Origin of the sequence: Pseudomonas sp. ES3-33 (assembly GCF_000952175.1) — a bacterium.
In the GTDB taxonomy this organism is placed as follows: domain Bacteria; phylum Pseudomonadota; class Gammaproteobacteria; order Pseudomonadales; family Pseudomonadaceae; genus Aquipseudomonas; species Aquipseudomonas gregormendelii.
This window is the reverse complement of sequence record NZ_JZRI01000154.1, coordinates 1-101307: the sequence shown is the minus strand read 5'-3', so window position 1 is coordinate 101307 and position 101307 is coordinate 1. Positions and strand designations below refer to the sequence as shown.

Genomic DNA, 101307 nt, shown 5'->3' with positions numbered 1-101307 from the left:
GCGGTTATGCGCAAATACCTGACAGGCTTGTGGGCGTGCATACGCGCAGGAGAAGATTTCGACACGGCCAAGCTTTTCAGCGAAAAACACCTGCTGAAAGCTTGACCGGTAACAGAGTATCTACAGGTGTACACATGACCCTGCAGGAGCTGCCGCAGGCTGCGATCTTTTGAACTTAAGAGGCTGTAAAATCAAACGGGGCCAACGCAAACCCGTTCTCATCGACCTGCAACGCCCACCCCTGGCGATCCCAGTCCCCCAGCACAATGCGCCTGGCCGCCTGCTCGCCAATCTGCAATTTGTGAATGGCTGGGCGGTGAGTGTGGCCGTGGATCAGGGTTTTCACCCCGTATTGCTGCATCACCCGCGGCACTTCCTCGGGGGTCACATCGACAATGTCATTGGCCTTCATTCGGGTCTGGGCCCGGCTTTCGCTGCGCAGTTTGCGCGCCAGCTTGTGCCGCGTGCCCAAGGGCAGGTGGCGCAGGATGAACAGGGTGACGGGATTGCGCAGGTAGCGACGCAGCTTCATATAGGCTTCGTCGCGGGTGCACAGGCTGTCACCGTGCATCAATAGCACCGGTTCGCCTGCGAGTTGCACGATGCTCGGGTCTTTCAACAGCGTGCAGCCGGCCTGTTTGCAGAAGGCCTGGCCGAGCATGAAGTCGCGATTACCGTGCATCAGAAAAATGGCCGTGCCGCTGTCGCTGAGATCGCGCAGGGCCTGGCAGATGGAACGCTGGAAGGCGGTCATGGCATCGTCGCCAATCCACGCTTCGAAAAAGTCGCCGAGGATGTACAACGCACTCGCCGAGCGGGCGCGCCCGGTGAGCAAATCCAGAAACGCCCGGGTAATGTCCGGGCGCTCCTCTTCCAGATGTAAGTCTGAAATCAGCAGTATCACTCAATGATCTCGGCTTTCTCGATGATCACGTCTTCTGCGGGAACGTCCTGGTGGCCGGACTTCATGGTGGTGGAAACACCTTTGATCTTGTCGACTACTTCTTCACCGGCCACCACTTTGGCGAACACGGCGTAGCCCCAGCCCTGGGTGGTCTTGGCGCTGTGGTTGAGGAAGCTGTTGTCGGCCACGTTGATGAAGAACTGCGCGGAAGCCGAATGCGGCTCCATGGTGCGGGCCATGGCTACGCTGTACTTGACGTTCGGCAGGCCGTTGTCGGCTTCGTTCTGGATGCTTGGGCGCTTGTCTTTCTTTTCTTTCATGCCTGGCTCGAAACCGCCGCCCTGGATCATGAAGTTACCAATGACGCGGTGGAACACGGTGTTTTCGTAGTGGCCTGCCTTGACGTATTCGATGAAGTTGGCAACGGTCAGCGGTGCCTTTTCAGCGTTCAGTTCCAGGACGATGTCGCCATGGTTGGTGGTCAGTTTGACTTGGGTCATGATCGGTACTCTTGATGAATTAAAGCTTCATGAGATAAAGCGTTTTCAATGAATTCGTGGTTTTGGGCATTGGAGCCTGCAACCGGTTCAGCCTGTATTGGGCCAAGAAACGCAGTTTAGCGCGACAGACGCGAATTTCGAGGCTGTTTTTCATTTGCAGGCGATTAAATGCAGCCGTTTTCGGGCCTGCTCTGTCAGCAGCTTGACGGCATCGGCTATGATAGCGGCTTTGATTTGTCAGGCCCCGTCTGCGGCCGCGCACTTGTACGTTCAAGGATCCTATGAGCAAGCCCACTGTCGAACCTACCTCGAATTCCAAGACCGGCCCAGCCGTGCCGGCCAATTTCCTGCGCCCGATCATCCAGGCGGACCTGGACTCGGGTAAGCACACGCAGATCGTCACCCGTTTCCCGCCCGAGCCCAACGGCTACCTGCACATCGGTCACGCCAAGTCGATCTGTGTGAACTTCGGCCTGGCCCAGGAATTCGGCGGCGTCACGCACCTGCGCTTCGACGACACCAACCCGGCCAAGGAAGACCAGGAATACATCGACGCGATCGAAAGCGACATCAAGTGGCTGGGCTTTGAATGGTCCGGCGAAGTGCGCTACGCCTCGCAATACTTCGACCAGTTGCACGACTGGGCAGTCGAGCTGATCAAGGCCGGCAAGGCCTACGTCGATGACTTGAGCCCCGAGCAGGCCAAGGAATACCGCGGCACCCTGACCGAGCCGGGCAAGAACAGCCCGTTTCGTGATCGCTCCGTGGAAGAGAACCTCGACTGGTTCGCGCGCATGAAAGCCGGTGAGTTCCAGGACGGCGCGCGGGTACTGCGGGCCAAGATCGACATGGCCTCGCCGAACATGAACCTGCGCGACCCGATCATGTATCGCATCCGTCACGCCCACCACCACCAGACCGGTGACAAGTGGTGCATCTACCCCAACTACGACTTCACCCACGGTCAGTCGGACGCCATCGAAGGCATCACCCACTCGATCTGCACCCTGGAATTCGAAAGCCACCGTCCGCTGTACGAGTGGTTCCTCGAGCACCTGCCGGTACCGGCCCACCCGCGCCAGTACGAGTTCAGCCGCCTGAACCTGAACTACACGATCACCAGCAAGCGCAAGCTCAAGCAACTGGTGGACGAGAAGCACGTGCATGGCTGGGACGATCCGCGCATGTCCACGCTGTCGGGCTTTCGCCGCCGTGGCTACACGCCCAAATCGATCCGCAACTTCTGCGACATGGTCGGCACCAACCGTTCCGATGGCGTGGTCGACTTCGGCATGCTGGAATTCAGCATTCGTGATGACCTCGACCACAGCGCACCGCGCGCCATGTGCGTCCTGCGTCCATTAAAAGTGGTCATCACCAACTACCCGGAAGGCCAGGTCGAGAACCTCGAACTGCCGTGCCACCCGAAGGAAGACATGGGCGTGCGCGTCCTGCCATTCGCTCGGGAAATCTACATCGACCGTGAAGACTTCATGGAAGAGCCGCCAAAAGGCTACAAGCGCCTGGAACCCAACGGCGAAGTACGCCTGCGCGGCAGCTACGTCATTCGTGCCGACGAAGCGATCAAGGACGCCGACGGCAACATCGTCGAACTGCGTTGCTCCTACGACCCCGAAACCCTGGGCAAGAACCCTGAAGGCCGCAAGGTCAAAGGCGTGGTGCACTGGGTGCCGGCCGCGGCCAGCGTCGAGTGCGAAGTGCGTCTGTACGATCGCCTGTTCCGCTCGCCGAATCCTGAGAAGGCCGAAGACAGCGCCAGTTTCCTGGACAACATCAACCCTCAATCGCTGCAAGTTCTCACCGGTTGTCGTGCCGAGCCTTCGCTGGGCAACGCACAGCCGGAAGACCGTTTCCAGTTCGAGCGCGAAGGTTACTTCTGCGCGGATATCAAGGACTCGAAACCAGGTCATCCGGTATTCAACCGCACCGTGACCTTGCGTGATTCGTGGGGCCAGTGATTCAAGGAAACAACTAAAGTGCTATCGATCTACAACACGCTCACCAAGAGCAAAGAAGTCTTCAAGCCGCTGGATGGCAACAATGTGCGCATGTACGTCTGCGGGATGACCGTGTATGACTACTGCCACATTGGCCACGGCCGCAGCATGGTCGCGTTCGACCTGGTGACCCGCTGGTTGCGGTTCAGCGGTTACAACCTGACCTACGTGCGCAACATCACCGATATCGAAGACAAGATCATCAACCGGGCGCGGGAGAACGGCGAGCCGTTCGACGCGTTGACCGAGCGCATGATCACCGCCATGCACGAGGACGAGGCGCGCCTCAACATCCTCAAGCCGGACATGGAGCCGCGTGCCACGGATCACATTCCGGGCATGCTGAGCATGATCCAGACCCTGATCGACAAGGGTTACGCTTACGCACCGGGCAATGGCGACGTGTACTACCGCGTGGCCAAGTTCATGGGTTACGGCAAGCTGTCGCGCAAGAAGATCGAAGACCTGCGCATCGGCGCCCGTATCGAAGTCGACGAGTCGAAACAGGACCCGCTGGACTTCGTACTGTGGAAGGCCACCAAGCCGGGCGAGCCAAGCTGGCCATCGCCTTGGGGCGACGGTCGTCCGGGCTGGCACATCGAGTGCTCGGTGATGTCCACCTGCTGCCTGGGTGAGACCTTCGATATCCATGGCGGCGGCAGTGACCTCGAGTTCCCGCACCATGAAAACGAAATCGCCCAGAGCGAAGCGGCCACCGGCAAGACCTACGCTAACGCGTGGATGCATTGCGGCATGATTCGCATCAATGGCGAGAAGATGTCCAAGTCCTTGAACAACTTCTTCACCATTCGCGACGTGCTGGAAAAGTACCACCCGGAAGTGGTGCGTTACCTGCTGGTATCGAGCCACTATCGCAGCGCGATCAACTACTCCGAAGACAACCTCAAGGACGCCAAGGGCGCACTCGAGCGTTTCTATCACGCCTTGAAAGGCCTGCCGAGTGTTGCTCCGGCCGGCGGCGAAGCCTTTGTCGAGCGTTTCACCCAGGTGATGAACGACGACTTCGGAACACCGGAAGCCTGTGCGGTGCTGTTCGAGATGGTCCGCGAGATCAACCGCTTGCGGGATACAGATATCGACGCGGCGGCGGGTCTGGCGGCGCGCCTGAAGGAACTGGCCAGTGTGCTGGGTGTGTTGCAGCTTGAGGCCGATGACTTCCTGCAGGCTGGCGCTGAAGGGCGGGTTGATGCGGCTGAAGTCGATGCGCTGATTGCTGCGCGTCTGGCCGCTAGGGCTGGTAAAGACTGGGCCGAATCGGACCGCATCCGCGACCAGCTCACCGCCATGGGCGTGGTGCTGGAAGATGGCAAGGGCGGGACTACCTGGCGTTTGGCTGACTGATAGCGATCGTCGTTGAAAACAAAACCCGCCTTGTGCGGGTTTTTGTTTTTTGGGTGCGTGTGGTCGAGGGGTAAACGCATTTTAGTGGTAAGAAGTGTTGGCGTTGTTCAACGTGTGCAGCGGTTAGTCTTCAGTGGTTGACTTTGTGTGTCGTTTCGGCGTTTCGAACTGGCAATAAGTTCGTTAGTTTTTTTGTGAGGTTTTTCCGAAGAGCGAGTAGGAAGTTTCCTTTTTGGTTTTTTAGTAAAGACAGGCGTGGTTAAGTAAGAGAAGTGTGTGATCCAATGGATGATATTTCTTGAGCTAGCACTTGTCCGCGATTCAGGTGCAATTAACTTTAGAAATGCCGTTTTCGCTTCTGGGAGGTTAATGTGCAAGACCTGATTACTTCTGAGTATCCCGATCATGTGTGCATCCACAATTTCTTCGAAGAGCAGGTTGCGCGCGGTCCGGGGTCAACGGCGCTTATCTTTGAGGGCCAAGTGCTCAGCTGAATAACAACATCCGGTCACCGATACCTTCCCATTAGTTGCGTCAAATACTGTGGGCTACTTATCAGTGTTAAATTCAGAAAGGACAAATCATGGCTAATCCTTATCGCGAACTTCTCACCACCCCGGGCGTCATGGGGTTAGTGATCGCGAGTTCCATTGCCCGTCTGCCCCAGGCAATGATCGGCATCGGCGTCATTACCATGTTGGTGCAGCAGACGGGTCTTTATTGGCTGGCGGGCTCGGTTGCCGGTACTTTTACCTTGGCGAATGCGCTAATCGGCCCGCACGTATCAAAACTCGTTGATCAACGGGGCCAGAGTCGGGTTCTGCCGTTTGTGACGGCCTTCAGCATTGGCATGTTGCTGGCGCTAATCATTGCTGTCTCTCTGAGGGCTCCGGCCCCACTGCTTTTTATTCTTGCGGGATTGGCGGGCACGATGCCGAGCATGCCCTCGATGATAAGAGCACGCTGGACGCAACTTTTCCGCGGCAAGCCGCAATTACGCACGGCCTTCTCTTTGGACACGGTTCTAACTGAACTCGCCTTTATCATCGGCCCACCACTCGCCATTGGTTTGAGCGTCAGCTTTTTCGCCGAAGCCGGGCCGCTTGTAGCCGTCTTGTTGCTGGTTGTCGGCGTGACGGCTTTTCTTATGCAACGGCAGACAGAACCGAAGGTGGTCGTTGGCGTTAAAAGGAACGCTAGCTCGATCCTGCTTATCCCCGGCGTTCGTACCATCGTGCTGGCGCTCTTGGCCATGGGTGTGATTGGCGGATCAATCGACGTTGCGGTTGTTGCCTTCGCCAACGCTCAAGGCTGGCCAGCGTCCGCCAGTTTCACCCTGGCAGCCTATGCGCTCGGTTCAATGATTGCGGGCCTGACGTTCGGCGCGATAAGGATTTCCTTACCGATTGAAAAGCAGTTCTTTATCGGAGTTCTGATAACAGCAGTCACAGCCGTGTTGCCCATTTTCTCACCGGACGTCTACATCCTTTCGGGGATGCTGTTTGTGGCAGGTATGTCATTTGCGCCCACTATGGTCGTCGTCATGAACCTCGGTACTATCATTGTTCCGCCGTCTAGGATCACCGAAGGACTGACATGGATGACAACGGGTATCAGCATAGGCGTAGCGCTCGGTGGAGTACTATCGGGCTTGATCATCGATACTTATGGTGCACGAGCAGGGTTCGGTGTAGCCATTGCCGCAGGGCTAATAATGGTGGTCATCGTGCTGCTTGGCCTGCGCACCCTTCAAGCCGCGTCAGCGACGTATGCCGAGCCGATCTTTCAATAATTGGCAATGTCCAGGCTGGACAAATGGACGCAGCACTGCAAGAGGTGATTCAACTCAGCTAAGGCAATGAGTTTGCTACGCCCATCGTGAATTGATTCATCACTCGGCCTGACGTAACCGCTTGTAAAGCGTATTACGACTAACCCCCAACCGCCGGGCCAGGTGCGAAATATTCCCGCCCACTGCCTGCAACTGCCGATTTAAATCCTCGGCATCATCCAGATCCACTGCCAGCGGCTCCGGTCCATCCACCGGCTCCATCTGCATATCGACAAAAAAATCATCGGGCAAATGCTCCGGGCGCACCGGTTGCTCCTCGGCCATGGCCAGCGCCACCTGCATCACGCTGCTGACCTGGCGCAAATTCCCCGGCCACGGGTGGCGAGCAAACAACTCCAGCACCTCACGACTCAAACCCGCCCACTGCGACGGTTCGCGATGCTGTTCCCACAATCGTTTGAACAGCTCCTGCTTGTCACTGCGTTCCCTTAACGGCGGCAACTCCAGGGTCAACCCGCCGATGCGGTAATACAAATCTTCGCGAAACCGGCCCAATTGAACCTGTTCGCGCAGGGATCGATTGGTCGCCGAAATAATTCGAATATCCACCGGAAACAATTCACTGCTGCCCACCGGTTGCACGCAACGCTCCTGTAACACCCGCAACAGACGTGCTTGAGTCGGCAGCGGCATGTCGCCGATTTCATCGAGGAACAGGGTGCCTTTGTCGGCCTTGCGAATCAGCCCGATGCTGCCTTTCTGGTTGGCGCCAGTGAACGCGCCTTTTTCGTAGCCGAACAGTTCAGACTCCACCAACTCGGCGGGGATCGCTGCACAGTTCACCGCGATAAACGCCTGTTTGCTGCGCGAGCTGGCCTGGTGCAGAGCCTTGACGAAAACTTCCTTGCCCACACCGGTCTCACCGTGGATGAGCAGCGGAATGTCCTTCTCCAGCAACCGCTCGGCCTGGCGCACGGCTTTTTCCACCCGGCTGTCGCCAAAGTGCAAGGTATTGAGACTGATCCCAGCCGATGGTACTGCTGGTTGCTCGACGAACACTCGAGCCTTGACCGGCACTTGCTTGGGCCGTTTCAACAGGCACTGGAAGCGATTGCGTCCCGAGGTCTGCAGCGCGAAGGGCAGATCATCCGGCTGATTCAATAGTTCCAGCAATGAGACCTTGAACAGACTCTCGACGCTCACTCGCGACAGACTGATGCCGAGCAGATTGTCCGCCCGTCGATTGGCCGACAGCACCTGGCCGCTCTCATCAAAAATCAGCAAGCCGGCCCACTGGCTGTCGAGGTTGTTCAAACCGGTGTTGAAGGTCAGTTGGAAGTGTTGGCCGTGGAACAGGTTGAGAATCAGCCGGTTCTCCACGGTCTGACTCATCATCTTGACCATGCCCAGCGTGTGTGACGGCGGCAGGTAGCTGTCGCTTGACACATCCAGCACGGCGATCACTTTGCGCTCGGCATCGAAAATCGGCGCGGCGGAGCCGGTCATGAAGCGGTTGGCCTTGAGGAAATGTTCATCGTGTTCGATATGCACCGCCTGCTCACAGGCCAGCGCGGTGCCGATCGCGTTGGTTCCGCTGCAGCGCTCCATCCAGCTGGCCCCGGCGCTGAAGCCTCGGGTCAGTGTCGGCTCGATGAATCGCTGGGTCCCCCAAGATGTCAGCACCTGGCCCTGATTGTCGGCGAGCATGATCAGGCAGTTGGAGTTACTGAGGATGTTCTCGTAGTAGGGCAGGACCTCCTGATGGGTGGTCTGTACCAGTGAATGCTGGCTCTCCAGCAGTTGCGCTATGTCAGCGGCCGGCAGCTGATCGAAGGCCGGGGCGCTTTGATGGTCCAGGCCAAACGCGCGGCAACGGGACCAGGAGTCCTGAATGATGGCGTCATGGGAGAGCGGCGAGGCAGGTACGGCCATGGCAGGCGATCTCTGAGCTGACTTTTATTGTTGTTTTAGGTCAACGCTATCCCCGTAGGAGCTGCCGAAGGCTGCGATCTTTTGATCTTCCAGCTCATTTGAAGACTCACAATCAAGATCAAAAGATCGCAGCCTTCGGCAGCTCCTACAGGGACCGTGAACGGTGCATAGAGTGTTGTTCACTATTGTTCATTGTCAACCGACCATCTGTTCAATTGTTCATTGGCGGTTGTTCATTTCTGTTCAGCATTGAACCGCGGCTGCTCGCCAGTTTGGCGTTTTTCCCAGTGGTTCAACGACTTGCATTTCCTGGCATGAAACTCGCTCTACAGCCTGTGTCGCTTGACTCCAATAATAAAAAGGCCGAGCCATGTCGTTAACCCTGGAGCACGTCAGCCGCACCGTCGAAGGCCAGACCTGGATCGACGATGCGTGCCTGAATTTTGAAGCCGGTTCTTTCAACGTTCTGCTCGGTCGCACGCTGTCCGGCAAAACTAGCCTGATGCGCCTGATGGCCGGCCTGGACAAGCCCGACAGCGGGCGCATCCTGATGAACGGCGTCGACGTCACCCAACGCCCGGTGCGTCTGCGTAACGTCTCGATGGTGTATCAGCAGTTCATCAACTACCCGACCATGACCGTGTTCGAGAATATCGCCTCGCCTTTGCGCCAGGCAGGGGTGTCCAGGGACCTGATCGAGAGCAAGGTTCAGGAAACGGCGAAGATGCTGCGCATCGAGAAGTTCCTCCAGCGCCATCCGCTCGAACTGTCTGGTGGCCAGCAACAGCGCACTGCCATGGCTCGTGCCCTGGTCAAGGATGCCGAACTGATCCTGTTCGACGAACCGTTGGTCAACCTCGACTACAAGTTGCGCGAAGAGCTGCGCCAGGAAATGCGCGAGCTGTTCAAGGCCCGGCACACCATCGCGATCTACGCCACCACCGAACCCAATGAAGCATTGGCGTTGGGCGGCACCACGACCATTCTTCACGAAGGACGGGTGATCCAGAGTGGCAAGTCGTCCGAGGTCTATCACCAGCCGCAGAGTGTGCTGGCGGCAGAACTGTTCTCCGAGCCGCCGATCAACCTGATGCCCGGGCGCATTGCCGGCAATGAAGTCAGCTTCGCCAATTTCGTGCACTTCCCGCTGAACGTCGACCTGCGACCGGTCGGTGAGGGTGAATACCGCTTTGGCGTGCGGCCCAGTCATATTTCCCTGGTGCCGAGCAACGACGATGACCTGGAGCTGGCAGTAACGGTCGAGGTGGCGGAAATCAGCGGATCGGAAACCTTCCTGCACGTGCGCAACGAACATTTCCTGCTGGTGCTGCACTTGCCCGGGGTTCACGAATACGACGTCGACGCGCCGATTCGCATCTATATCCCGACCCACAAACTGTTTGTGTTCGATGCCCAGGGCCGCTTGGTCCAGGCACCCGGGCGCCGTATCGCGAGGGCTGCCTGATGGCCGAGATCCGCTTGCAGAACCTCGCCCACAGCTATACGCGCACGCCGAGCGGTCCGGAGGACTACGCGATCCGCGAGATGGATCACATCTGGGAGCAGGGGGGCGCCTACGCCTTGCTCGGCCCTTCGGGCTGCGGCAAGTCGACCTTGCTCAACATCATTTCCGGCCTGCTCAGCCCGTCCCAGGGCCAGGTGCTGTTTGACAGCAAAGTCGTCAACGACCTGACTCCGGAGAAGCGCAACATAGCCCAGGTGTTCCAGTTCCCGGTGGTCTACGACACCATGACGGTGTTCGACAACCTGGCCTTTCCATTGCGCAACCAGGGCATGGCCGAAGCGAAAATCCACAGCAAGGTCCAGGAGATTGCCGAGGTCCTCGACCTGCAGGCGCTGCTGGGCAAGAAGGCGCGCAACCTGACCGCTGACGAAAAACAGAAAGTCTCCATGGGCCGCGGGCTGGTCCGCGATGACGTCTCCGCGATCCTGTTCGATGAGCCGCTGACCGTGATCGATCCGCACTTGAAGTGGAAGTTGCGGCGCAAGCTCAAGCAGATCCACGAGCAGTTCAACATCACCATGGTCTACGTCACCCACGATCAGCTGGAGGCCTCGACCTTTGCCGACAAGATCGCCGTGATGTACGGCGGCCAGATCGTGCAGTTCGGTACTCCGCGGGAGCTGTTCGAACGGCCGAGCCATACTTTCGTGGGCTATTTCATCGGCAGCCCCGGGATGAACCTGATCGACGTGCAGCCCCAGCCTGGGGGCGTCGGGTTTGCTTCGACCCACTTGCCGTTGTCCGAAGCGCAACAGCAGCGTATCGCTGAATCCGAATGGCAGACCCTGAAGGTTGGCATTCGTCCGGAGTTCGTCCATGTGTGGGACGAGCCATTCGATGACGCGATGCAGGCAAAAGTCGTACACGTCGAAGACCTCGGTACCTACAAGATCATGACCTTGAACCTCGATGGCGCCCCGCTGAAAGTACGCCTGGCCGAAGACAAGCCGGTGCCGCAAGGCACTGCCTACATCAGTTTCCCGGCCCAGTGGTTGATGGTCTATGCCGATGATTACCTGCTGGAGACGCAGCCATGAACAAGGTGCAGAACAACAAGGCCTGGTGGCTGGTGTTGCCGGTGTTCCTGCTGGTGGCATTCAGCGCAGTGATCCCGATGATGACCGTGGTCAACTATTCGGTGCAGGACATCTTCGATCAATCCAGTCGGTACTTCGTCGGCGCCGACTGGTACAAGCAGGTGCTGCTTGACCCGCGGCTGCATGACTCGTTGCTGCGCCAGTTCATTTACTCCGGCTGTGTGCTGCTGATCGAGATCCCCCTGGGCATTGCGATCGCGCTGACAATGCCGACCAAGGGCCGCTGGTCGTCGCTGGTGCTGATCATTCTGGCGATACCGCTGTTGATCCCGTGGAACGTGGTGGGCACCATCTGGCAGATCTTCGGCAGAGCCGACATCGGCCTGCTGGGTTCGAGCCTCAATGCCATGGGCATCAGCTACAACTATGCGGCGAACACCATGGACGCCTGGGTCACGGTGCTGGTGATGGACGTCTGGCACTGGACTTCGCTGGTGGCGCTGCTGTGCTTTTCCGGCCTGCGGGCGATCCCGGACGTGTACTACCAGGCGGCACGGATCGATCGGGCCTCGGCCTGGGCAGTGTTCCGCCATATCCAGCTGCCCAAGCTGAAAAGCGTACTGCTGATCGCGGTAATGCTGCGCTTCATGGACAGCTTCATGATCTACACCGAGCCGTTCGTGCTGACCGGCGGCGGCCCGGGCAACGCCACCACCTTCCTCAGCCAGACCCTGACCCAGATGGCGATCGGCCAGTTCGACCTTGGCCCGGCTGCGGCTTTCTCGCTGGTGTACTTCCTGATCATCCTGTTGGTGTCCTGGCTGTTCTACACCGCCATGACTCACTCTGACGCCAACCGCTGAGGTCTGCCATGAGCAAAAGAAAGCTGATCCCGTTGCTGATCTACATCCTGTTCCTGCTGGTGCCGATCTACTGGCTGCTGAACATGTCCTTCAAGAGCAACACCGAAATCCTCAGCGGCCTGACCCTGTTTCCGCAGGACTTTACCTTGGCCAACTACAAGGTCATCTTCACTGATCCAGCCTGGTACACCGGCTACCTCAACTCGCTGTATTACGTGAGCCTGAACACGGTGATTTCCCTGAGCGTGGCGTTGCCGGCCGCCTATGCGTTCTCGCGTTATCGCTTCCTGGGCGACAAGCACCTGTTCTTCTGGCTGCTGACCAACCGCATGGCGCCCCCGGCCGTGTTCCTGTTGCCGTTTTTTCAGCTGTACTCCTCGATCGGTCTGTTCGATACGCACATCGCCGTGGCCCTGGCGCACTGCCTGTTCAACGTGCCGCTGGCCGTGTGGATCCTCGAAGGCTTCATGTCCGGGGTGCCCAAGGAAATCGACGAAACGGCCTACATCGACGGCTACAGTTTCCCCAAGTTCTTCGTGAAGATCTTCATCCCGCTGATCGGCTCCGGGATCGGTGTCACGGCATTTTTCTGCTTCATGTTTTCCTGGGTCGAATTGCTGCTGGCGCGCACCCTCACTTCGGTGAACGCCAAGCCGATCGCGGCGGTGATGACTCGCACGGTCTCGGCGTCCGGTATCGACTGGGGTGTGCTGGCGGCGGCAGGGGTACTGACCATCTTGCCCGGCATGCTGGTGATCTGGTTTGTGCGCAACCACGTGGCCAAGGGTTTTGCCCTGGGCCGGGTATGAGGAGCTGATGATGGAATGGATGAGCTGGACTGTCCCCACCGCGGTGTTTTTCATCGTCATTGGCCTGATCCTGGTGGGCATGACGACGTGGGAGCTGCGTTCTCCGAGCGTCCTTCGCCGGGGTTTTTTACCGATTGCCACCACCCGTGGCGATCGGCTGTTTATCGGTCTTCTCGGTAGCGCCTACCTGCATTTGCTGGTGATTGGCGCCACCGACTGGAGCATCTGGGTAGCGTCCGCGTTGTCCCTGGTGTGGCTGTTGGCTGTGATGCGCTGGGGCTAGTCGACATCGCTCGGCAAAGTTGCTCCAAAACTCAAACAGGAGGTCTCTATGTTCGACAAAAACAATAAGCTGCGACATAGCGTTTCATTGGCAGCCATGCTGGCACTCAGCGGGTTGAGCGCTGCGGCCTGGGCCGATGCCTATGAAGACGCCGCCAAGAAATGGATTGGCAGCGAGTTCAAGCCGTCCACGCTGACGCCAGAGCAGCAGCTCGAAGAGCTGAAGTGGTTTATCAAGGCTGCCGAGCCCTTTCGCGGGATGAACATCAAAGTGGTCTCGGAAACCCTGACCACCCACGAATACGAGTCCAAGGTGTTGGCCAAGGCCTTTACCGAGATCACCGGGATCAAGCTGACCCACGACCTGCTGCAGGAAGGCGATGTGGTGGAGAAGCTGCAAACCGTGATGCAGTCAGACAAGAGCATCTATGACGGTTGGGTCAACGACTCGGATTTGATCGGTACGCATTTCCGCTACGGCAAGACTGAATCAATCACCGACCTGATGGCCAACGAAGGCAAGAACTTCACCTCGCCGACGCTGGACATCAAGGATTTCATCGGCATCTCATTCACTACCGCGCCGGACGGCAAGATCTATCAACTGCCGGACCAGCAGTTCGCCAACCTCTACTGGTTCCGCGCCGACTGGTTTGAACGTCCGGACCTGAAGGCCAAGTTTAAGGAAAAGTACGGCTACGAATTGGGTGTGCCGGTGAACTGGTCGGCTTATGAAGACATTGCCAAGTTCTTCAGCGAGGACGTCAAGGAAATCGACGGCAAGCGTATCTACGGGCACATGGACTACGGCAAGAAAGACCCGTCGCTAGGCTGGCGATTCACCGATGCCTGGTTTTCCATGGCCGGTGGCGGTGACAAGGGTATCCCCAATGGCTTGCCGGTGGACGAGTGGGGCATCCGCGTCGAGGACTGCCATCCGGTCGGCTCCAGCGTAACCCGTGGCGGTGATACCAATGGCCCGGCAGCGGTTTATGCGACGCAGAAGTACGTCGACTGGATGAAGGCCTACGCTCCACCGGAAGCCGCAGGCATGACGTTCTCCGAATCCGGCCCGGTGCCGTCCCAGGGCAACATCGCCCAACAAATCTTCTGGTACACCGCCTTTACCGCCGACATGACCAAACCGGGCTTGCCGGTGGTGAACGCCGACGGCACGCCGAAATGGCGCATGGCACCGTCGCCACGTGGGCCTTATTGGGAAGAGGGCATGAAGCTTGGTTATCAGGACGTGGGGTCCTGGACGTTCATGAAGTCGACGCCTGAAAAACAAAAACTGGCGGCCTGGCTGTACGCGCAGTTCGTGACCTCGAAAACCGTTTCGCTGAAGAAAACCATCGTCGGCCTGACGCCTATTCGCGAGTCGGACATCAACTCGCAAGCCATGACCGACCTCGCGCCTAAACTCGGCGGCCTGGTGGAGTTCTATCGCAGCCCGGCCCGTGTGCAATGGACCCCGACCGGGACCAACGTGCCCGACTATCCGCGCCTGGCACAACTGTGGTGGAGCCACATCGCCGAAGCCGCCAGCGGCGAGAAAACCCCGCAACAGGCACTCGATGGCCTGGCCAAGGATCAGGACGCGATCATGACCCGCCTGGAACGCTCCAAGGCACAGCCGGTATGCGGGCCGAAGATGAACCCGGAACGGGATGCGCAATACTGGTTCGACCAGCCCGGTGCTCCGAAGCCGAAACTGGCGAACGAGAAGCCAAAAGGTGAAACCGTGAACTACAACGAACTGCTGAAATCCTGGGCGGATGCGCGTAAGTAAAAGCTGACCGCGAATGGCGAATGGCGAACGGCACCGGAAGGTGCCGTTTTTATTGTGCGCCCAGCATGGGCGCAATCTTGTGGGTGAAAGTCCCGCCGTGAGCTGACCACAGCGAACGAAGTGAAGCGCAACTGCATGAGGGTGACCGAGTGTGGGGAGGAAGCGTGAATCGAAACCGTGAGCCGATGGACAAGAACCGGATATAAGGCGATGCCGACCAGGGCGAGCGGGCAATAAATCGCAAAGCTCTTGTGGTCAAAGGGCGGCAACGTAAATCCGGCGGTTGTGCGGGGAAGGATTGCGTTCTTACCTGGGGAGATCTCGCCTCGTGCCTGAAAGGGCGACGGCGTAAGCCGGAGCGAGAAGTCAGCAGAGGCCGTAGTAGTCTTTTTTTTGACGAAGGGCCGAACGAGAGAAAGCGTTATAGGCCATGTTGATGCGAATGTTGATCTGGAGAAGTTCTTTGACCGGGTCGATCACGACATTTTGATTGATCGTCTAGGCAAGCGGATTGCGGACCGGGCGGTTGTTCGCTTGATCCGGGCTTATCTGGATGCGGGAACGCTGATCAATGACGTGGTCGAGAAAAGCCGCTGCGGGGCGCCGCAAGGCGGTCCGCTGTCGCCGTTGCTGGCGAATGTGCTGCTGGACGAAGTGGATCGGGAGCTTGAACGTCGAGGTCATTGCTTCGTGCGCTATGCCGACGATGCGAATGTGTATGTCCGCAGTCATAAGGCGGGGCAACGGGTGATGGACTTGCTGAAGCGTCTGTATGAAAGGCTGCACTTGAGCGTCAACGAGAGCAAGAGTGCGGTGGCGAGCGCGTTTGGCCGCAAGTTTCTGGGATACGCCTTCTGGGCTTCTCCACAAGGAGTCAAAAGAGCAGTGGCGGTCAAGGCGCGCAAGCAGTTCAAACAACGGATACGCGAACTCACCCGTCGCTCAGGCGGTCGCAGTCTGCGACAAGTTGTCGAGAACCTACGCCCTTATCTTATGGGCTGGAAAACTTACTTCGGGTTGTCACAAACGCCGAAAATCTGGCGAGAGCTGGACGAGTGGATGCGACACCGATTGCGAGCGATCCAGCTTAAACAATGGAGGCGTGGTCCGACGATTTACCGCGAACTGCGGGGGTTGGGAGCCAGCAGCCAAACGGCTCGGAAAGTGGCGGCCAACTCTCATAGCTGGTGGCGTAACAGCCGCTTTGAGCTCAATCGAGTGTTGAATGTGGCGTGGTTCGACAGACTGGGTCTGGTGCGACTCTCATAACCTCAATCTCTCGAACCGCCCGGTGCGGACCCGCATGCCGGGTGGTGTGGCAGGGGAGCGGCCTATGAAGGCCGCCCCCTATGCCGATTGTGCCTGTACGACCGCAATCGCGGGCAAGCCCGCTCCCACAATTAACCGCAGGCGTTCACACATTTTGTGTTCACCGGAGATCCACTGTGGGAGCGGGCTTGCCCGCGATGACAGAGTGTCAGGCACCACAGGTTTCGACTGACCTGACGCTTTCGCGAGCAGGCTCGCTCCTACAATTAACCGCAGGCGTTCACAAATTTTGTGTTCACCGGAGATCCACTGTGGGAGCGGGCTTGCCCGCGATGACAGAGCGTCAGGCACCGCAGTTTTCGACTGACCTGACGCCTTCGCGGGCAAGCCCGCTCCCACAGGTTTCAGCGCGTCAGGCATTCTGCGGCCACCGGCGGTAAAGAGCCGGGCTGGCGTCCGGAGCCTGAAATCTCAGCGCGCCAAAAGCAAAAACGGCACCCGAAGGTGCCGTTTTGTTTTCTCCCGATTACCGCCAAGCGATCAACCCGCCAATACCGCCTGCTGAACCAGGGTCAGCAACGGCTGTGGGTACACGCCGAGGAAGAAGGCGACCACAGCGATGGCCAGCAGCATCACGCCGCCTGCACGTTGTTCCCAGTGCAGTTGCGCATCGTGGCGACGCAGGTTCGGCTCGATCAGGTACAGGGTGACCATCACGCGCAGGTAGTAGAAGACGCCGATGGCGCTGCCCAGTACCAGGGAACCGACCAGCCACCATTGATGCGACTCGACGCCGGTGGCGATGATGTAGAACTTGCCGATGAAGCCCGCAGTCAGCGGGATACCCGCTAGGGACAGCATCATCACGGTCAGTACCGCAGTCAGGTACGGACGGCGCCAGAACAGGCCGCGGTATTCGTACAGGGCATCGGCGTCACGGCCGTTGTACGGCGAGGACATCAGCGTGATCACGCCGAAGGCGCCGAGGCTGGTGATGACGTAGGTGACCAGGTACACGCCGATGGCTTCCACGGCCAGGCCCTTGCTCGCCACCAGGGCGATCAGCAGGTAACCGAAGTGCGCGATGGACGAGTAACCCAGCAGACGCTTGAGATTGCTCTGGGTCAGGGCCAGCAGGTTACCGAACAAAATCGACGCGATGGCGATAATGGTCAGCACGTCACTCAGCACACCGCTGCTTGCGGCTGGGGAGATCTGGAACAGACGCACCATCACGGCGAACACAGCGACTTTCGACGCGGTGGCCAGGAACGCGGCCACCGGTGCCGGAGCACCTTCGTAAACGTCCGGGGTCCAGAGGTGGAACGGTACCAGCGACAGCTTGAATGCCAGACCGACCAGCATCATGCCCAGGCCCAGTTGTGCCAGCGAGCTCGGCAGGCCGGTGGCCGCGAGGGCCTGGCCAATACCGACGAAGCTCAGGCTGCCGGAATCGGCATACAGCAGGGCCATGCCGAACAACAGGAATGCGGAACCGGCGGCCGACAGCACCATGTATTTGATGCCGGCTTCCAGCGAACGCTTGTTGAAGAAGGCATACGCCACCAGACCGTAGACCGGCACCGACAGCAGTTCCAGACCGATGAACAAGCCGGCCAAGTGCTGCGCGCTGACCAGCACCAGGCCGCCCAGGGCGGACATCAGGATCAGCAGGTAAAGTTCTTCACGGTTGCCCGGGTAACCCGAACCCCCATCGCCGAGGTAGGCGTGGGCGAGGGTTACACAAGCGAGGGTGGCGACCAGGATCAGCGCCATGTACAGGCAGGCGAAGCTATCAATCTGCAGCAACGGGGTCACGGCCAGAGGCGCAACTTTCAGGGCTGGCAGGATCGACAGCAGCGCCAGGTTCAGACCTGCCACGGAAATCAGGAAGGTCTGCGAGTGGTTACGGCGCCAGGCAATCGCCAGCATCACCACGATGATCGTGATGGTGGTGATCAACAGCGGCGCCAGCGCGATAAAGTGTTGAGTCGTGAATTCCATAGCGCTCTTACCGGGCCGAAGCGAGTTGAGTGAAGGCGGTACTGAGCCATTGCTGCACGCCATGCATCGTGGCGGCAGAGGTATCGAGGAACGGTTGCGGGTATACGCCGAGGTAAATCAGCAGTACCGCAAGGCCCAGCACCATGATCAGTTCGCGAGCATCCATGCCATGCAGCACCGCGTCCGATTTGGACGGGCCGAAGTAGGCACGGTGAATCATGATCAGCGAGTACACCGAACCGAACACCAGGCCGGTCGTGGCAATCGATGTGATCCATGGAGCGCTGGCGAACGTGCCGAGCAGGATCAGGAACTCGCCCACAAAGTTACCCGTACCCGGCAAGCCCAGGGACGCGGCAGCAAAGAACAGGCTGATGGCGGGCAGGTAGGCGATCTTCGACCACAGGCCACCCATCTGGCGCATGTCGCGGGTATGGGTGCGCTCATACAACTGGCCGCTGAGGATAAAGAGCGCGGCTGCCGAGACACCGTGCGCCAGCATCTGCATCACTGCGCCCTGCAGCGCGAGCTGGCTGCCGGAATAGATGCCGATCAGCACGAAGCCCATGTGGGAAACGGACGAGAAGGCAATCAGACGCTTGATGTCGGTTTGCGCGAACGCCAGGAATGCGCCGTAGAAAATCCCGATCAGACCCAGGGTCATGGCGATCGGCGCGAACTCGGCCGAGGCATTCGGGAACAGCGGCAAGGCGAAACGCAGCAGGCCGTAGGCGGCCGTTTTCAACAGGATACCGGCCAGGTCGACCGAACCTGCGGTTGGCGCCTGGGCGTGAGCATCAGGCAACCAGGAGTGGAACGGCACGACTGGCAGCTTCACCGCGAAGGCAATGAAGAAGCCCAGCATCAGGATGTACTCGGTAGTGAGCGACATCTTGGTTTTCAACAGGTCGGCGTAGTTGAACGTGATCACGCCGGTGTTGTTGAAGTTGACCAGTACCAGACCGAGGATCGCCACCAACATGATCAGGCCGGAAGCCTGGGTGAAGATGAAGAATTTGGTCGCCGCGTAGATCCGGGTTTTCTTGCCGTCCGAAGAACTGTGACCCCAGAGCGCGATGAGGAAGTACATCGGCACCAGCATCATTTCCCAGAAGAAGAAGAACATGAACAGGTCGAGGGCGAGGAACACGCCGACGACACCGCCCAGGATCCACATCAGGTTCAGGTGGAAGAAGCCAACGTGTCGCTGGATCTCTTTCCACGAGCACAGTACCGAGAGGATACCCAGCAGGCCGGTCAGCAGGATCATCAACAGCGACAGGCCGTCGAGGGCAAGGTGCACGCTGATGCCGAAACGCTGGATCCAGGTGTGCTTGAACTCAAGCGCCCAGGTTGGATCGGCGCCAGGCGCCGGGGCAAATGAATAGTTGCCGGTTGCCCACAGCCAGAGGCCAAGAGCGAGCAACAGGGACATGGTGATCAGCGCAATCCAGCGCGGGAGGGTAGCGCCGAAGCGCTCAGCCATCCAGCACAGCAGGCCGCCGATGAAGGGGATCAGGATTAGCCAAGGCAGAATCATGACGGGCTCAATTCCTTTCGCAAGTTCGCAAGGTTCATATTCAGACCGCTACCAGCACAATGGCGCCGATGACCAGCACGGAGCCGGCTGCCATCGAGGCCGCGTACCAACGCAGTTGACCGGTTTCGGTACGGCTCAAGGCTGTGTGACCGCCCTTGGCCATACGCGGGATCAGGCCGATGGTCTGGTCCAGCGGGTCTTTGCGCAGCACGTGGCTGATCGCCAGGTATGGCTTGACGAACAGTTTGTCGTAGATCCAGTCGAAGCCCCAGGCAGCGAACCACCAGGCCGAAAGGAAGCGGCCAATGCCGCTGTTGGCGATTGCAGTAACGAAACGACGCTTGCCGAGGAACAGCAGCGCGGCCAGCAGGATACCGGCCAGGGCGATGGCGCCCGAGGCGATTTCCAGACTGTGCTTGGCTTCGCCGCCGGCATGGCCGACGCTTTGCGGCAACACACCGTGCAGTGGCGGAACGATCATCGCGCCGATGGCGGTGGACAATACGATCAACACCGACAGGGGCAGCCAGTGGGCGATGCCATGACCGGCGTGGGCTTCAGTCTTCGCTTCACCGTGGAACGCGATGAAGATCAGGCGGAAGGTGTACAGCGAGGTCATGAACGCGCCGACCAGACCTGCATACAGCAGACCGTGGTTGCCGCTGGCAAACGCTTCCCAGAGGATTTCGTCCTTGGAGTAGAAGCCTGCGGTCACCAGTGGCAGGGCCGACAAGGCCGCGCCGCCGACGATGAAGCTGGCGTAGGCCAGTGGCAGTTTTTTCCACAGGCCGCCCATCTTGAAGATGTTCTGCTCGTGGTGGCAGGCAACGATCACCGCACCGGAAGCGAGGAACAGCAGCGCCTTGAAGAAGGCGTGGGTCATCAGGTGGAAGATCGCACCATCCCAGGCACCAACGCCCAACGCCAGGAACATGTAGCCGATCTGGCTCATGGTCGAGTAGGCGAGGATACGTTTGATGTCGGTCTGCACCAGTGCAGCAAAACCGGCCAGCACCAGGGTCACACCGCCGACGATGCCGACCAGTTGCAGGATGTCCGGGGCCAGTGCAAACAGGCCGTGGGTACGGGCAATCAGGTAGACACCGGCGGTGACCATGGTCGCGGCGTGGATCAGTGCCGAAACCGGAGTCGGACCGGCCATCGCGTCCGCCAGCCAGGTTTGCAGTGGCAGTTGCGCGGATTTACCCACGGCGCCACCCAGCAGCATCAGGGTCGCCAGGACGATCCAGAAATCACCGACCTGGAACTTCTGCGGTGCCAGTACCAGCAGCTCCTGGACATTGAGAGTGCCCAGTTGCACGAACAGGATGAACAGGCCGATGGCCATGAACACGTCGCCGATGCGGGTCACGATAAAGGCCTTGAGTGCCGCGTTTCCGTTGTTGCGGTTGCTGTAGTAGAAACCGATCAACAGGTACGAGCACAGGCCCACGCCTTCCCAGCCGAAGTACAGGAACAACAGGTTATCGCCCAGGATCAGGAACAGCATGCTGGCGATAAACAGGTTGGTGTAGGCGAAGAAGCGCGAGTAACCGTCTTCACCGCGCATGTACCAGGAGGCGAACAGGTGAATCAGGAAACCGACGCCCACTACCACGCCGAGCATGGTTACGGACAGGCCATCCAGGTACAGGGCGAAGTTCGGCGTGAAGCCTTCAACCGCCATCCACTGCCACAACACCTGGGTGTAGTGGCCGCCTTCCGGCGGGGCGACGTTGAATTGCCAGATCACGTAGGCCGTGACGATGGCAGACAGGCCGATGGAGCCGACGCCGATCAGCGCCGAAAGGTTTTCCGAAAAGCGTCCCCGGGAGAACGACAGCAGCAGGAAACCGATGAGAGGGAATACGAAAGTCAGATAGAGAAGATTCATCCGCGCATCTCGCTGGCAGCGTCGATATCGAGAGTGTGGAAGCGGCGATACAGCTGCAACAGAATCGCCAGGCCAATACTGGCCTCGGCGGCTGCCAGGCTGATCACCAGGATGAACATGATCTGTCCATCCGGCTGGCCCCAGCGGCTACCGGCGACGATGAACGCCAACGCGGAGGCATTCATCATGACCTCCAGGCTCATCAGCACGAAGAGTATGTTGCGGCGGACCATCAGGCCGACCAGACCGAGGCAGAACAGGATGCCGGCGACCGCCAGACCATGCTCCAAAGGGATAGCAGGCATCGTCATTGCTCCTTGGCTTCGTTACGGCCCAAGTGGAACGCCGTGACGGCTGCAGCGAGCAGCAGCATCGAGGCGAGTTCAACCACCAGCAGGTAAGGACCGAACAGGCTGATGCCCACGGCCTTGGCGTCTACGGTGGTGTGGCCGATGGCCTGGCCGCTCTGATGGGCGAACAGCACATACAGCAGTTCAGCCAGCAGCAGGGCGCCGAGGATGGTCGGGCCGAGCCAGATGCCAGGCTTGAGCCAGACGCGCTCCTGCTGAACCGAGGCCGGGCCCAGGTTCAGCATCATCACCACGAACACGAACAGCACCATGATGGCGCCAGCGTAGGCAATCACTTCCAGGACACCGGCAAACGGTGCGCCGAGGGCGAAGAACGTCATGGCCACGGCGATCAGCGAAATGATCAGGTAGAGCAGGGCGTGCACGGGGTTGGTGTGAGTGATCACGCGAAGCGTGGACACCACAGCGATACCCGATGCGAAATAGAAAGCGAATTCCATCTTTCTTCCTTAAGGCAGCAAGCTCTTCACGTTGATCGGTTCGGCTTCATTTTGCGCGGCGCCCTTGGGCTTACCGGCAATGGCCATACCTGCAACACGATAGAAGTTGTAATCAGGGTTTTTGCCGGGGCCGGAGATCAGCAGATCTTCTTTCTCGTAAACCAGGTCCTGACGTTTGAACTCGGCCATCTCGAAATCCGGTGTCAGCTGGATCGCGGTGGTCGGGCAGGCTTCCTCGCAGAGGCCGCAGAAAATGCAGCGCGAGAAGTTGATGCGGAAGAACTCCGGGTACCAGCGACCGTCATCGGTTTCAGCTTTCTGCAGCGAGATGCAACCGACCGGGCACGCCACGGCGCACAGGTTGCAGGCTACGCAACGCTCTTCGCCATCTGGGTCACGAGTCAGGACGATACGGCCACGGTAGCGCGGCGGCAGGTACACCTGCTCTTCCGGGTACTGCAGCGTGTCACGCTTGCGGAAGGCATGGCCGAAGATCATCACCAGGCTGCGAAGCTGGGTGAAGAAGCCATGCACGATGTCAATTATGTACTTCATGATTCTCTATCCTCACTGAGCCGCGACGGCGGGCGTGTTGAGCAACACGATCGCAGCGGTCACCAGCATGTTGACGAGGGTCAGCGGCAGGCAGAACTTCCAGCTGAAATCCATCACTTGGTCATACCGTGGGCGCGGAATCGAGGCGCGCAGCAGGATGAAGATCATGATGAAGAACGCGGTTTTCAGCGCAAACCAGATGAACGGGATCTGCGGCAGAATGCCGAACGGGCCATGCCAGCCACCGAAGAACAAGGTCACCAGCAGCGCCGAAATCAACACGATGCCGATGTACTCGCCAACGAAGAACATGCCCCATTTCATGCCGGCGTATTCAATGTGGTAACCGTCGGCCAGTTCCTGCTCCGCTTCGGGCTGGTCGAACGGGTGACGGTGAGTCACGGCGACGCCGGCGATGAAGAAGGTCAGGAAACCGAAGATCTGCGGAATGATGAACCACAGGTTCTGCGCTTGATATTCGACGATGTCGCGCATGTTGAACGAGCCGACCTGGATCACGATGCCCATTAGCGACAGGCCCATGAACACTTCGTACGACACGGTCTGCGCCGAGGCCCGCAAGCTGCCCAGCAGGGCGAACTTGTTGTTACTCGACCAGCCGGCGAACAACACCGCGTAAACCGACAGGCCAGCCATGGCGAAGAAGAACAGGATGCCGATGTTGATGTCCGCCACGCCCCAGGTCGGGGTGATCGGGATGATCGCGAAGGCAATCAGCAGGGCGCTCATGGCCACGACCGGTGCCAGGGTGAAGATCATCTTGTCGGCGAACGGCGGAGTCCAGTCTTCCTTGAAGAACATCTTGATCATGTCGGCCGCGATCTGGAACGCGCCGAACGGGCCGACGCGGTTCGGACCATAACGGTCCTGCCAGAGGGCGAGCAAACGACGCTCGACCCAGCTCAGCAGCGCGCCGCACACCACCACGGCGAGCAGAATCACGATGGCCTTGAGGACCGCGATGATCACGTCAATCACTTCAGGCGTGAACCAGGTCATTGAGCTGCCTCCTGCAGACCGTCAACGGATTTGCCGAAGATCGCCGGAGGGATCCCGGCTATACCTGCTGGCAATGCAACCAGACCGGCACCCAGTTCTTCGTTGATTCGCAGTGGCAGACGCAGGGTCTGGCCGGCTACGTTCAAGCTGAGCAAGGCGCCCTCGTTGACACCCAGGCGATCGGCTTCGGATTTGGCCAAAGCGACATAAGCAGCCGGAATACGCTCTTGAACCGGCGCGGCCTTGGAAGAGTTTTCTTCGCTGCCGAACAGGTGGAAGAACGGCACGACCTGCCAGGTACCCGGAGCCGGGTTGAATGCACGCGGTACAGCCGCGAACCAGTTCAGCGCATCACCGGCGCTTTCGATCAGGCGGGTGCCCGGGTCGCCAGCGCGGATGTGACCACCGACTTCGTCCTGGAACTTGTTCCAGGCTTGCGGCGAGTTCCAGCCCGGCGACCAGGCGAATGGTACTTGCTGACGCGGTTCGACCGAGCCCGAATAACCTTCCATCGAGAAGTTGAACGCGGTGTCGTTGTCTTGCGGCGTACGCGGTTCGTGCACGCTGATGTCGGCGCGCATGGCGGTCCGACCCGAGTAACGCAGCGGTTCACGGGCCAGTTTCATGCCCTTGATGCGGAACGCGGCGGACGGTGCGGCATCGACGATACGGTTCAGTTGCGGCGTGCTTGCAGCAACGGCAGCGGTAACGTGGTCCAGCAGGGTCCAGTCGATCGGCTGGTTCAGCAGGGTGGCACGCAGGGCATGCAGCCAGCGCCAGCCTTCGTGGACCAGGATGCTCGCGTCCATGTACTTCGGATCGAACACCTGGAAGAAGCGCTGGGCGCGGCCTTCCTGGCTGACCAGGGTGCCGTCGCCTTCAGCAAAGCTGGCAGCGGGCAGCACCAGGTGCGCACGATCGCTGGTGGCGGTCTTCTGGTGGTCGGCGACGATCAGCACTTTCGCCGCGTTCAGGGCAGCATCAACCAGCGCCTTGTCGGTACGGGTGTACAGATCGTTTTCCAGCACGACCAGTGCGTCGGCCTGGCCATCGATCACGGCCTGCAGCGCGTCGTCGACCGAGTTGCCACCCAGCATGGCCAGGCCGAGGCTGTTGGCCTCTGGCACGATCAGGCTGATGGAACCGTTCTTTTCGCGCAGCTTCAGCGCTTTGGCGATGTTGGCAGCAGCTTGGATCAGTGCCTTGGAACCCAGGGAGGTGCCGGCGATGATCAGTGGACGCTTGGCCGCAAGCAGGGCGTCGGCAATGCGTTGGGCCAGTTCGAGGGCTTCGGTGTCGAGGCCTTCAACTGCTGGAGCGCTGGCGTCGAGGGCATGAGCCACGGCGAAACCGATGCGCGCCAGATCGTCTGGAGCGGCGTGGACGCACTCTTCGGCGATATCGTCGAGCTTGGTTTCAGCCAGGCTGGCGATGAACAGCGGGTTCAGCGCGTGCTGGCCGATGTTCTTCACGGCGGCGTCGAGCCAGGGCTGGACGCGCATGGCGTCGGCCATGTCTTCAGCCTTGCCCTTGACTGACTGACGCAGGGACAGTGCCATACGGGCAGCGGTCTGGGTCAGGTCTTCACCGAGGACGAAGATCGCATCGTGGTCTTCGATGTCGCGCATGTTCGGGATCGGCAGCGGGCTGTCTTTAAGCACCTGCATGACCAGGCGAATGCGTTCCAGCTCGGCGGCTTCGATACCGGAGTAGAAGTGCTCGGCGCCGACCAGTTCGCGCAACGCGTAGTTGCTCTCGAGGCTGGCACGGGGCGAACCGATACCGACGATGTTGCGACCGCGCAGCAGGTCAGCGGCTTTATCCAGCGCTTCGTCGAGGCTCAGCTTGGCGCCATTGGCCAGCAAAGGCTGACGCGGGCGGTCTTCGCGGTTGACGTAGCCATAGCCGAAACGGCCACGGTCGCACAGGAAGTACTGGTTGACCGAACCGTTGAAGCGGTTTTCGATGCGACGCAGTTCACCGTAGCGCTCGCCCGGGGAGATGTTGCAACCGCTGGAGCAACCATGGCAGATGCTCGGCGAGAACTGCATGTCCCACTTGCGGTTGTAGCGCTCGGAGTGAGTCTTGTCGGTGAACACACCGGTCGGGCAGACCTCGGTGAGGTTACCGGAGAACTCGCTTTCCAGGGTGCCGTCTTCAACGCGACCGAAGTACACGTTGTCGTGGGCGCCGAATACGCCGAGGTCGGTGCCGCCGGCGTAATCCTTATAGAAGCGCACGCAGCGGTAGCAAGCGATGCAGCGGTTCATTTCGTGGGAAATGAACGGGCCCAGTTGCTGGTTCTGGTGGGTACGCTTGGTGAAGCGGTAACGGCGCTCGTTGTGGCCGGTCATCACCGTCATGTCTTGCAGGTGGCAGTGACCGCCTTCCTCACAGACCGGGCAGTCGTGAGGGTGGTTGGTCATCAGCCATTCGACGACGCTGGCGCGAAACACTTTCGCTTCTTCGTCTTCGATGGAGATCCAGCTGCCGTCGGTGGCGGGCGTCATGCAGGACATGACGATCCGACCACGGGTATCGTTGGCGTCGGTGTACTGCTTGACCGCGCACTGGCGGCAAGCGCCAACGCTGCCTAGGGCGGGGTGCCAGCAGAAATACGGAATATCGAGGCCTAGCGACAGACATGCCTGTAACAGGTTGTCTGCCCCGTCGACTTCGAGCTCTTTGCCGTCTACGTGGATAGTGGCCATGGTTCAAAGTTCTTCGTTGGCCCGGTGTCAGCGGGCGTGGCTAATGGAATCTTGTTATTCGCGTGAATCAACACAGCCGTTCAAGGCGTCATCACACGAAAAGCTGCGGGCACGGGCCCTTCGCCTTTTTAAGCGTTTACGCGCCGATTACGATCGGCCGTGCCAGAGGCGGGACGACGGCGCTGACAGGCGCGATGCCGGCTTCGAACTCATGGCGGAAATATTTGATTGCGCTGCCCAACGGCTCCACGGCGCCCGGTGCGTGAGCACAGAAGGTCTTGCCCGGGCCGAGGAAACCGACCAGACCCAGCAGGGTCTCGATGTCGCCGGCTTGCCCTTCACCGTTCTCGATTGCGCGCAGCAGCTTGACGCTCCACGGCAAACCGTCACGGCACGGGGTGCAGAAGCCGCACGACTCACGGGAGAAGAACTCTTCCATGTTGCGCAGCAGGGACACCATGTTGACGCTGTCGTCCACCGCCATGGCCAGGCCGGTACCCATGCGGGTGCCCACTTTGGCGATGCCGCCGGCGTACATTTGTGCGTCCAGGTGTTCCGGCAACAGGAAACCGGTACCGGCGCCGCCCGGCTGCCAGGCTTTGAGCTTGAAGCCGTCGCGCATGCCACCGGCGTAGTCTTCGAACAACTCGCGACCGGTGACGCCGAACGGCAATTCCCACAGGCCCGGGTTCTTGACCTTGCCGGAGAAGCCCATGAGCTTGGTGCCCATGTCTTCACTGCCCGCGCGAGCCAACGATTTGTACCAGTCCACGCCGTCGCCGATGATCGCCGGCACGTTGCACAGGGTTTCAACGTTGTTCACGCAAGTCGGCTTGCCCCACACGCCCACGGCGGCAGGGAAGGGCGGCTTGGAGCGCGGGTTGGCGCGGCGGCCTTCGAGGGAGTTGATCAGTGCGGTTTCTTCACCGCAGATGTAACGCCCGGCACCGGTGTGGACGAACAGCTCGAAATCAAAACCCGAACCCAGGATGTTCTTGCCCAGAAGGCCTGCAGCCTTGGCTTCTTCCACGGCACGGTTGAGGTGCTTGGCGGCGGTTGTGTATTCGCCACGCAGGAAGATGTAGCCACGGTAGGTTTTCAGCGCGCGAGCACTGATCAGCATGCCTTCGATCAGCAGATGGGGCAGCTGCTCCATCAGCATGCGGTCTTTCCAGGTGTTCGGCTCCATTTCATCCGCGTTGCACAGCAGGTAGCGGATGTTGATGGATTCGTCTTTGGGCATCAGGCCCCACTTCACGCCCGTGGGGAAGCCTGCACCGCCGCGACCCTTCAGGCCGGCGTCTTTCACGGTCTGGACGATGTCGTCCTGGGCCATGTCGGCGAAGGCCTTGCGCGCAGCGGCATAACCGTTCTTGGCCTGGTACTCGTCGAGCCAGACGGCTTCGCCGTCGTCACGCAGGCGCCAGGTCAGCGGGTGAGTCTCGGCCGACCGCTTGATGCGGTTGGCAGGACCAAAGGAAGTCAGGGTCATACGTAGCCCTCGAGCAATTTGGCAACGCCTGCTGGCTGCACATCACCGAAAGTGTCGTCGTCGATCATCAACGCCGGAGCCTTGTCGCAGTTGCCGAGGCAGCAGACCGGCAGCAGGGTGAAACGACCGTCGGCGGTGGTCTGACCCAGGCCGATGCCGAGCTTGCTCTGGATTTCGCTGACCACAGACTCATGGCCGCCGATGTAGCAGACCATGCTGTCGCAGACGCGAATGATGTGGCGGCCCACCGGCTGACGGAAGATCTGGCTATAGAACGTCGCCACGCCTTCTACGTCGCTGGCCGGGATGCCGAGGATTTCGCCAATGGCGTACAGGGCGCCATCGGGCACCCAGCCACGTTCCTTCTGGACGATCTTCAGGGCTTCGATCGACGCCGCGCGCGGGTCTTCGTAGTGATGCAGCTCGTGCTCGATGGCCGAGCGCTCGGTTTCGCTCAGGGCGAAACGGTCTGTCTGGATAAGCGTGCTGTTCATGCTTAGCGGTCCACGTCGGCCATAACGAAATCGATACTACCCAGGTACGCAATCAAGTCCGCGACCATCTCGCCTTTGATCACCGAAGGGATCTGTTGCAAGTGCGGGAAGCTTGGGGTGCGAATCCGGGTGCGGTAGCTCATGGTGCCGCCATCGCTCGTCAGGTAATAACTGTTGATGCCCTTGGTCGCTTCGATCATCTGGAAGGATTCGTTGGCCGGCATGACCGGGCCCCACGAAACCTGCAGGAAGTGCGTGATCAGGGTCTCGATGTGCTGCAGGGTGCGCTCTTTCGGTGGCGGCGTGGTCAGCGGGTGATCCGCCTTGTACGGGCCTTCCGGCATGTTGCGCATGCACTGCTCGATGATCTTGATGCTCTGGCGCATTTCTTCGACGCGCACGATGCAACGGTCGTAGGCATCGCCATTGGCGGCCAGCGGCACTTCGAATTCGAAGTTCTCGTAGCCGGAGTACGGACGTGCTTTACGCAGGTCGAAGTCGCAACCGGTCGAACGCAGGCCTGCACCGGTGACGCCCCATTCAAAGGCTTCCTTGGTGTTGTAGGCTGCGACGCCGATGGTCCGGCCTTTGAGGATGCTGTTGTCCAGCGCGGCTTTCTGGTATTCGTCCAGACGCTTTGGCATCCATTCGACGAAGTCTTTCACCAGTTTTTCCCAGCCGCGTGGCAGGTCGTGAGCGACACCACCGATGCGGTACCAGGCCGGGTGCAGACGGAAACCGGTAATGGCTTCGATCACCGTGTACGCCTTCTGACGGTCGGTGAACGTGAAGAACACCGGGGTCATGGCGCCGACGTCCTGGATGTACGTGCCCAGGAACAGCAGGTGGCTGGTGATACGGAAGAACTCGGCCATCATGATGCGGATGACGTCGACCTTCTCGGGCACCTTGATGCCGGCCAGCTTCTCGACCGAGAGCACGTACGGCAGGTTGTTCATCACGCCGCCGAGGTAGTCGATACGGTCGGTGTAGGGGATGAAGCTGTGCCAGGACTGACGCTCGGCCATCTTCTCGGCACCACGGTGGTGGTAACCGACGTCCGGCACGCAGTCGACGATCTCTTCACCGTCCAGCTGCAGGATGATGCGGAAGGCACCGTGAGCAGAAGGGTGGTTCGGGCCGAGGTTGAGGAACATGTAGTCCTCGTTCGCACCTGAACGCTTCATGCCCCAGTCTTCAGGCTTGAAGCGCGCAGCTTCTTCCTCAAGCTGTTGCTTGGCCAGGGTCAGGGTGAACGGGTCGAACTCGGTGGCGCGCGCCGGGAAGTCCTTGCGCAGCGGGTGACCTTCCCAGGTCGGCGGCATCATGATGCGGGTCAGGTGCGGGTGGCCGGGGAAGTCGATGCCGAACATGTCCCAGACTTCGCGCTCGTACCAGTTGGCGTTCGGCCAGATGCCGGTGACGGTCGGTACGCTGAGGTCGCTCTCGGACAAGGCCACCTTGATCATCACGTCACTGTTACGTTCGATCGACATCAGGTGATAGAACACGGTGAAGTCGACGCCGCTTGGCAGCCCTTGACGCTTGGTGCGCAGACGCTCGTCCACGCCGTGCAGGTCATAGAGCATGACGTACGGCTTGGGCAGGTTGCGCAGGAAGCTGAGGACTTCGACAAGTTTGGCGCGGGCAACCCAAAGCACCGGCATGCCGGTGCGGGTCGGCTGGGCGGTGAACGCCTCGGGGCCAAAACGGTTGTTCAGTTCGACGACCACATCCTGGTCGTCTGCCTTGTAAGGCGGGATGTACAGAGCACTGCCTGTAGTCATGGTTATTTATCGCTTTCGGTCAACGTAAAGAATGAAGCCAGTGTCTCGTTCTATAAAAGAAGCAGATCTGGATCAGACTTCGTCGGGGCTGCGCAGGTTGGTGACTGCGATTCGCTGTTCGCGGCGCTGTTCCTTTTGCGAAGGCATCTCGGCGCGGTACACGCCTTGATCGCCAACGACCCAGGAAAGCGGACGACGCTCCTGTCCAATCGATTCCTGCAACAGCATCAAGCCTTGCAGAAACGCTTCAGGACGGGGCGGGCAGCCAGGCACGTAGACGTCCACGGGCAGGAACTTGTCCACCCCTTGAACGACGGAGTAGATGTCGTACATGCCACCGGAGTTGGCGCACGAACCCATGGAGATAACCCATTTAGGTTCGAGCATTTGCTCGTAGAGACGCTGAATGATCGGCGCCATCTTGATGAAGCAGGTACCGGCGATAACCATGAAATCCGCCTGGCGCGGCGATGCCCGGATAACCTCGGCGCCAAAGCGCGCGATGTCGTGGGGCGCCGTGAAGGCGGTGGTCATTTCCACGTAGCAGCACGAAAGACCGAAGTTATACGGCCACAGGGAGTTCTTGCGCCCCCAGTTGATCGTGCCGTTAAGCACGTCTTCGAGCTTGCCCATGAAGATGTTTTTGTGAACTTGATCTTCTAACGGATCGGAAACGGTTTCCCGCTCGCCAATCGGATACTGCTCGTTAGGAGCATCGGGGTCGATCCTGGTGAGATTGTATTGCATTGCCAAAGCCTCATTGTTTCAGCTTCGCCTGCCGCTTGCGCCGCGCTTCCGGAGCCCAGTCAAGGGCGCCCACTCGGAACAGGTAGACAAGACCTGCCAACAGAATTGCTATGAAAACGAGAGCTTCGACGAATCCGGTCCAGCCGCTTTCGCGGACGGACACAGACCAGGCAAAGAGAAAGAGGGCTTCGATATCGAAGATCACGAAGAGCATCGCGACCAGATAGAATTTGGCTGAGAGCCGCAAGCGGGCGCCACCTGTAGGTAGCATGCCCGACTCGAACGGTTCGTTTTTGCTGCGGCCCCAGGCTTTTGACCCAAGGAGGCTGGAGACGCCGAGCATGAAGGCGCAGAGGCCGACAACGCCCAGAAGGAAAATGGCAAAGCCCCAGTTGTGGGCCATGAGTCCTGTCGCTTCGGGCATGCTGGAAATCCTTAACAGAGAGCAAAGGTCTCTGAGCTTGAAAAAGAAACAACGCAGTGACGATATGTCGCAGCAATCAATCCCGCTGATTTTATGGCACAACACGGTGCAAGTAAAATTCAGATAGCGAAATTATTGATAGGAATAAGGACATAGCGTGCCTTAAAGGCCTCGCAGCCCATGCGTCGCGGGCATTAGGCGACTTTCAATCAATTATGTTTTACAGGTGATGCAATGAATTCAACAGCTTGTAAATGATAATCACTATTGTTTTCCGGCGGTTATACGATTTCCATGAGCGGTTTCTGTGTTCAAGGTGCCATTTTGGGCGGGTCCATTGACCTCTTCATGGTGCTGCTCTTTTTTTGTTGCCTGATCCTCCTTCTGGCTTCGATGAGAGCGAGGGAAAGCCCTTCCGTGGGGTGCCGGTGGCGCGTGTACTTATCAGGCGATAACAGTCTTGTGGTGTGGGGGGTTGTAGGAAATCTCGTACTATTCGTATGTTTTTGCTTTTACTGCAGCGGCATTCTGGGTTTTTTCAATCCAACGAAGACGTCCAGTGCTTATCACCTTGCAGCGAACTACCCTTTCCTTGTTGATTGCCAGTCAGTTGACGTTCGGCGTCATGAACGTGTCGGCGAACGAAAGCTCTGCCTTGGCACCGTCCACTGCCGAGCTCGTGCCGCCTTCTGCAGCGACGGCCCTGAGCGCCATCGCCGCTTCTGGCACTTATGAGCATCCTAAATTATGGGAAGAAGCCACAACGATCGGCGCCATTCACAAATACACATATGAGGGGAAAAACTTTTTCTTCGCGGCGAAATTCGATGGCAATGCGAGTGATCATAATTGGTTTTTCCCGACGGGGCCCTACAGTAACGATTACTGGCAGTTCAAAGGGGTTCATGCCGGCACCTATGCTGACCCCAAGGAACTAGATGAGATGACCTACATTGGGGCCATTCATAAGAGAGTTATCAATGGCGGTAATTTATACTTTTCGTCGAATCATATAGGCACTACGGGCGAGTTGTACTTTCCGACAGGCCCTTTCAGCAATGTTCAGTATGAGTTCAGAGGGACCCGTGCCGGTACCTACGCTGAGCCCAAAGACTGGCTCGAACAGACCTATGTCGGTGCGATACATCAATATTCCGAAGGTGACAGTTCTTATTTCATCTCGAAGATTGACGGCCTTCCGGAGGATGGTTATCGCGTTTATCCGACGGACAAAAAATCCAACGCTAACTGGACCTATGCAGGCACACCTTCTTACATAGTGATGACCTCGGACCCGCAGTATCCTTGGACCGATAAAAAGGAAGACGAGAAGGGTAACGAAAAGGAGCTTTCAGCAGCGTATATCCATGCACAGTATCGTGACGTTAACTCGTTCAGGAGCAGTCATCCCGCACTCGATATTCCAGTATATGTCAATGGTGATATCACAGCTTTCGGTCATGGGGACCAGCTAAGCTTTATGAAGAAAAGATTTAAAGAGTACTTCAATAACAAGGTCTATTTGGGGTTGGGTAATCACGACTATGAAAACAATGTTAACGACTGTGCTAATAATGGGTGTGCCAGAGACAGTGTTCTGACTTACCTGAGAATGACAAAAGATTTAATAGCGAGAGGCAATATTGATTATAGGTCCAGTACTGGCGCCGGAAAGTTCAGGGAAAGCTACGCTGGCAGTTTTGCCCATTCAGAGTGGCATAATAATTTACACGTAGTACAGGCCAATAATTATCCAGTCTATGCAACCAAATTTGAGACGGGGGTGTCACATGTTAATAAGAAACAATTTAACATTAACTCATCCTGGAATTTTATCGATAACAAGATGGCGTTCGCCAGCAACTGGGGCAAGGTCAATATCCTCGTTACCCATAAGCCTAATGGTTGGAAGAACTTTAGCGCCGCCGACGCCGAAGCGTTCAGGGCGATGATGAAAAAACATAAGGTGGCCGCTGTCTTTGCGGGTCACTTCCATGAGGACCACGGTATTTACGATAATGCTAATTACTTCGGCGATACTCCGGTGTTCCTCAGCGGTTCGGCGTCATACGAAACTTACCTGATTGTTGAAAGCCTTCCCGAACAGAAAAAATTGCGGGTCTTCTCGGTACGTAACAATAATCACAAAGCCAAGACGCTGCTCCGGGAAATCGATTACTAAGTCTGGCTCTGGCGCAGCCGTGCGCGTCTGTATTTGTGTGCGCAACGCTGCCATGGTTTGTTGAATTACGGGCAAAAAAACGCCCCGAGCAAGTCGGGGCGTCAGAGGTGCAGCGCTGCGGTTAGCTTTCCATTCGGCCCGCAGCGGCTGTTATTTCAGGCGAAGCAGATCAGTGGAACTGTTCTTCTTCGGTCGAGCCGGTCAGCGCGGTAACCGAAGACGAACCACCCTGGATTACGGTGGTCATGTCGTCGAAGTAGCCGGTGCCCACTTCCTGCTGGTGAGCCACAAAGGTGTAACCCTTGGCGGCGTCAGCGAACTCTTGCTCTTGCAGTTTCACGTAGGCAGTCATGTCGTTGCGGGCGTAGTCGTGCGCCAGGTTGAACATGCTGTGCCACATGTTGTGAATGCCGGCCAGGGTGATGAACTGGTGCTTGTAACCCATGGCGGACAGTTCACGCTGGAACTTGGCGATGGTCGCGTCGTCCAGGTTTTTCTTCCAGTTGAAGGAAGGCGAGCAGTTGTACGACAGCAGTTGGTCCGGGTATTCCTTTTTGATCGCTTCGGCGAAGCGGCGAGCCTCGTCCAGGTCCGGCTTGGCGGTTTCGCACCAGATCAGGTCGGCGTACGGCGCGTAAGCCAGGCCACGAGCGATGGCCTGGTCGAGGCCGGCGCGCACTTTGTAGAAGCCTTCCTGGGTACGTTCGCCAGTCACGAATGGCTGGTCGTACGGGTCGCAGTCGGAAGTCAGCAGGTCAGCGGCGTTCGCATCGGTACGGGCCAGGATGATGGTCGGTGTACCGGCCACGTCAGCAGCCAGACGAGCAGCGGTCAGCTTCTGTACGGCTTCCTGGGTAGGCACCAGTACCTTGCCGCCCATGTGGCCGCATTTTTTCACGGAAGCCAGCTGGTCTTCGAAGTGAACGCCGGCGGCGCCTGCTTCGATCATGCTCTTCATCAGCTCGTAAGCGTTCAGTACGCCACCGAAACCGGCTTCGGCGTCAGCTACGATTGGCGCGAAGTAGTCGATGTAGCCTTCGTCGCCCGGACCTTTGCCGGCTTTCCACTGAATCTGGTCAGCACGACGGAACGAGTTGTTGATGCGCTTGACCACGGTTGGAACCGAGTCCACCGGGTACAGCGACTGGTCAGGGTACATCGATTCGGCGGAGTTATTGTCCGCAGCCACTTGCCAGCCGGACAGGTAGATCGCCTGGATACCGGCCTTGACTTGTTGCACAGCCTGGCCGCCGGTCAAGGCGCCCATGCAGTTGACGAAATCTTTCTCGGGGCGGAAGGACGGCTTGGCACCCTGGGTCACCAGGTTCCACAGCTTCTCGGCGCCGAGTCTTGCAAAGGTGTGCTCAGGTTGAACCGAGCCACGCAGGCGGACGACGTCAGCAGCGGAGTAGGCGCGTGTCACACCTTTCCAGCGTGGGTTTTCAGCCCAGTCTTTTTCGAGGGCTGCAATTTGCTGTTCGCGTGTCAGTGCCATGGAGATAAACCTCGTCGCGTCTTTTACGGAAAGTTGTTCTGCGGTGGAAAATACGTGCGCTCGCAGACCAGAAGCTTAGGTGGTCAAGTCGGATTCGGCGGGATTGGCGACGGGATGAACGATGGGCTCGAGGGGAAGTGAGCAGGTAAGGGCGAACTGGCGAACGCATTCGGGCATCGTGGGCCCTGGTGCAGACTTCAGTGTGGAGCCGGGTTACCTAATTACGCTTCCGTCCCTCGGGACAACTTCGTTCCAGTCGGCAACCTCGTCAAACACACCTTGTGGGCGGTACAGACACGAAGCGGTTCGCGGGGTAGGTGCGAACATCGCTTCGAAGGCCCTTGCCAGGGCCCCTGATTAGCGGGAGCGAGGCCATCATGCCTTTGCTTTTTTCGATCGTCAAACGTTTTGTAGTGCTTTTTTTCAAGCACTACATCTTTGGTCTAATACGACTAATCAGTCAGTTTTCGGTGATTTAGTCCAAAGTATCGACTTTGACCCGCAGGGTCATGTCGTCCCGGCCTTGAGTCGAGTAGCTGCGGGTCAGGCCCTGTTTGTCGGCCTGGGTCTGGCGATTCACCCCGGCCAGGGTGATCCACTCGCCCAGGCGCCCCGTGACAGTTGTGTCGGTGCTTTGCACATTCACTACATCGGGACGTTCCTGGCTCATGCGGTCACGGTTGGTGCTGATATCCAGGTGAACGATATCACCGGTGACGCTGGCGGTGACGTAGAAACCCTGGGTGACGTTGCGGTATTCGGTCTGGCTGCGCAAATCGCCGTAGGAGTCGCTTTGACTGCTGGTCAGCGGCACGCTTTGGCCGACCTGGATCAGCGCAGGCGCACCTTCGCTGGCCTGGATCTGCTGGATGCCACCATCACGGCTGTCGGTGCTGCGGTTGATGATGCGAGTCTGGCTCGGCCTGGCGCCGTTTACCGAGTAGCCCTGGTCAGCCTGGGAGTTGTTTTCGCTGGTGTCGACGGTGATCAGCAGGCGCTTCGGCGCGGTATCCAGCTGGCTGATCAGTGCCTTAAGTTCGTCGATCTTGCGTTGATCGGCGTTGACAATCAGCTGGTTGCCATAGGCGCTCACCTGGCCGTCCTTGCCGATGAAGTCTTGTGCCATCGGCAGCATGTCGGCGCTGGTGTGGTAGTTCAGCGGCACAATCTCGGTGGCTGCGCTGAGCGAAAAACTGCAGCTCAGCAGCAGCGTGGTGAGCAGGGTGCGTAGGGACATGTCCGTTATCTCCGCCAAATAAACAAAGCCCGTAGGAGCTGCCGAAGGCTGCGATCTTTTGATCCTGCCTTTGATTGATATTGCCAGTTTGTCGGCCTCGATAGGAGCAAGTTGAATCGCAGACAGCAAAACGCCCCGGCATCCGAGGATGGCGGGGCGTTTTGTGGTGTTGCTTCAGAAAAGATCGCAGCCTTCGGCAGCTCCTACGGATGTTCGCACAACTCTTTAGGAGCTGCCGAAGGCTGCGATCTTTTGATCTTCAGGAATGCCGCACCATGTCCACATGCGGAATCCCGGCTTCCAGGAACTCCTCACTGACCAGGCTGAAACCCAGGCGCTCATAGAATGCCGTGGCCTGCACCTGCGCGCTGAGCATCTGCCGCTTCAGTCCACGTTCCTCGGCCTCGCCGATCACCGCCTGCATCAGCGCATCACCGACCTTCAAGCCGCGCCAGTCCTTGAGCACCGACACCCGGCCGACGTGACCGTCAGGCAGGAGGCGCGCAGTGCCAATCGGAAAGTCACCCTCGAAGGCCAGGAAATGCACCGCTGTCGCGTCATCCGCATCCCATTCCAGCTCGGGCGGTACGGATTGCTCGGCGATGAACACCGTCTCACGAATGCGCCGGATCTCGGCGTTGTCCTTCTGCCAGTCTGCGACACTTACGTGAATTTTATTCATCGGCAAACCCCAGGCTTCCTTGCTTGATCAGCTCGCACAGGAGGCCGCGACCGTCGTCATCGCCCAGCCATTCGCCGAGGTTATCGATGTGCAGCGCATCGGCGGCGCAGATCAGCTTCAACAGCTCGCGCAGCTTGCCCGGCAGATAACGGCTCTGGCCGCTGGCGAACAGCAGCAGGTCGTCATCGACTTCGGACCAGGCCAGGCGCGCGCTCGGGTTGCGAATCAGTACGGCGCCCTGTTCCAGGCTGGCAAGCAGGTCGTCTTCTTCGATCTCTTCCGGGCCGACCACCAGCTCCGGGTAGCGCGGCTCGGTCATGAACTGGCCAAACCAGGTCAGCAACAGGCGCTCGTCGCTCATGTGTTCGGCCAGCAGGCCTTTAAGGCGGCCGAGGGCGTCGTGCTGGATCTGGTGCGGATCGGCGACTGGCTGGGCATCGGCGTCGGTGTAGCGCTCTTCGTCCGACAGGAACTGGCTGAGGAAGTCGGTGAAGTGGGTCAGCACTTCAGCGGCGCTTGGCGCGCGAAAGCCGACCGAGTAGGTGAGGCAATCGTCGACGGCCACGCCGCAGTGGGCCAGGCGCGGCGGCAGGTAAAGCATGTCGCCCGGTTCCAGGACCCATTCATCGGTGGCTTCGAATTCAGCCAGGATGCGCAAGTCGGCGTGCTGCAGCAGCGGGCTTTCAGAGTCGCACATCTGGCCGATTTTCCAGTTGCGCTTGCCATGGCCTTGCAGCAGGAACACGTCGTAGTTGTCGAAGTGCGGACCGACGCTGCCGCCTGGTGCGGCGAAGCTGATCATCACGTCATCGACGCGCCAGCTTGGCAGAAAGCGGAAGTTTTCCAGCAGTTCAGCGACTTCCGGGACAAACTGGTCAACGGCTTGAACCAGCAGGGTCCAGTCCTGTTCCGGCAGTTTGCTGAATTCGTCTTCGGCGAATGGGCCGCGGCGCAATTCCCAAGGGCGCTCGCCGTTTTCGATCACCAGGCGCGACTCAACTTCTTCCTCCAGCGCCAGGCCGGCCAGTTCGTCGGCGTCGATCGGGCTTTCGAAATCTGGAATCGCCTGACGGATCAGCAGCGGTTTTTTCTGCCAGTAGTCGCGCATGAACTCGCGCGCCGTGATGCCGCCCAGGAGTTGAAGAGGAATATCAGGATTCATGTGTAACCTATTGAAAAAAAGTACTTTTCAGACGGGAATAAAAACGCCCGGCGCTGCCGGGCGTTTTAAACGGGTGCAGCGGTCGATCAGATGCGCCTGGCTTGCTCTACAGCGTTGCCGATGTAGTTCGCCGGGGTAAGCAGTTTCAGCTCGGCCTTGGCGGCGGCCGGCATGTCCAGGCCATCGATGAAAGTTTGCAGCGCTTCGGGGCTGATGCCCTTGCCGCGGGTCAATTCTTTCAACTTTTCGTACGGGTTTTCGATGTTGTAGCGACGCATGACGGTCTGAATCGGCTCGGCCAATACTTCCCAGCAAGCGTCCAGGTCGGCAGCGATCTTCTGGGCGTTGAGCTCCAGTTTGCTGATGCCTTTGAGGCTGGCTTCGTACGCGATGACGCTGTGGGCGAAGCCGACACCGAGGTTGCGCAGCACGGTGGAGTCGGTCAGGTCGCGCTGCCAGCGGGAGATCGGCAGCTTGCTCGCCAGGTGCTGGAACAGTGCGTTGGCGATACCCAGGTTGCCTTCGGAGTTTTCGAAGTCGATCGGGTTGACCTTGTGCGGCATGGTCGATGAACCGATTTCGCCCGCGATGGTGCGCTGCTTGAAGTAACCCAGGGAGATGTAGCCCCAGATGTCACGGTCGAAGTCGATCAGGATGGTATTGAAGCGCGCGATCGCGTCGAACAGCTCGGCGATGTAGTCGTGCGGTTCGATCTGCGTGGTGTACGGGTTGAAACCCAGGCCCAGCTCGTCTTCGATGAAGGCGCGGGCGTTTTCTTCCCAGTCGATCTCGGGGTAGGCCGACAGGTGGGCGTTGTAGTTGCCCACGGCGCCGTTGATCTTCCCCAGCAATGGCACGGCAGCGACCTGGGCGATCTGGCGCTCCAGGCGGTAAACCACGTTCGCCAGCTCTTTGCCCAGAGTGGTCGGCGAGGCCGGTTGACCGTGGGTGCGCGACAGCATTGGCACGTCAGCGAAACGGATCGCCAGTTCGCGGATGGCGTCGGCGGTCTGGCGCATCAGCGGCAGCATCACGTCATCACGGCCTTCGCGCAGCATCAGGGCGTGGGACAGGTTGTTGATGTCCTCGCTGGTGCAGGCAAAGTGGATGAATTCGCTGACGGCCGCCAGTTCAGGCAGCTTGGCCGCTTGCTCTTTGAGCAGGTATTCGATGGCCTTGACGTCGTGGTTGGTGGTGCGCTCGATCTCTTTGACGCGCTCGGCGTGCTCCAGAGAGAAGTTTTCCGCCAGGGTGTTCAAGACAGCGTTGGCTTCGGCGGAGAACGCCGGTACTTCGCTGATGGCAGAGTGAGCGGCCAGGCGCTGGAGCCAGCGCACTTCGACCAGGACGCGAGCACGGATCAGGCCGTATTCGCTGAAAATAGGGCGCAGGGCCTGGGTTTTGCCGGCGTAGCGGCCGTCAACAGGGGAAACCGCAGTGAGCGAAGAAAGCTGCATGGGGTGTTCTCGGACAGTCGGGCAACGAAATGGGGCGCGTATCATACATGAAAAAATCCGCCGGTCCGTTGCCAACTGACCGGCGTATTACGCGTTACAGATCAAAATCGGTGTTGCGAGCGCTGTTCAGCTACTGCGCATCAGCGGGTAAAGCTCTTTGAGCAATTTGCGCCGGCTGATCACCAGCTGCCAGCGATGACCGCCCAACTGGCGCCACAGGCGCGCCGAACGAATTCCGGCCAGCAGCAGGGCACGGATCTTCGAAGCGTTGCTTGGCTGCTGCAGGTTGCGCATGTCGCCGTGCACCTGAATGCGCTGGCGCAAGGTGCTCAAGGTGTCCTGGTACAACGCGCCACAGGCGGCGATCACGTTTTCGTGGGCCGGGCCGAAGTGCTCGACCTGGGACTGGATCTGCGGCAGGCGCTTGCCAATCACGTCCATCAAGTCTTCGCGCTTGGCCAGCTGACGCTCCAGGCCGAGCATGGCCAGCGCGTAGCGCAGCGGTTCGCGCTGCAGTGTGCTGGGATCGCGTTCCAGGGCGCCGATCAGGGCGCGATAGCCCTCGCGAAGGTTGATGTCGTCTCCGCCGTACACTTCCAGCGTGTCCTTGGGATCACGAATCAGCAGGCTGCCCAGCATGCAGGTCAGGCCCGCTTCGGTGGTCTGGCCGGTCTTGGCGATCTTGTCCACCAGGACCGCGGCGAGGAATACCCCACCCAGCGCTGTCAGTTGCTCCTGGGTCGGGCTCATTGGACTTGGCCCTTGCTCGCGTTCTTGCTCGTCCAGGGCTCGGCTATTTCGATCACGCCGCCACCCAGGCAGATCTCACCGTCGTAGAACACCACGGACTGGCCCGGGGTGACCGCCCGTTGCGGGTCATCGAAGGTGGCGCGATAGCCGGTAGCGGTTTTTTCCAGCGTGCACGGCTGGTCGCCCTGGCGGTAACGCACCTTGGCGGTCAACTTGAGTGGCTCGCTGAGGTCGATGGGGTTGACCCAATAGATGTCCGAGGCGAGCAGGGCGCGGGAGAACAGGTATGGATGGTCATTGCCCTGGCCGACGATCAGCTCGTTATGCTCCAGGTCCTTGATCAGCACGTACCACGGCTCGTCACCGGCGTCCTTGAGGCCGCCGATGCCCAGGCCCTGGCGTTGGCCGATGGTGTGGTACATCAAGCCGTGGTGGCGCCCGATGACTTCACCTTCGGTGGTCTTGATCTCGCCGGGTTGTGCCGGCAGGTACTGCTTGAGGAAGTCGCTGAAGCGGCGCTCGCCGATAAAGCAGATCCCGGTGGAGTCTTTTTTCTTCGCGGTGGCCAGGTCGTGCTTCTCGGCGATTGCGCGCACTTCGGGTTTTTCCAGCTCGCCCACCGGGAACAGGGTCTTGGCGATCTGTTCTCCGCCCACGGCGTGCAGGAAGTAACTCTGGTCCTTGTTCGGGTCCAGGCCCTTGAGCAGCTCGGTGCGTCCATCGATGTCGCGGCGGCGCACGTAGTGACCGGTGGCAATCAGGTCGGCGCCGAGCATCATCGCGTAGTCGAGGAAGGCTTTGAATTTGATCTCGCGGTTGCACAGGATGTCCGGGTTCGGCGTGCGTCCGGCCTTGTATTCGGCCAGGAAGTGCTCGAACACGTTGTCCCAGTACTCGGCGGCGAAGTTGGCGGTGTGCAGCTTGATGCCAATCTTGTCGCACACAGCCTGGGCGTCTGCGAGGTCGTCCATCGCGGTGCAGTATTCCGTTCCATCGTCTTCTTCCCAGTTCTTCATGAACAGGCCTTCCACCTCGTAACCCTGCTCGATCAGCAGGAGAGCGGAAACGGAAGAGTCCACGCCGCCGGACATGCCGACAATGACGCGCTTCTTTTGTATGTCAGAAGGGGCTGGATCACGCATAGGGATTCAATGAGTGTCTTGAAAAAGGACGCGATTCTAGCAGGCCCAAGGCCACAAGGCTAAAGAGAAGGACGGATCAATTCCAGGTCGAAGCGCTGACCGCCCAGATAGTCGTCGATGCAGCGGATGATCAGTTCGCTGCGCCAGTTGTCGCGCTGTCCGATTAATTCCTCGCGGGTCAACCACTTGGCGCCGATGATGCCGTCGTCCAGTTGATACTCGGGGTGGTGTTTCAGCGGCTTGGCGATGAAGCAGACTCGCTGGTAGGTCACGCCGTTGCTCGGGGCGGTGTACAGATAAATGCCCAATACCCCCGTGGGTTCGACGTCCCAGCCGGTTTCCTCGAGGGTTTCACGGATGGCAGCTTCGGTCAGGGTTTCATTCGGGTCGAGGTGACCGGCGGGCTGGTTGAGTACCGCTCGTCCGCCTTTGAGTTCTTCGACCATGAGGAAACGACCGTTGTCTTCGACGATGGTGGCGACGGTGATGTGGGGTTTCCAGTCCATGCTTTGTCCTCTGGTGGTTTTCGGCTTGATCATGCCAATCAAAAGATCGCAGCCTTCGGCAGCTCCTACACGGATCGGCGTAGGAGCTGCCGAAGGCTGCGATCTTTTGATCTATGGTGCAAACAAAAACCCCGGCACAAGGCCGGGGCTTCTTTGCATCCTTACAACCTTACACCAGCGCAGCAATCGCCGCGTTGAAGGTGTTGCTCGGGCGCATGGCCTTGCTGATCAGCTCGGCATCAGCGTGGTAGTAACCACCGATGTCCACTGGCTGGCCCTGTACGGCGTTGAGCTCGGCAACGATGGTTGCCTCGTTCTCGGTCAGGGTCTTGGCCAGCTGGCCGAATTGCGCCTGCAGTGCTGCATCTTCAGTCTGGGCCGCCAGGGCTTGTGCCCAGTACAGCGCCAGGTAGAAGTGGCTGCCGCGGTTGTCGATGTTGCCGACTTTGCGCGATGGCGACTTGTTGTTGTCGAGGAACTGGCCAGTGGCCTGATCCAGGGTCTTGGCCAGCACCAGGGCTTTCGGGTTGTTGTAAGTAACACCCAAATGCTCCAGGGAAGCGGCCAGGGCCAGGAACTCGCCCAGGGAATCCCAGCGCAGGAAGTTCTCTTCCAGCAACTGCTGAACGTGCTTCGGTGCCGAACCGCCAGCGCCGGTTTCGAACAGGCCGCCGCCATTCATCAGCGGTACGATCGACAGCATCTTGGCGCTGGTGCCCAGTTCCATGATCGGGAACAGGTCGGTCAGGTAGTCGCGCAGTACGTTACCGGTCACCGAGATGGTGTCCTTGCCTGCACGGGTACGCTCCAGGGTGAACTTCATGGCGTCGACTGGCGCCATGATCTGGATGTCCAGGCCGGACGTGTCGTGATCCTTCAGGTAAGCCTGAACTTTCTCGATCACCACGCCATCGTGGGCGCGCATCGGGTCCAGCCAGAAGATCGCTGGCGTGCTGCTGGCGCGGGCACGGTTGACGGCCAGTTTGACCCAGTCCTGGATCGGCGCGTCTTTGGTCTGGCACATGCGGAAGATGTCGCCGGCTTCAACCGCTTGCTCCAGCAGCAGGCTGCCTTTGCTGTCTGTAACGCGAACCACGCCGCTGGCCTTGACCTGGAAAGTCTTGTCGTGCGAGCCGTACTCTTCGGCTTTTTTCGCCATCAGGCCCACGTTTGGCACGCTGCCCATGGTGGTCGGATCGAAGGCGCCGTTTACCTTGCAGTCTTCGATGACGGCCTGGTAGATGGTCGCGTAGCAACGATCCGGAATCACTGCCTTGGTGTCGTGCAACTGGCCATCAGTGCCCCACATCTTGCCGGAGTCACGGATCATCGCCGGCATCGAGGCGTCGACGATGACGTCGCTCGGCACGTGCAGGTTGGTGATGCCTTTGTCGGAGTTGACCATCGCCAGCGACGGACGAACGGCGTAGATCGCCTGAATGTCCGCTTCGATCGCAGCTTGCTGATCGCTAGGCAAAGCCTTGATGCGAGCGTACAGGTCACCGATGCCGTTGTTCAGGTTGAAGCCGATCTGTGCCAACACGTCGGCGTGCTTGGCCAGTGCGTCTTTATAGAACTCGGCAACGATCTGGCCGAACATGATCGGGTCGGAGACCTTCATCATGGTGGCTTTGAGGTGAACCGACAGCAGCACGCCTTTGGCTTTGGCGTCTTCGATCTCGGCAGCAATGAAGCTGCGCAGGGCGTTCTTGCTCATGACCGCGCAATCGAGGATCTCACCGGCTTGTACGGTGGTTTTTTCCTTCAGGACGGTGGTGGTGCCGTCTTGAGCGATCAATTCGATTTTGACGGCGTCAGCGGCGTCGATCAGGGCAGCTTTTTCGCTGCCGTAGAAATCACCGGTGCTCATGTGGGCTACGTGGGACTTGGAGTCCGCAGCCCAGGCGCCCATTTTGTGCGGGTGCTTGCGCGCGTAGTTCTTGACTGACAGCGGTGCACGACGATCGGAGTTGCCTTCGCGCAGAACCGGGTTCACGGCGCTGCCCTTGATCTTGTCGTAACGCGACTTGGCGAGCTTGTCGGCGTCGCTGGTCACGGTTTCCGGGTAGTCCGGCAGTGCGAAGCCCTGGGCTTGCAGCTCTTTGATCGCGGCTTGCAGTTGCGGAACGGAAGCACTGATGTTCGGCAGCTTGATGATGTTGGCTTCAGGCGTAACGGCCAGGTCGCCCAGTTCGGCGAGGTGGTCGGCTACGGCTTTGTCACCCAATTGCTCGGGGAAGCTGGCCAGAATGCGCCCTGCAAGAGAGATATCGCGGGTTTCCACGGCGATATCAGCGGAGGCAGTGAAAGCCTCTACGATAGGCAACAGTGAATAGGTGGCGAGGGCGGGAGCTTCGTCGGTGAAGGTATAGATGATCTTCGAGCGGGTGGGCATATTCGGATTAACTCTCTCTTCTTTGCTAAAGCGTGCGCAGAAACTCGAGGGGCGCCGGGTAAGCGCGTTCGTTCAAAGTCGTCCATGAGCCGAATGTCGAGGTTTGTGCGCGGTGATGTTGGGTGCATCAGTCGAGCGGCAAGCGGGTGGACTGCTGTAGCGGTCCTGCTTTTTCGGGCCGAAGCTCTCGCAATAGAGGGGTCGGCCGTCGTGACTCTGTGGTCAGCGGGCGGCATTATACATAGGTAGCTGGCAATCTGCCGATGGTTCATACACAACGTGTGTCGTCCATTGGTCTAAAGGTCGCAGGGGGGTGGGGGGCGTAGAGTCTTGCACCGTGCTTGAGTTTGGCGCTTTTCCCTTTGCATTCAGGCTTGTAGAACCCCAGCCGCACAGGTTTGCGGCAGATGGGTGGAACATGGGGTTTGCGCGCTGAATTAACTGGGGTACGCTCGAACCAAGCCAGATGTTCAATCCAAACAATGGAGTTCAGCATGGGATACAAGAAGATTCAGGTTCCGGCAGTCGGCGACAAAATCACCGTCAACGCGGACCATTCTCTCAATGTTCCTAACAACCCGATCATCCCCTTCATCGAAGGCGATGGTATCGGCGTTGATATCAGCCCGGTCATGATCAAGGTTGTCGATGCTGCTGTTAAGAAGGCTTACGGCGGCGATCGCAAAATTTCCTGGATGGAAGTCTACGCCGGGGAGAAAGCGACTCAGGTTTACGATCAGGACACCTGGCTACCTCAGGAAACCCTGGACGCAGTCAAGGATTACGTGGTTTCCATCAAGGGCCCCCTGACCACGCCGGTCGGCGGCGGCATTCGTTCGCTGAACGTGGCCCTGCGCCAGCAGCTGGACCTTTATGTGTGCCTGCGCCCGGTGCGCTGGTTCGAAGGCGTGCCTAGCCCCGTCAAGAAGCCAGGCGACGTCGACATGACGATCTTCCGCGAGAACTCCGAGGACATCTACGCCGGTATCGAGTGGAAAGCCGGTTCGCCGGAAGCGACCAAGGTCATCAAGTTCCTGAAAGAGGAAATGGGTGTCACCAAGATCCGTTTCGACGAAAACTGCGGTATCGGCATCAAGCCAGTCTCGCTGCAGGGCACCAAGCGCCTGGCGCGCAAGGCGCTGCAGTACGTGGTCGACAACGATCGCGACTCGCTGACCATCGTGCACAAAGGCAACATCATGAAGTTCACCGAAGGTGCCTTCAAGGAATGGGCTTACGAAGTGGCGGCTGAAGAGTTCGGCGCGACCCTGCTCGACGGCGGCCCATGGATGCAGTTCAAGAACCCGAAAACCGGCAAGAACGTCATCGTCAAGGATGCCATCGCCGACGCCATGCTCCAGCAGATCCTGCTGCGCCCGGCCGAATACGATGTGATTGCGACCCTGAACCTGAACGGTGACTACCTCTCCGACGCCCTGGCGGCCGAAGTGGGCGGCATCGGTATCGCGCCGGGTGCCAACCTGTCCGACACCATTGCCATGTTCGAAGCCACCCACGGTACTGCGCCGAAATACGCCGGCAAGGACCAGGTCAACCCGGGTTCGCTGATCCTGTCTGCAGAGATGATGCTGCGCCACATGGGCTGGACCGAAGCGGCCGACTTGATCATCAAGGGCACCAATGGCGCGATTTCCGCCAAGACCGTGACCTATGACTTCGAGCGTCTGATGGACGGCGCCACGCTGTTGTCGTCCTCGGCGTTCGGCGATGCGCTGATTTCGCACATGTAAGAAGCAACTCGTAACGAAAAACCGCCCCGCTCAAATCATGAGTTGGGCGGTTTTTTTATAACAGAAGGGTGGGTGCAAAAATCATGCAATAACGGTTTGTTGCTCGCTCGCTGCGACAACTTTCGCGCTATCCTCAGGCGCGCCGATGCTCACGGCGTGCAGGCCCTTGGGGCCCTGGATAATCTCGAACACCACAGCCTGGCCGGCCTTCAGGGTCTTGTACCCCTCCATCTGGATGGCCGAATAGTGGGCGAACAGGTCTTCGCTCTTGCCGTCTTCATTGATGAAGCCGTATCCCTTGGCGTTGTTGAACCATTTCACCTTGCCACTGACCTTGACACCTGACATACCCATATCCCTCTGCAACTGACTCCATCACTGGAGTATCATCCAGATAATCCGCAGTCGAATCTCATAAATAAGATTGACTCCGCGGACCTTTTTTACCCACTGTGGGCTCTATTGGTTGTAACACCGTTTTGCCGATAGTCAAGGTGACCGGGCAGTCGCAGTTGAAATCGTCCATAGCCGCCCCCACCACTGTATTCGCACAACTGACGAACCTTTCTTTCCATGCATGCAATCAGCCAGATTCGACTAACATTCAATCAGGATCATCCGGTTCTCCAGCAAGACAGTCCGGGGACCCACGACGACGATTCCGCAGGCATTGCTGTTCAGGAGGCAAAGCCTGCTTTACAGGCGCCACCGATGTACAAGGTGGTTTTGTTCAATGATGACTACACACCGATGGATTTCGTCGTCGAAGTGCTCGAGGTGTTTTTTAACCTGAATCGGGAGCTGGCGACCAAGGTCATGTTGGCCGTCCATACAGAAGGACGGGCAGTATGTGGAGTGTTTACCCGCGACATCGCCGAGACCAAGGCCATGCAGGTCAACCAGTACGCCAGGGAAAGCCAGCATCCGCTACTCTGTGAAATCGAGAAGGACGGTTAATCGCCGACCACTTGGGTATGAGGTGAAGCTATGTTAAACCGCGAGCTCGAAGTCACCCTCAATCTTGCCTTCAAGGAGGCTCGTTCGAAACGTCATGAATTCATGACCGTCGAACACCTCCTGCTGGCCCTATTGGATAATGAGGCTGCCGCCACCGTATTGCGTGCGTGCGGCGCCAACCTCGACAAACTCAAACATGACCTGCAGGAGTTCATTGACTCCACCACGCCACTGATCCCCGTGCATGACGAGGATCGTGAGACCCAGCCAACCCTGGGCTTCCAGCGTGTGCTGCAGCGCGCCGTGTTTCACGTACAGAGCTCGGGCAAACGCGAAGTGACCGGTGCCAACGTGCTGGTCGCCATCTTCAGTGAGCAAGAGAGTCAGGCGGTGTTCCTGCTGAAACAGCAGAGCGTTGCGCGCATCGATGTCGTCAACTACATCGCCCACGGCATCTCCAAGGTGCCCGGGCATGGCGATCACTCTGAAGGTGAGCAAGATATGCAGGACGACGAGGGCGGCGAGTCTTCTTCTTCTGGCAATCCCCTGGATGCTTATGCCAGCAACCTCAACGAGCTGGCACGCCAGGGTCGTATTGACCCGCTGGTAGGCCGCGAAATGGAAGTCGAGCGTGTCGCGCAGATCCTGGCGCGTCGTCGCAAGAACAATCCGCTGCTGGTGGGCGAGGCAGGCGTGGGTAAAACCGCGATTGCCGAAGGCCTGGCCAAGCGTATTGTCGATAACCAGGTGCCTGATCTGCTGGCCAACAGCGTGGTGTATTCGCTTGATCTGGGCGCACTGCTGGCCGGGACCAAATATCGCGGTGATTTCGAGAAGCGCTTCAAGGCGTTGCTTAATGAGCTGAAAAAACGTCCGCAGGCGATCCTGTTCATCGACGAAATCCACACCATCATTGGTGCGGGTGCCGCGTCCGGTGGCGTCATGGATGCCTCGAACCTGCTCAAGCCGCTGCTGTCTTCCGGTGATATCCGCTGCATCGGTTCGACCACGTTCCAGGAGTTCCGCGGGATCTTCGAGAAGGACCGTGCTTTGGCCCGGCGCTTTCAGAAAGTCGATGTGTCGGAGCCTTCGGTGGAAGACACCATCGGTATTTTGCGCGGCTTGAAGGGGCGTTTCGAAGCGCACCACAGCATCGAGTACAGCGATGAGGCCCTGCGTGCGGCTGCCGAACTGGCATCGCGCTACATCAATGACCGGCACATGCCGGACAAGGCCATCGACGTGATTGACGAGGCGGGTGCCTACCAGCGCCTGCAGCCGGTCGAGAAGCGCGTGAAACGCATCGAAGTGCCTCAGGTCGAGGACATCGTGGCGAAGATCGCGCGGATTCCGCCAAAGCACGTCACCAGCTCGGACAAAGAGCTGCTGCGTAACCTTGAGCGTGACCTCAAGCTGACGGTGTTTGGCCAGGACGCTGCAATCGACTCGCTGTCGACTGCGATCAAGCTGTCCCGCGCCGGCCTCAAGTCGCCTGACAAGCCAGTCGGTTCGTTCCTGTTCGCAGGCCCGACCGGTGTAGGTAAAACCGAAGCGGCGCGGCAGCTGGCCAAGGCGCTGGGTATCGAACTGGTTCGCTTCGACATGTCCGAGTACATGGAGCGCCACACCGTATCGCGTCTGATCGGTGCACCTCCAGGCTATGTCGGGTTCGATCAGGGCGGCCTGCTGACCGAAGCCATCACCAAGCAGCCACACTGCGTGCTGTTGCTCGATGAGATCGAGAAGGCGCATCCGGAAGTCTTCAACCTGCTGTTGCAGGTGATGGACCACGGTACGCTCACCGATAACAACGGGCGCAAGGCGGACTTCCGTAACGTGATCGTCATCATGACGACCAACGCCGGTGCCGAAACCGCAGCGCGCGCTTCGATCGGTTTCACTCATCAGGACCACTCGTCCGATGCGATGGAAGTGATCAAGAAGAGCTTCACGCCAGAGTTCCGCAACCGCCTGGACACTATCATCCAGTTTGGTCGCCTCAGTCATGAGGTCATCAAGAGTGTGGTGGACAAGTTCCTTACCGAGCTTCAGGCGCAGCTGGAAGACAAGCGCGTGCAGCTGGAAGTGACCGACGCCGCACGCAGCTGGCTGGCGGCAGGTGGCTACGACTCGGCAATGGGCGCTCGACCAATGGCACGCCTGATCCAGGACAAGATCAAGCGTCCGCTGGCGGAAGAGATCCTGTTTGGCGAACTGGCCGACCATGGTGGCGTGGTCCACATCGATTTGAAGGACGGCGAGCTGACCTTCGAGTTCGAAACCACGGCAGAAATGGCCTGACGTTTAGTAGCAAAACAAAAAGGCGCCTACTGGCGCCTTTTTGCTGTCTGCGCGCGAATCCCCTGTAGGAGCTGCCGCAGGCTGCGATCTTTTGATCTTAAAAAATCCAGGATCAAAAGATCCCAGCCTGCGGCAGCTCCTACGGGGATGTTCGTCGAATTGCAGACAAACAAAAACGCCCGGCATCAGCCGGGCGTCTTGTATTGACCTGATTAGCGGGCGCGGTAAGTAATGCGCCCTTTGCTCAAGTCATAGGGCGTCAGCTCGACGCGCACTTTGTCACCGGTAAGAATACGGATGTAGTTCTTGCGCATCTTGCCGGAAATATGCGCGGTTACGACGTGCCCATTTTCCAACTCCACACGAAACATGGTGTTGGGCAGGGTGTCGACGACAGTGCCTTCCATTTCGAAGCTGTCTTCTTTCGACATGCAGTAAAGCCCTCGGTGTCCAATGAATGGCCCGGTGCAACTGCGCCAGGCAAAAGCGGCGTGCATTGTGCCCGAAAAATGGTGTTTACGCCAAGGGGTTTAAGGATTGCTCTAACTTAGAAGAACCCAGCGCTGGTTGATCAGCAGTTCGATGGGTCGATATTGCGTCTTGTAACTCATCTTTTTGCAGTTCTTGATCCAGTAACCCAGGTACACCGCGTCCAGCCCCAGGCGCTGTGCCTCGGCGATTTGCCACAGGATTGCGTACCGGCCCAGGCTGCGGCGTTCTTCGGCGGGTTCGTAGAAGGTATAGACCGCCGAGAGGCCATTGGGCAGCAAGTCCGTCACGGCCACAGCCAGCAGACGGCCGTCGCGGCGGAATTCATAGAAGCGCGAAAATGGCAGGTCGCGCACCAGGAAGGTGGAAAACTGATCGCGGCTGGGCGGGTACATGTCGCCATCGGCATGCCGCTGTTCGATGTAGCGCTGGTACAGGTCGAAGTATTCTTCGCTGAACTGTGGTTTGGCCGGGCGCACCTGCAGATCGAGGTTGCGCCTGAAAATGCGTTTCTGCTGGCGATTGGGTGCGAACTGCGCGACGGGGATACGCGCGGGCACGCAGGCATTGCAGTTCTGGCAATGCGGCCGGTACAGGTGATCACCACTGCGACGAAAACCCATTTCAGACAGATCTGCGTAGACATGCACATCCATGGGCTGGCTAGGGTCGAGGAACAGGGTGGTGGCCTGCTCTTCGGGCAGATAACTGCAAGAGTGGGGTTGAGTGGCATAGAACTTCAAACGCGCCAACTCGGTCATGATCAACCCTCGGGGATAAACTTTAAATAAGTGTAAGCCAAGCGCGCGAAAGTCGCTCAGCAAACCCAGCTGGCGCGGCTGGGTTGATCCAGGTGCAGGGCCAGGTAGCGGGCGAATTCGCTACGGGGAATCGCCCGGGCGCCGAGGCTGTGCAAATGGTCGGTCGGCATCTGGCAGTCGATCAGTATGAACCCTGAGTCTTTCAGATGTCGCACCAGTGTGGCAAAGCCATATTTGGAGGCATTGTCGGCGCGGCTGAACATCGACTCGCCGAAAAACAGCTGCCCCATCGCCAAGCCATAGAGGCCGCCCACCAGCTCACCCTGGTCCCACACCTCCACCGAGTGGGCGAAGCCACGCGTGTGCAGTTCAAGGTAGGCGTCCTGCATCGCGGCGGTGATCCAGGTGCCGTCGGCATAATCACGCGGGGCCGCGCAAGCCTGGATGACTGCAGCGAAATCCTGGTCGAAGGTCACTTCATAGCGCTGTTGCCGGAGCAATTTGCCCAGGCTGCGCGAGACATGCAATTCGTCGGGAAACAACACCGTGCGAGGGTCGGGTGACCACCAGAGAATCGGCTGGCCTTCGGAGAACCACGGGAAACACCCATGGCGATAGGCCTGGATCAGGCGGTCGGCCGACAAGTCGCCCCCCGCAGCCAGAAGGCCGTTGGGATCGCGCATCGCTCGTTCCAGCGGCGGGAAGGTCAGTGAGTTGCGTTGTAACCAGGTCAGCATGGCATCCAGGCTTGCAGAAGGGGAGGGCGGTATCGAGCCGGTTGGCCCGTGATCAAGTTTGCCGTCAAACGGTGAAAATGTCGTCGATGTATTTTTTTGCGGTTGTGCCGTCTTGTAACCACTCCTGCAACAAAGGCCCGGCACTGCAACTTGGCGTTGTGAATGTGGTCGTAGATGAATCCCTCATAAGCCTTTGTCACGAAAGACAATGCATGCTCAAATTGGACTGCAGGTCGCACGCCTTTGGCTATGCTTGAAACTGAAGTTGCCAGCATGGCATCGGCCGTACAAACCCGTACAATGCGGGGCTGTTACAGATTATTGAGCTTGCGCCGTGTTTATAAAATGCGCGATGCAGTGGTAAAAAGTAGTTCCGGTTGCGCCTGTCAATTTTTTTGCCTGCCCGGATTGGGCAGTTTTATAGTCATTCAACAGATGGACGCGCCACAGGCGCAGGAAAAGTAGCGTTTTGAAGAAATCCACCGCAGCACCAAAAACAGTCGTCGTTCCGCTCTGGCGGCAACAATTGCACTACCGACTCAAGGAAGGTGCATTGATCGCCATCGGCGCCTTGTGCCTGTTCCTGATGATGGCCTTGCTCACCTATGGCAAGGACGATCCGGGCTGGAGCCACAACAGCAAGATCGACGACGTACAGAATTTCGGCGGTCCTGCCGGCTCCTACAGTGCCGATATCCTGTTCATGGTGCTGGGTTACTTCGCCTACATCTTCCCGCTGCTGCTGGCGGTCAAGGCCTACCAGATCTTCCGCCAACGCCACCAGCCTTGGGAATGGAGCGGCTGGCTGTTCTCCTGGCGCCTGATCGGCCTGGTGTTCCTGGTGCTGTCGGGTGCGGCCCTGGCCCATATCCACTTCCACGCGGCCACCGGTCTGCCGGCGGGCGCGGGTGGCGCGCTGGGCGAGAGCCTTGGCGACCTGGCCCGCAACGCGCTGAATATCCAGGGCAGCACCTTGCTGTTCATCGCCCTGTTCCTGTTCGGCCTGACGGTGTTCACCGACCTGTCGTGGTTCAAGGTAATGGACGTCACCGGCAAGATTACCCTCGACCTGTTCGAACTGTTCCAAGGCGCTGCCAATCGCTGGTGGGCCGCTCGGGTGGAGCGCAAGCAACTGGTCGCGCAATTGCGTGAAGTCGATGACCGCGTGCACGACGTGGTGGCGCCAACCGTTACCGACAAGCGCGAGCAGGCCAAGGTCAAGGAACGCCTGATCGAGCGCGAGCAGGCCTTGAGCAAGCACATGTCGGACCGCGAGAAGCAGGTGCCGCCGGTTATCGCCCCTGCGCCACCGAAGCCTGCTGCACCCAGCAAGCGAGTGGAAAAAGAGAAACAGGCGCCGTTGTTCGTCGACAGCGCCGTGGAAGGCACCCTGCCGCCCATCTCGATCCTCGACCCGGCGGAAAAGAAACAGCTCAATTACTCGCCCGAATCCCTGGCTGCGGTTGGCCACCTGCTGGAAATCAAGCTCAAGGAATTCGGCGTTGAAGTGTCGGTGGATTCCATTCACCCGGGACCGGTCATTACCCGCTACGAAATCCAGCCGGCAGCCGGCGTCAAGGTCAGCCGCATCTCCAACCTGGCGAAGGACCTTGCCCGCTCCCTGGCGGTCACCAGCGTCCGGGTCGTGGAAGTGATTCCGGGCAAGACCACTGTGGGTATCGAGATTCCGAACGAGGACCGCCAGATCGTGCGCTTCTCCGAAGTGCTCTCGACCCCGGAATACGACAACTTCAAGTCGCCGGTGACCCTGGCCCTGGGCCACGACATCGGTGGCAAGCCGGTCATCACCGACCTGGCGAAAATGCCGCACTTGCTGGTGGCCGGTACCACCGGTTCGGGTAAGTCCGTGGGCGTGAACGCGATGATCCTGTCGATCCTGTTCAAGTCCGGCCCGGAAGACGCCAAGCTGATCATGATCGACCCGAAGATGCTGGAATTGTCGATCTACGAAGGCATTCCGCACCTGCTGTGCCCGGTGGTGACCGATATGAAAGACGCCGCCAACGCCCTGCGCTGGAGCGTGGCGGAGATGGAGCGTCGTTACAAGCTGATGGCGAAGATGGGCGTGCGTAACCTGTCGGGCTTCAACGCCAAGGTCAAGGAAGCCCAGGACGCGGGCGAGCCGTTGACCGATCCGCTGTACAAGCGCGAAAACATTCACGATGAAGCGCCGCTGTTGACCAAGCTGCCGACCATCGTCGTGGTGGTCGACGAATTTGCCGACATGATGATGATCGTCGGCAAGAAGGTTGAAGAACTGATCGCCCGTATCGCCCAGAAAGCCCGTGCTGCCGGCATCCACCTGATCCTCGCGACCCAGCGGCCTTCGGTTGATGTCATCACCGGTCTGATCAAGGCCAACATTCCGACGCGGATGGCGTTCCAGGTGTCGAGCAAGATCGACTCGCGGACCATCATCGACCAGGGTGGCGCCGAGCAACTGCTGGGCCACGGTGACATGTTGTACATGCCGCCCGGCACCAGCCTGCCGATCCGGGTCCACGGTGCGTTCGTATCCGATGACGAAGTTCACCGGGTGGTAGAAGCCTGGAAACTGCGGGGTGCACCGGAATACAACGATGAGATCCTCGCCGGTGTCGAAGAGGCAGGTAGCGGTTTTGAAAACGGCGGTGGTGGCGGTGATGACGATGCCGAAACCGATGCGCTGTACGACGAAGCAGTGCAATTCGTGCTGGAAAGCCGTCGCGCGTCCATTTCTGCGGTCCAGCGCAAGCTGAAGATCGGCTACAACCGCGCCGCGCGCATGATCGAAGCCATGGAAATGGCCGGGGTCGTGACGTCCATGAACACCAACGGTTCCCGCGAAGTCCTGGCACCTGGCCCGGTTCGCGACTGATCTGATTTTGAAAGGGCGGCGCCCCGCGCGCCGCCCGCACTCCCACGAATATCAAGAGGACTCCCATGCGTCTTATCCGCATGCTGTTGCTGCCGGTACTGGCTTTGACCACGCTTTCGGCCCACGCCGATGACAAGGACGTGGCGCGCCTGACCCAACTCCTGGAAAAATCCCAGACCCTGAGCGCACGCTTCTCCCAGCTGACCCTGGATGGCGGTGGCACCCAATTGCAGGAAACCGCAGGGCAGATGTCGCTGCAACGCCCGGGCTTGTTCTACTGGCACACGGATGCGCCGCAGGAACAGTTGATGGTGTCCGATGGCAAGAAGGTCTCGCTGTGGGACCCGGACCTGGAGCAGGTCACCATCAAGAACCTCGACCAGCGCCTGACCCAGACTCCGGCGCTGCTGCTGTCCGGTGACGTGTCCAAGATCAGCCAGAGCTTCGACATCAGCGCCAAGGAAGCCGGTGGTGTGATCGACTTCACCCTGAAGCCAAAAACCAAGGACACCCTGTTCGACAGCCTGCGCCTGTCGTTCCGCAATGGCCTGGTCAATGACATGCAACTGATCGACAGCGTCGGCCAGCGCACCAATATCCTGTTCACCGGGGTGAAGGCCAACGAGCCGATCCCGGCGTCCAGGTTCAAGTTCGACATTCCGAAGGGCGCGGACGTCATTCAAGAGTAAGACGCAGAACCTGTGGGAGCGGGCTTGCCCGCGATGGCGTCGGGTCAGAAAACCATGATCTTGAATGTAATGTCGTCATCGCGGGCAAGCCCGCTCCCACAGGGATCGCAGCGTTCAAATAATAGAGTGATCGGCATCAGGACCCAGTGAGGTTTCATAAGCAGTGATGGACCTGTTCAGCAGCGCCCCGATAGCTCAACCCCTGGCCGCCCGCCTGCGTGCGGCCAATCTGGATGAGTACGTCGGCCAGGAACACCTGCTGGCTCGCGGCAAGCCCCTGCGCGAAGCCCTCGAGCAGGGTGCGCTGCATTCGATGATCTTCTGGGGCCCGCCGGGTGTGGGCAAGACCACCCTGGCGCGACTCCTGGCTGAAGTCTCGGACGCGCATTTCGAAACGGTGTCGGCGGTACTGGCCGGGGTGAAGGAAATCCGCCAGGCGGTGGAAATCGCCAAGCAGCAGGCCGGGCAGTACGGTAAACGCACCATTTTGTTCGTCGATGAAGTGCACCGCTTCAACAAGTCCCAGCAGGATGCGTTCCTGCCCTACGTTGAAGACGGCACCCTGATTTTCATCGGCGCGACCACCGAAAACCCCTCGTTCGAACTCAACAACGCCTTGCTGTCCCGTGCCCGCGTCTACGTGCTCAAAAGCCTCGACGAAGCGGCCCTGCGCAAGCTGGTGCAGCGCGCCCTGACCGAAGAGCGCGGCCTGGGCAAACGGCAGCTGACCCTCAGCGATGAAGGCTTCCAGATGCTGCTGAACGCCGCCGATGGCGATGGCCGGCGCCTGCTCAATCTGCTGGAAAACGCCTCGGACCTCGCCGAAGACCACAGCGAAATTGGCGTCGACCTGCTGCAGAGCCTGCTCGGCGATACCCGTCGGCGCTTCGACAAGGGTGGCGAAGCGTTTTACGACCAGATCTCCGCGCTGCATAAGTCGGTGCGCGGCTCCAATCCCGATGGTGCGCTGTACTGGTTCGCGCGAATGATCGACGGCGGTTGTGACCCCCTTTACCTGGCCCGGCGTGTGGTGCGCATGGCCAGCGAAGATATTGGCAACGCCGACCCCCGCGCCCTGAGCCTGTGCCTGGCGGCGTGGGAAGTGCAGGAGCGCCTGGGCAGCCCGGAAGGCGAGCTGGCCGTGGCGCAGGCCATCACCTACCTGGCCTGCGCGCCGAAGAGCAATGCGGTGTACATGGGCTTCAAGGCCGCCATGCGCAGTGCTACCGAACATGGCTCCCTCGAAGTGCCGCTGCACTTGCGCAACGCACCCACCAAGCTGATGAAACAACTGGGCTATGGCGACGAGTACCGTTATGCCCACGATGAGCCGGACGCTTACGCGGCCGGCGAAGATTATTTTCCTGAAGAACTCGAGCCGCAACCGTTCTATCAACCCGTGCCTCGGGGCCTGGAGTTGAAGATCGGCGAGAAGCTCAACCACCTTGCCCAACTTGATCGTCTGAGCCCCAGGCAGCGGAGAAAATAGTGATTCCACTGGTTATCGCCGTTTCGATCGGCGGCGTCGCCGGCACGCTGTTACGCTTCGCCACCGGCAATTGGGTCAACGCAAATTGGCCGCGGCACTTCTATACCGCTACGCTGGCCGTTAATATCGTGGGCTGTCTGCTGATCGGCGTGTTGTACGGCCTGTTTCTGATACGCCCGGAAGTGCCGATAGAGGTGCGCGCCGGGTTGATGGTTGGCTTCCTTGGGGGGCTGACGACTTTTTCATCTTTTTCACTGGATACGGTGCGCCTGCTGGAAAGCGGGCAAGTCCTGCTAGCCTTGGGCTATGCAGCCATCAGCGTATTCGGCGGGCTGCTCGCCACCTGGGCCGGCCTGTCCCTGACCAAACTTTGATAACGAGAGACCGACATGCTCGATTCCAAACTGTTACGTAGCAACCTTCAGGACGTAGCGGACCGCCTGGCATCCCGTGGCTACACTCTGGATGTTGCGCGCATCGAAGCGCTGGAAGAACAGCGCAAGACCGTCCAGACCCGCACCGAAGCACTGCAGGCTGAACGTAATGCGCGTTCCAAGTCCATCGGTCAGGCCAAGCAGCGCGGCGAAGACATCGCGCCGCTGATGGCGGACGTCGAGCGCATGGGCAACGAACTGGGCGCCGGCAAAGTCGAGCTGGACGCCATTCAGACCGAGCTGGACTCGATCCTGCTTGGTATTCCGAACCTGCCGCACGAGTCCGTGCCGGTCGGCAAGGATGAAGACGACAACGTCGAAGTGCGCCGCTGGGGTACGCCGACCGCTTTCGATTTCCCGGTTCAGGATCACGTGGCCCTGGGCGAAAAATTCGGCTGGCTGGATTTCGAAACCGCCGCCAAGCTGTCCGGTGCACGCTTTGCCCTGTTGCGCGGGCCGATCGCTCGTCTGCACCGAGCCCTGGCGCAATTCATGATCAACCTGCACACCAGCGAGCATGGCTATGAAGAGGCGTACACGCCTTACCTGGTCCAGGCGCCTGCGCTGCAAGGCACCGGCCAGTTGCCGAAGTTCGAGGAAGACCTGTTCAAGATCGCTCGCGAAGGCGAAGCCGATCTGTACCTGATCCCGACGGCCGAAGTGTCGCTGACCAACATCGTAGCCGGCGAAATCGTCGACTCGAAACTGCTGCCCATCAAGTTCGTCGCCCACACGCCATGCTTCCGCAGTGAAGCTGGCGCGTCGGGTCGTGACACCCGTGGCATGATCCGCCAGCACCAGTTCGACAAGGTCGAGATGGTCCAGATCGTCGAGCCATCGACTTCCATGCAAGCCCTGGAAGGCCTGACCGCCAACGCCGAGAAAGTCCTGCAACTGCTGGAGCTGCCTTACCGCACCCTGGCGCTGTGCACGGGCGACATGGGTTTCAGCGCGGTCAAGACCTACGACCTGGAAGTGTGGATTCCGAGCCAGGACAAGTACCGCGAGATTTCGTCGTGCTCCAACTGTGGCGATTTCCAGGCCCGGCGCATGCAGGCGCGTTTCCGCAACCCGGAAACCGGCAAGCCTGAGCTGGTTCACACCCTCAACGGTTCTGGCCTGGCGGTCGGTCGTACCCTGGTTGCCGTGCTCGAAAACTACCAGCAGGCCGACGGTTCGATCCGCGTGCCGCAGGTGCTGAAGCCGTACATGGGTGGCCTCGAGGTCATCGGCTAAATGGACTATCTGCCGCTGTTTCACAACCTTCGCGGCAGTCGTGTGTTGGTCGTCGGTGGGGGGGAGATTGCCTTGCGCAAATCCCGCCTGCTGGCCGAAGCCGGTGCCCTGCTGCGAGTGGTTGCACCTGAAATCGAATCGCAATTGCGTGAGCTCGTGGCTGGCAGCGGTGGCGAGTGCGTGCTGCGCGGTTACGTCGAGTCGGATTTGCACGGTTGCGGGCTGATCATTGCCGCCACCGACGACGAACCGTTGAACGCACAAGTCTCCGCCGATGCCCATCGGCGCTGTGTGCCGGTCAACGTGGTGGATGCACCGGCGCTGTGCAGCGTGATCTTCCCGGCGATCGTCGACCGTTCGCCGTTGATCATCGCGGTCTCCAGCGGCGGTGATGCACCGGTGCTGGCGCGCTTGATCCGCGCCAAACTGGAAACCTGGATTCCCTCCACTTACGGTCAGTTGGCCGGTCTGGCGGCGCGTTTTCGCAGCCAGGTCAAAGGGCTGTTCCCGGATGTGCAGCAGCGCCGGGCGTTCTGGGAAGACGTGTTCCAGGGCCCCATCGCCGATCGGCAACTGGCCGGGCAGGGCAGCGAGGCCGAGCGCCTGCTGCAGGCGAAAATCGACGGTGAAGCCACGGTGGCGACCGGCGAGGTGTATCTGGTGGGCGCAGGCCCGGGTGATCCGGACCTGCTGACGTTTCGTGCACTGCGCCTGATGCAGCAAGCCGACGTGGTGCTGTATGACCGCCTGGTGGCGCCGGCGATTCTCGACTTGTGCCGTCGCGATGCCGAGCGGATCTATGTTGGCAAGCGTCGGGCCGATCATGCGGTGCCCCAGGATCAGATCAACCAGCAGTTGGTGGATCTGGCCAAACAGGGCAAGCGCGTGGTGCGGTTGAAGGGCGGTGATCCGTTCATCTTCGGCCGTGGCGGTGAAGAGATCGAGGAACTGGCAGCCCATGGCATCCCGTTCCAGGTGGTGCCCGGCATCACTGCCGCCAGTGGCTGCGCCGCTTATGCGGGCATCCCGCTGACGCACCGCGATTACGCGCAGTCCGTACGCTTTGTCACCGGTCACCTCAAGGATGGCTCCACCGACCTGCCGTGGGCCGACCTCGTCGCGCCGGCGCAGACGCTGGTGTTTTATATGGGGCTGGTGGGCTTGCCGATCATCTGCGAAGAACTGATCAGGCATGGCCGCGCGTCAGATACCCCGGCGGCGTTGATCCAGCAGGGCACCACGGTCAATCAACGGGTGTTCACCGGGACCCTGGCCGATCTTCCACGGCTGGTGGCGGAGCATGAAGTGCATGCCCCGACCCTGGTGATTGTTGGGGAAGTGGTGCAACTTCGCGAGAAACTGGCGTGGTTTGAAGGGGCTCAGGCGCAGGTCTGAATCTACAATTGCGGAGTCAGGGGGGAAAAGATCGCAGCCTTCGGCAGCTCCTACAGGATGATGCGATCCCCTGTAGGAGCTGCCGAAGGCTGCGATCTTTTGATCTTAATGCTGCTGCCAAACCCCTTTCCCACTCAACCGCGCCCGATCATGCCCGCCAGTAAAATCCTGCTGCGGCCCCTTGGGCACAACCCCAGTCGGGTTGATGGTCTTGTGGCTGCCGTAGTAGTGATGCTTGATGTGGGTGAAATCCACCGTCTCGGCAATCCCCGGCCACTGATACATCTCCCGCAACCAGTTCGACAGGTTCGGGTAATCGGCGATCCGTCGCAGGTTGCACTTGAAATGCCCGTGGTACACCGCATCGAACCGAATCAACGTAGTAAACAGCCGAACATCAGCCTCGGTCAGGTACTCACCCACCAGGTAGCGATTGGCGCCCAATAGCGCTTCCAGCCGGTCCAGCTCCGCAAACACTTCGTCGAATGCCTGTTCGTAGGCCTGCTGCGACGTGGCAAAGCCCGCGCGATACACGCCATTGTTCACTGCCGGATAAATTCGCTCGTTCAGCCCATCGATCTCACTGCGCAGCGCCGCTGGGTAGAAGTCCAGGTCGTTGCCGGTCAGGTCATCGAACGCACTGTTGAACATGCGAATAATTTCCGCCGATTCGTTGCTGACGATCCGTTGCTGCTGCTTGTCCCAGAGGACCGGCACCGTGACGCGACCGGTGTAGTTGGCGGTATCGGCGGTGTAACGCTGGTGCATGAAATCAAAGTGATCGAGCTTGTCACCGGTGGAGCCGAGATTCTCGTCGAAGGTCCAGCCGTTTTCCAACATCAGCCAACTGACCACCGACACGTCGATGAGCCCTTCGAGGCCTTTGAGTTTGCGCAGGATCAACGTGCGATGGGCCCAGGGACAGGCAAGGGAAACGTACAGATGATAGCGCCCGGCCTCGGCGGCAAAGCCACCGACACCGCTGGGGCCGGGTTGGCCGTCGGCGGTCACCCAGTTGCGGCGCTGGGCCTGCTCGCGCTGGAATGCGCCGTCTTTGCTGCTTTCGTACCACTGGTCATGCCAGCGACCTTCAACTAACAAACCCATGTTCAAGACTCCTCAACCAATAAGCATTGGAGAGGAGTCTATTCCGATAGGTTCGAACAAAAAGCGCAAAGGTTGGGCGGTTATGATCGGTTAAATCGATCTGTCCCGGGCTTCCCAATACTGCCGGGCCGTTTCGAACGCCTGCTCCCGGGGTTGGCCGAGGCCGCGCAAGGCCAAGGCCATGGTCGAGATCAGGGCCATTTGCGGGTAGCTGTCGACCACGTCGCCGCGCCACACCGCCTTCAAGTGTTCAGGGTCCAGTGCAGACGGTTTGACGTGCCGCTGGCTGGACATCTGTGGCCATTCCTCATCCCAGCTGACACCGCCGGTAGTGCCATAGAGGTGGCTGTCGGCGTCCGGGTTGATCTCGATTTCGCCACCATCGCCCTTGACCACGATCGCGGTGTCGCCGAGCAGGCCGCTGGCATCGCGGTGCACCGCCTGGTAACCGGGATGGAAGATGCTTTGCAGGCCGCAGCGCGCGCCCAGCGGGTTGAGAATGCGGGTCAGGGAATGGATCGGCGAACGCAGGCCCAGTGTGTTGCGCAAGTCGATCATGCGCTGAAGTTGCGGCGCCCAGTCCACCAGCGGCATGAACGCCAGGCCGCCATCCTCCAGCGCGGCACCGACCTGCTGCCAAGTGCGGCACAGCGGGATCTGCAAGTGTTGCAGCAACTGCTCGCTGTACAGCCGGCCGGCCGTGTGCGCGCCGCCACCATGCATGAAAATTCGCACGCCGTTCTGCGCCAGGCACTTGGCCGCCAGCAGGTACCACGGCAGGTGGCGCTTTTTGCCGGCGTAGGTCGGCCAGTCCAGGTCAACATTCAACGCTGGCGCCTGCAAACGCTCACGCAAGGCTTCGGTAAAGCCGGCCATTTCCTCGGCGCTTTCTTCCTTGTGGCGCAACAGCATCAGAAATGCGCCCAGCTGGGTGTCCTCGACCTGATCGTCGAGCACCATGCCCATGGCGACCCGTGCTTCGACCCGGGTCAGGTCGCGGGCACCACGCTTGCCCTTGCCGAGAATTCGCACGAACTGGGCGAACGGGTGTTCAGCGGGGGTTTCGAGGGTCAGCGCTGGGTAGTCGGTCATAAGCAATTCGTCGGTTTGGGCAGGCCCGCCAGTTTTGCGGCGAGTTTGGCAGGGGTGCCTTTGAACAGTCGGTTGAGGTGCAGGCTGTTGCCTTTTTCCGGGCCGAGCTTCAATGCGGTGTACTTGATCAGCGGTCGCGTAGCCGGTGACAACTGGAACTCGGCATAGAAGCTGCGCAACAGTTCGAGGATCTCCCAATGTTCGGGGCCCAGCTCGATGTCTTCGGCGGCGGCCAGGGCGCTGGCCACTTCGGCGGACCAGTCGCTGAGTTCAACCAGGAAACCGTCCTTGTCCAGTTCGATGGCGCGGGCGCCGACTGTCAGCGCATTCATAACCAGCTGTTGACCTTGTCGTAATGGACAGACAGTTCAACGAAGGCCGGGTAGTCGATGCTGGCGGCGCAGTCCGGAACGTTCACCGCCCGGGCCTGGGCGTCTTCGGCCAGCACGAACAGTTTCAGGGCGCGAGTGCTTAGTGCGTTGAAGGGGGCAGTGCCCGGTTGCAAGGCATGGACCGCATCGCCACAGAGCAGTAGCCCATCGTCAGTACCGATGATGCGCAGGCAACTGGTCAGGCGGTCATCGCCGAAGGGGGAATGAGACAATACGTGCAAGGTCGACATCAGAGGGTAATCACCTGATCGTAACGGTCAATAAGTGCAGTGACTTCGTGGGCGGCCAGCCCCTGGGCCTCTTCCAGCGCAAAATTGCTCAGGCCCCGGGCGCAGGCACTGTCGGCACAGACGAACAACTCTTCGACACCGAACATCGGCAGCGCTTGCAGATTGGCACTGAGGTCTTTCTGCTGCAGGGCCCTGGCGTCCTGTCCGGTGGCGAGCTGGAACACTCCGTCATCGAGAAACAGCAGGCCGATGGGCAGGTCGAAGGCGCCACCGGCGAGCACGATGTCCAGCGCCTCCCGTGCGCTCGGCCCGGACCAGGGCGACTGGCGGCTGATGATCAACAAGGATTTGGCCATTTTACGCGCCCCCGAAACAGATCAGGCGGTCGGCGTTCTGGACCGCGTCGTGCAGCTGGCCAAGGCCGGACAGCTCCCACGGTGCACCGACCGCGACCGAACGCTGGTAACGACTGGCTTCTTCCTCATTCAACACACCGCGGCGCAGGGCGGCGGCGATGCACACCACGCCGTCGAGTTGATGGTCGGCGACGAATTCGCGCCATTGCCGGGGCAGGTCCAGCTCATCCTGAGCAGTCACTACACTGGTCGATGCGTTATAGACGCCGTCCTGGTAGAAAAACAGCCGGACAATCTCATGCCCCCCGGCCAGCGCGGCCTGGGCGAACAACAGGGCGCGGCGCGAGGAGGGCGCATGGGCGGCGGAAAACAGCGCGATGGCGAACTTCATGACGGACTCGATCAGCGGAACTGCGAGCATGATAAAGCTTTATCGGCTGTGCGGCGAAGTAGGTTTCTGCAGAGGCCGAGGCGCTGTGCAGACGCCATCGCGGGCAAGCCTTGCTCCCACAGAGGTGTCGGCCATCCACAAATACTGCGCACACCACCAATACCCTGTGGGAGCGGCGGTGCGACGATTCTACTTGCACCGCGAAAGCGGCCGGCGCCTCAACAACGACATTTGGATCTACCGCGGCATATACCCCAATTGCCAACGCCGTGGAATCCTCAGCGACAGCACCCCGATCACCCCCGCCAGCAGCCCGCTGACAAACAGCGCCTTGAGCCCCAGATGATGCTCCAGCAGCGCCCCCAGCACCGCACCGGCGAACATCCCGGTCCACGGGATCAACTGCACCCGCCAGCCGTTGCGCCGTTCGCCCAGCATCCATCGGCCCAATCCACGACCAAACCGCGAGAGGGCGCCAGTCACGTAGGTGAGCCCGACCGGCAGGCCATTGACCTCTTCCACGGCTGCATTGAGCATGCCCATGGCGATGATCGCCGCCAGCAGGGCGGGCAGCTGATCTGCATAAGGCCAGGCCGCCGCGCCGCACAGCAGCATGGCGATGCACAGCAACAACGGCAGCGCCCGGCGGCCGCCGAGGCGACTGACAACAATTCCCAGGGCATTGCCGACGACGAAGGTGGCCACCAGGATCACCAGGCGCAAGGTCAGGCCCACATCGCCGTCACTGATGGCCACGGCGAGGCGGGTGGTGTTGCCGCTCATGAACGAGACGAAATCGCCACTGGCCATGAAGCCAATGGCATCGGTCATGCCGGCGAGCACCGAGAGGCTGGCGACCAGCGACAGGCCGATGCGACCACGCCATTTGCGAGCGTGCAGATGGCCGTCGCTGGCTCGGTTACTGGAGGACGATGGCAACATCGGTGCGGGCATCCTTGTGTGATGGGTTAGTGGGCCAACCCATATAACTCGCAATACTCCAACCAGTCCATGCCCGCCATCTCGGCCACTTCGCGGTGAACTTCCAGGCGCTGCGCCTGATAGTCCGCTTCAGTCGCTGCGGTCAATTGCAGCGTCAACTCCCAGGCAAACAAACCCAGGTGCTCGGCCTCGGCTTCGAAGGCTTCGTGCAGCCGCTCTTCGCGGTACTGTGCGGCGGTCTCGCCCTTGGCCTGGGCCAGCAGAGGGTTGAGGTTGTCGAGTTCGACGCGCAGTTCAGGGCGCTCGTCGAGAAACTTCTTCAGTGCCTGATCATGTTGCTGTTCGGTTGCTGCCATGGTCGCTCCTTGGCAAGGGCTTACGAAGTCTGCTTTTTGCTGGCCTTGGCCGCTGCCGCCAGACACTCCAGGGCAAATTGCTCAGGGTAGGTCATCTGGATTGGCGTGGTCTCGCCCTTGACGGTGCGTTCGCCTTCAAGGATGTAGCGGATGCGCTTGTCGGTCACACCGATGCGCTTGGCGATCCAGGACGGGGTCTGGCCAATCTGGCTGATCAGCTTGTCGGCGTATTCGGCGGTAGGTTTGTAGTATTCGGCGTTGGGTGTCATGACCTTTCCAGAAAATGGCCCGCAAATCGGGCAATCGGACGTTTATGGCGCGACAGGGTGCGCGAATCGTCTCGCGGTGTCGCGGTATAAATGAAGTAAAGCAGAATGAAACGTCCTGCCTGGATGATACAGTCGGCTTTTTCCTGATGAGTGAACGCAATGCGAATTCTGCTGCTGGCCCTGGCCGCTACCCTGCTGGCGGGCTGCGCCGGCTCGGTGATGAACGATGCTAGGACCAAAACCCCGTACCAGACCCTGAAGTCGGACAAACCGGAAAAAGTCGTCGCCCAGTGCGTGCAGTTTTCCTGGCAGGACGAGGCGGTGTTCGGCGTCGATGCGGGTGCCTACCTGCAACCGGGCGAGAAGGGCGGGTCGACCGTCTACACCCGTGCCGCGGAGTCGTTCGTGGACGTGACCACGGATGCGTCGGGGACTGTGCTGAGCTATTACGCCCAGCAGGACGATTTCGTGGCCAAGCGCCGCTTGGCTGCGTTGGCAACCTGCCTCTGATTCAACGAAATTACACATTTCAACCTGTGGATGTGAGCCTGCTCGCGCCCACATGGTGGTTGTGTATCGCCTGGAGAGTCAGGCGATGGTCAGGCGCTTCTGGAAAAAGAAGCGCTTGTGTCCCGGCGGGTAATCGGCGATATGCCCGAACTCGCTATAACCCATCTTGCGGTAGAACCCCGGCGCCTGGAACTCGAAGGTGTCGAGCCAGATCCCCAGGCATTCCTTCTCCCTGGCGTGATCCTCGGCCATTTGCATCAGCCGTGAGCCCAATCCCTGTCCCCGGGCATTTTCCGGCACCGACAGCAATTCGATATACAACCACTGGTAAAACACCTTGCCGTACAAACCGCCGAGAACCTGGTCGTGCTCGTCGCGCACCAGCAAGGCGATCGGCTGCGCTTTCGTGACACCTGCCTTGGAGGCGTTATAGGCACGCAACGGCAGGAGAATCGCCTGGTGCTGCTCTTCAGTGGGGTCTTGCGTGATTTCTATGCGCAGCGTCATCAGCTACATCCTTATGGCCATGAGTGAATCGGCAGCAGCGTAGCGCGACGCGTGCGGTTTGATCCAGCCTGGCGTGGAACTGTCGTGCAAGCGCAAATGTCTAGCCTTAACAGCGTCATTCGAGAACGCAGCCGATGAGGAACCACCGTGAATATTTTTGAAGCCTTGCGCGAAAGCCATGACCGTCAACGTACCTATGCCGATGCGCTGATCCAGACCAGCGGCGATACCCCGGAGCGTGCCGAGGCCTACAAGCGCCTGAAGTCCGAGCTGCAGGCGCACGAAACCGCCGAGGAGCGGCATTTCTACATCCCGTTGATGGAGTTCGACAATGGCGTTGACCTCAGCCGTCACGCCATTTCCGAGCACCACGAGATGGACGAGATGATGGAAACCCTCGACGAGACCGAGATGTCCAGCCCGTCCTGGCTGGCCACTGCGAAGAAATTGTCCGAGAAGGTCCATCACCACTTGAAAGAGGAGGAGCAGAAGTTCTTCCAGATGGCCGGCAAATTACTGAGCGACAAGCAAAAGGAGACGCTGGCAGGGCAGTACTTGAAGGAGTTCGACGAGCAGCTCGATCAGGCATCCTGAAGGGCTTCTTCGCCTCGAATTTCGCATGCAGCTCCTACGGGGGAGCGCCGGGGATTGCGGACCGGTGTAGGACAATACGGCGCCGGGGAGGCGCAATACGCAATCGCGACCATACTTCGTACTGCTCTTGAAGCGTTCACTCTGTTTGTCCCCGAACCTGAAAACAAAAAGAGACGGAATCATGAAGTTCGAACCTTTTGCCAAATCGCTGATAGCGACCTCCCTGGCGCTCAGTTGCCTGTCTGCTTACGCGGCCTCAGTGGCCCCGGTTGCCGCCGAAAACGGCATGGTCGTCACCGCCCAACACCTGGCCAGCCATGTGGGTGTCGATGTGCTCAAGAACGGTGGCAACGCCGTCGATGCTGCAGTCGCGGTCGGCTATGCGCTGGCGGTGGTCTATCCCGCAGCGGGCAACCTTGGCGGTGGTGGTTTCATGACCATCCAGCTGGCCGACGGACGCAAGACCTTCCTCGACTTCCGTGAAAAAGCCCCGTTGGCCGCCACTGCCGACATGTATCTGGATAAAGAAGGCAATGTCGTTCCGGACCTCAGTACCCGAGGCCACCTGGCAGTTGGCGTTCCGGGCACCGTGTCGGGCATGGAGCTGGCCCTGTCGAAATACGGCACCAAGCCGCGCAAGGAAGTGATTGCCCCGGCGATCAAGCTCGCTGAAGACGGTTTTGAGCTGCAGCAGGGCGATGTCGAGCTGTTGGAATACGCCACAGACGTCTTCAAAAAAGACATCAAGGATTCCGGCTCGATCTTCCTGAGCAACGGCGAGCCGATGCAGGTCGGGCAGAAACTGGTGCAAAAAGACCTGGGCAAAACCCTGCGGGAAATTTCCGAGAAGGGCGCCGACGGTTTTTACAAAGGTTGGGTTGCCGACGCCATCGTCACCTCCAGCCAGGCCAACAAGGGCATCATTACCCAGGCCGACCTAGACAAATACAAAACCCGCGAACTGGCACCTGTGGAGTGCGACTACCGGGGTTATCACGTGGTCTCGGCGCCACCGCCAAGCTCCGGCGGCGTGGTGATCTGCGAGATCATGAACATCCTCGACGGCTATCCGATGAAAGACCTGGGCTACCGTTCGGCCCAGGGCATGCACTACCAGATCGAAGCCATGCGCCACGCCTATGTCGACCGCAACAGCTACCTCGGCGACCCGGATTTCGTTAAAAATCCTATCGAACACCTGCTGGACAAGAACTACGCGACCAAAATCCGCGCCGCCATCGACCCGAAAAAGGCCGGCGTGTCCCGCGAGATCAAGCCCGGTGTTGCGCCCCATGAAGGCAGCAACACCACCCATTACTCGATCGTCGATAAATGGGGCAATGCGGTGTCGGTGACCTACACCCTCAACGACTGGTTTGGCGCCGGCGTCATGGCCAGCAAGACCGGGGTCATCCTCAACGACGAAATGGACGACTTCACCTCGAAGATCGGCGTACCGAACATGTATGGCCTGGTGCAGGGCGAGGCCAATGTCATCGCTCCCGGCAAGGCGCCGCTGTCGTCGATGAGCCCGACCATCGTGACCAAAGACGGCAAGGTGGTGATGGTCGTCGGCACCCCGGGGGGCAGCCGCATCATTACCGCGACACTGCTGACCATCCTCAACGTGATCGACTACGGGATGAACATCCAGGAAGCGGTGGATGCCCCGCGTTTCCATCAGCAATGGCTGCCGGAAGAAACCAACCTGGAGACCTTCACCACCAGTCCCGACACGGTGAAGATGCTCGAAAGCATGGGCCATAAATTCGCCGGGCCCCAGGATGCCAACCACGTCGCGGCGATTCTGGTCGGGGCGCCTTCGCTTGAGGGCAAGCCGGTTGGCAAGAACCGCTTCTACGGAGCCAACGACCCGCGGCGCAATACCGGTCTGTCGCTCGGTTATTGAAGGTTGTATTTACAGGGGGACAGATCTATTTTCTGTTCCCCCCGCTCTGTATTCACAAAGCGCTTCACCAGCACACCCACTCAAGGAAGGACAATCATGACCACCGCACTGCTGATCGTCGACGTACAGCACGCCTTGTGCACCGGCCAGTACCAATGCTTCGATATTCAACGGGTGATTGCCAACATCAACACGCTCAGCGGCAGGGCAAGGGCCGCCAGCATCCCGGTCGTGCTCATCCAGCACCAGGAAAAGGGCGACTTGCTGCAACATGGCTCCGAGGGCTGGCAACTCGCCAAGGAACTGGACACTTCGCCCGAGGACCTGCGAATAGACAAGACCACCGGGGACTCCTTCTACCAGACCCCACTTGAAGCGTTGCTGCTGGAGCGTGAGGTTGATCGCCTGATCATCTGCGGCCTGCAAACAGACTATTGCGTAAACGCCACCGTCCGCCAGGCGCATGCCCTGGGCTACGACGTGGTACTCGCCGGCGACGCGCATTCCACGGTCGATAACGGCAATACCACCGCCGAAGACATTATTGCCGAACACAACAAAATCCTGGCCCACCTGACCGGCCCGGTAGGCCGGATCGACATAACAGCGGCCAACGAAATCAAACTTTAAAGCCGAACCACGGCTACACTTATCGCCTGTTCCTCCAACCCACGTCCTTCCCTGGCATGAGGCGAATCTGTCGTGGAAGTTTTCGCGCTTCTCTCTGGCTACCTGATGGCGTGGGTGATCGAGCCGGTCGCCCACGAGTTCGTTGGCATCTTCGACCTCAATGGCCGCTTTGGCCTGTTGTTCCTTGGCGTGTCCTACTCGGTCGCCTACAGCCTTTTTCGTTACCGCAGGCGTCGCGGTTTGACTGATGCTTCATCGTTCTGGCAATTCATCGGCGCCGGCAAGGTGCATTTTCACCCCTCTGCGTTACTGGATTACCGCTACTACTTTGTGCGCGCCATCCTTAAGGTCGCGCTGGTGCTGCCCATCGTCGGCATCGTTGACCCGCACATCCTGCGCTCGGCCGACTACGTTGGTTTTTTCACCAACCTGTGGGGGGCTCGCGTGCAAGTGCAGCAACACCTCGGCCTTTCATTGCTGTACGGACTGGGGGTTTTCCTGGCGCGAGACTTCACCCATTACTGGACCCACCGCGCCTTTCATACGCGCTGGCTCTGGGCGTTCCACAAGGTCCACCATTCGGCACAGGTATTGGTACCGGCGACAGCCAGCCGCGTGCATTTCCTGGAGAAGGTGGTGGAAAAGCTCTCCATCAGCGTGATCGTCGGTGCCTATGCCGGTGTGTTCTGGTATGCCTGTGGCGGCGAGATCAGCCGCTACACCCTGTTCGGCGTGACCTACCTGGTGTTCATCCTCAACGGGCTGGCGGCGAACCTGCGCCACAGCCACGTGTGGTTATCGTTCGGCCCGGCCATCGAGCATGTGCTCAACAGCCCGGCACAGCACCAGATCCATCACAGCGATGCGCCGCGCCACTTCGACAGGAATTTTGGCGTCAACCTGTCCCTGTGGGACTGGATGTTTGGCACGCTCTACGTCACCACGTCCAAGCCTGAGTCGCTGCAGTTCGGCCTCGCCGGCCAGGGCGTTGAGCGTTACCACACGCTCGGCGACCTGATCGTGATGCCTTTGCGCGAAACCGCCAGCAAGATCGGCACGCTCAGGCCGTGGGCGCAAGCCCTTAGCCTACGTCAGCGGGTCATGAACTGGACGCACCGGCACGCCTATGGCATCGTCAAATTAATACGTCGTGTAATGATCAGGATAAGAACCAATGGAGGAGGGGGACCAGGTCGGCACCAAGGTATCGATGGCAACGCTAAAGGCGTTCAATCTTTGCGTGCTGGAACTGGGTCGGCTGGCCCGGGATCATCGCTCAACCCGCTTCATCGAAGATGGCCTGCAGGCGTTTCGTTCACTGGTGCCCTTTGCGTCGGCCTGGTGGGGGGAGATGTCAGTGTCGGGCGTCAATATTCCTCCGAAAAGCTGGATGCACGGGCGGATCGACCTGCCTGAATCCTTTGCCGTGGAATGGCACAAGGGCGCCGATGCGGACAGTTTTTCCCATGACACTTTAAGCAAGCCCGGCACCGTGGTGCGCGACAGCGGTTATGACGATCTGGACGAAGGCGTGAGTGCCTTTGCCCGGCGCCACGATCTGTTCCATGCGATGTGCATCACCTTTGAGCTGCCCGAAAGCGGACTAATGTTCTTCGTGTGCCTGTATCGCGGCCAGCATGAGTGCGCGTTCGAACAAGACGCGGCCGGTTTGTTCAGCGCCTTCTGCGATCATCTGCTGCAGTTGTGGCGGTTCCAGGTGCAGGACATGATTCGCGTCGACACGGGGAATGGGGCAAGCGACTTCGGCGTGGCCCGCATGGATGGCAGCCTGCTGTATATCGGCGCTGCCCTGGGTGTGGCCATCCAGCGCGAATTGCCGCAGTGGGACGGTTCGACGCTGCCGCCCGAGGTGATTGTCCAGTTAGCCAAAGCGCCGTGCGTGATGCGCCTGGGACGCTGTGCCCTGACACTCTCGCCTAACGGCGAGCATGTGATCCTGTCCCTGGAAACCCTGTCACGCGGGGTGATGCTCGCACCCCGGGAGCGCACCGCAGCGATGCTGTTTGCCGCCGGCCATTCCTACAAGGAAATCGCCAAAATCCTCGCCTTGAGCCCGGCCACCGTGCGCACTTACCTGCGCAACTGCTATGTGCAGCTTGGGGTGAAAAGCAAGGTCGAACTGGGGTCGGCACTGCGCTCCCCCTCTGCGAACCCTCTGGCCAAATCCGGATAACAGATTCTTCTGCGGCGCGCTGCATCCACAAGTATTTTCCTCACCCTCCTCATTTGTAGAGGTCCATTCAAACGCCGCGCCCTATAGGGTAGCTCCTGCACTACGGGGCGAGCACGGCAGTCTGATCGGGCGCTTTAAAAACTATAAAAACAGAGGTGAGACACGTGAAATTCTCCAGGCTGGTTATCGCAGTGACGACGGCGACGGCATTTTCCTTCATGTCGCTGGTGGGGTGTCAGACCCAAGGTTCCAACGCCGCCGACATGGTCATGCGCAACGGTTATGTCTATACCGTCGATGGCCAGAATTCCGTGCAGCAGGCAATTGCGGTAACGGCCGGCAAGATCGTCTACGTCGGCAGCGAGGCTGGGGTGGCCGCCTTTGTCGGTCCGCAGACCCGGCAGCTCGACCTGGGCGGGCGCATGCTGATGCCCGGTTTCATCGACGCGCACATGCACCCGGGTGACGGTGGTCGGGCGATGACTTTGTGCGATCTGAAATACCAGACCATGACCCGCAAAGTATTCCAGGAACGGATTCAGGCGTGCCTGGATGCCGAGCCGGACAAAGGGCCGGATGTCTGGCTGGAAGTCGGTAGCTGGGACCGCATGGGCATGGACGGGCTCGATGGCGACCCGGACAAGTCGACGCTGGACGCCCTCAGGACCAAACGTCCCATCCAGGTACGCTCCAGCGATTTCCATACCGTGCTGGTGAATTCACGCGGCCTGGCGCTCGCCGGCATCGATAAGCACACCGTTGATCCCGGCGACGGCAAGTTCGCCCGTGACAGCGCGGGCAATCCCACTGGCATCTGCGAAGACGGCGCCGCCGAATCGATGGCCGCCGTAGTGCCTCCCGCCAGCGATGCACAGAAGTTGATTCAGACTCGCGCCGCACTCGACGCCATGCGCCAGCAAGGCATCACCAGTTTCTTCGATGCCTTGTCCGGTGCTGAAAGCGCCAAGGCATTCACTCAGCTGCAGCAGTCGGGCGAGCTGACTTCCCGAGCACTGTTGGCCATCAAACTGGACCCGGCCGCCGCAGCAGCGGACCCGGCAAAGACCATCGCCGAAGCGAAGGCCCTGGCCGCCACCTATGACCAGGGCGACGCGCTACCGGCTCCTGGTGTGAGCATGCGTCACGTCAAATTGTTCATGGACGGGATCATCAATGCGCCTGCGGACACCGGCGCGATGCTGACGCCCTATCTGCAAAACAGCGGGACCGAGAAGGCCCCCAAGTGGACGCCCGGCAAGAATCTCGGCGAGTTATATTTCCCGCCTCAGACGCTCAACCCGCTGTTGCTCAGGGCTGTCCAGGCCGGACTTGATCCACATCTGCATGCTACCGGCGAACGGGCAGTGCGCGCCTCGCTCGACAGTGTCGAATACGTGCGCCGTCAGCTGCCTGGCAGCGACTTTCGGCCTGCCATCGCCCACGCAGAATCGGTGGACCCCGCCGACTACCCGCGCTTCAAGGCGCTCGATGTGACGGCAACCATGTCCTTTCAGTGGGCCCAGCAGGCGCCGTCCACCATTGACGGCACCCACGAACATTTGGGGTCGGCACGTTTTGCCCGCATGGAACCGTCGGGCAGCATTGCCAACGCCGGTGGGCGCATTGCCTATGGTAGCGACTGGCCGGTCGATCCGCTCGACGAGTTCCTCGCGCTGAAAATTGGCGTGACCCGCGCCGGCGATCCGCTGAACCCCCACAGCTATGGGCCCGAGTATGCCGGCAAACTCAATGGCGACCCGGCGCTGTCGCGCAGCGAAGTGCTGCGGGCCATCACCTTGAATGCCGCCCAACAGCTGAAGCTGGAGGCCGTCACCGGCTCGCTTGAAGTCGGCAAGTTCGCCGACCTGATCGTCCTGAAGAGAAACTTCATGCAGGTGCCGGAAGCAGAACTGGGCCGCAATGAAGTGCTGTTGACTGTCGTCGGCGGCAAGGTGGTGTGGGCCAAGGCGCCGTTTGTGGGCCTTGACCCGCAAGCGTTGCCCCAGGCTTCACAGGCTTCAGTCACTCCGACCGCTCAATAAAAAAAACCAGAGAGCATTCCCATGCAACGATTTCTCCCCAACCTGTTGGCCGCCTCGCTGGCTATGACCTCGCTGCAAGCGATGGCTGCCGCCGACCTGGTGTTGTTCAACGGCAAAGTATTCACCGCCGAACCAGGTCAGGGCCTGGTGCAGGCCGTGGCCGTGCAAGACGGCAAGATTCTTCAGGTGGGCACCGATGCCCAGATCAATGCCCTGGCCGATGAGCGCACCCGGCGCATCGACCTGGGGGGCAAGGTGTTGATGCCCGGCATGATCGACAGCCACAGCCACCCGGTGGTGGCTGCGTTCGACAGCATGGGCGCCACGTTGCTGGACGAGGTCAAACCGTTGCCGGAGCTTGAGCAATGGATCATCGAGCAGGACCGGGCCGGACGCGCCCGGGCCGGTGATGTGATCAGCATCGCCGGGGTGAGTTCGGCCTATTGGGAGAACAGCCGGCAGCTCGGCCAGCGCTTCAATCAGGGCCGCTGGGCTGATCAGCCATTGGTGCTCAGTGGGATCGACGGGCATACCGGCTGGGCCAACAACGCCATGCTCAAGCGCCTGAAGATCGACGCCGCACTCGTGAAGAGCCTGTCGGAATCCGAGCGCAGCTACGTGGGACACGAGAAGGATTTCACCCCCACCGGTTACTTTGCCGAATCGCGCTGGGACCTGGTCCGCAGCCAGATTCCGCCACCCAGCCAGCAGGTCATGCTGAAGGCGGCGCGGGAAGCTGTCAGGGTCAATAATCAATACGGCGTTACCGCCTGGATGGACGCTGCGGCGAACGCCGGCAGCGGTGACTCGCTGTTCGATTTCAATGCCACCGAGCAGAGCTACGGCGTGCTGCCGCTGTACCGCGAACTGGCGCAACAAGGCGAACTCACGGCGCATGTAGCGGCGTTACTGCTGACCAATCCCAGGAGCAAACCGGCCGACCTGGCAGTGCTGGACAAGGTCGTGCAGAAATTCGCCGGCGTGCCCAACCTGACATTTCCGGGCCTCAAGGTCTTTGCCGATGGCGTGCTGGAGTTCCCTGGCCAGACGGCTGCAGTGATCGTGCCGTTCAAGAACAGTGGCAAAGACGGTCAACTGCTGATTGATCCCGCCCACTTCGGCGAGTTGGTGGTGGCCGCAGAGCAGCGCGACTGGATCGTGCACATGCATGCCGTCGGGGACCGCGCGGTGCGCGAATCGCTTAATGCGTTTGAATATGCGCGTAAGCTCAACCCGACCCCCATGCCGCACAGCATCAGCCACCTGCAACTGGTCAACCCCAAGGAATTTACGCGCTTCAAGCAACTGGGAGTGATCGCTTCCATGCAATTACTGTGGGCCACGGGTGAGAGCTATACCGTGGAACTGGTCAAGCCGTACATCAGCGCTTTTGCCTACGGCTACCAGTACCCAGCGAGGTCGTTGCATAACGCAGGGGCGCTGATCGCCGGCGGCAGTGACTGGCCGGTATCCAGCCCTAATCCGTGGAATGCCATCGCCCAGGCCAGTACCCGAAAAGGTCCGCTGGGCGTGTTGAATGCCAATGAAAGCATCGATCGGCAAAGCATGTTTTATGCCTACACGATCAACGCCGCCAAAGCCTTGCGTCTGGAGAAACAGATCGGCTCGCTGTTACCCGGCAAACAGGCCGACCTGATCATTCTCGACCGCGACGTATTCAAGGTCAGCGACGAAGAATTGTTCGACACCCAGGTGTTGAAAACCTTCTTCGCCGGCAAAGAAGTCTACACCCCGGCGTCCTGACCGCTCCTTCACCACCCCTGAAAAAACCGTCTGGCCCCTCGCACCGCGAGGGGCTCGGCAGCCGCACGCCCGATATTCCTGCCACTCATAAAAACAAGAGATTCGTATGAACCCGCGCGCATTGCTCACCCTTGCCAGCCTGGCTCTGGCACCCTTGACCTCCCAGGCCATGGCCCTTGACGACAATTTCAGCCTGGACATGAGCCTGGCCGCGCTCAGCGACTACCGTACCCGGGGGATTTCTCAGACATTGGGTGATCCGGCGATCCAGGCCGGCGCCACGCTGGTGCATAGCAGCGGCCTGTATGTCGGCGCCTGGACTTCCAACGTGGATTTCGGCGGCCCGTTCAAGACCCGCCAGGAGCTCGAGTACTACGCCGGTTACTACTGGCAGGCGAGCGACGCCATCAGCCTGGACCTCGGTTATCTCAAGTACAGTTACCCGAAGGAGGGGCAGTTCAATTTCAGTGAGGTGTACGGGATTCTCGACGTCTATGGGGTGAAACTCGGCGTTTACTACTCCAACGACACGCCCAACGGGTTTGGCGAAGACCAGGACACGCTCTACACCTACCTCGCCTACAAGATCGAGTTGCCGGCTGACGCGGGGCTGGACCTGCGCGTGGGTCGCGGCGACGTCAAGGACCCGGCCTACTGGTCCGGCAGCGGTGACAACCGCGACGCCTACTACGAATGGGAAGCCAAGCTCACCCGGGAGTTCGTCGGCGTTACCTGGGGCCTGAGCTACATCGACACCGACCTGTCGCAAAGCGAGTGCGCGAGCTGGTACGGCTATGGTGACCTGTGCACCGCCACGGTGGTCGCGAGCGTCAGCAAGACATTCTGAGTTGCGGGACGCTTCGCAGGACCTGCCTTGAAACGAGGCTGCGATCTTTTGACCCTGAAAGGCCAGATCAAAAGATCGCAGCCTCGTTTCACTCGGCAGCTCCTACAGGGTATCTGTGGCGGGCAGGGATTTTTAGATTCGCGGGCTGCTCGCGAGGGTGTCGAGGGGCCCGTCTTGCCAGGTGCACTGTCTCGGGCCTCACCAGTTCCGCACAGGCCTGCGCCATTGCGATGAGGGGGAGCTGTAGGAGCTGTCGAGTAAAACGAGGCTGCGATCTTTTGATCTATCCTTGCCTACCAACAATACCCCAATCCACCCCCACGGAGACAATCCGCCATGCCCCTCCAGGCCCTGCGCGCCGACGCCAGTCACCTCGACCTCATCGCTCCGTTGTTCGACGCCTATCGCGTTTTCTACCGCCAACCTTCCAACCTGGCGCAGTCGCGAGCTTTCATCGCCGAGCGCATCGCCCGGGATGAGTCGGTGATTTTCCTTGCCCAGGACGACACAGGCGAGGCGCTGGGATTTGTCCAGCTGTTCCCGACCTTTTCCTCCATCGACGCCTACCGTACATGGCTGCTTGGAGACCTGTTCACCACGGCCAATGCCCGCGGTCGCGGAGTCGGAACTTTGCTGATGAATACGGCACGCTCCTTTGCGGTGTTGTCTGGCGGCAAAGGCATGGTGCTGGAAACGGCGACCGACAACCTCAACGCCCAGCGCTTGTATGAGTCGCTGGGTTACGTGCGCGACAGCGGTTACTACACCTACTGCCTCGATTTGCAGCAGCGCTGAAATCAGCGTGCCGGCAGGCCCCAGGATGCGCGAACCTGCTCGTATTGCGCTTCGGGCATTTGCACCAGCAGTGGCAATTGCCGAGGGTCCAGCCAGCCAAGCAAGCGGGTGATGTCCGCCGTGTCCATGGCCGTGCAACCCGCCGTTGGCGAGTTGGGGCTGCGCCAGATGTGGAAGAAGATGCACGAGCCTGCGCCGCGAGTCGCCGGGGTGTTGTGATCGATGAAGATGCCTTGGCGATACAGCACGTCCTCGCTGCGCATGCGCTCGGAGCTGTTCCAATCTTTGGCAATGGCGGCGCCGTCGACCAGTTCGTTGTAGCGCGGGGATTGGCTGTCATCCACGCATTCAGTGGATGGCGTCAGCGTCAGGTACGGCAGCTTTGTCGGCGCGTCTGGATCGAAACCGAATGCCGTGCCCAAGGTGAATACACCGGCAGGTGCCTTGCCGTCGCCTTCACGTTTGACCGGGCCTGCACCGGGTTCGAACGAACCCTTGCCCCAGGCCATCCCGTGCTTGCCAACTACCACCGCAAAGGCGTCGCCGGCTTTGCGCAAGGTGCTGCCCTCGCGTTCATAGCGCTGTGCGCTGCCCTGGGTGTCGTCCCAGCTTTTGCTGGTGACCACGATCACCTGCTGGCTGGCGTCGATCAGATCGCGAGCGCCCAGGGGGGTGATCGGGAAATCCATCACCTGTTTTTTCGACCCCTCACCCGCGTAGGTGAAGTGCCACCACTCCTTCGAATATCCGGAAAAGCCCGCCTTTTCCATCGCGCTGGTGAGGCGCTGGCGATTGGATTTTGCCGTGGCATTGATCGCGGCGCTGGCGCTGTGGGCGCGCTCGTCGAAACAATCAAAACCGGTGCCCATGTCGACAGCACCATCATGCCACCGCTGGTCAACGGGCGCGGTGCAGTCTACCTGCGAAGCCGCCGGCGTCCATTTGGCGGCGGGCAGCGCTTGCGGTCCGGTCAGGGTCAGGTCGACGGTTGAGCCTTTGGAGTGGCCAGAAACCCGCGCCACATAACCCAGTCGCCAGAAGTCCTGCTTATCTACCCGAGGGTAAAACTCGGTCTTGCGCGGGTCGCCGGGCTCTGTAGCAAAGCGTCCCATGTCGGCCACTGCGCGGTTGGGACGATAGCAGTCGAAAACCTTCAAGCCATAGCCTTCTGCGCGCAGGGATGACTGCACCCGTGCCAGGGCCTGGGCGGTCTCCAGGGACAACAGGCACTCGGCGGCGCCATACCCTTCAAGCGCGCGACCGGTGAAGTTATGGGCGCTGGCGTAGCGCATGTCCTGCTCGATGCTCGGGTCGATAGTGCGCAAATACACCATGTGCCCGGGCCGGGACTTGGCGCTGGCCGTGGCCACCATGGCAAGGTTCAGAAGGGCGAAAATTGCAGTTCTCAGGCGCATGGTCAGAGTGGCTTCCGGTGGATATGATTGGCCGCTTGGCTGGCTGAGCTTAGCCTCCACAACGATAGAAGGGATAGATGAATGGGCTCATGGACGCTGCACCGGCAGATCATCCATGAGGTTCATCACTGCCTGCGCATGGCGGGTCCCGGCTACGGCTGGACCCTCGGCGAGGCATTGGTCAGCGAGGGCTTGGCCGGACAGTTCGTCCGGCATCTGCTCGGCAGCACCGCAGAACCCTGGGAGAGCGCGGTAAACCGCGCTGATCTGCTGCGCACTCCGACCGATCGCCAGGCCCTCGACGCCACGTACTACGACCACAGCGCGAGGTTCTTCGGCACCGGAGTTCATCCAAGATGGCTGGGCTACACCCTTGGTTATCAGATAGTGGAGCAGTGGCTGGCGGGGGCAGGCGACATTGACGCGGCGACCTGGATCAATGTCCCTGCCAGCTCGATCATCGATTCGGCAGTCGAAGCAGGATTGCTTTTACGCAAAACCTGAGTTAACCCCCAAACACCGGCCGGAAAAAACTGCGCTCATAGCTGAGAATGCACTTGGTTTCCTCAGCGTACTTGAAGGCGGCGATGCACTCCGGGTCTTGCATCGAGTCCTGGCGATAACGCTCATACTCCGCCAGGCTCGCGAAGGTGAACATCGCCATGGCGATATTGTTGGCGCCCTCGGAAGGCAGAAAATAGCCGTGATGCTGCCCGCCGAATTTTTCAACCAGCGGAATCCATAACTTCGCGTAGTACTCGAACGCTTTGAGCTGATAGGGATCAAGCACGTACTTCAGATAACAAGTGACCACGATGTTTCCTCAATAATTGCCAATCAAAGTGCTATGAAATCACGGATCGCCTTGGCCCTAATCCTACCTGGAAAACTTTTTCGCCCCGGCCACACATAAAATCACCGCCACCGTCACCACCAGCATGCCAGGGCTGACCTGCTCATGCAGCAGCGTGGCTGCCAGAGCCAGGCCGAAAAACGGCTGCAGCAACTGCAACTGGCCGACTGCCGCGATACCGCCCTGCGCCAGTCCTCGATACCAGAACACAAAACCCACCAGCATGCTGAAAATCGACACGTACCCCAGGCACACCCACGCCGAGGGCGTGATGCCCGAGAGGGTCGGCGGCGCGAGCCACCAGGCCAGTGGCGCCATCACCGGCAACGACAGCACCAGTGCCCAGCAGATTACCTGCCAGCCACCGAGGGTCCTGGACAGCTTTGCGCCTTCGGCATATCCGAGGCCGCAGGCGAGGATGGCCGCCAACATCAATAAATCGCCGATGGGCGAGGCGGTCACGCCTTGGGAGAGAGCAAAGCCGACTACCAGCAGGCTGCCCAGAATCGAGAACAACCAGAACACCGGTCGCGGACGTTCACCGCCGCGCAGCACGCCAAATACCGCGGTGGCCAGGGGCAGCAGGCCGACGAAGACGATCGAATGGGCAGATGTCACATATTGCAAAGCCAGGGCGGTCAACAACGGGAAACCCAGGACAACACCCAACGCGACGATGGCCAGGGGCAGCAGTTGATGCCGCGCCGGGCGCTGTTCCCTGAACAGCCACAGCATGCACAGCGCCAGCAACCCGGCGATGCTGGCGCGGGCCACCGTGAGGAACACCGGATCGAACTCCAGCACGGCCAGGCGGGTGGCGGGCAGCGAGCCGCTGAAGATCAGCACTCCGATAAAACCGTTGAGCCAGCCGCTCGCGGACTTTTCCCGGCCAGGATTTTGCAGGCTTGATGCACGTTCCATTTCGTCACACTCAAATTTGCAGAAAGCCATCCTAGGGTCGAGAATCAATAACAATCAAAAAATTGTCATGGATACATCGCCCATGCCGCGCTCGCGTTACAAATCCCTGGTGGATACCTTTGCCGCCGATATCCGTGCCGGTCGCCTGCTGCCGGGCACCCGCTTGCCGACTCACCGCCAACTGGCCACCCGTGAAGGTCTGGCGCTAGTGACCGCGAGTCGGGTGTATGGCGAGCTCGAAGCCATGGGCCTGGTGAGTGGCGAAACCGGGCGCGGCACCTTTGTCCGGGAGACTTCGCTGCCGCCCAACCTGGGCATCGACCAGCAGGAAGTCGTCGCTGGCATGATCGATCTCAACTTCAACTATCCGTCGCTGCCAGGACAGGGCGAAATGCTGCGCAGTGCATTGCGCCAGTTGGCCGCCGGCGGTGACCTGGAGGCGCTGTTGCGCTATCAACCCCATGCGGGGCGCATGCACGAGCGTGCGTCGGTGGCGCGGCACCTGGGCGCGCGCGGGCTGGCTGTCGATGCCGATCAAGTGCTGATGGTCAGCGGCGCCCAGCATGGCCTGGCGGTGACGATGATGGCGTTGCTCAAGCCGGGCGACGTGATCGCCGCAGACGCCTTGACCTATTCGGGCTTCAAGGTGCTGGCCGAAGCGCTGCACCTGGAAATCGCGCCGATTCCTGGTGGCGCCGACGCGCCGGATCTCGAGGCCCTGGAAAAACTTTGCCGCAGTCGGCGAGTGCGGGCGGTGTACAGCATGCCGACGCTGCACAATCCCTTGGGCTGGGTGATGCCTGCCGCGCAACGTGAGCAATTGGTGGCCATTTCGCGCAAGCACGGGCTGCTGATAATCGAGGATGCAGCCTACGCGTTCCTCGCCGAAAACCCGCCGCCACCGCTGTTTACGTTGGCGCCGGAGCGGACCGTCTATGTGTCCGGTTTATCCAAGAGCATCGCCACCGGCCTGCGCATCGGTTTTGTCGCCGCGCCTCTGGACAAGGTGGCCGCCATCGAGCGCGCTATCCGGTCCACCACCTGGAACACCCCGGGGGTGATGACTGCGATTGCCTGTGCCTGGCTGGACGATGGCACGGTGATGCAACTGGAAGCCGAGAAGCGGGCCGACGCCCAGGCCAGGCAGATCGTTGCGTTGCGCGCGCTGGATGGGCTGCGCTGCGTGACGCATCCGTCGTCGTATTTCCTGTGGTTGCCGCTGGGCGAAGATGCCCGGGCGGACCAGATTACCAAGGCGTTGATGGAGGAGAATATTGCCGTTTCGACGGCCGAGCCGTTTGCCACTTCGGCGCATGTGCCCCATGCAATTCGCCTGGCGTTGGGCTCGGTGGACATTGATACGCTTGGGCAGGCGTTGGCTCGGGTGAAGTGGATGGTGGAGGCGTATTCGTAGGCGGGTGATACGCATACTTGCCTGGCCTCTGGCAAAAGTCATTCGTTTCCTGGCCGGGACGTATTTCACCTCAAAGGTCCGACAATGAAGCTTGAACTCATACAGATGGCGGGTCGCGATGGCGATGTCGCCTACAACCTGCAGCGCACCCCGGATGCCGTTGCGGCCTGTGCGCCAGGTACCGATATCGTGATTTTCCCCGAGTCGCAGATCACCGGGTTTCTCGATCGCGCCAATATTGCCGCACTGGCGCGATTCACAGACCCGGCGCACCGCGAAAACGCAGGATCTGCGCCCCGTCAAACGGATCGACCAGGTAATGCGCCTGCACGCCGAACGTGTCTTGCAGGCGCTTGGGCGTGAGCACTTCCACGGGGGCGCCCAGCGCCACCAGCCGACCGCGTTCGAGCACGGCCAGGCGGTCACAGGTGAGTGCCTGGTTGAGATCGTGCAGGGCGATCACCGTGGTGACGGGCAGGGCATGCACCACCTGCAAAATCGACAGCTGATGCTGGATGTCCAGGTGATTGGTGGGCTCATCCAGCAGCAGGATTTGCGGCCGCTGGGCCAGGGCGCGAGCGATATGCACGCGTTGGCGCTCCCCGCCGGAGAGGCTGCGCCAGGTGCGGTTTTTCAAGTGCGCGGCATCGACGTCAACCAACGCCTGCTCGACAATGTGTGCGTCTTCCCGGGACCACGGGCGCAACGCTGACAGCCAGGGGGTTCGCCCCAGGGCAACGGCGTCGAGCACACGGATGGCATCATCGGTGGTCGCCTGCTGTTCAACCACCGCCAGGATTTGCGCAATCGTTCGCCGTGGCAGCTTGCCCAGGCGTGTGCCGCCCAGGAACACTTCGCCCCGGGACGGCTCGCGTACCCCGGCGAGCAACTTGAGCAAGGTCGATTTACCAGAGCCATTGGGCCCGACGATGCCCAGCGTTTCCCCGCGTTGAATGTGCAGATCGATGTCGTGCAACAACTGCACATCGCGGACATCGAACCCCAGCCCGGCGCAGCTCAATACCAACGCTTCGCCGCTCATCGGGCATTCCTCCGCCCGACCAGGATCAACGCAAACACCGGTGCGCCCACCAGAGCGGTGATGACCCCGACCGGAATCACCTGGCCCTTGATCAACGTCCTCGACAACACATCTGCCGCGATCAGGAACAGCGCACCACCCAGCGCGCTGGCAGGCAGCAAGCGGGCGTGACGGGTGCCCAGCAACAGGCGCACGGCATGGGGAATGACCAGCCCGACAAAACCGATGGAGCCGACGATCGACACCATTACCGCCGTCACCAGCGCCGCGCTGCCCACCAATATGAACTGCACCCGGCGCACCGGGATACCAAGGGAGGCTGCGGAATCGACCCCGAACGTGAACGCGTCGAGCGCCCGCCGGTGCCACAGGCACACCGCCAGGCCGAGCAGGGCCACGGGCACCGATAACCACACCGACGGCCAGCGCACGCCACTGAGATTGCCCAGCAGCCAGAACAGGATGCCGCGAGCCTGTTCGGCACTGGCGGACTTGGTGATCAGGAACGCCGTCAGCGCGTTGAACAGTTGCGAGCCGGCAATGCCGGCCAGGATGATCTGCCCGGTGCCGCTGGACGATCCGCTGACCCGCGCCAGCAAAATCACCAGCACGAAGGCTGCGACAGCCCCGGCGAAAGCGCCGACGGATAACGAAATGGCCCCCGCGCCCAGCCCCAGCAACGCCACCAGAACCGCCCCTGTGGAAGCCCCGGCGGAGATACCCAGCAGGTAGGGATCGGCGAGTGGATTGCGCAGCAGTGATTGCAGGATCACCCCACAGGTGGCCAGGCCTGCACCGCAAGCCGCGGCCACCAGTGCCCGGGTCAGGCGGTAGTTCCAGACGATGCCTTCGTCGATCGGGTCGAGCACATTACCGGCTGCCCACAATTTGTTGGCCAATACCTGGAACACCACGCCCGGCTCGATCGGCGTTTCACCAATGGCCACGCCGGCGATCACCGCCAGCAGCAGTGTGACGAAGGCCAGCAGCGTGCGAATCAGCGTCCCGGTCATTTCGGCAAGTCGTAGCCGTTGATGGCGGTGGCCAGTGTTTCCAGGCCATCGAACATCCGCAGGCTGGCCTGCATCGCCATGGCGTCGAGGATGATGATGCGATTGTTCTTCACCGCGTCCATGTTGCGCGTGACCGGGTCACTGCGCAGGAAAGCCAGTTTCTTTTCGTGGTCGTCAGCCGGGAAGCGGCGCCGATCCATACGGGCAATCACCAGGAATGTCGGGTTGGCCTTGGCAATGGTTTCCCAGCCCACCGTTGGCCATTCTTCGTCGGACTGCACCACGTTGCGCACGCCCAGGGTGTTGAGCATGAAATCGGGAATGCCCTTGTGGCCGGCGACATAGGGATCGATATCCAGGCTGGCGCTGGAGAACCAGAACAGCGCGCTGGTGTGCTTGAGGTCCTTGTTTTGCACCATGGCAATGGACTTCGCCAGGCTGGCCTTGAGCTCGGCGTTCAACTTCTCGCCACGCGCCTGCACATCGAAGATTGCCGCCAGCTGGCTGACGCTCTTGTACAGGCTGTCGATGCGAAACGCTTCGAGCCGCGTGCCGTCGGCGCCCACCAGGTTGTCCTTGGCTTCGCAGTCGGAAGGCATCAGGTAGGTGGGAATCTGCAACTCATGGAATTGTTCGCGGGTGCCGACTGCGCCTTGCGGGCCGACCATCCACTCCAGTTCCACTGCCACCAGCTGTGGCCGCTTGCCAATCACCGCCTCGAAGCTCGGCTCGTTGTCAGCCAGGCGCGGCACCTTGTCGTTCTCGGTCTTGTAGCGGCCCAGCACGTCGTTGAACCACAGCGAGGTGCCCACCAGCCGGTTGCTCAATCCCATGGCATAGAGCATTTCCGTGCCGGCCTGGCCGATGGTTACTGCTCGGCTCGGCGCCTGCTGGAACGTCAGCGTGCTGCCGCAGTTCTCCACGGTCAGGGGGTATTGCGTCGGTGCCGCCTGGGCGAGGGCGCAAAGACCCAGGCCCGTGCAGAGGGTGGCGAAGCGGGGCAGCAGCATGGGGCGATCTCCAGTTGAACCGTAAACGGAGCAGGGCAATACGGACTGGAAACACATCATCGAACGCTGCCGCAAATGCAGTGCACTGCTGGTCACCAAGATGACCCGCGCGCCAAGGATGTCCTTCCCGGACACCCCGCCGGTTAGTGATTTGCTTGGCCGGCAGGTCTCCTGACTGGTGCGTCATCACCTGGCTCCGGCCTTCCCGGGAGCGATCCCAGTGGCAGTCGTGGAGCAGGCTCAGCACCTACAGTTGCGGGGGCAGTTCCGTTTGATGCTGCGCGAGCATCACGGATTCCCTATTAATCCCATGTGGAAACCGGCGGCGGCATGGTAGTCGATCCGGCTGCCCTTGGGGAACCCGCGTGCCCAATTCCCGCAGGCGCTGCGCAGGCGCTGCGTAGGAGCTGTCGAGTGCAACGAGGCTGCGATCTCTTGATCTTGCCTTTGCGCTAATCTCAGCAATCCAGCAATCCAGAATCCAGCAACAGCCCACTCCACCCCAGGAGCCCAGCCATGTTCAGCCACATTATCCTAGGCGCCCGCGATCTCGCCGCCATGACCACCTTCTACGACACGATCCTCCAACCCCTGGGCCTGGAGCGCATGCCAGACGAAAACGATGGCGGTCCACCGGGCTCGGGCTGGCAGTATCCGGGCAAGAGCTGGCCACAGTTCTTCATCCAGTTGCCCTACAACGGGTTACCGGCGAACTGGGGTAATGGCACCCAGGTCAGCTTTGCCTGCCGCTCGCGCGAGCAGGTGCAGGCCGCCTGGTCAGCGGCCATCGCCACAGGCGCGACGGATGAGGGCGCCCCCGGGATACGCGCGCATTACTCACCGGATTATTTCGGCGCCTATTGCAGGGATCCGGAGGGCAACAAATTGTGCTTTGTGCATGCGGATGGGTTGGAGTGAGAAGGCGTCAGTGCAGCCAACACAAGACGTCTAGTGCACCGCCACCTGCCGGCGCTCCCCCATCGGCGACAGACCAAAATAGCGGCTGTAGCACTTGGAGAAATGTGCCGGTGAAACGAAGCCGCACGCCAGGGCGACATCGCGGACCTGCGCCTCGCTACGCAGCAGCAACTGCCGGGCCCGGGACAGGCGCAGTTCCAGGTAGTACTGACTGGGTGTGCGCTTGAGGTGTTTGTGAAACAGTCGCTCCAGTTGCCGCACCGACACCTCGTTCAAGCGCGCCAGTTCTTCCAGCCCCAACGGCTCCTCGATGTTGGCTTCCATGATCGCCACAATCTGGCTGAGCTTGGGCTGGGAGGTGCCGAGCTTCTGCCGCAGCGGCACGCGCTGGCGTTCCTGGGCGCCTCGGGCGCGATCACACAACAGCAGTTCCGCGGCATGGGCGGCGATGTCCCGCCCGCCAGGTTCGCGAGCGATTAACTGCAACGTCATGTCCATGGCCGCCACTCCGCCGGAGCAGGTGTAGCGGTCGCGATCGAGTTCGAACAACTGGTTGGAAATGACGATGCCGGGAAAGCGCTCGCTCAGCGCCTCGTAGTCCTCCCAGTGGATCGTGCAGCGGTAACCCTTGAGCAGGTCAGCCCGGGCGAGCAAGTGGCTGCCGGTGCAGATGCCGCCCAAGGGCACCTGCAGATGCGCCAGTTTGCGCAGCCAGCCGAGCAACGGTCGGCTGCTGTGATTGGACACGATCGGGTTGGAGCCCACCACAAACAACATGTCGAGTTTCGGTGCGTCTTCGATCGAGTAATCGGGCAGGATGCGCATGCCGTTGCTGGCGGTGACCGGCTCCAGGCTGGCGGCGATGATCAGGGTGCGGTACATCGGCTGGCGGGCGGCCATGTTGGCCATGCGCAAGGTTTCCACGGCGGAGGCGAAGCCGATGGTGGTGAAGTTCTGGATGACCAGAAAACCCACGGTTTTCACTGGCCGTTGTTCGTAGGCAGACATGGACCATCCTCTTGTTCTGCGCTTGTACAAATAAAAAACCGGCCAGTTTCGTGGTGCGAAAGCGGCCGGAAAGAGGTGAGCGGGGGGCAGCTTGACGCTGTTTGACCTCAGGCGTTGCGGGTTTCAGCAGGTGCTGGCGCAGGACGTTTCCTGGAGTTGAAAATCGCGCCCATGCACACGATGGACAGGGTCAGCGCACCGGTCGCCAGCACTTCCATGCGGTGCTGCGGCAGAATCAGCATGACGGTCAGGATGCTCAGAATGCACAAAATCACCAGGTAGCTGAGCCACGGGTAGAACCACATCTTGAAGACGATCGGGTGTCCCGAGGCGTTCATCTTGCGGCGCAATATCAGCTGCGACACGGCAATCGCCAGGTACACCAGCAAGGCCACGGCTCCGGAACTGGCCAGCAGGAAAGCGAACACCTCGTTGGGGGCAAAGTAATTCAGTGCCGTGGTCAGGAAGCCCACTGCGGTGCTGGCCAGCACGGCGATGTAGGGTACGCCGGAGCCTGAGGTTTTTTGCAGGATGCGCGGGCCGTCGCCCCGTTTGCTCAGGGAGTAGACCATGCGCGAGGCGGTATAGATGGCGGAGTTCAGGCAGCTGGCGACGGCAATCAGGACCACGATGTCGACGATCATCTTCGCGTGGGGAATGTTCATCAGCTCCAGCGCCCGTTGATACGAGCCCACTGTCACCAGCATCGGGTCATTCCAGGGAACGATGGAGATGATCAGGAACACCGAGACGATGTAGAAAATCCCCATTCGCCACACGACCGAGTTGGTCGCACGGGTGATCTGCTTCGACGGGTTCTGCGATTCGGCTGCGGCAATGGTAACAATCTCGGTGCCCATGAAACTGAACACCGTGGTGAGCATCGCGCCGATGACGGCGGTCCAGCCATTGGGCATAAAGCCGCCGAACTCCTTGCTGAGCTGGGCCACGCCACTGACGGTGGTCTCGGGCAGCCCACCCACCAGCGCCAGCGCACCTAGGGCGATGAACCCCAGCACGGCGATGACTTTAAGCATGGCGAACCAGAATTCGAACTCGCCGTAGCGCGCCACGCTGAACAGGTTGGTCAGGGTCAGCAGCCCGGTGACCGCTATGGCGAACTCCCAAGTCTGGATGGACGGGAACCAGGCGTGGAGGATGGCGGCGGCAGCGATGGCTTCGATGGGAATCACCAGCACCCAGAACCACCAATAGAGCCAGCCGATGGTGAAACCGGCACTACGGCCCATGGCGCGTTCGGCGTAGGTGGAAAACGACCCGGTGTCGGGCGAGGCCACAGCCATTTCGCCGAGCATGCGCATGACCAGCACCACCAGGGTGCCGGAAAATATATACGCCAGAATCGCCGCAGGTCCGGCCGACGCGATGGCGTGGCCCGAGCCGATGAACAGGCCGGCGCCAATGGCTCCGGCGATGGACAACATTGTGACGTGACGCTGCTTGAGGCCTGGCGCCAGAGTTGAGGAACTGGACATGAGACTTACCCTTTTTTTGTTGTATTTGAGAGGGTGAAGCGTTAACCGCAGTGTTACCAGGTCGGGCACGTCCGTGCGCTGTTCAAGTCATTCAAGCAAAGGCTTCGCGTACCGCAGCGCTGATACCGGACACACAGACGTCGAGGATCAACTCGCCTTTCTCGCGGCTGGAACCTTTGGGCGAAGACAGCGTGCCGCATGCGGGCGTGCGCTCAGGGATGATCGGGAAGACGTCGTAGGGCGGGAAGGTGGCGGGGGGATGATCCACCGCCCGGTCGAGATCGACCTTGTCCGGGTGCAGGGCCAGCATCAGCGAAGTTTCGAAGACGCCGCCGTGCTCGATATCCCAGCCGAGGAATCCCTCGGGATACAGCTTGGCGATGACGGCCGGATCGTTGACGAAATCCCAGTAGGACAGCACCACCACCTTGAAGTCGGTGATGCCGCCATAGCGCAGTTCGCGCAGCGCCAGGTCGATGCCCTCGACGATGAACATCGAGTTTTCAAAATGTCCATTCATCAGCACGAGCTTGCGCGCTCCGTGGCGTGCCAGCTCGCGAATGATGTCCTGCACGGTGTGGGTGAGGGTGGCGCCATCGAGGCTGGTGGTGCCAGGAAAGTGATTGCCACCGCCGGATTTCTGCTGGGACTTGTAGCCGTACGCCAGTGCGGGCAACACCAGGCCACTGACGTTATGCGCCACCGCCTTGCAGATCGCGGTGGGCAGCAGGACATCGACCTCCATGCACATGTGGTGTCCGTGCTGCTCCAGAGCGCCCACCGGCAGGAAGATCGGGCATCCGGTCGCGACTTTTGCCGCGTATTCCGGCCAGGTGAGTTCTCCAATGACGACGCTGTTGTTCATCTGTACACCCATCTAAGTAATTGACCCACAGGTCATTTTCAGGCCGTGGCGGGTAGAACGATTCGATCAGATTGGCAGGTGGCCGATTTGTCCAAATCCGACCCGTAGTTGGCAATACGGCCTCATGCAGCTCCTTGCGCCGGCCACAGGTCGGGTCTGATCAATTGCAGGTCGGGCGTGCACAAAAAACACTGATGGCGATCTGCTGCAATGCTGCCAGCCAGCCAAGGATGCGTGGGGTTGGCCGCGACAGGAATGAGGCACTTCCAACACCTGGGGAAAAATGTCATGAACAAGCGCATCGACCTTTCACGCCGTACCTTCCTCAAGACTTCCGGCATCCTCGCAGGCACCGCGGCGCTGTGCGGCTTGCTACCGGCGAGAAGCTTCGCCGCTGCGGAAAAAGAACTGGTCATCCTGGCCTGGGCCGGTCACGCTGAGCCGGACATCGTTGCCGATTTCGAGCGCCAGTACGGGGTCAAGGTCCGGGCCAAGTACTACACCGGCGGCGACAACATGCTGGGGCTGATCTCGCAATCGCCGCCCGGCACCTTTGACCTGATCCTGTCCGATGCTGAATACGTGCAACAACTCAACGCTGCCGAATACATCGAGCAACTCGACCCGGCGGATTACCCCTTTGATGATTTCTACCCCGAGTTCCAGCATTTCCCAGGGCACTGGCAGGGCGACAAGCTTTATTCTGTGCTGATCCGCTTCGGATTCCTGGGCATTGCCTACAACACTCAACTGGTTCCCGAAGCCAAGGTGCAAAGCTACGACCTGTTCTGGGACGAAAGCCTCAAGGGCAAGGTCGGGCACTTCGACTGGCACCTGCCCAACCTGGGCCAGATCAGCCTGCTCAACGGCAACGCGCGGCCTTACGACATCGACGCTGCGCATTGGCAAAGCGTGCAGCAGAAACTCATGAGCCTGCGCCCGCAGATCGGCGGCTTCTTCGATTATGGCGGGACCTTTTCCTCGCTGAAAAACGGCCAGGTGCATGCCATGTGCGGCATTGGCGACTGGATCACCGGGGTCCTGCAGCGCGCAGGCGCTCCGGTAAAAACCGTGTTGCCCAAGGAGGGCGGGCTGCAATGGACGGAGTCCTACTGCATCGCCCGAAAAGCCCACAGCCCGGACCTGGCGAAGAAGTTCATCCAGTACATCACCTCACCCCAGGGCCAGGTCAAGTCGGCAAAAATGGCCGCGTACCCCGCGCTTATTCCCAGCAAAAAAGGCTGGGAGTTGCTCAACCAGACCGATCTCGCCGAAGCCACGCGCCAGGGCATGGTGCTGGGACAGCGCAACGTCATGGATGACATCCGCGACGGCCGGATCAAATATCGCGAGCTGCCGGTCCAGCAGAGCCTGGAAGACTGGAACGACTTCTGGTCGCAATACAAGGGTGCCTGACAAGACGCGTGGAGTAGGTGGCAATGATTTCAGACAAGTTGAAGACTTCACCGCCGGTACTGTCCGACAGCAGCCCCGCCATACGCCAGCGCACCACCAGGAAGGCCGTGCACGTGCCGTGGTTCGGGCTGTGTTTTTCGCTGCCGATCCTGATCTGGCAATTGGTTTTTTTCGTGTTTCCGCTGGCCTTCCTGGTGGCGATCAGTTTCTGGGTGGTGCGCAACTTTCGGATGGTACCGACCTTCGAGTGGCTGAACTGGAGCTACATGTTCAGTCGCGGGTTCTTCTGGGACGCTTATGTGCACACCCTGGCCATGGCGGCGGGCGCCACTGTACTGGTCAGCCTGGTGGCGTTTCCGTGTGCCTACACCATTGCCTTCAAGTTTCGCGATTCTGCCCGGCAGCTACTGGTACTGCTGCTGATCACGCCGTTTTTCACCAGCTATCTGGTGCGCACGTATTCGTGGCAGGTGTTCCTGAGCGACAACGGCATTCTCAACGCGGCGCTGGGGCTGCTCGGCATCGGCTCGGTGGCCATGTTGAACACCACCGTCGGCACCTATGTCGGCTACTTCACCCTGTGCCTGCCCCTGGTGGTGCTGCTGCAATTGTTCAGCCTGATGTACATCGATCGTTCGTTGATCGAGGCCGCGCACAACCTCGGCAGCGGGCGTTGGCGCACCGTGCTGCTGGTGGTCATACCTTCGGCGCGGATTGGCATCGTCGTGGCGGCGCTGTTCTGTTTCATCCTGACCTTCGGTGATTTTGTCAGCCCGCTGTACCTGGGCGGCGGTCAACCACCGACCCTCAGTACCCTGATCACCGACACCACCAAGTCCGGTCAGCAATGGCCCCGTGCAGCGGTGATTGCGACGGTCATGATCATCACGCTGCTGATCACGGCCTTTGCTGCGGTTCGCTTCGCTTATCGGAGACGCCCATGAACGAGCATCGCCTGATCAACTTCCTGCTGCGCAGTTTTGTCGTGTTGGTGTTCATGTTCATCTTCACGCCCATCGCCGGCAGCTTTGTGTTCTCGTTCAATATCGACCGCTTTCCGTCATTGCCCCTGGGCGGTTTCAGCCTGCACTGGTACGAGGTCATCGCTGCGGATCCGGCAGTCTGGCAGGCGTTCAGGAACAGTCTGCTGGTGGGCGTGGTGGTGTCACTGGTTTCGACTCTATTGGGTTTCACTGCGGCCTATACCGACTTTCGTTACCAGTTTTTCGGCAAGTCGATCTACATGGCGCTCGCGACGCTGCCGCCGACCATTCCGGTGGTGATCATGGGCCTGGCGATGCTGGCGTTCCTTTCCCGGGTAGGTCTGTCAGGGTCGATCTACGCAGTGATGATCAGCCATATCGTGATGTGCACGCCGTTCGCCATGGCAGTCATCCGCATGCGTCTGGCGCAGATGGATCCCCATATCGAGGCGGCGGCGTGGAACCTGGGAGCCAACCAGTGGAAGGCCATGCGCTTCGTGATCCTGCCATTTACTGCGCCGAGCATCTTCGCCGCGTTGTTCGTGACCATGGCAGTGTCCTTCGACGAGTTCGCGGTGGCCTGGTTCGTCTCGGGCCTGAACGAGACCGTTCCGGTGCGCATCCTCAATACCTTGCAAGGCCAGGTGAGCCCGACCATCAACGCCATCGGCACGATTGTCTTCATTACCACCATGAGCCTGGTGATCTTCGCGCAGTTGCTGTTGATGCGTCGGCGCAACGCCTGATCGCGACCAGCGCCCCTACACCCCTCCAACCCGAAGGACTACGCCATGACTCAACCGCTGGTGGTATTTGACAACGTGGTCAAGCATTTCGGCAGCTACCAGGCTGTCGAGCGGCTCAACCTGGAGATCTACAAAGGCGAATTCGTCGCCATCATGGGTTCCAGTGGGTGCGGCAAGACCACGACACTGCGCATGCTCGCCGGGCTCGACAAACCGAGCGAGGGCGAAATCCGCCTGAACGGCGAGCGCATCAATGACCTGTATTCCTGGCAGCGGGAGACGCCACTGGTGTGGCAGAACCTGACGTTGTTCCCATTTTTGAATGTACTGGAAAACGTCGAGTTCGGCCTGCGCATGCGCGGCATGGCCAAGGCGCAGCGGCGCAAAAAGGCGTTGCACTGGCTTGAGCGTCTGGACCTCGGGGAGTTCGCCACTCGGGACATCAGCCTGCTGTCCGGGGGCCAGCGCCAGCGTGTGGCGCTGGCCCGTTCACTGGTCACGGAACCGCCAATCCTGCTGCTCGACGAGCCATTGAGTGCCCTCGATGCGCACCTGAGTGTGCGCATGCAGGGGGTGCTCACCGGTCTGCAAAAGGACCTGGGTATTACCTTTGTCTACGTCACCCACAGTCAGTCCGAGGCCTTTGCGATGGCGGATCGCGTGGTGATCATGAGCCGTGGCCGGGTGGAGCAGATTGGCACGCCCCAGGCGGTATTTGTTGAACCGCACAATCGCTTCGTGGCCGAGTTCGTCGGCGGCAAGAACATCTTCCCCGGCACGGTGGCAGGGTTCGACGACAGCGGTCTGGTGCGGCTGGAATCAGCGCAGGGTAGTTTCGTCGCAAGACTGCCGGAGGGAAAATCGGTGAGTGCGGGGGAGGCGGTCACGGTCTGTGTCAGCGCCGAGCATATCGAACTGACCACCCGGCCGGTGCGGCAAAATCGGCTGGCGTGCACTGTCGTCGGGGAGGAGTTCATTGGCTCGATGGTTAACGTGTATCTCGAAGCCTGCGGCGGCCTGGAGCTGAAGGTGCAAAAGACCCATGCCGACTACAACCACCTGGGCGTGCATTGCGGGCAGAGCCTGTTCGCCGAGTGGGAGGGGGGGCATGCGCTGATTTTGCGCGATGGCAGCTGACCCCGACTGGCGCCCTCTGCAGAAGCAAAGCTTGCTCGCTATCACCTTGGGCCAGTCGAAATCCAAGCTGGCTGGCCGACTGTCAGCGCGCATTGGAGTACCCGGTCCTGACTGTGCAACAGTCAGGCGCAGACCGCAGTCAGTGTCCTGAATTCTTTTTATTTACGTGGCTTTCAGACCACTTGTTGGGTCACCCGTCGGCGCGTTTGTCGCTCATCATTCTGTTGGAACTCCTGTTAATGCAGCTCCGTCATCTGAACTGAGGGCGGCTGCGAAACTGTCGTGGCGCACCCGAAAACGCATTTTTCGAAAGGCGAGGGACGTCATGAATATTCCAGACAGCAGGACTGAAGGCCAGAACGATCATCAGGGCTCCGCAAGACCGGAGGCCGATTTTCAACATTTGAAGGAAGGCGTCACCGAGGCGCTCGGTGACGCGAGGCAACAAGCGGATGCGCAGTTCGGGCAGTACCGCGATACGGCTGCCGACCAGATCGAGGCATTGGCCAAAGGGGCAAAGTCCTTTGTCTCGGAGATCGAAGACAAGGACAGTCTCGGCATGTCCGACTACCTGGCCGACATGGCGGAATCCATGACCGGCCTGGCCGGTAATCTACGCGGCAAAAGCGCCGAGCAGTTGCTGCACGATGCGGCCGACCTGGCGCGCAACAATCCTGCCCTGTTCCTGGCAGGCAGCGTCGCGCTGGGCTTTGGCCTGTCGCGATTCCTCAAGGCTGGTACTGCTGCGGCCTATACCGCCAGCGCGCAACAGCCGTCAGAGAACAGCAGCTCTGCGCCTGCGCCCGGCGGCTTTGGTGCGCAGCGCCCGTACGAAACATCGGTCGCTGCGCACACCGGGCTGGACACCGGCATCACCCCGTCCGCGCCGGGCGAGCAGGACCATCCCACCGACTTTGCGACCCCGAAAACTCCAGGTTCGAATGACTTCAAGGGAGCACTGTGATGAACAGAGAAAACCCAGATCTGCCGGGCGCACGCCCCGTACCCGTGGTTGAAACCGACGCTTCAGTCGTCGGCCTGTTGCGCCAATTGTCACGTGAGGTGCCGGCCCTGTTCACCAAGGAACTGGCCCTGGTCAAGGCCGAGCTGCAGGCCAGTCTCACTACGCTCAAGGCCGGCATTGCCGGGGTGGCCGGCGGGGCAATTGTGCTGCTGGCGGGCTTCATAATCCTGTTGATGTCGGTGGTCTACGGCCTGTCGATGGTGATGGCGCCCTGGCTCGCGGCACTGATAGTGGGCGTGGTGGTGATGATCGTCGGATTCGCCATGCTGCAGTCGGGTAAAAAACAATTCGAGCCATCCCACTTCAAGCCTGATCGCACCCTGGATGCCTTGAACAAGGACCAGGAAGCCCTGCGGAGGAAAGTCTCATGAAAAGCGAATTCGAACTGGAATCGGAAAAAAGCCCGGAAGCGATCGAGCGTGAAATCGATGCACAGCGCGCCAGCATTGGCAACATCGTCGATGCGCTGGAAAGCAAGTTCACCCCAGGCCAGATGTTTGACCAGGCGTGGGGCGTGATGCAAGGCAACGGCACCGCGTTCCTCTCCAACCTGGGTACCAGCGTGCGCAACAATCCGGTGCCCGCCGTGCTGACCTCCGTGGGGTTGCTGTGGCTGATGATGAGCCAGAATCGCCCCCCAAGCCCGAATGTCGGTTATCGCAGTGGCCCAGAGCACAGCAGGGTCGGCGAGTGGGCCGATGGCGTGTCGGACGGCATTGACAGCGCGCGGGACCGCTTGCACCACACCGCAGATTCCATGAAGGAAGGCTACCAGTCCGTCAAGGGCAAGGCCTCGCACCTGGGCGACAGCCTGGGGGCCGCCACTGACAACGTCAGTCACGCCATGCACGACGCCAGCGATCGGCTGGCACGCGGTACGCAGGCAATGGGGGATCAGTTCACACGTCTACTCAGGGAACAGCCGTTGATGGTCGCTGCGGCGGGCATCGCGATAGGCGCGTTACTGGGCGCAGCAATCCCCTCGACGGCCACCGAGCAACGTTACCTGGGCAAAACCAGCGCGGGACTGACGGACAAGGTCAAGCAGCAGGCGCGTGAAGGATTTGAAGCGGTGCGCGATACCGTCACCAAGACCACTGATCATGCCGATGCGCCAACGACCGCCCAGACGGATGTGAATAGCAGCGTCCCGAACGGGCAACAACGCACTGCCTCCAGCGCTCCAGCGGACTTGTCCGGGGGGGTGGGTACTTCCTGACAGCAGGTGTGAAAAAAGGGAGGCCTGCATCAGGCCTCCCTCGATTTCGTGTAACACCTGTGGTCAGTTTCCATCGGCCACTTTGCGCTCTATCTCGTCGACCTTTTTCTGCAGCTCTTGGGTGTCCTGCTCCTTGGTGCGGGTGGAAGAGGGCGTGATGACTTCGTCCACTGCGCGGGTATCGACTTCCGTGTCCGCCAGATCCCTCTGCACCACATTCACCGGCTTGTCGGACGAGTCCCTGGGCGGTGCGTTGGATGTCATGGGTGATTCGCCATCATTGCTGCGTTCATCATTGTCGTTCATGTCGCATACCTCCATCGGCTTTCACATTGGATGCAACGGTGCAGGTCGAGTTCGGGATTTTTCATACCCGCTGACCGCCGGCCCCCGGTTAATCAGGACGGCGTCGCCTCGGTCCAGTCGAGCTTGGCCGACTCGCGCCAGCGCACTTCGACGACGCCGTATTTTTCCGCCTGGGGCCTGGATACCACCTTGAGCGGCGGCCTTCCGGGTTTAGGGATGGGCGCTATGCCGGCATCACAGCTTGCCCAATGCCAGGCATCGCGATTGCTCATCACTTTTGCACGGATGATGAACGACCTCGGCTCCCCGTGGAGCAGGTATTCAATGATGTAGAGACCGGTGCTGTTCATGAGGACCCTCCTTATGCTCATAGACAAAGGAGTGGTGGTGTCAGAAAAAATTCAAAGCAATTTCCCGGCGGCGTTAAGCGCTTATTTTCAGGAAAAAAAATGCACTTTATGAGGTTCTGGAGACTCCCTTTTCAAGCCGCTCAGCTGCAGATCAGCCTGACTGCCTTGGCGGCACGTTCCAGCTCCTGTTTGACGTCCACCGGTATTCGCTGCTTGCGCAAGGTTTGCTCCAGGAAGGCCTGGTTGCCCCGACTGTCGACTTCGGCATCAATGGCGGCGTCCTCGGCACCGATCGCCGTGGCGTGGGATTCCATCACCGAGTCAATCTCGACATTGCTCTTGGCGGCATCCAGGGCGCCGACGAGTTTCGCCACGTCCTCTTCTTCGGCCCTGGCATAGGCATCCACCGTCAAACCTGCCGCCAACGCCCGAGCCCGCACTTCGACTCCTTTTAACGCCTCCCTGGCTTCCCCGCAGCGTAATTCCTGAGTGTGGTTTTGCACATCGTGCCACTGCAGCAGTGAGTACGTCAGCGTGCCGACCATTGCCAGGGTGATACCGCTTATCAGGATCGGCTTCATGGGTGGATTCTCGAGCGGATGCAAAAGGGCGCGCTATTTCTTTCAGGCATTCACAGCGTAGCACCGGGCAGCGAGGATCAGTGGCTTCAATATCTTTCCAGGTGCCGCCATTGCGCTTTCTCCATGCGGCCCATAACGTATTGGTTTTCGTCGCAAAGCAGGTCGACCATTGATCGAAAGACGCCAGTTCAGTGAAGGGTTAAAGGGCAAGAACCTTCGTTACCTGAATGACAACGCCAGCGCGACACCTCAAGTGGTGCGCTGCGGTTTCCTGCTGCTTGAGCATTTTTCGCTGCCGGCCTTCACGCAGGTGCTGGATACGCTCGTGACCGCCAATCTGCTGCGTCCAGGGGTGTTCACCACGCGCACCTTCGGCTTGAGCGACGGCGAAGTAGTCAGCGATCTGGGGCTGGTCATTCGCCCGGACGCGCGTCTCGACGGTTCAGCGATCAAGGGGCTGGACCTGCTGGTGGTGTGTGGTGGTTATCGAACCGAACTCAAGGCCAATGAAGCGTTTATTACTCAGCTCAAGGCCGCAGCGGAGCAGGGCGTGATGCTCGCCGGCTTGTGGAACGGCGCCTGGTTCCTCGGCAAGGCGGGCCTGCTCGAGGGCTATCGCTGCGCCATTCATCCGGAACACCGCCCGGCGCTCGCGGAGATCTCCCGGGCGACCCAGGTCAGTAGTGAACCCTACGTCATTGATCGCGACCGCCTCACGGCGTCCAGTCCTTCGGGCGCCTTTCACATGGCCCTGGACTGGATAAAAAGTCTTTACGATAAAGCCCTGGTCGAGGGTGTCGAGGACATCCTGGCCTTCGAGGAATCGCGTTACCGGCGAATCAAGCCGGCGGAGAACATCTGCGTCAGCGCGCCGTTGCGCGAGGTGGTCAAACTCATGGACACCAATCTTGAAGAGCCGCTGGAACTGGAGCAACTGGCGGTCTACGCCGGTCGTTCGCGGCGACAACTCGAACGCCTGTTCAAGGAGCAGCTGGGCACCACGCCGCAACGCTATTACCTGGAGCTGCGCATTACCGAGGCGCGCCGGCTGCTGCAGCACACCGAGTTGTCTCAGGTCGAAGTCCTGGTGGCCTGCGGGTTCGTCTCGCCAAGCCATTTCAGCAAGTGCTACAGCGCCTACTTCGGCTACCGGCCGTCCAAGGAAAAGCGCCTTGTGAAGTAGCGTTGAAGCGCGCCCCGGAGGAACTCCGTTGGTCTCGGCGTTCTGTGGCTATGCTTGACTGACCGTCGCATCGGAAGACATCCATGCCCTCAAGCGCAGCCCCGTTCAGACGCCCGCGCCAGTTGCTGATCCTTGGCGTGCTCGGCCTTTGCGGCTGCGTGCGTCTGGGACCGGATTTCCAGGCGCCGGGCGAAGCATGGAGCCGGCAATGGAGCAGCCAGGCCCTGGAACAGGCCAGCCAGCGCGAACAGAGCCCGGACCTGCGTGAGTGGTGGCAGGTGTTTAACGACCCGTTGCTGGATCGCCTGATTGCCGCTGCGGACGCGGGTAACGCAGACCTGAAAATCGCCGGGCTGCGGGTCATGGAAGCCCGGGCGCGGCTGGGGATTGCCGAAAGCGGGCGTTACCCGCAGCTGCAGCAAGCCAGTGCCGACAGCCTGTACCTCAACCGCCGGCAATCCGGCGGCAGCAATTCGCAGGACAGCCACTTCTGGCAGCACAGCGTGGGTTTCGATGTGGGTTGGGAGCTGGATTTCTGGGGCCGCTTCAGCCGCGCCATTGAGTCGGCCGATGCCAGCTATTTCGCCGCGCGTGCCAACCATGAAGACGTGCTGGTGCTGCTGCACGCGCAAGTGGCGGATACCTATTTTGCCTTACGCACCACCGAGGCGCGGTTGCGGGTGGCAAAGCAGAATGCCCGGCAGCAACAGCGTAATTTCGAGATTACCGAGAAGCTGTTCAACAGCGGGCAGAATGCCGAGCTGGATCTGCAGCAGGCCCGGACTCAATACCTGGGCACCCTGAGCACCATCCCCAGTCTTGAGGACCAGCTGCAACGCACCCGCAATGCCCTGGCCGTACTGATCGGCCAGCCACCCGGCGGCGTGCCGCAGTTGGCGACGAGTGACGGGCTGATTCCGCTGGTGGATCGGGCGGTGCTGCAGGATGTGCCCGCCAGCCTGCTGCTGCGTCGCCCCGACGTGCGAGCTGCCGAGCTCAATGTCGCTGCGCAGTCGGCGCTGATCGGCGTGGCCGAAAGCGATTTTTATCCCTCGTTGACCTTGCTTGGCAGCATCGTCTGGTCCGCTGATTCACTGGATGGCACCCCGCGCAGCCTGGACCTGATAGGGGGGCCGAGCCTGCGCTGGAATCTGTTCGATCATGGCCAGATCAGCAACAACGTGCGAGTGCAGGATGCGCGGTTGCAGCAGTTGATCGAAGTCTATCGCGACAAGGTTCGCCAGGCGGCACGGGAAGCCGATGATGCCGCTGGCGGCTTGATCAAATCCCTTGAGCGCGAGCGTATCCTGGGCGAGGCCGAAGTGGCCGCCAAGCGCTCGCTGGTGCTGGCCAGCGCGCAGTACCGCGAAGGTTATTCGGACTTCCAGCGAGTGCTGGATGCGCAGCGGGCGCTGCTGGAGCAACAGGACAACTACCTGGTGGCCCGCAGCAATGCCGTGAGCAATGTCATTGCCCTGTACAAAGCCTTGGGTGGCGGCTGGTCCAGCGCCCAGCCAATGGTCGATCCCGCCACTCGCAGGCAGATGCAAGAGCGCACCGACTGGGGCGATCTGCTGGACGAGCCTGGAGTTGCCCAGCCTGCCTTTCCCCAGCCCGACGAGGTCAAAACACCATGAGCGACACTGTCCCGCCCTCGGCTGAAACACCGCCGGCGCCAGCACCTGCACCCGCTCCAGACCCGAGCCGCAAGGGCCTGAAGTGGGTGTTGCTGTTGATTGTCCTGAGCCTGGCCTGGTACCTGCTGGCGGATCGCTTCACGCCGTATACGCAGCAGGCGCGGGTAGGGGCCTTTGTGATTCCGGTGGCGGCGGAAGTGGCAGGGCGGGTGATTCGGGTCAACGTGCGGAACAATCAGGATGTGAAGGCCGGCGAGGTGCTGTTCGAGGTCGATCCCCAGCCGTATCAGATTGCCGTGGATCGGGCGCGGGCCGATCTTGAGTCGACCCGGCGCCAGATCGGCGCCGGCACTGCCGGGATTGCTGCCGCGCAGGCCAACCTGAGGGCGGCCCAGGCCAACGAACTCAAGGCGCGCCAGGACAATCAGCGCCTTGAAGGCTTGTATCGGGACGATCCGGGGACCATCTCGGTGCGCCTGCTGGAAGTCTCCCGGGCCAATCGCGAACAGGCCGTGAGCCAGGTCGCTGCGGCCCGCGCCGAAGTCCAGCGGGCACGGGAACAGGAGGGCGGCAGCGATGAGGACAACGCGACCCTGCGCAGTGCCGCCACGGCGTTATCGAAAGCCGAACTGGATCTGGCCAATACCCGGGTGCGCGCGCGATCCTCCGGGTTGATCACGGACCTGCGCACCGATGCCGGCCAGTTTGCTGCTGCCGGAGGTCCGGTGATGACCCTGATTGCGATCCACGATGTATGGGTCAGTGCCGACATGACCGAGAATAATCTGGGTCTGGTCCAAATCGATACGCCGGTGGCGATCGTGCTGGATGCGCTGCCGGGGGAGGTGTTCGAGGGGCGCGTGCGTAGCGTGGGTTACGGGGTCAGCGTCGGTCAGGCGCCCGCGCCCGGAACCCTGCCCAGTGTGCAGAACAGCCGCGACTGGTTGCGCCCGGCGCAGCGCTTCCCGGTGATTATCGAGTTCTCCTCCGAAGCCAAGCAGCACTTGCGCGACAGTCGCGGGATCCGCGCCGGCGGGCAGGCTGAAGTCATGGCCTTTCCCCGCGAGGGCAATCCACTGAACCCACTCGGCCGCCTGTTCTTGGGTTTCATGAGCTGGCTGTCGTATGTCTACTGAAACCACGATCAGCGCCCGGCGCGCGTTGCGCCTGGCGACGGGCACGGCGCTGTGCCTGGCGGCGAGTTTCGGCCTGGGCTTGCCGATTCCTTTCGTGGCGCCGGTGCTGGCGGTGTTGTTGCTGGCGACGCTGAATCAGCCCCTGCCATTCAAGGCAGCACTGGTCCTGGCGCTGGCGGCGCTGCTGACGACCGGCAGCGGTCTGTTGTTGATTCCGGTCCTGCGGTACTACCCGCTCAGTGGCGTGCTGTTGATTGGCCTCTGTCTGTTCCTGGTATTCCGCTTCGGCCTGCGCGGTGGCAACGCGCTTATCGTCACGTTCCTGGTCATCGGCCTGACCATGATTTCGTCAGCCGGGGTTGCCGATTTCGGCCTGGCGGCGACGGTCATCGAGGCGCTGGTCAAGGGCCTGCTGCTCGCGGTGCTGGCCGTGGCAGGCAGTCACTGGCTGTTTGCCGAACCGGCGGATGCTCCGCGATCGCCCAGTCCCCCAGGCTTCCCGCCTGCAGAGGCCGCACGGGTGGCGCTGCGAGCCACCCTGATCGTCCTGCCGACCTTCCTGCTGGCACTGATCGACCCGGCCAGTTACCTGCCGATCATTCTCAAGGCGGTCAGCCTGGGTCAGCAAAGCTCGACCAGCCACACTCACAGCGCCGGTCGGGAGCTGGTCGGCTCGACCCTGCTGGGCGGTTTGCTGGCGATCCTGTTGTGGTGTGCACTGAGCCTGTTTGTGCACCTGTGGATGTTTTTCCTGTGGATGCTGCTGTTCGGCCTGGTGCTGGCGCGCAAGCTTTACCGGCTCAGCCCAACGGGTTTAAGCCCGGGGTTCTGGCTCAACAGCCTGATCACGATGATCATTCTGTTGGGCCAGTCGGTGCAGGACAGCGCAGCGGGCAAGGACGTCTACACCGCCTTTGCCATACGCATGGGGTTGTTTATCGCCGTGACGCTGTACGCATGCCTGATGGTCAATCTGCTCGAGCAACGCCGAGCACTCCCCGCCGCCCCAACCTCGCTC

At 60.2% G+C, this 101307-nt stretch carries 93 protein-coding genes, 3 pseudogenes and 1 riboswitch; of the genes and pseudogenes, 45 read left to right on the top strand and 51 right to left on the bottom strand.

Translation table 11 applies throughout. The features are described 5' to 3' along the window. Positions 1-105: pseudogene (locus UB23_RS30950) on the top strand (IS110 family transposase); the annotation flags it as partial. A gap of 70 nt (positions 106-175) precedes the next feature. Here the strand turns inward: UB23_RS30950 and lpxH are convergent. Both lpxH and UB23_RS26660 read right to left on the bottom strand, forming a co-directional pair. Then, complete coding sequence (lpxH, locus tag UB23_RS26665) at positions 176-904, bottom strand: UDP-2,3-diacylglucosamine diphosphatase (RefSeq protein ID WP_045062339.1); 729 nt, start codon at positions 902-904, stop codon at positions 176-178. After that, positions 901-1404: a peptidylprolyl isomerase gene (locus UB23_RS26660; RefSeq protein WP_045062337.1), complete on the bottom strand. Its 504-nt coding sequence runs from the start codon at positions 1402-1404 to the stop codon at positions 901-903. The genes lpxH and UB23_RS26660 overlap by 4 nt, the downstream gene beginning before the upstream one ends. A gap of 281 nt (positions 1405-1685) precedes the next feature. On the opposite strand from UB23_RS26660, the gene UB23_RS26655 reads away from it, so the two are divergent. The 3 genes from UB23_RS26655 to UB23_RS26645 all read left to right on the top strand — a co-directional run bounded on the left by UB23_RS26655 (position 1686) and on the right by UB23_RS26645 (position 6576). Then, positions 1686-3383 (top strand): glutamine--tRNA ligase/YqeY domain fusion protein, encoded by a 1698-nt coding sequence (locus tag UB23_RS26655; protein WP_045062335.1) that lies wholly within the window; start codon positions 1686-1688, stop codon positions 3381-3383. A gap of 18 nt (positions 3384-3401) precedes the next feature. Next, on the top strand, positions 3402-4784 hold the full coding sequence (cysS, locus tag UB23_RS26650) for a cysteine--tRNA ligase (RefSeq protein ID WP_045062332.1): 1383 nt from the start codon (positions 3402-3404) through the stop codon (positions 4782-4784). A 583-nt stretch (positions 4785-5367) separates the two neighbouring features. Then, a complete protein-coding gene (locus UB23_RS26645; protein ID WP_045062330.1) occupies positions 5368-6576 on the top strand; it encodes an MFS transporter in 1209 nt (402 codons plus the stop codon). Positions 6577-6675: 99 nt separating this feature from the next. Here the strand turns inward: UB23_RS26645 and UB23_RS26640 are convergent, their stop codons facing one another. Then, the gene (locus tag UB23_RS26640) at positions 6676-8508 is read right to left on the bottom strand and encodes a sigma-54-dependent Fis family transcriptional regulator (protein ID WP_045062328.1); all 1833 of its coding nucleotides are present in this window, start codon (positions 8506-8508) and stop codon (positions 6676-6678) included. Positions 8509-8878: 370 nt separating this feature from the next. Here UB23_RS26640 and UB23_RS26635 point away from each other — a divergent pair, with 370 nt between their 5' ends. From UB23_RS26635 to UB23_RS26605, 7 genes and pseudogenes are all read left to right on the top strand, one after another. Further along, the gene (locus UB23_RS26635) at positions 8879-9973 is read left to right on the top strand and encodes an ABC transporter ATP-binding protein (RefSeq protein WP_045062327.1); all 1095 of its coding nucleotides are present in this window, start codon (positions 8879-8881) and stop codon (positions 9971-9973) included. Next, on the top strand, positions 9973-11070 hold the full coding sequence (locus tag UB23_RS26630; RefSeq protein ID WP_045062326.1) for an ABC transporter ATP-binding protein: 1098 nt from the start codon (positions 9973-9975) through the stop codon (positions 11068-11070). The genes UB23_RS26635 and UB23_RS26630 overlap by 1 nt, the downstream gene beginning before the upstream one ends. Further along, the gene (locus UB23_RS26625; RefSeq protein ID WP_033057091.1) at positions 11067-11933 is read left to right on the top strand and encodes a carbohydrate ABC transporter permease; all 867 of its coding nucleotides are present in this window, start codon (positions 11067-11069) and stop codon (positions 11931-11933) included. Before UB23_RS26630 ends, UB23_RS26625 begins: the two co-directional genes overlap by 4 nt. A gap of 8 nt (positions 11934-11941) precedes the next feature. After that, on the top strand, positions 11942-12742 hold the full coding sequence (locus UB23_RS26620; protein ID WP_045062323.1) for a carbohydrate ABC transporter permease: 801 nt from the start codon (positions 11942-11944) through the stop codon (positions 12740-12742). Between the two features lie 10 nt (positions 12743-12752). Further along, entirely contained in the window at positions 12753-13025 is a 273-nt protein-coding gene (locus UB23_RS26615) for a DUF2160 domain-containing protein (RefSeq protein WP_045062321.1), read from the top strand. Between the two features lie 48 nt (positions 13026-13073). Further along, complete coding sequence (locus UB23_RS26610) at positions 13074-14816, top strand: ABC transporter substrate-binding protein (protein WP_045062319.1); 1743 nt, start codon at positions 13074-13076, stop codon at positions 14814-14816. 441 nt (positions 14817-15257) lie between these two features. Continuing rightward, positions 15258-16085, top strand: a pseudogene (locus tag UB23_RS26605) (reverse transcriptase domain-containing protein); the annotation flags it as partial. A 540-nt stretch (positions 16086-16625) separates the two neighbouring features. Here the strand turns inward: UB23_RS26605 and nuoN are convergent. The 13 genes from nuoN to UB23_RS26540 form a co-directional block, all read right to left on the bottom strand. Further along, positions 16626-18089: an NADH-quinone oxidoreductase subunit NuoN gene (nuoN, locus tag UB23_RS26600; RefSeq protein ID WP_045062317.1), complete on the bottom strand. Its 1464-nt coding sequence runs from the start codon at positions 18087-18089 to the stop codon at positions 16626-16628. Between the two features lie 7 nt (positions 18090-18096). After that, entirely contained in the window at positions 18097-19629 is a 1533-nt protein-coding gene (nuoM, locus tag UB23_RS26595) for an NADH-quinone oxidoreductase subunit M (RefSeq protein WP_045062315.1), read from the bottom strand. Positions 19630-19669: 40 nt separating this feature from the next. Next, positions 19670-21523, bottom strand: a complete 1854-nt coding sequence (nuoL, locus tag UB23_RS26590; RefSeq protein WP_045062313.1) for an NADH-quinone oxidoreductase subunit L — start codon at positions 21521-21523, stop codon at positions 19670-19672. Further along, the gene (gene nuoK / locus UB23_RS26585) at positions 21520-21828 is read right to left on the bottom strand and encodes an NADH-quinone oxidoreductase subunit NuoK (RefSeq protein WP_007905077.1); all 309 of its coding nucleotides are present in this window, start codon (positions 21826-21828) and stop codon (positions 21520-21522) included. The genes nuoL and nuoK overlap by 4 nt, the downstream gene beginning before the upstream one ends. A gap of 2 nt (positions 21829-21830) precedes the next feature. Then, a complete protein-coding gene (gene nuoJ, locus UB23_RS26580; protein ID WP_045062310.1) occupies positions 21831-22334 on the bottom strand; it encodes an NADH-quinone oxidoreductase subunit J in 504 nt (167 codons plus the stop codon). Positions 22335-22343: 9 nt separating this feature from the next. After that, positions 22344-22892: an NADH-quinone oxidoreductase subunit NuoI gene (gene nuoI, locus UB23_RS26575; protein WP_045062308.1), complete on the bottom strand. Its 549-nt coding sequence runs from the start codon at positions 22890-22892 to the stop codon at positions 22344-22346. Positions 22893-22901: 9 nt separating this feature from the next. Continuing rightward, positions 22902-23909: an NADH-quinone oxidoreductase subunit NuoH gene (gene nuoH, locus UB23_RS26570; RefSeq protein ID WP_028623953.1), complete on the bottom strand. Its 1008-nt coding sequence runs from the start codon at positions 23907-23909 to the stop codon at positions 22902-22904. Then, positions 23906-26620 (bottom strand): NADH-quinone oxidoreductase subunit NuoG, encoded by a 2715-nt coding sequence (gene nuoG, locus UB23_RS26565; RefSeq protein ID WP_045062303.1) that lies wholly within the window; start codon positions 26618-26620, stop codon positions 23906-23908. The genes nuoH and nuoG overlap by 4 nt, the downstream gene beginning before the upstream one ends. A 136-nt stretch (positions 26621-26756) precedes the next feature. Then, complete coding sequence (gene nuoF, locus UB23_RS26560; protein ID WP_045062301.1) at positions 26757-28112, bottom strand: NADH-quinone oxidoreductase subunit NuoF; 1356 nt, start codon at positions 28110-28112, stop codon at positions 26757-26759. Further along, positions 28109-28606 (bottom strand): NADH-quinone oxidoreductase subunit NuoE, encoded by a 498-nt coding sequence (gene nuoE / locus UB23_RS26555; protein ID WP_007970445.1) that lies wholly within the window; start codon positions 28604-28606, stop codon positions 28109-28111. Before nuoE ends, nuoF begins: the two co-directional genes overlap by 4 nt. Positions 28607-28608: 2 nt before the next feature. Beyond that, on the bottom strand, positions 28609-30393 hold the full coding sequence (gene nuoC / locus UB23_RS26550) for an NADH-quinone oxidoreductase subunit C/D (RefSeq protein ID WP_045062298.1): 1785 nt from the start codon (positions 30391-30393) through the stop codon (positions 28609-28611). Between the two features lie 72 nt (positions 30394-30465). Next, positions 30466-31140 (bottom strand): NuoB/complex I 20 kDa subunit family protein, encoded by a 675-nt coding sequence (locus UB23_RS26545; RefSeq protein ID WP_008146035.1) that lies wholly within the window; start codon positions 31138-31140, stop codon positions 30466-30468. A gap of 10 nt (positions 31141-31150) precedes the next feature. Beyond that, positions 31151-31564 (bottom strand): NADH-quinone oxidoreductase subunit A, encoded by a 414-nt coding sequence (locus UB23_RS26540; protein ID WP_003223812.1) that lies wholly within the window; start codon positions 31562-31564, stop codon positions 31151-31153. A gap of 559 nt (positions 31565-32123) precedes the next feature. Between UB23_RS26540 and UB23_RS26535 the strand changes: the two genes are divergently transcribed. Then, entirely contained in the window at positions 32124-33746 is a 1623-nt protein-coding gene (locus UB23_RS26535) for a metallophosphoesterase (protein ID WP_045062293.1), read from the top strand. Positions 33747-33915: 169 nt separating this feature from the next. Here the strand turns inward: UB23_RS26535 and aceA are convergent, their stop codons facing one another. From aceA to UB23_RS26490, 9 genes are all read right to left on the bottom strand, one after another. After that, positions 33916-35241, bottom strand: a complete 1326-nt coding sequence (aceA, locus tag UB23_RS26530; protein WP_045062291.1) for an isocitrate lyase — start codon at positions 35239-35241, stop codon at positions 33916-33918. Between the two features lie 475 nt (positions 35242-35716). Continuing rightward, positions 35717-36478 carry a secretin N-terminal domain-containing protein gene (locus tag UB23_RS26525; RefSeq protein WP_045062289.1) on the bottom strand — a complete coding sequence of 254 codons (762 nt, stop codon included), beginning with the start codon at positions 36476-36478 and terminating at the stop codon, positions 35717-35719. Between the two features lie 259 nt (positions 36479-36737). After that, positions 36738-37160, bottom strand: coding sequence for a GNAT family N-acetyltransferase (locus UB23_RS26520; RefSeq protein WP_045062288.1), 423 nt, complete (start codon positions 37158-37160; stop codon positions 36738-36740). Then, the gene (locus UB23_RS26515) at positions 37153-38322 is read right to left on the bottom strand and encodes a ribosomal protein uL16 3-hydroxylase (protein ID WP_045062287.1); all 1170 of its coding nucleotides are present in this window, start codon (positions 38320-38322) and stop codon (positions 37153-37155) included. Before UB23_RS26515 ends, UB23_RS26520 begins: the two co-directional genes overlap by 8 nt. Positions 38323-38408: 86 nt before the next feature. Then, complete coding sequence (gene purB, locus UB23_RS26510; RefSeq protein WP_045062286.1) at positions 38409-39779, bottom strand: adenylosuccinate lyase; 1371 nt, start codon at positions 39777-39779, stop codon at positions 38409-38411. Between the two features lie 126 nt (positions 39780-39905). Further along, complete coding sequence (hflD, locus tag UB23_RS26505; RefSeq protein WP_045062285.1) at positions 39906-40529, bottom strand: high frequency lysogenization protein HflD; 624 nt, start codon at positions 40527-40529, stop codon at positions 39906-39908. Beyond that, positions 40526-41671, bottom strand: coding sequence for a tRNA 2-thiouridine(34) synthase MnmA (gene mnmA, locus UB23_RS26500; protein ID WP_045062284.1), 1146 nt, complete (start codon positions 41669-41671; stop codon positions 40526-40528). The genes hflD and mnmA overlap by 4 nt, the downstream gene beginning before the upstream one ends. Before the next feature lie 59 nt (positions 41672-41730). Then, positions 41731-42177: an NUDIX hydrolase gene (locus tag UB23_RS26495; protein ID WP_045062347.1), complete on the bottom strand. Its 447-nt coding sequence runs from the start codon at positions 42175-42177 to the stop codon at positions 41731-41733. Between the two features lie 169 nt (positions 42178-42346). Beyond that, positions 42347-44572: an NADP-dependent isocitrate dehydrogenase gene (locus tag UB23_RS26490; RefSeq protein ID WP_045062283.1), complete on the bottom strand. Its 2226-nt coding sequence runs from the start codon at positions 44570-44572 to the stop codon at positions 42347-42349. A 494-nt stretch (positions 44573-45066) separates the two neighbouring features. Here UB23_RS26490 and icd point away from each other — a divergent pair, with 494 nt between their 5' ends. Then, positions 45067-46323, top strand: coding sequence for an NADP-dependent isocitrate dehydrogenase (gene icd / locus UB23_RS26485; RefSeq protein WP_045062282.1), 1257 nt, complete (start codon positions 45067-45069; stop codon positions 46321-46323). Between the two features lie 81 nt (positions 46324-46404). Here icd and cspD read toward each other — a convergent pair whose 3' ends face one another. After that, complete coding sequence (gene cspD / locus UB23_RS26480) at positions 46405-46671, bottom strand: cold shock domain-containing protein CspD (RefSeq protein ID WP_045062281.1); 267 nt, start codon at positions 46669-46671, stop codon at positions 46405-46407. Between the two features lie 225 nt (positions 46672-46896). Between cspD and clpS the strand changes: the two genes are divergently transcribed. Both clpS and clpA read left to right on the top strand, forming a co-directional pair. After that, complete coding sequence (clpS, locus tag UB23_RS26475; RefSeq protein WP_045062280.1) at positions 46897-47280, top strand: ATP-dependent Clp protease adapter ClpS; 384 nt, start codon at positions 46897-46899, stop codon at positions 47278-47280. 30 nt (positions 47281-47310) lie between these two features. After that, on the top strand, positions 47311-49581 hold the full coding sequence (gene clpA / locus UB23_RS26470; protein WP_045062279.1) for an ATP-dependent Clp protease ATP-binding subunit ClpA: 2271 nt from the start codon (positions 47311-47313) through the stop codon (positions 49579-49581). 212 nt (positions 49582-49793) lie between these two features. Here the strand turns inward: clpA and infA are convergent, their stop codons facing one another. The 3 genes from infA to aat form a co-directional block, all read right to left on the bottom strand. After that, a complete protein-coding gene (gene infA, locus UB23_RS26465) occupies positions 49794-50012 on the bottom strand; it encodes a translation initiation factor IF-1 (protein WP_002553999.1) in 219 nt (72 codons plus the stop codon). A 111-nt stretch (positions 50013-50123) separates the two neighbouring features. After that, positions 50124-50831 carry an arginyltransferase gene (locus UB23_RS26460; protein ID WP_045062278.1) on the bottom strand — a complete coding sequence of 236 codons (708 nt, stop codon included), beginning with the start codon at positions 50829-50831 and terminating at the stop codon, positions 50124-50126. 56 nt (positions 50832-50887) lie between these two features. Beyond that, positions 50888-51568 (bottom strand): leucyl/phenylalanyl-tRNA--protein transferase, encoded by a 681-nt coding sequence (aat, locus tag UB23_RS26455; RefSeq protein WP_045062277.1) that lies wholly within the window; start codon positions 51566-51568, stop codon positions 50888-50890. Between the two features lie 469 nt (positions 51569-52037). Here aat and UB23_RS26450 point away from each other — a divergent pair, with 469 nt between their 5' ends. From UB23_RS26450 to cysG, 6 genes are all read left to right on the top strand, one after another. Further along, complete coding sequence (locus tag UB23_RS26450) at positions 52038-54446, top strand: DNA translocase FtsK (protein WP_082069251.1); 2409 nt, start codon at positions 52038-52040, stop codon at positions 54444-54446. Between the two features lie 65 nt (positions 54447-54511). After that, positions 54512-55135 carry an outer membrane lipoprotein chaperone LolA gene (lolA, locus tag UB23_RS26445; RefSeq protein WP_045062272.1) on the top strand — a complete coding sequence of 208 codons (624 nt, stop codon included), beginning with the start codon at positions 54512-54514 and terminating at the stop codon, positions 55133-55135. 166 nt (positions 55136-55301) lie between these two features. Next, positions 55302-56624, top strand: coding sequence for a replication-associated recombination protein A (locus UB23_RS26440; protein ID WP_045062270.1), 1323 nt, complete (start codon positions 55302-55304; stop codon positions 56622-56624). Then, a complete protein-coding gene (crcB, locus tag UB23_RS26435; protein WP_045062268.1) occupies positions 56624-56998 on the top strand; it encodes a fluoride efflux transporter CrcB in 375 nt (124 codons plus the stop codon). Before UB23_RS26440 ends, crcB begins: the two co-directional genes overlap by 1 nt. A gap of 15 nt (positions 56999-57013) precedes the next feature. Then, the gene (serS, locus tag UB23_RS26430) at positions 57014-58294 is read left to right on the top strand and encodes a serine--tRNA ligase (protein WP_045062266.1); all 1281 of its coding nucleotides are present in this window, start codon (positions 57014-57016) and stop codon (positions 58292-58294) included. Then, positions 58295-59689: a siroheme synthase CysG gene (cysG, locus tag UB23_RS26425; RefSeq protein WP_045062264.1), complete on the top strand. Its 1395-nt coding sequence runs from the start codon at positions 58295-58297 to the stop codon at positions 59687-59689. 105 nt (positions 59690-59794) lie between these two features. Here the strand turns inward: cysG and UB23_RS26420 are convergent, their stop codons facing one another. From UB23_RS26420 to UB23_RS26380, 9 genes are all read right to left on the bottom strand, one after another. Beyond that, positions 59795-60796: a glutathione S-transferase family protein gene (locus tag UB23_RS26420; protein ID WP_045062262.1), complete on the bottom strand. Its 1002-nt coding sequence runs from the start codon at positions 60794-60796 to the stop codon at positions 59795-59797. A 90-nt stretch (positions 60797-60886) separates the two neighbouring features. Then, positions 60887-61888, bottom strand: a complete 1002-nt coding sequence (locus UB23_RS26415) for a glycosyl transferase family protein (RefSeq protein WP_045062260.1) — start codon at positions 61886-61888, stop codon at positions 60887-60889. After that, positions 61885-62220, bottom strand: coding sequence for a TusE/DsrC/DsvC family sulfur relay protein (locus UB23_RS26410; protein WP_045062257.1), 336 nt, complete (start codon positions 62218-62220; stop codon positions 61885-61887). Before UB23_RS26410 ends, UB23_RS26415 begins: the two co-directional genes overlap by 4 nt. Then, a complete protein-coding gene (gene tusB, locus UB23_RS26405) occupies positions 62217-62510 on the bottom strand; it encodes a sulfurtransferase complex subunit TusB (protein ID WP_045062255.1) in 294 nt (97 codons plus the stop codon). Before tusB ends, UB23_RS26410 begins: the two co-directional genes overlap by 4 nt. After that, the gene (gene tusC, locus UB23_RS26400; RefSeq protein ID WP_045062254.1) at positions 62510-62866 is read right to left on the bottom strand and encodes a sulfurtransferase complex subunit TusC; all 357 of its coding nucleotides are present in this window, start codon (positions 62864-62866) and stop codon (positions 62510-62512) included. The genes tusB and tusC overlap by 1 nt, the downstream gene beginning before the upstream one ends. Before the next feature lies 1 nt (position 62867). Further along, positions 62868-63257, bottom strand: coding sequence for a sulfurtransferase complex subunit TusD (gene tusD, locus UB23_RS26395; RefSeq protein ID WP_045062346.1), 390 nt, complete (start codon positions 63255-63257; stop codon positions 62868-62870). Positions 63258-63494: 237 nt separating this feature from the next. Beyond that, positions 63495-64199, bottom strand: a complete 705-nt coding sequence (locus UB23_RS26390) for a YoaK family protein (RefSeq protein WP_045062252.1) — start codon at positions 64197-64199, stop codon at positions 63495-63497. A 26-nt stretch (positions 64200-64225) separates the two neighbouring features. Continuing rightward, complete coding sequence (locus UB23_RS26385) at positions 64226-64555, bottom strand: DUF6388 family protein (protein ID WP_045062249.1); 330 nt, start codon at positions 64553-64555, stop codon at positions 64226-64228. A gap of 20 nt (positions 64556-64575) precedes the next feature. Next, positions 64576-64824 carry a hypothetical protein gene (locus UB23_RS26380; protein ID WP_045062247.1) on the bottom strand — a complete coding sequence of 83 codons (249 nt, stop codon included), beginning with the start codon at positions 64822-64824 and terminating at the stop codon, positions 64576-64578. Between the two features lie 159 nt (positions 64825-64983). Between UB23_RS26380 and UB23_RS26375 the strand changes: the two genes are divergently transcribed. Next, the gene (locus UB23_RS26375; protein WP_045062245.1) at positions 64984-65334 is read left to right on the top strand and encodes a hypothetical protein; all 351 of its coding nucleotides are present in this window, start codon (positions 64984-64986) and stop codon (positions 65332-65334) included. Positions 65335-65412: 78 nt separating this feature from the next. On the opposite strand, the gene UB23_RS26370 is transcribed toward UB23_RS26375, so the two are convergent. Beyond that, positions 65413-65841 (bottom strand): GNAT family N-acetyltransferase, encoded by a 429-nt coding sequence (locus tag UB23_RS26370; RefSeq protein ID WP_045062243.1) that lies wholly within the window; start codon positions 65839-65841, stop codon positions 65413-65415. Between the two features lie 147 nt (positions 65842-65988). On the opposite strand from UB23_RS26370, the gene UB23_RS26365 reads away from it, so the two are divergent. From UB23_RS26365 to UB23_RS26325, 9 genes and pseudogenes are all read left to right on the top strand, one after another. Further along, complete coding sequence (locus tag UB23_RS26365) at positions 65989-66435, top strand: hemerythrin domain-containing protein (RefSeq protein ID WP_045062241.1); 447 nt, start codon at positions 65989-65991, stop codon at positions 66433-66435. A 181-nt stretch (positions 66436-66616) separates the two neighbouring features. Continuing rightward, entirely contained in the window at positions 66617-68344 is a 1728-nt protein-coding gene (gene ggt / locus UB23_RS26360; RefSeq protein ID WP_045062239.1) for a gamma-glutamyltransferase, read from the top strand. A gap of 96 nt (positions 68345-68440) precedes the next feature. Then, the gene (locus UB23_RS26355) at positions 68441-68974 is read left to right on the top strand and encodes a cysteine hydrolase family protein (RefSeq protein ID WP_045062236.1); all 534 of its coding nucleotides are present in this window, start codon (positions 68441-68443) and stop codon (positions 68972-68974) included. A gap of 72 nt (positions 68975-69046) precedes the next feature. Continuing rightward, a pseudogene (locus UB23_RS26350) lies at positions 69047-70039 on the top strand (sterol desaturase family protein); the annotation flags it as partial. A gap of 109 nt (positions 70040-70148) precedes the next feature. Further along, complete coding sequence (locus tag UB23_RS26345; protein ID WP_045062233.1) at positions 70149-71168, top strand: helix-turn-helix transcriptional regulator; 1020 nt, start codon at positions 70149-70151, stop codon at positions 71166-71168. Between the two features lie 164 nt (positions 71169-71332). Next, the gene (locus tag UB23_RS26340; RefSeq protein ID WP_045062231.1) at positions 71333-73210 is read left to right on the top strand and encodes an amidohydrolase; all 1878 of its coding nucleotides are present in this window, start codon (positions 71333-71335) and stop codon (positions 73208-73210) included. 21 nt (positions 73211-73231) lie between these two features. Beyond that, on the top strand, positions 73232-74974 hold the full coding sequence (locus tag UB23_RS26335) for an amidohydrolase (protein ID WP_045062229.1): 1743 nt from the start codon (positions 73232-73234) through the stop codon (positions 74972-74974). 106 nt (positions 74975-75080) lie between these two features. Next, positions 75081-75821 (top strand): TorF family putative porin, encoded by a 741-nt coding sequence (locus UB23_RS26330; protein ID WP_045062227.1) that lies wholly within the window; start codon positions 75081-75083, stop codon positions 75819-75821. Positions 75822-76157: 336 nt separating this feature from the next. Next, positions 76158-76616, top strand: a complete 459-nt coding sequence (locus tag UB23_RS26325; RefSeq protein WP_045062225.1) for a GNAT family N-acetyltransferase — start codon at positions 76158-76160, stop codon at positions 76614-76616. A 2-nt stretch (positions 76617-76618) separates the two neighbouring features. Here UB23_RS26325 and UB23_RS26320 read toward each other — a convergent pair whose 3' ends face one another. After that, positions 76619-78031, bottom strand: a complete 1413-nt coding sequence (locus UB23_RS26320; RefSeq protein WP_045062223.1) for a M15 family metallopeptidase — start codon at positions 78029-78031, stop codon at positions 76619-76621. A gap of 81 nt (positions 78032-78112) precedes the next feature. Between UB23_RS26320 and UB23_RS26315 the strand changes: the two genes are divergently transcribed. After that, positions 78113-78535, top strand: coding sequence for a DUF2268 domain-containing putative Zn-dependent protease (locus UB23_RS26315; RefSeq protein ID WP_045062222.1), 423 nt, complete (start codon positions 78113-78115; stop codon positions 78533-78535). 1 nt (position 78536) lies between these two features. On the opposite strand, the gene UB23_RS26310 is transcribed toward UB23_RS26315, so the two are convergent. Together UB23_RS26310 and UB23_RS26305 are read right to left on the bottom strand one after the other, a co-directional pair. Beyond that, positions 78537-78845 carry an NIPSNAP family protein gene (locus tag UB23_RS26310; protein ID WP_045062221.1) on the bottom strand — a complete coding sequence of 103 codons (309 nt, stop codon included), beginning with the start codon at positions 78843-78845 and terminating at the stop codon, positions 78537-78539. 63 nt (positions 78846-78908) lie between these two features. Continuing rightward, positions 78909-79805, bottom strand: coding sequence for a DMT family transporter (locus UB23_RS26305; RefSeq protein WP_045062341.1), 897 nt, complete (start codon positions 79803-79805; stop codon positions 78909-78911). Positions 79806-79887: 82 nt separating this feature from the next. On the opposite strand from UB23_RS26305, the gene UB23_RS26300 reads away from it, so the two are divergent. Continuing rightward, a complete protein-coding gene (locus tag UB23_RS26300; protein ID WP_045062220.1) occupies positions 79888-81219 on the top strand; it encodes an aminotransferase-like domain-containing protein in 1332 nt (443 codons plus the stop codon). A gap of 256 nt (positions 81220-81475) precedes the next feature. Here UB23_RS26300 and UB23_RS26295 read toward each other — a convergent pair whose 3' ends face one another. Genes UB23_RS26295 through UB23_RS26285 form a run of 3 tightly spaced genes read right to left on the bottom strand, consistent with a single transcriptional unit; the run spans position 81476 to position 84284 of the window. Beyond that, positions 81476-82261: an ABC transporter ATP-binding protein gene (locus tag UB23_RS26295; protein WP_045062218.1), complete on the bottom strand. Its 786-nt coding sequence runs from the start codon at positions 82259-82261 to the stop codon at positions 81476-81478. Next, positions 82258-83274, bottom strand: coding sequence for a FecCD family ABC transporter permease (locus UB23_RS26290; protein WP_045062216.1), 1017 nt, complete (start codon positions 83272-83274; stop codon positions 82258-82260). The genes UB23_RS26295 and UB23_RS26290 overlap by 4 nt, the downstream gene beginning before the upstream one ends. After that, positions 83271-84284 (bottom strand): ABC transporter substrate-binding protein, encoded by a 1014-nt coding sequence (locus tag UB23_RS26285; RefSeq protein WP_045062213.1) that lies wholly within the window; start codon positions 84282-84284, stop codon positions 83271-83273. The genes UB23_RS26290 and UB23_RS26285 overlap by 4 nt, the downstream gene beginning before the upstream one ends. Before the next feature lie 144 nt (positions 84285-84428). After that, positions 84429-84623: riboswitch (cobalamin riboswitch) on the bottom strand. 177 nt (positions 84624-84800) lie between these two features. Here UB23_RS26285 and UB23_RS26280 point away from each other — a divergent pair. After that, positions 84801-85202: a VOC family protein gene (locus tag UB23_RS26280; protein WP_045062210.1), complete on the top strand. Its 402-nt coding sequence runs from the start codon at positions 84801-84803 to the stop codon at positions 85200-85202. A 30-nt stretch (positions 85203-85232) separates the two neighbouring features. Here the strand turns inward: UB23_RS26280 and UB23_RS26275 are convergent, their stop codons facing one another. From UB23_RS26275 to UB23_RS26265, 3 genes are all read right to left on the bottom strand, one after another. Continuing rightward, positions 85233-86210, bottom strand: a complete 978-nt coding sequence (locus tag UB23_RS26275) for a GlxA family transcriptional regulator (protein ID WP_045062209.1) — start codon at positions 86208-86210, stop codon at positions 85233-85235. 107 nt (positions 86211-86317) lie between these two features. Continuing rightward, positions 86318-87706, bottom strand: coding sequence for a GABA permease (gene gabP, locus UB23_RS26270; RefSeq protein WP_045062207.1), 1389 nt, complete (start codon positions 87704-87706; stop codon positions 86318-86320). Positions 87707-87797: 91 nt separating this feature from the next. Further along, complete coding sequence (locus UB23_RS26265; protein WP_045062201.1) at positions 87798-88571, bottom strand: creatininase; 774 nt, start codon at positions 88569-88571, stop codon at positions 87798-87800. 288 nt (positions 88572-88859) lie between these two features. Here UB23_RS26265 and UB23_RS26260 point away from each other — a divergent pair, with 288 nt between their 5' ends. The 7 genes from UB23_RS26260 to UB23_RS26230 all read left to right on the top strand — a co-directional run bounded on the left by UB23_RS26260 (position 88860) and on the right by UB23_RS26230 (position 95096). Continuing rightward, a complete protein-coding gene (locus UB23_RS26260; RefSeq protein WP_045062198.1) occupies positions 88860-89987 on the top strand; it encodes an extracellular solute-binding protein in 1128 nt (375 codons plus the stop codon). Between the two features lie 23 nt (positions 89988-90010). Further along, complete coding sequence (locus UB23_RS26255; protein ID WP_045062196.1) at positions 90011-90931, top strand: ABC transporter permease; 921 nt, start codon at positions 90011-90013, stop codon at positions 90929-90931. Further along, a complete protein-coding gene (locus UB23_RS26250) occupies positions 90928-91716 on the top strand; it encodes an ABC transporter permease (RefSeq protein ID WP_045062195.1) in 789 nt (262 codons plus the stop codon). Before UB23_RS26255 ends, UB23_RS26250 begins: the two co-directional genes overlap by 4 nt. 45 nt (positions 91717-91761) lie before the next feature. Next, positions 91762-92853 carry an ABC transporter ATP-binding protein gene (locus UB23_RS26245; protein WP_045062194.1) on the top strand — a complete coding sequence of 364 codons (1092 nt, stop codon included), beginning with the start codon at positions 91762-91764 and terminating at the stop codon, positions 92851-92853. Between the two features lie 325 nt (positions 92854-93178). Next, entirely contained in the window at positions 93179-93817 is a 639-nt protein-coding gene (locus UB23_RS26240) for a hypothetical protein (protein WP_045062193.1), read from the top strand. Beyond that, complete coding sequence (locus UB23_RS26235; RefSeq protein ID WP_045062190.1) at positions 93817-94248, top strand: phage holin family protein; 432 nt, start codon at positions 93817-93819, stop codon at positions 94246-94248. The genes UB23_RS26240 and UB23_RS26235 overlap by 1 nt, the downstream gene beginning before the upstream one ends. Further along, positions 94245-95096: a DUF3618 domain-containing protein gene (locus UB23_RS26230; RefSeq protein ID WP_045062188.1), complete on the top strand. Its 852-nt coding sequence runs from the start codon at positions 94245-94247 to the stop codon at positions 95094-95096. Before UB23_RS26235 ends, UB23_RS26230 begins: the two co-directional genes overlap by 4 nt. Before the next feature lie 63 nt (positions 95097-95159). On the opposite strand, the gene UB23_RS26225 is transcribed toward UB23_RS26230, so the two are convergent. The 3 genes from UB23_RS26225 to UB23_RS26215 all read right to left on the bottom strand — a co-directional run bounded on the left by UB23_RS26225 (position 95160) and on the right by UB23_RS26215 (position 96333). Then, complete coding sequence (locus UB23_RS26225) at positions 95160-95402, bottom strand: hypothetical protein (RefSeq protein ID WP_045062185.1); 243 nt, start codon at positions 95400-95402, stop codon at positions 95160-95162. A 92-nt stretch (positions 95403-95494) separates the two neighbouring features. Continuing rightward, positions 95495-95752, bottom strand: coding sequence for a DUF6555 family protein (locus UB23_RS26220; RefSeq protein WP_045062182.1), 258 nt, complete (start codon positions 95750-95752; stop codon positions 95495-95497). A 140-nt stretch (positions 95753-95892) separates the two neighbouring features. Beyond that, positions 95893-96333, bottom strand: coding sequence for a hypothetical protein (locus UB23_RS26215; RefSeq protein WP_045062180.1), 441 nt, complete (start codon positions 96331-96333; stop codon positions 95893-95895). A 169-nt stretch (positions 96334-96502) separates the two neighbouring features. Between UB23_RS26215 and UB23_RS26210 the strand changes: the two genes are divergently transcribed. The 4 genes from UB23_RS26210 to UB23_RS26195 form a co-directional block, all read left to right on the top strand. Beyond that, positions 96503-97516, top strand: a complete 1014-nt coding sequence (locus UB23_RS26210) for a GlxA family transcriptional regulator (protein WP_045062178.1) — start codon at positions 96503-96505, stop codon at positions 97514-97516. A gap of 83 nt (positions 97517-97599) precedes the next feature. Then, a complete protein-coding gene (locus UB23_RS26205; RefSeq protein WP_045062176.1) occupies positions 97600-99153 on the top strand; it encodes an efflux transporter outer membrane subunit in 1554 nt (517 codons plus the stop codon). Further along, complete coding sequence (locus UB23_RS26200) at positions 99150-100289, top strand: HlyD family secretion protein (RefSeq protein WP_045062175.1); 1140 nt, start codon at positions 99150-99152, stop codon at positions 100287-100289. Before UB23_RS26205 ends, UB23_RS26200 begins: the two co-directional genes overlap by 4 nt. Further along, the coding region (locus UB23_RS26195) for a DUF2955 domain-containing protein (RefSeq protein ID WP_045062174.1) at positions 100279-101307 on the top strand (1029 nt) is incomplete at its 3' end. The genes UB23_RS26200 and UB23_RS26195, both read left to right, overlap by 11 nt.

What these genes read in the sequence shown, in the direction of transcription:
- UB23_RS26660 (WP_045062337.1), bottom strand. Translation starts at nt 1,404, where the DNA reads ATGACCCAAGTCAAACTGACCACCAACCATGGCGACATCGTCCTGGAA.
- UB23_RS26655 (WP_045062335.1), top strand. Translation starts at nt 1,686, where the DNA reads ATGAGCAAGCCCACTGTCGAACCTACCTCGAATTCCAAGACCGGCCCA.
- UB23_RS26645 (WP_045062330.1), top strand. Translation starts at nt 5,368, where the DNA reads ATGGCTAATCCTTATCGCGAACTTCTCACCACCCCGGGCGTCATGGGG.
- UB23_RS26640 (WP_045062328.1), bottom strand. Translation starts at nt 8,508, where the DNA reads ATGGCCGTACCTGCCTCGCCGCTCTCCCATGACGCCATCATTCAGGAC.
- UB23_RS26635 (WP_045062327.1), top strand. Translation starts at nt 8,879, where the DNA reads ATGTCGTTAACCCTGGAGCACGTCAGCCGCACCGTCGAAGGCCAGACC.
- UB23_RS26630 (WP_045062326.1), top strand. Translation starts at nt 9,973, where the DNA reads ATGGCCGAGATCCGCTTGCAGAACCTCGCCCACAGCTATACGCGCACG.
- UB23_RS26625 (WP_033057091.1), top strand. Translation starts at nt 11,067, where the DNA reads ATGAACAAGGTGCAGAACAACAAGGCCTGGTGGCTGGTGTTGCCGGTG.
- UB23_RS26620 (WP_045062323.1), top strand. Translation starts at nt 11,942, where the DNA reads ATGAGCAAAAGAAAGCTGATCCCGTTGCTGATCTACATCCTGTTCCTG.
- UB23_RS26615 (WP_045062321.1), top strand. Translation starts at nt 12,753, where the DNA reads ATGGAATGGATGAGCTGGACTGTCCCCACCGCGGTGTTTTTCATCGTC.
- UB23_RS26610 (WP_045062319.1), top strand. Translation starts at nt 13,074, where the DNA reads ATGTTCGACAAAAACAATAAGCTGCGACATAGCGTTTCATTGGCAGCC.
- nuoN (WP_045062317.1), bottom strand. Translation starts at nt 18,089, where the DNA reads ATGGAATTCACGACTCAACACTTTATCGCGCTGGCGCCGCTGTTGATC.
- nuoM (WP_045062315.1), bottom strand. Translation starts at nt 19,629, where the DNA reads ATGATTCTGCCTTGGCTAATCCTGATCCCCTTCATCGGCGGCCTGCTG.
- nuoL (WP_045062313.1), bottom strand. Translation starts at nt 21,523, where the DNA reads ATGAATCTTCTCTATCTGACTTTCGTATTCCCTCTCATCGGTTTCCTG.
- nuoK (WP_007905077.1), bottom strand. Translation starts at nt 21,828, where the DNA reads ATGCCTGCTATCCCTTTGGAGCATGGTCTGGCGGTCGCCGGCATCCTG.
- nuoJ (WP_045062310.1), bottom strand. Translation starts at nt 22,334, where the DNA reads ATGGAATTCGCTTTCTATTTCGCATCGGGTATCGCTGTGGTGTCCACG.
- nuoH (WP_028623953.1), bottom strand. Translation starts at nt 23,909, where the DNA reads ATGACCTGGTTCACGCCTGAAGTGATTGACGTGATCATCGCGGTCCTC.
- nuoG (WP_045062303.1), bottom strand. Translation starts at nt 26,620, where the DNA reads ATGGCCACTATCCACGTAGACGGCAAAGAGCTCGAAGTCGACGGGGCA.
- nuoF (WP_045062301.1), bottom strand. Translation starts at nt 28,112, where the DNA reads ATGACCCTGACTTCCTTTGGTCCTGCCAACCGCATCAAGCGGTCGGCC.
- nuoE (WP_007970445.1), bottom strand. Translation starts at nt 28,606, where the DNA reads ATGAACAGCACGCTTATCCAGACAGACCGTTTCGCCCTGAGCGAAACC.
- nuoC (WP_045062298.1), bottom strand. Translation starts at nt 30,393, where the DNA reads ATGACTACAGGCAGTGCTCTGTACATCCCGCCTTACAAGGCAGACGAC.
- UB23_RS26545 (WP_008146035.1), bottom strand. Translation starts at nt 31,140, where the DNA reads ATGCAATACAATCTCACCAGGATCGACCCCGATGCTCCTAACGAGCAG.
- UB23_RS26540 (WP_003223812.1), bottom strand. Translation starts at nt 31,564, where the DNA reads ATGCCCGAAGCGACAGGACTCATGGCCCACAACTGGGGCTTTGCCATT.
- aceA (WP_045062291.1), bottom strand. Translation starts at nt 35,241, where the DNA reads ATGGCACTGACACGCGAACAGCAAATTGCAGCCCTCGAAAAAGACTGG.
- UB23_RS26525 (WP_045062289.1), bottom strand. Translation starts at nt 36,478, where the DNA reads ATGTCCCTACGCACCCTGCTCACCACGCTGCTGCTGAGCTGCAGTTTT.
- UB23_RS26520 (WP_045062288.1), bottom strand. Translation starts at nt 37,160, where the DNA reads ATGAATAAAATTCACGTAAGTGTCGCAGACTGGCAGAAGGACAACGCC.
- UB23_RS26515 (WP_045062287.1), bottom strand. Translation starts at nt 38,322, where the DNA reads ATGAATCCTGATATTCCTCTTCAACTCCTGGGCGGCATCACGGCGCGC.
- purB (WP_045062286.1), bottom strand. Translation starts at nt 39,779, where the DNA reads ATGCAGCTTTCTTCGCTCACTGCGGTTTCCCCTGTTGACGGCCGCTAC.
- hflD (WP_045062285.1), bottom strand. Translation starts at nt 40,529, where the DNA reads ATGAGCCCGACCCAGGAGCAACTGACAGCGCTGGGTGGGGTATTCCTC.
- mnmA (WP_045062284.1), bottom strand. Translation starts at nt 41,671, where the DNA reads ATGCGTGATCCAGCCCCTTCTGACATACAAAAGAAGCGCGTCATTGTC.
- UB23_RS26495 (WP_045062347.1), bottom strand. Translation starts at nt 42,177, where the DNA reads ATGGACTGGAAACCCCACATCACCGTCGCCACCATCGTCGAAGACAAC.
- UB23_RS26490 (WP_045062283.1), bottom strand. Translation starts at nt 44,572, where the DNA reads ATGCCCACCCGCTCGAAGATCATCTATACCTTCACCGACGAAGCTCCC.
- icd (WP_045062282.1), top strand. Translation starts at nt 45,067, where the DNA reads ATGGGATACAAGAAGATTCAGGTTCCGGCAGTCGGCGACAAAATCACC.
- cspD (WP_045062281.1), bottom strand. Translation starts at nt 46,671, where the DNA reads ATGTCAGGTGTCAAGGTCAGTGGCAAGGTGAAATGGTTCAACAACGCC.
- clpS (WP_045062280.1), top strand. Translation starts at nt 46,897, where the DNA reads ATGCATGCAATCAGCCAGATTCGACTAACATTCAATCAGGATCATCCG.
- clpA (WP_045062279.1), top strand. Translation starts at nt 47,311, where the DNA reads ATGTTAAACCGCGAGCTCGAAGTCACCCTCAATCTTGCCTTCAAGGAG.
- infA (WP_002553999.1), bottom strand. Translation starts at nt 50,012, where the DNA reads ATGTCGAAAGAAGACAGCTTCGAAATGGAAGGCACTGTCGTCGACACC.
- UB23_RS26460 (WP_045062278.1), bottom strand. Translation starts at nt 50,831, where the DNA reads ATGACCGAGTTGGCGCGTTTGAAGTTCTATGCCACTCAACCCCACTCT.
- aat (WP_045062277.1), bottom strand. Translation starts at nt 51,568, where the DNA reads ATGCTGACCTGGTTACAACGCAACTCACTGACCTTCCCGCCGCTGGAA.
- lolA (WP_045062272.1), top strand. Translation starts at nt 54,512, where the DNA reads ATGCGTCTTATCCGCATGCTGTTGCTGCCGGTACTGGCTTTGACCACG.
- UB23_RS26440 (WP_045062270.1), top strand. Translation starts at nt 55,302, where the DNA reads ATGGACCTGTTCAGCAGCGCCCCGATAGCTCAACCCCTGGCCGCCCGC.
- serS (WP_045062266.1), top strand. Translation starts at nt 57,014, where the DNA reads ATGCTCGATTCCAAACTGTTACGTAGCAACCTTCAGGACGTAGCGGAC.
- cysG (WP_045062264.1), top strand. Translation starts at nt 58,295, where the DNA reads ATGGACTATCTGCCGCTGTTTCACAACCTTCGCGGCAGTCGTGTGTTG.
- UB23_RS26420 (WP_045062262.1), bottom strand. Translation starts at nt 60,796, where the DNA reads ATGGGTTTGTTAGTTGAAGGTCGCTGGCATGACCAGTGGTACGAAAGC.
- UB23_RS26415 (WP_045062260.1), bottom strand. Translation starts at nt 61,888, where the DNA reads ATGACCGACTACCCAGCGCTGACCCTCGAAACCCCCGCTGAACACCCG.
- UB23_RS26410 (WP_045062257.1), bottom strand. Translation starts at nt 62,220, where the DNA reads ATGAATGCGCTGACAGTCGGCGCCCGCGCCATCGAACTGGACAAGGAC.
- tusB (WP_045062255.1), bottom strand. Translation starts at nt 62,510, where the DNA reads ATGTCGACCTTGCACGTATTGTCTCATTCCCCCTTCGGCGATGACCGC.
- tusC (WP_045062254.1), bottom strand. Translation starts at nt 62,866, where the DNA reads ATGGCCAAATCCTTGTTGATCATCAGCCGCCAGTCGCCCTGGTCCGGG.
- tusD (WP_045062346.1), bottom strand. Translation starts at nt 63,257, where the DNA reads ATGAAGTTCGCCATCGCGCTGTTTTCCGCCGCCCATGCGCCCTCCTCG.
- UB23_RS26390 (WP_045062252.1), bottom strand. Translation starts at nt 64,199, where the DNA reads ATGTTGCCATCGTCCTCCAGTAACCGAGCCAGCGACGGCCATCTGCAC.
- UB23_RS26385 (WP_045062249.1), bottom strand. Translation starts at nt 64,555, where the DNA reads ATGGCAGCAACCGAACAGCAACATGATCAGGCACTGAAGAAGTTTCTC.
- UB23_RS26380 (WP_045062247.1), bottom strand. Translation starts at nt 64,824, where the DNA reads ATGACACCCAACGCCGAATACTACAAACCTACCGCCGAATACGCCGAC.
- UB23_RS26375 (WP_045062245.1), top strand. Translation starts at nt 64,984, where the DNA reads ATGCGAATTCTGCTGCTGGCCCTGGCCGCTACCCTGCTGGCGGGCTGC.
- UB23_RS26370 (WP_045062243.1), bottom strand. Translation starts at nt 65,841, where the DNA reads ATGACGCTGCGCATAGAAATCACGCAAGACCCCACTGAAGAGCAGCAC.
- ggt (WP_045062239.1), top strand. Translation starts at nt 66,617, where the DNA reads ATGAAGTTCGAACCTTTTGCCAAATCGCTGATAGCGACCTCCCTGGCG.
- UB23_RS26355 (WP_045062236.1), top strand. Translation starts at nt 68,441, where the DNA reads ATGACCACCGCACTGCTGATCGTCGACGTACAGCACGCCTTGTGCACC.
- UB23_RS26345 (WP_045062233.1), top strand. Translation starts at nt 70,149, where the DNA reads ATGGAGGAGGGGGACCAGGTCGGCACCAAGGTATCGATGGCAACGCTA.
- UB23_RS26335 (WP_045062229.1), top strand. Translation starts at nt 73,232, where the DNA reads ATGCAACGATTTCTCCCCAACCTGTTGGCCGCCTCGCTGGCTATGACC.
- UB23_RS26330 (WP_045062227.1), top strand. Translation starts at nt 75,081, where the DNA reads ATGAACCCGCGCGCATTGCTCACCCTTGCCAGCCTGGCTCTGGCACCC.
- UB23_RS26325 (WP_045062225.1), top strand. Translation starts at nt 76,158, where the DNA reads ATGCCCCTCCAGGCCCTGCGCGCCGACGCCAGTCACCTCGACCTCATC.
- UB23_RS26320 (WP_045062223.1), bottom strand. Translation starts at nt 78,031, where the DNA reads ATGCGCCTGAGAACTGCAATTTTCGCCCTTCTGAACCTTGCCATGGTG.
- UB23_RS26315 (WP_045062222.1), top strand. Translation starts at nt 78,113, where the DNA reads ATGGGCTCATGGACGCTGCACCGGCAGATCATCCATGAGGTTCATCAC.
- UB23_RS26305 (WP_045062341.1), bottom strand. Translation starts at nt 79,805, where the DNA reads ATGGAACGTGCATCAAGCCTGCAAAATCCTGGCCGGGAAAAGTCCGCG.
- UB23_RS26300 (WP_045062220.1), top strand. Translation starts at nt 79,888, where the DNA reads ATGCCGCGCTCGCGTTACAAATCCCTGGTGGATACCTTTGCCGCCGAT.
- UB23_RS26295 (WP_045062218.1), bottom strand. Translation starts at nt 82,261, where the DNA reads ATGAGCGGCGAAGCGTTGGTATTGAGCTGCGCCGGGCTGGGGTTCGAT.
- UB23_RS26290 (WP_045062216.1), bottom strand. Translation starts at nt 83,274, where the DNA reads ATGACCGGGACGCTGATTCGCACGCTGCTGGCCTTCGTCACACTGCTG.
- UB23_RS26285 (WP_045062213.1), bottom strand. Translation starts at nt 84,284, where the DNA reads ATGCTGCTGCCCCGCTTCGCCACCCTCTGCACGGGCCTGGGTCTTTGC.
- UB23_RS26280 (WP_045062210.1), top strand. Translation starts at nt 84,801, where the DNA reads ATGTTCAGCCACATTATCCTAGGCGCCCGCGATCTCGCCGCCATGACC.
- UB23_RS26275 (WP_045062209.1), bottom strand. Translation starts at nt 86,210, where the DNA reads ATGTCTGCCTACGAACAACGGCCAGTGAAAACCGTGGGTTTTCTGGTC.
- gabP (WP_045062207.1), bottom strand. Translation starts at nt 87,706, where the DNA reads ATGTCCAGTTCCTCAACTCTGGCGCCAGGCCTCAAGCAGCGTCACGTC.
- UB23_RS26265 (WP_045062201.1), bottom strand. Translation starts at nt 88,571, where the DNA reads ATGAACAACAGCGTCGTCATTGGAGAACTCACCTGGCCGGAATACGCG.
- UB23_RS26260 (WP_045062198.1), top strand. Translation starts at nt 88,860, where the DNA reads ATGAACAAGCGCATCGACCTTTCACGCCGTACCTTCCTCAAGACTTCC.
- UB23_RS26255 (WP_045062196.1), top strand. Translation starts at nt 90,011, where the DNA reads ATGATTTCAGACAAGTTGAAGACTTCACCGCCGGTACTGTCCGACAGC.
- UB23_RS26250 (WP_045062195.1), top strand. Translation starts at nt 90,928, where the DNA reads ATGAACGAGCATCGCCTGATCAACTTCCTGCTGCGCAGTTTTGTCGTG.
- UB23_RS26245 (WP_045062194.1), top strand. Translation starts at nt 91,762, where the DNA reads ATGACTCAACCGCTGGTGGTATTTGACAACGTGGTCAAGCATTTCGGC.
- UB23_RS26240 (WP_045062193.1), top strand. Translation starts at nt 93,179, where the DNA reads ATGAATATTCCAGACAGCAGGACTGAAGGCCAGAACGATCATCAGGGC.
- UB23_RS26235 (WP_045062190.1), top strand. Translation starts at nt 93,817, where the DNA reads ATGAACAGAGAAAACCCAGATCTGCCGGGCGCACGCCCCGTACCCGTG.
- UB23_RS26230 (WP_045062188.1), top strand. Translation starts at nt 94,245, where the DNA reads ATGAAAAGCGAATTCGAACTGGAATCGGAAAAAAGCCCGGAAGCGATC.
- UB23_RS26225 (WP_045062185.1), bottom strand. Translation starts at nt 95,402, where the DNA reads ATGAACGACAATGATGAACGCAGCAATGATGGCGAATCACCCATGACA.
- UB23_RS26220 (WP_045062182.1), bottom strand. Translation starts at nt 95,752, where the DNA reads ATGAACAGCACCGGTCTCTACATCATTGAATACCTGCTCCACGGGGAG.
- UB23_RS26215 (WP_045062180.1), bottom strand. Translation starts at nt 96,333, where the DNA reads ATGAAGCCGATCCTGATAAGCGGTATCACCCTGGCAATGGTCGGCACG.
- UB23_RS26205 (WP_045062176.1), top strand. Translation starts at nt 97,600, where the DNA reads ATGCCCTCAAGCGCAGCCCCGTTCAGACGCCCGCGCCAGTTGCTGATC.
- UB23_RS26200 (WP_045062175.1), top strand. Translation starts at nt 99,150, where the DNA reads ATGAGCGACACTGTCCCGCCCTCGGCTGAAACACCGCCGGCGCCAGCA.